Origin of the sequence: Nonlabens xylanidelens (assembly GCF_002934445.1) — a bacterium.
GTDB lineage: Bacteria > Bacteroidota > Bacteroidia > Flavobacteriales > Flavobacteriaceae > Nonlabens > Nonlabens xylanidelens.
Map to the genome: position 1 here is coordinate 1 of NZ_PTJE01000009.1, position 115,343 is coordinate 115,343.

Sequence of the window (115,343 nt, forward strand, 5' to 3'; positions counted from 1 at the left end):
GCAAATTATCCGGGACTAAGGCGAGGAGCCATTGAAACTCAAGATACTCAAAAGCTCCTTTCCTTAGACAAGGAAAGGTGGGCAAAATGAGCGGTAGCGAGTTTTGGTCGGAAAGGATCGACGCGATGTTTGAAATGAATCATAAACCATAAAGAAGAAAAGAGCTATTTTTAAATCCTGAAACCAATTAATATGAAACCTCTTTTCAAGAATATAATAGCCGTTATCGCTGGCTGGCTAACAGGTAGTGCCGTAAACATGGGCTTCATTACTTTAGGTCACAGCATCTACCCTATAGAAGGTTTAGATCCTAACGACATGGAGGCTTTTGCACAAGTTATGCCTACTCTAGATGCTCAATATTTTACATTTCCATTTCTAGCACACGCACTAGGCACGCTGGTAGGTGCTATCATTGCAGCACTTATCGCGGCAAATCATAAAATGAAATTTGCTCTAGCCATTGGTGTTTTGTTCTTATTGGGTGGTATTGCCATAAACATTATGTTGCCTGGACCGCTATGGTTTACTGCGCTAGATATAATAATTGCTTACATTCCTATGGCATTTATAGGTGGCAAAATAGCTTTAAGTTTTACTAAAAATTAATAACACAACTCTTATGAAGAAAAGGATGGTTGTGATCTCGCTTTCGCGAAAGCGGAATCTAAAAAACTCTTTTAAATCTGTAAAATCTAATTACTTAGATCAAGCAAATTTTTCTTTCAACTTAGAAATATTACAAGCCAATTTAGGAGTAAACTGTGACTGTGCATAATGGGTATAGAAATGATGATTTTCTAGAAAGGACAGATTTAAATCTAACCATTCTTTATCTGTAAAATCTAAAGACATCGTGTGCTGCCACTCTGCACGTAAACTGCTGTTTAAATCCATAAAATTTACACTACCTAAATGACTTAAATCAGAATCACACATGATTTTTTCTAGGTGATTTTGAGGAGTCTGCGGTAGTTTAGTCACTTTAATTAAATTCTTTATGGTAAGGATTTTATCTTCTGGATAATCATGCTTTTTGAGAAATCTCTCGGCAAATGTGCAACTCAACTCTTCGTGACCTTCTATAGTTATCGCGTTACCTGTATCATGAAAATAGGCAGCAATAATCAGTAACTCTCTAGAGGTGTTATCCATTTCTTCTTGCTGTGCAATTAGAGAGCAAGCAAGAGCGACATTGCGAGTATGCAACCAGTTATGAAAAGAATAGTTTTTACAATGACTATTCTCGATAAGGTTTTTACAATACTCTTTTACTATTTCAATTAATTGATCATTCATAAAAATGTACTTTATAAATTGGCCTCATCAATTATGAATAATAAGACCACAATTTTAACGGCCGTTAAAGTCATATATTATTTAAAATGGTGGATTTTATCGTAAGAATTTACGCTGTAATATTCAAGTGCCTATAAGTATTGTATAGAAATTTTAAAGTGCGTCATTTAATTTTATAACTTCACTTAAATTTGTTAATCAATCAGCCTTTAAACACCACCGACTTGTCTCAAAATCCTCATATCAATCCTAATTTAAAACGTAAGAAAGAAGCGGTAAATGTGAATCGCCTTTTTAACGACCTACATTCAGGACAGGTAAGCGCATTGAGTCGTGCGATAACTCTAGTGGAGAGTACAGCTGGTAGTGATTCCGCTTTCGCGAAAGCAATAATTAAGCAAGCTCTACCCTACTCAGGAAACTCCTTTAGATTAGGAATTACCGGTGTGCCAGGTGTGGGAAAATCTACCTTTATAGAATCGCTAGGAAGACAGCTCATAGAACACGGCAAGAAAGTAGCCGTGCTCGCCATAGATCCATCCAGTAACATCTCACGAGGCAGTATTCTAGGCGATAAAACTAGAATGGAAGAACTGGTTAAAAGTGACCAAGCCTTTATCAGACCGAGTCCAGCCGGTACCACATTAGGCGGCGTGGCACGCAAAACACGTGAGGCGATCATCTTATGTGAGGCCGCAGGATACGACTTTATCATAGTAGAAACCGTAGGTGTAGGACAAAGCGAGACCGCAGTCCACTCCATGACCGATTTCTTTTTACTCCTAAAACTGGCAGGCGCTGGAGACGACTTACAAGGCATCAAACGCGGCATCATGGAAATGGCAGACGCCATAATCATCAACAAAGCCGATGGCGATAACCAACTAGCCGCAAAACACGCTAGACGCGAATTCAAAAATGCGGTACATTTAATGCCTAGCAAAGATCACGGCTGGCCTACACAAGTATTGACTTGTAGTGGTTTAAATAGCGTTGGAATAACAGAAGTCATAGAAGAAATCAACAACTACAAAGCACACGCAACCGATAACCAAAGCTTTACCAAAAAACGCAACGCACAAGAACTCTACTGGTTCCATCAGACCATAGAAGACGCCATTAAAACCAACTTCTACAACCAACCAGAAGTGATCGCAAAACTAGTAGTTCTAGAAAAAGAGGTTTTGAATAAAGTGAAAAGTCCTTTTGATGCTGCTGGAGAATTGCTGGAAATTTAGAATCGCATATTACTTTTAGGAAAACCAGATTACGCGTAAAAACCATTCTCAAATACTACCTACCTTTGATATGTAAAAATAATAACCTAAACATTTAACTAAATGGTAATAGATATACGTGCAGCTCTAGAAACAGAAATTGAAACTCTATTAAGTTTTGAAGAAGGAATTATAGTCGCTGAAAGACCCTATGATAATACATTAAAGGAAGGAGAGATTCATTATTATAACCTTATAGAACTTATAAAAAGTAATGATGCTGAAGTATTAGTGGCAACCGTTAATGACGAAATAGTAGGTTCTGGTTATGCTAAAATTCTAAAAGGCCAACCTTACCAAAAACACAGTGAATATGCTTATTTAGGTTTTATGTATGTAAAGCCTGAATTTCGCAATCAAGGTGTTAATCAAAAAGTGGTAAAACAACTTATTGAATGGGCTAAAGATAGAAACCTGACAGAAGTACGTTTAGAAGTCTATGATGAAAACTCCATAGCAAAAAACGCATATCTTAAAGCAGGCTTTAAACCTAACTTAGTCGAAATGCGTGTAGAAATATAAAAGAAACAACTAACTCTTCTTTCCTTAATTTAGTCGTTATAAAATCACTTCAAATGAAAAACCTTTTCCTACTAGCCATAATAAGTATATCTATTCTCACCAGCTGTCAAGATAAAAAACAATCCATAGAAGTCATCAAGGAAGCAAAAACCTATCTAGAAGAATCCCATTCCTACGCACAACCTAATGATGCGGTAATTACTCATCTAGATTTAGACATCAATGTAGATTTTGAGACGCAAGTTATTAGTGGTACCGCTACTTATGATATTGTAAATAACGGTAGTGAGCAAATCATTCTAGACAGTAAATTCTTAGAAATTGAAAGTGTTACTCAAAATGGTGAAGAAACTGAGTTTGAATTAGGTGATTTTGATGAATCATTAGGGCAACCGTTAACCGTTGTTATTAAAGAAGACACTAAACAAATTGCTGTCACCTACTCTACCACGGCAAAAACAGAAGCCTTACAATGGCTCAACGCTCAACAAACAGCAGATAAGACGAATCCGTTTTTATTCACACAAGGACAAGCGATTTTAACTAGAACGTGGATACCTATTCAGGACAGTCCGCAAATACGTATTACTTATGATGCGACTGTAAAAGTTCCTAAAGAACTTATGGCAGTTATGAGTGCTGAGAATCCTAAGGAGAAAATAGCAGATGGCGTTTACAAATTCAAAATGGAACAACCTATTCCGGCATACCTCATCGCTCTTGCCGTTGGTGATATTGAATACAAAGCGATAAGCAAACGTACTGGTGTTTATGCGGAGAAATCCATGCTAGACAAAGTACACGAAGAGTTTTCTGATATGGAAAAAATGGTTGTTGCAGCAGAGAATTTATACGGTGCTTATGATTGGGAACAGTTTGATGTGATCGTGTTGCCACCTAGTTTTCCTTTCGGTGGTATGGAAAATCCGCGATTGACCTTTGCGACTCCTACGGTTATTGCAGGCGATAAAAGTTTGACATCGCTGGTGGCGCATGAGTTGGCGCATTCGTGGTCCGGTAATTTGGTGACCAACGCCACTTGGAACGACTTCTGGCTCAATGAAGGTTTTACCGTTTATTTTGAAACTAGAATTATGGAAGCGCTTTACGGTAAGGACCGAGCTAATATGCTTGCATTAATAGGTCGTCAAGATCTTGAAGATGAGTTAGAAGCATTGAGCGAGTCACCTAATGACACAAAGTTAAAACTAGATCTAAAAGGCCGCAATCCAGATGATGGTATGAACAGCATCGCTTATGATAAAGGGTATTTATTTTTAAGAACTTTAGAAGAAAAAGTAGGCCGTGAAAAAATGGATGCATTCTTAAAAGCATATTTTAAGAAAAATGCATTCTCCACTACAAATACAGAAGACTTTATCACCTACCTCAACGAAAATTTACTGGAGAAAAACAACGTTACTTTCAATACTGAGGAATGGATTTACCAGCCTGGTGTGCCAGAAAATGCAGCAATCATAGAGTCTGATGCGTTTTCTAATGTAGAAATTACACTAGAGCAGTTCTTAGAAACAAATAAAATAGACACTGCCGTAACACAAAACTGGACACCACAAGAATGGGTGCATTTTGTACGCAATTTTCCTCCAGGAATAACTTTAGAGCAAATGAAACAACTGGACGACACCTTTGATTTTACCAACTCTAGCAATTCATATATCAGTATGGTATGGTTTGAACAGTCTATTTTAAACGGTTATGATGGTAATAAAGTTGATTCTAAAATTTCAGAATTCTTGAATACAGTAGGAAGACGTTGGTATGTTACTACTCTTTTTAACGCTTTCGCGAAAGCGGACAGAATAGACGAAGCCCTAGAAATTTACAAAACCGCTAGAGGCAACTATCACAGTGTGACCGCAAATACAGTTGATGAGATGTTGGGGTACAAATAGTTCATTTCCAAATTCACTATTTATTCTAACAGCTCATTTTCTAATTTAAGGAAAGGAGGACAAAACAAGCGGTAGCGAGTTTTGGTCGGATAGGTTGATATGGTGTTGGTAATTAAATCTAAGCTTTTCTTTATACAAGCATCCTTCAACCACTCCTGATTGCATCACGGCTGCTGCCGCGAGGCCAATCTGTCCTCGCACATCCCAGAAATTTGCTCAAGTAAATTATCAGGGACTAAGGCGAGGAGCATCTGGTATTCTTGATACTTATAAGATCCTTTCCATAGGTGAGAAAAGAACTCAATTCATAGAATACGTTAAATATTGGTTCATAATTAATTTTTAAAGTATCTTTTATCATTCTTAAATCGCATTGATCATTTAAAATAAAAAGCATGTCAGTTTCCATACAAGATCCCTTATTACCATTCTTACCTTTATTATATATCGCCTGGGCTGATGGTGTTCTGGAAGAGACCGAAATAAATTTTATCAATAAAAAGATTAATGAGAACAAAACCATAAAACCAGAAACCAAAGATATGGTTTGTAAATGGTTGAATCCTCAAAATCCACCATCTGCTAGAGTACTGGCTTATTGGAAAAACTACATAAAACAAAATGCAGATCTTTTAAATCCATCTGAAAAATCAGATTTATTTTCCATTGGTGCACAACTTGCAAAGAAGGAAGACACAGAGGATTGGGTAAATGATGAAACTAAAGAATCGCTCCATTTAATAGAAGATTATCTGGGAATAGTAAGTCGTGAAGCACTGCGATCTGTTTATGAAAACGATCCTGTCACCTCAACATACTTACCTACAGAAAACTTATCTGAAAAGGCATATTCTAAACCTTTAAAAGCTCTTTTACAACATGGTTATCCGGACATTAAATCTAGAGTCCAAAGTATTCTTGACCCTCATAAAGAAGCTATAGAAAGTTATGACGACGATTTAAAAACGCGCAAAGAAAAAGTACTAAAATGGTGTAAAGAACTAGCAAACGCAGGTTTAGGAAACCTAGCCTATCCGCCAGCTTATGGTGGATCTGGTTCTATGCCAAAATACGCTGCTGTTTTTGAAGAGGTATCTAAGTATGATTTGAGTCTAACAATCAAGTTTGGAGTTCATTTTGGATTATTCGGTGGTAGTGTAGAATCTTTAGGTACTAAAATCCATCATGATAAGTATTTAAAAGATATAGGTACGATGGCATTACCAGGTTGTTTTGCCATGACTGAAATGCACCATGGTAGTAATGTAAAAGCATTACAGACCACAGCTATTTATCAACCAGATGATAAGACCTTTATCATTAATACTCCATCACAATACGATAGAAAAACATACATAGGTAATGCTGGCATGCATGCTCAAATGGCAACCGTGTTTGCTCAACTTATAGTGAATGAAGAAGAGCACGGTATTCATGCCTTTTTAGTGCCTATTAGAGATAGTAAAGGAAATACCTTAGATAATATTACAATAGGTGATAATGGTCATAAGATGGGATTAAATGGTGTGGATAATGGTACATTACATTTCAACTCTGTAAAAATTCCAAAAGAAAATTTGCTGAATAAATTTGGTGATGTGGACGAAGACGGTAAATACAACAGCCCTATAAGCAGTTCTTCAAAACGTTTCTTTACCATGCTAGGAACTCTAGTGGGTGGTAGACTTTGTGTCCCTATTGCAGGACAATCTGCTGCAAAAAAAGCTTTGAATATGGCTGTTTATTTTGCACTAGAACGCAAACAATTCGGACCACCAGGGAAAGAAGAGCAATCTGTTATGGATTATCCTACACATCAAAAGAAATTGATGCCGTTAATTGCAAATGTCTTTGCTTATGACTTTGCTCATGATTTCTTATTAAATGATTATTCAAATAATAAAGAAGCAGATAGCCAGCAAGTAGAAGCACTTGCAGCAGGATTAAAAGCACTGAGCACATGGAACACTACAGAAACTATACAGATATGTAGAGAATCTTGTGGAGGAAAAGGCTATTTAAGTGAAATGTATTTTGATCTACTTAAAGCAGATACAGACATATTTACCACATTTGAAGGAGATAATACCGTGTTGTTACAACTAACAGCTAAAAGTCGTTTGACCTATTTTAAAAAGCAATTTGGTAAAATGGACTGGTGGGATACTCTCAAATATATATCTAGTATTGCTTCCACTAATTTGAGTGAGTTGAATCCTCTCGTGACTAGAGACACGTCTGAAGATCATTTATTAAGCGACGATTTTCAGATCGATGCCTTTACGTATCGAGAAGAATTCTCATTACGCACACTTGCTATGCGATTAAATAAGAAAATTAAAAATGGAATGGATAGTTATGACGCCTTCCTAGATGTTCAAGTACATTTAATTGATATGGCGAGCGCCTATATAGATCGAGTTGTTCTAGAACGATTTATTGTTACTATCGATGAACAAAAGGACGATAGTGTTAAAGAAGTACTCACATCACTTAAAAACCTATATGCTTTACACCTAATTGAGAAAAATAAAGGCTGGTACTTAGAACATGATTACATATCAGGATCAAAGTCGTTGGCCATAAATAAGCTTGTTGCAAAGCTTTGTAAAGAGTTAAAAGAAGAAAGTCAGCAGTTAGTAGATGCCTTTGATATACCTAGACACATGACAAAAACAGCTTTGAAGTTTTATTAAAATCTAAAAATCCATCTTTAAAAACGAGATTCAAATCCTGTTTTTAAAGATGGTTTTTATAATCAAAATAATATTATTATTCGTTTTGCAACGTCTTTACATCTGCTATAAGATGGTTTATAGATGTGGTATTTAGACCATTATAAATACCTCGTATATGTCGGTTTTTATCTACTAGAATAAAGTTCTCTGTATGTAAAAAATCATCATTACTTTTTATTTCTCCCAGATCTTCTTCTACAAAGTATTCATTTCTTCCTAGATTATAAATGACTTCTTTATCACCAGTAACAAGATGCCATTTATTAGGATTCACCTTTTTTCTTTCCGCATATTTTTGTAAAACCTCTGGCGTATCAAAATCTGGAGTTACAGAATGAGAAAGTAACATGACATCTTCACTTTGTAAAAACTCCTCTTGAATAAGAGTCATATTTTCGGCCATTTTAGGACATATACCTGGACATACTGTAAAAAAGAAATCTGTGATATAGATTTTATTATCAAAGGTCTTATTAGTAACGATTTCCCCATTTTGATTAGTCAACTCAAAATCAGGAATTTTATGAAAATCTTTTAGAGAATCGCTATCACTAGAAAACCATTGTGGAGTAAAACTAGCCTCACCATAATATGGCAGTGCCTCTACTCTACTTTCATTTTTTTGTATTCTTAATGTCGTTGTTTTTTCAGGTTCTGTTTTACAACTAGAAATAAATAAAACACTACAAAGTATCAGACACCACAGACTGGTTCTCGAGGTTAAAGCAAAGAGTTGCTCTTTTAAGACCAAAGATTCTGCCATTTTTTGCTTCATAATTATTGTAGATTTTTCCGTTTTCGCGATAAGCGGTTTGCATACCATCTTCACGTCCATTAAGTAGATTCATTTCTTTAAAAATAGAACCAGACTTGTAATATTGAGTCTGTTTACCTTGTGCTATACCATTTTCAAATAAAGCTACAGATCTTAAATTCCCATTGCTCCACCACGATCTAGTGGTTCCATCTTGTAAACCGTCTTTATAATTAGATTCAAAACTGAGCAACCCTGTTTCAAACCACTTTTTATAAATTCCATTACGTTTACCATTAAGGTAGGCGATCTTCTCTGCCATGAAATCATTATTATAATGTTGCACTGCATATCCTGTAAAGGGCTGCTCATTAATAAGAAGAAGCCCTTCATTAGGTTTTAAAGTCAATTCCTTTTTATCCACTTCTACCAGCTGTATTGAATTCTCCATTTGAGAATCATTTTTACAACCTATCGTTAAAGCGATAATAAATAAGAATATACTACTGTATGTTATTTGCTGTACCTTGATAATCTCCTGGGAATATGATGTAATACTGACTTAAATATAACTCGTTTTGAATGTGGTAATGATACTCTGCAGTAGTTGCGTGCTGCGTTGTAGATGTATGACCGCCAGACGCATCAAGATCTGTAGGATATGTACCTGTAGAGTTACATTTTCTACCGTAGATAAAGAAACCATCAGATATAATACCTATCAATGCATCATCATCATCAGAAAAAGCCTTAGGTTCTAAATGGTAATGATAACTCTGTGGACCTGTGTGTGCAGCTGTATAATCTAGAGAACCTACTGCATTATCAAGAGGTACATTAGGACCTTCTTCATCATTATAAATAACAGAACCACTTACAGCAATTCCTATAGCACCTAATCCTGTAGCAGATGAACTAGAAGCTAACGCTGGAGATGCAGGAACCGTTAATGTGTAAGAACCATTAAAATCGTCAATATTACCAGGTGCCATTTCTGCCTCACTAGTTACAGTAGGGTCTACATATAATACGTGATCTGTAGCCGCTGGCCCAGTTACTACCACGTTTCCATCTGGACCTGTTAAAGAACGTGTGTTTGTATTAGACCAGTATGGAGAAGTATGATTAGGCAAACCGTTAGTTTCTATAACAAAATTAGAACCACTTACCATCGCTGTCACATTATTAGAATCAAAGTCTGTAAAGGCAGCGTGTAATTCTGTAGTGGCAACACCACCGTCATCATCTGTAGGAGTGCCTGATGACGCATCGTCGTCAGACCCACATGAAGTTAATAGAGCTCCTGAAGTTAACCCTAGTACTAGTAGGTTCAACATTAATTTTTTTGAAAGTAATTTCATAGTCAATAATTTTAAGTGAAAGAGGTACTTCCCGTACGTCATTAAACAATTAGACTTACAAAATACATAAAGGTTTAATTAATTCTTAAATAAATTATAAAATATTAATCTTAACAGTTATTTTAATCTTAAAATTAATAGAATTTGCAATAAAACAAAGTTGGTGTGCTTTTTCATGCAAGCTTATCGCTAGAGATTTTTGATCGCTATTTTTAATAGTAACTACAGGATTTAACTGGACTGTTTTAAAACCGCCACTAGCATCAGGATGTAACTCGAGTATTCCATTTGCTGTGTCTTTATAGCCCATAATTTCTATCCCTTCCTGCTGGCATACATAGAAGTAAGACATCATATGACAGGAAGAAAGTGCGCTAAGTAGTAAATCTTCTGGATTACGTTTATCTGGCTCGCCTTTAAATTCTCTAGCGGCGCTGACGTTTATACTCTCCTTTCCATCAATTGTAGAAGTATGAGTTTTAGGATTAACAAATTGATTTTTTTGCCATTGGGTATGGACTTCAAAATGAAATTCCTTTTTCATCTATTTTTAAATTATCGTTGTAGATATTCCGTATCTCGCTTTCGCGAAAGCGTAAAACCAGACAAAAATTAAACCTAAAATAAGCCCCATAAAAGCGCCCATAAGCACATCTCCTAAATAGTGAACCCCTAGGTAGACACGGCTATAGGCTACTAATACTGACCAGACGATCATAACTATACCTATCGTTTTATGTTTTCTCTTTAATAGAAACCACAAGAATGTGGCTAGCGCAACGGCGCTGCTGGCATGACCACTATAAAACCCATAAGTACCGCCACTCTTACCTACTTTAGAAATAAGTCCTTCTAATGCTGGCTCTCTAAAAGGGCGGAATCTTTCCATGCTGTCTTTAAAGAAACTAGCTAGTTGATCGCTACAGGTTATTAGTAACGCTATAGCTATTAATGCAATAACTAGATTGCGTGTACCCAGTTTCTTATATAAAATATATAAAACAAAGAGATATAAAGGAATCGCGTACAGCTTATGGGTGATAACGTTGAAGAATAAATCTACAGCATCATTACCCCAGTCGTTAAGAAAAAGTGTCGCGTCCCAGTCTAATTGTTTGATATCTTCCATTTACTTTTCGTAAAGTTCCATTTGCTCATCATAGAATCTGCTCGCTTCTTCGATAAGATTTTTAGTTTCTTCTTCTAGCTCCTCAGCATCTTCTTTAGTCACCTCTTCTAGAAACTCTACCTCATCATCTTTAAGGTTGATGATAAATCTTGGGTAATCTAGGTGAATGACAAAAATATCTTCAGGATAATGAACGTTATCGCCCATAAGAAATCTAGGAAGTTCCATTAGTTGTTTTTATTAGGTAAAAATATCGTTTTAGTATCGATTAATCTCTTTTAAAACCAGCTTTACCTTATTTAATGATGCAATCTAATAAATTCTGAATATAGAATTCACTATATAGAATTGAAAAAACTAAATTTGTTCCATGCGAAAGAAACTAAGAGCTGATAATTTACAGAAATCCTATAAAGGTCGTCCGGTAGTTAAGGGCGTGTCTTATGAAGTGAATCAAGGAGAAATAGTAGGATTATTAGGACCTAACGGTGCTGGTAAAACCACTTCTTTTTACATGACAGTAGGACTGGTAAAACCTACTGGTGGTGACGTGTGGCTGGACGATAAAAAAATCACACAATACCCTATGTACAAACGTGCGCAAAATGGTATAGGTTATCTAGCACAAGAGGCTTCTATCTTTAGAAAATTAACCGTAGAAGAAAATATACTAGGTGTATTACAACTGACTGACCTTTCTAAGAAAGAACAAAAAGAACGTTGTGAAAAACTTCTAGAAGAATTTAGTTTGCAAGACCGTCGCAATAGAAATGGTGATTTATTAAGTGGTGGTGAGCGACGCCGTACAGAAATAGCTCGCGCGCTAGCAACAGACCCTACTTTTATATTACTAGATGAGCCGTTTGCAGGTGTAGATCCAGTTGCGGTAGAAGACATACAGAGAATAGTTGCACAACTGACTAAGAAAAACATAGGTATTCTTATTACTGACCATAACGTGCAAGAAACGCTCGCTATTACTGACCGCACGTACTTAATGTTTGAAGGTAAAATACTAAAACACGGTTCTCCAGAAGAACTTGCTGAAGATGAAGTGGTACGTAGAGTTTATTTAGGACAGAATTTTGAATTGAGAAAGAAGAAGATTTTTGAGTAGAAATCATTTGTTTGAAAAATCTAATATTTAAGTATGGGCCTAGATTCTGTTGAATTATTAGTTACTGTTGAGAGAAAATTTAAGATTGAAATACCGAACCAGGAAAGTGAAAGAATAAATACAGTACAAGAATTTGTAAATTCCGTATTTGATAAAATTAATATCGCTACAATAAATGAAGAGTCAATCAAAGAAAATGTTTTTTTAAGGCTTATAAAATGTCTAAATCAATTGGGGATTTCATGTTCTCCATTGGATGGTAATATTCTTATTAAAGATTTATTTATAACATCTCACTTGCATGACCTTTGGACACGTTTACAGTTTTCCCTCGAATTATTTCTACCAGCATTATCCGATAATGACATAGATCCAAATCTAGATACACACGTAAAAATTTTCGGCTTTAAAACTATTAAACGCAATCAACCTATAACATCTGGGACTTTAAATCAATTAGTGGATTGGATTATTTCTATAAATTTTGAAAGTCTTATTAATTTCAATTCTATCTCCAATCTATATGAGATAGAAAGAACCATTTGCGGTTTAATAAATAGAAATATCGGAATACCAATTAACGAGATTGAAATGCATCACTCAATAAATGCTGACTTAGGAATAGATTGATTATTGATTTGCCTTCTTCTTACTCATCACATTATTCACCACACTCATCAAAATATAAATGACAATAATGCAAGGCACTGCATAAATTTGAAGCGTTGCTATCAATGTAATACACAAAGCGATAAAAATCCAGCGTATTTCATTTCCTTTCCAGCCGAAGCTTTTAAACTTTAAAGCAAATAGAGGCAATTCTGCATTAAGAATATAAACACTGAAAAGAGTGATAATGGTTAATACATAAGGATTAGTCAGCGCCTCTGTAACCCAGCCAGCGTTATAATCTTGTGCGATAATACCTAATGAAATAATCAAAATCGCATTTGCCGGTGTCGGTACTCCTATAAAAGAATCAGTCTGTCTGGTATCTATATTGAATTTGGCCAGTCGGTAACAACTACCTAAAGTGATTAAAAAACCTATTACTGGCACAAATGGATGTGCATACCACTGCTCTGGTGATGGTGCCTCAAAACTTGTTATCGTATTTGTCAGGTTATATCCTACAGCATCGCTCAACATTTGATACATGACTATTCCTGGTACAAGACCACTAGTAACCATATCTGCAAGAGAGTCCAGTTGTTTACCTAGCTCGCTAGAAACGTGGAGCAATCTCGCGGCAAGACCATCAAAAAAGTCAAAAAATATTCCAGCTGCTACAAAAATCCCAGCCAGAATAAGCTGGTCATTAAACGCATAAATAGCTCCTATACATCCACAAAGCAGATTCAATAATGTAATAATATTAGGTACCCAATTCTTCATGATACAAATATGCAGTTTTTTACTGATGTGTTTTGCCTACTTTTGAGGCAATATCCACAGATTATCATAGTTATTAACTCAGAAACTAAGATATTTGTGACTTACTAAAATTTGTACTTGAAAAATTATTACTTTTTACTATTTGCTTTATGCTCTGTATGTGCCCAAGCGCAGACATCTAGAGCCTATTCTAACGAATTTTTAAATATAGGAGTAGATGCCGCAGCTCTAGGAATGAGTAATGCTGTCGTGGCTAGTACAGATAATGTAAATTCTGTTTACTGGAATCCTGCTGGATTAATAAGAATGGAAGAGCAAGAACTATCCTTAATGCACTCGAGCTACTTTGCTAACATTGCTCAATTTAATTATGGAGCATATGCCATGCCTATAGACGATCAAAGTGCTTTTGGCTTTTCTGTTATACGATTTTCTGTAGATGACATTTTAAATACCACACAGCTTATAGACGATCAAGGAAATATAAACTACGATCGTATTTCTACCTTTTCTACCGCAGACTGGGCTTTTACATTCTCCTATGCTAGAGAGTCAAAACTAGATGGTTTTTCTTATGGCGCAAATGCCAAAGTTATACGCCGTGTCATAGGTGAATTTGCAAGCTCATGGGGTTTTGGATTTGATGTAGGGTTACAATTTAAACGTGGCGACTGGCAGGTAGGTTTTATGGCACGCGACATTACAACTACCTACAACACATGGGCTATTGATGAAGAGAAGTTTGCCGAAATAAGCGGTGCTGTAGAAAATCAGAATCAGGAATTACCAGAAACTACCGAGATTACATTACCTAAATTACAGCTAGGTCTAGCGAGAACATTTACATTTCACTACGACCACGTTCTTACTGCCGAGGTTGATCTGAACATGCGATTTATACAAACTAATGATATTATTTCTAGCAGTGCCGTAAGTGCTACACCAGCGCTAGGTCTAGAATATGGATTTACCGACTTAGTATTTGTGCGTGCAGGAGTAGGTAATTTTCAAAACGTGCAACAACTAGACGGTAACGACAGTGTCACCTTTCAACCTAATATAGGTATAGGTTTTAAGTACAAAGGAATCGCAGTAGACTATGCACTTACCGATATAGGAGATTCTAGCGAGGCGTTGTATTCTAATGTCTTTTCAGTCAATATCGACCTATCTGTTTTCAGTAAGTAAGAGATTAACTTCCTATTCGATTTTTAATTATATGCAAAGACCTTAACTTAGCAACAGATTAATTTATACATGAAACTTACCAGCATATTACTAGCCATTTTATCAGGAATTCTATTATGGTTAGGATGGCCTACTTATGGGTTTGCAGGGCTATTATTTGTCGCATTTGTGCCATTACTTATTTCAGAACGTAAATTGCGTTTAAGCGATGGTAAAAAAATCGCTGGAAAAGTATTCTTACACTCCTATCTTACTTTTTTCATTTGGAATATCGCAACAACATACTGGTTGTATTTCTCCACGCCATTTGGTATGTGGTTTGCTGTTTTAGTAAATACAGCGTTAATGAGTCTGGTTTTCTTAGGTTATCATTACCTAGCTAGAAAAGCAACACAAGGCGCAGCACTTACCTTTCTCGCCTGTTTATGGATCAGTTTTGAGAGATTGCATTTGGACTGGGATTTTTCATGGCCTTGGCTCAATTTAGGTAACGGTTTTAGCGAGACTACCTCTTGGATTCAGTGGTATGAGTATACTGGTACCTTTGGCGGTTCTTTATGGATATGGCTGGTTAATATATTTATTTTTATTGCTCTGTTACGCTTTCGCGAAAGCGGACTTACCACAAAGCGCAAATTCATTATCAAACGCTCTCTAGTACTTACAGCTATAGTCATAGTTCCTATACTTATTTCACAGGCCCTAGTCATAGATAGCATACCTTTTCAAAAAGGTGATGGTACAAATGTCGTGATCGTACAACCTAATATTGATCCATATCAGGAGAAATATTACCTCACTAACGATAGTATTATTCAAACTATCATGAGTCTGGCAAAACCAGAAATGGACCAGTTTACCGATCTAATTATTACACCAGAAACCGTACTAGCAGATGACGTACGGCTGAATAACCTCACTCAACTTAAATTCCACCCTACAGTACTTTCCGTAAGACAAGAATTATACGATTACCCTAATACCAATTATCTAGGTGGTATTTCTATAGATGAAGTGTTTACAGATAAACGTAGAGCGACCGGTCAGACTAATTTATTTAGAGATGGGAGAACGCTTTACAACAGTTACAATAGCGCTATGTTTCTATCTGCTAGTGGCTCTTTAGGATTGTATAATAAATCAAAACTAGTCGTAGGTGTTGAAAATTTCCCCTACAAGAGTATACTGCAACCTATTTTAGGTGACGCTATGCTAGATTTAGGCGGTACCGTTTCTACTAAGACTACTCAAGAAGATAGAACTGTATTTACGGCTATCGATTCTACCGTGATCGCTCCGGTAATATGCTACGAGTCTGTTTATGGAGATTACGTAACTGATTATGTGAAAAATGGCGCACAAATTTTAGCCATTATTACTAATGATGCCTGGTGGAATGATACACAAGGACACAAACAACATTTAAGTCTGGCTAGATTGCGAGCTATCGAGAATAGAAGATGGATAGCACGTAGTGCAAACACAGGTATAAGCGCTATAATAGATGATCGTGGTGCTATTAAACAATCACTAGGTTATGAAAAGCAAGGTATTTTAAAAGGAACGTTACTCCCTAAAACAGAGCTCACATTTTACACCACTCATGGAGATTATATTGCTAGAATAGCCACAGTAATGGGATTGTTTGTACTTCTCTTCAGTATTTTTAGAAGAGGAAAAATGAAGCGAAAATAACTACTGACCTTTAAAGAAGATTACTGTACTTAGTGTTTTTACTATTATTCTTATATCTAAAAACACACTGCGTTTTTTGATATAAAATAGATCGTACTGCAGTTTTCTTAAGTGATCTTCGTCAGTAACACCATATTTAGTCTTTACCTGTGCCCAACCTGTTAAACCTGGTTTTACGACATGGCGCGTTTCATAAAAAGGAATTTTTTCTGACAGTTGTTCTACAAATATCTCTCTTTCTGGTCTAGGGCCTATAACACTCATATCCCCTTTCAGGATGTTTAAAAATTGAGGAAATTCATCTATACGTGTAGCTCTCAAAAACTTACCGAACTTTGTAATACGTGCGTCATTCACAACAGCAAATTGTGCTCCAGATTTTTCTGCATCGGTAACCATTGTTCTGAATTTAATAATCTTGAATAGTTTTCTATTAAGACCTACTCTTTCTTGTGTATAAAATAAAGGACCTCTATTGCCTATTAAATTCCCTAAAAAAACAAATGGAACTAATGCTATACCTATAAGTATACCTAAAACAGAAGCTACTAAATCAAATAAACGATGATATACTAAATACAGTCTATTTTGATTATTACGTGCAAATGGAAAGTACCTATAAAAATCTTTACCTACATATTGTACAGGTACTCTATCTGTCATTTCTTCATACACTTGAGTGTATTCTCTAACAGAATAGCCGTTTTCTACTAGTTCAATAAGCCATTTATAAAGATTAGAAGTTATTCCTTCTACCTCATTACTAGCCACGACTATCTCTGTAACGGACTGATCATGTAATAACTCGTGAGCATCTTTTATACCTATAGATTTAACTCCTACTATATGACCTTGCTCTATTGCTGGACCTGTATTTATAAAACCGCTTATATTATAATTAGGATCTACGTCTTGCAAAGTTTGAGCTACCAATGCTGCATCACTGGAGTCTGCAATGATTATGATATTCTTGTTAAATCTAGAACTAGCAAATAATTTTATATAAACAGCTCTCCATAAAAGCAATGGTAAGGTAACTGCTAGATAGAAGTATAAAATCTGTATTCTATTTTCTGGTAGTACCGGTGTAAAAAACGGTGTCAGTAAATACACTAACGATGTTACCGATCCTGTACTTACAGCACTTCTTAGAGTACCAGTAATACGACTGGCTCTTTGAAGGTTATACATTTCAAATACTGTAGCAAAAAACAATAAATAACCTGCGAGAATCACAGACCACATCCACTGTCGCTCATTGATCAAAAAATAATCAAATTGAAAAATGATTCCTAATAAATACAAAGCACATAAAACCACTATAACATCAATAAAACGCAACAGTATTTTGCGTTCAGACATTTCAAAATGAATAGGTTTTGACACTTTGGTTAAGCTTTAAGCATGTAAATATACATTTTTATACGTCTAGCAATGCTCTCCAATCTTTACTTACTTCACTCCATGAAAATTGATGAGCGTACTTTTTTGCTGTTTTAATGATGGTGTCACACTCTAACGGACTTGTTATCAACTCATCTACCGATTTCACCATCGCATTAACATCATTATCCGGAATTAATTTACCAGTAATTCCATTATCAATAAGATAAGAAATACCACCTACATTAGTGGATATGATAGGTAAACCTAATGCCATAGCTTCTATTAAACTTACCGGTAAGTTGTCAAAATGCGTCGTATTGATAAATATGTTCTGTGATTTACTTAATTCTACCCATTGTTTTTTAGATAATAATCCTGTAAAAGTCACTTTTATATCTAGACTATTAGCCAGTCTTTTACATGCCATTTGGCTACCATCTTTATCTGGACCAACCATAGTTAGACTAGCTGTGGGATATTTTTCTTTAAGTTCTTTTAAAACCAGTACTGCCATTTGCGGATTATAAATTTCGGCAAATGAACGTACCCAAAGTAATTTAGGCTCTGTTATTGATCTTTCTGTAAAAGGATAATTTTCTATTTCAATAAAGTTATTGATCTTAATAATATTGTTAAACCCTGCATTTATAAATGCTGAACTTAAAAAATCACTTGGACTTATTACTTTATAAGCGTTATCAAGAAAATGTTTAATGGCTTTAGGATTTTTCTCTATCCTACTAGGTAAATTACCTCCATGTAATATAGGAATGTACTTAATATTCAAGGACTTACAAATACGCGAGATAGTGATTGCATACCAAAAGTTCTTAGTACTATACGTATCAATTAACACCACGTCTGCCCATTTTCTATTTAAGTAGGTCATGCGCATCATGTGCAACATGCGTTTGCTTATGTTTTTTACAGAAGAGGCATACCTAACCTGATAACCTTCTTTTTGTAACAATGGCCCTAAGGTATCTATAGTTGTAGCTGTTGCACCTTGTTGCGCTAGTTTGTTACCTATGTAGAGGATATTCTTCATTAAGCTACTGCAATAATGGGAGATTCTAATTCAGTTTTTTGTTTTTTCTTAACCTTAGGTTTAAATACATAAAGTAGTGATAATCCATAGAAAAAAGCAGGGGCTGCAATACGCATCGCACTGTGATTAATAGTAGCAATCCAGAAAATCAGGAACGCATAAAAATAGATATTTCCTTTATGTGAAAGCCGGAATATGAGTGGTGTAAATATTAAAACCAGTAAAGACAGTATACCTATACTGCCATGCTCAGAAAGTAATCTACTGGTCTCGTTATGAGATGCGGCCAGAATACCATCTTTTTTTGCCCTATAGTATTTTACCTGACCTGCTCCTATACCTGCAATAGGATTCTCTAAAAAAGCCTCAATTTCTATCGATATTAATTTTGCCCTTCCTGTAGATAAATCAGACTTAGCCCTTCCTGCCGCATCTTCATTTGCATATCGTTTATCTATAAGACCATTAGTTACAAGAGAAGTAAAACCCCATGCTAGTAATAGCCCTAAACCTATTACCGCTAACTTGGGTAAAAATGAAATCCTAAACTCAGATCTTTTTAAAATAAATAAGGTCACTATAACGGCTATAATCATTAAGAATGCCGTAATAACTCCACCACGTGAAAAGGTAACCCAACCTCTATATGTCATTCCTAATAATAGAGTAATATCCATGACATTATACCACATATTTTTAATACGTAAAAAACGTACAAAGCAAATAAACATACCTATACCTAATGCTGTTGCGACCTGATTAGGCCCATAACCACCAGAAGCTGCAAAGTTAGAAGCCGTATCTGTAATCACGTCACGTATATCTGGTGTCACCACAAATAGATAAAACATGAGCATGACTATAGGCCCTACACTCAATTTTAAAATCTCGTCTAGTCTATCAGTACTTATTCTACGCTGGAAACAGTAAATAGCGACTATACCTAGCGTTACCGGACCACTTAAATTAAAAGCTACAGCTTTTCTTAAAGACTCTGATATAGGTATATTTTGTGATGCAACCACGATACTGGGGACCAACAGCAGTAAGTAGAACACAAAGGGAATCGATTTCAGTGAAAAACCGCGCAGTAATATACCAGCCAGCATAAAGGCTATCACTAGATATTTAATCATCTCATAGAAAAACAGCGCACTATTCATACGCAAGAAAACCTCTAAGCAGGATAGATAACAACAGGCCAGTATAACCTCCATGTTCTTATCTGCACTCGTAAATAGTCTTAGTATAAAATATATAATTGCTCCATAAAAAAACACCTTAATTAAAAATGGAAAAGCGATCATAAAGATCGTGATCAGAATATGGCCTGCTATTATAAACGGATAAGGCAGTTTCTCAAACTTGATCATTAAAAATGGGAGGAATTAAGTGTCATCACAAAACGCAAATTTACTGTAATAAAAATAAGGCTTATTATTTTTGGTAAATCTAGATTATAACTGTGCTTTAATTTTAAGCAACTCGGCTTTAACATGTTCTAGTTTGCTTATTATTTCAAAGGTATTAAGCTCATTTTTATGATTTTTCATATAATCTTGAGCACCGTCTAGTGTAAAACCTTTTTCTTTTACTAGATGATAGATGGTTTTAAGGTTTTCTATATCTGTTTTAGAAAACTTGCGATTACCTCTTGAATTTTTTTTAGGCTTTAAAACGTCAAATTCTTTTTCCCAAAAACGCACCAAAGATGCATTTACTTGAAATGCTTTGGTTACTTCTCCCATGGAGTAGTATAATTTTTCTGGAAGTTCTATATGCATGATATGCTTATAACGTGTTTAAATATACTTTCATATTAATCTAGAGAAATATTTTCCTGTTGCGATTTTTGTAGCAACGCATTGAACTCATCTGGTGTTAGATTACCATAATAAAAGTTGATAGGGTTAATACGTTCTTTGTCTTTAAAGACCTCATAATGTAAATGTGGCGCTTGTGACCTACCGGTACTACCTACATAACCTATAATATCACCACGTTTCACCTTTTGTCCCGGACGCACATTATAAGGTTTGGACCTTCTTAAATGCGCATAAAGCGATACATAACCAAAACCGTGGTCTATTCTTATATGGTTTCCATAACCAGAGCTATTAGCATCTGCTCTTTCTACCAAACCATCTCCTGTTGCAAATACTGGTGTCCCTCGTGGCGCTGTAAAATCCATACCAAAGTGAAATTTTCTAGTCTTGTTAAAAGGATCTGTACGGTAACCATAACCACTCGCCATACGAGTTAAATCTTGATTACGCACCGGTTGTATAGCAGGTATAGATGCCAGTAATTTCTCTTTATCTTCTGCTAGAACTGCTATTTCTTCTAGCGATTGTGACTGTATTGCTGTTCTTTTTTTAAGTCTATCTATAGATTCTCTTAACGCAATTATCTTTTTTGCACTAGGTTCTCCCTCATATTCCTTATAACGATTCACCCCACCAAAACCTGCCTGACGCTGCTCTGCAGGAATAGGGTTTGCGTCAAAGTAAATGCGATAAATATTATTATCACGATCTTCTATATTTTCAATAACTGTAGACAGTCTAACCACATCATCCTGTACATCATCTAGTTGCAGCTTTAGATATTCTATTTTATCGCGTGATTTTTTTAATTCTGGAGATTCTAAGAAAGCATCAGCAAAGAAAAAACATCCCAAACCGAAACAAAAACTCACTACTAAAAACAGCAAGCTGCGGAAAAAAAACCTCCTTTTCTTAGTCTCTACCTTACGGTAAGAAAGCGTTTCAGAATCGTAGTAATACTTGACCTTTGACATATGGTTTATTATGCTATTTTTGTGACACTCTACGAGATAAAAATAAGTAGAAAAAAGTTAGTAATTATTCCGCTTTCGCGAAAGCGAGATCATAACCTACTTTATCACGTATAGCAAAAATAAGAAAATTGAATTAACCGCTAGTATAGCCAGAATGAAGTCAAAACAAATACGCCAAACATTTCTTGAGTTTTTTGAAAACAAAAAACACCAAATCGTTCCAAGTGCACCCATGGTGATCAAAAATGATCCTACCCTGATGTTTACTAACGCTGGTATGAATCAATTTAAAGAATACTTCTTAGGAAATTCTGATCCTAAAAATAACCGTATTACAGATTCTCAAAAATGCTTGAGAGTAAGCGGTAAACATAACGATCTAGAAGAAGTAGGTGTAGATACGTATCACCACACGATGTTTGAGATGCTGGGTAACTGGAGTTTTGGCGATTACTTTAAGAAAGATGCGATTTCATGGGCGTGGGAATTACTGACTGAAGTTTATGGTATCGATAAAGACTGCCTTTATGTAACCATTTTTGAAGGTGATAAAAGTGAAGGCCTAGAACGTGATACAGAAGCTTATGATTACTGGAAAGAACTCATAGACGAAGACCGTATTCTTAACGGAAATAAAGCAGATAACTTTTGGGAAATGGGCGCACAAGGACCTTGTGGACCATGTTCTGAAATACACGTAGACATAAGAAGTAAAGAAGAAAAAGCAGCAGTAGATGGCGCTACTCTTGTTAATATGGATCACCCACAGGTGGTAGAAATATGGAATCTAGTTTTCATGCAATACAACCGCATGGCAGACAGTTCTCTTAAAAATCTACCTAACCAACATGTGGATACCGGTATGGGATTTGAGCGTCTTGCTATGGTATTACAAAATGTACAGTCTAATTATGATACAGATGTTTTTACACCTCTTATTAGAGAAATAGAAACCATAACTGGACATACTTATGGAAAAACAACTCAAGAAGATATCGCAATACGTGTTATTGCAGACCATTTGAGAGCTGTTTCATTCTCTATTGCAGACGGACAACTGCCTTCTAACAATGGTGCTGGTTATGTAATACGTATGATATTGCGTCGTGCGATACGTTATGGATTTACTTACCTAGGTAAAAAAGAACCATTTATTTACCAGTTAGTAAATACACTTTCTAAGCAAATGGGTGATGCGTTCCCAGAGCTTAAATCTCAAAAGAACTTAATACTTAATGTGATTAAAGAAGAAGAAGCTTCTTTTTTAAGAACACTAGAAAATGGACTTACTCTTCTAGATTCTATGATCTCGGGCATGAAGTCTGCTGGTTCTAAAACTCTAGATGGTAAAAAAGCATTTGAGCTTAATGATACTTATGGGTTCCCTAAAGAATTAACGCGTCTTATATTAAGCGAGCAAGGTCTAGAAATGGACGAAGAAGGATTTGCCATTGCTCTTAAAAAACAACAAGACGACTCTCGTAAAGCTAGCGCGACAGAAACTAGTGACTGGACTGTTCTAGTAGATGACGATACACAAGAGTTTATAGGTTATGATAAACTAGAGGCAGATGTGCGTATATCTCAATACCGTAAGGTAACGAGTAAGAAAGATGGCGAGTTATACCAAATAGTATTTAACATGACTCCGTTTTATGGAGAAAGTGGTGGACAGACAGGTGATAAAGGTTATCTAGAAAGTGCTAGTGGTGACACGGTTTACATCATAGATACTAAAAAAGAAAACGGCCAGACCGTACATTTAACTAAGAACCTACCTAAAGAAATAGGTGGTACTCATAAAGTAGTGGTAGATGCAAAGCAACGTGCACGTACTGCTGCAAATCATACAGCTACTCACCTACTGCACCAGGCGATGCGTAAGATATTAGGTACTCATGTAGAGCAAAAAGGTTCTATGGTAAGAAGTGCTAGTTTAAGATTTGACTTCTCACACTTCTCTAAAGTAAGTGCAGAAGAACTAGTAGAAATAGAAAACTTTGTAAACGCACGTATTAGAGAACAATTATCTCTAGAAGAAAATCGCGATAACACATATGACCAGGCAATGGAAGATGGTGCTATAGGATTATTTGGCGAGAAATATGGTGACGTAGTTCGTACCATTAAATTCGGTGAGAGTAACGAGCTTTGTGGTGGTACTCATGTAAAAAACACTGGAGACATCTGGCATTTTAAAATCACTAGTGAAAGTGCTGTTGCATCTGGAATACGACGTATAGAGGCAATTACTAGCGACGCAGTAAAAGATTTCTTTACAGAGCAATCAAAAAGCTTTGAAGAAATTAAAGCCGTTTTAAAGAACCCTACTAAAAACCCAGCAGAATCTATTGCTGCGCTACAAGATGAAAATGCTTCTTTGAAAAAAGAAATCGAGCAACTTCTTAAAGCTAAAGCTGGAAACCTAAAAGGTGATTTAATAGCAAGTGCAAAAAGCATTAATGGAGTGAACTTTATCGCTACAAAAACCGATCTAGATGCAAAGTCTGTTAAGGAGCTAGTTTTTGATATTGAGAGAGAAATGGAAAATCTTTTCTTAATCATAGGAGCAGCAAACGGAGAGAAAGCAACTCTAACGGTAATTCTAAGTAAGAATCTAGTAGAAGAAAAATCACTAGACGCTGGTAAAATAGTTAGAGAACTAGGTAAACACATTCAAGGTGGTGGCGGTGGCCAGTCTCATTTTGCAACGGCTGGTGGTAAAAATGCTGCTGGAATAGATGTGGCTCTTGCTGCTGCTGAAGGGTTGATCTAATTTTCTTTTTATTATTACAAAATGAAAGGAGTAGAGATAAATTGATTTTATAAAACATCCTGATATTAATAACAGAAAAACTCATAATAATAAGCTACATGAAAAAAGTATTCCTAATTATTTTTCTTATCGTAATCTCATCTTGTTCATCTGATGACGAAAACTGTCTTAATTCACTTACTACACTTAGAGAAACGGTAAGACCTACAGAATTAAAAGAAATATATAGCGATGTAAATTATAAAATCAATTTGTCGCGTTTTATTACTCCTAACGGTGATGCTGTAAATGATATTTACGTAATTTACATAGAGGATTTAGTTAATAACACATTTTACGTTTCAGATGACTTTGGTATTAATGGAAATATCATTGACGCTAATTCTAGTGAAGATCCTACTTTATTTTTTACCACAATTGATTTAAAAGTATCGACAAATTGTACCACTGTTTATGAATCATCTGACATCAATGATTATTTGTGGCGTCTCGATTTTCAAAATCCAGTCGATGAAGGAAATTATAATCTAGACCTTACACTTACTATGTTTAATAGCGATGTAATTACAGTCTCAGACAACTTCGATTTATACTACACACTACAATAATATTGAGTTAAAAAGACTCCAAAAACTTGTGGCCTATTTTATTTCAAATAATCCATTTAATTTGTTTTTAGAGTTTGATTTTCCACTCAAACTGTAACATTTCTTCATCAAAAGCTACTCATATTATATGGGAATAGCCACTAAACATTTACTCGATAAAATAGACCGCATACGTGCAAAGGGTGACCAGCGTAGAGCAGACCGTATACATGACGCACGTTTTGCTACTGCATCTTTGTATAAGACAGCTGGCACATGCAAGGTTTTCACAGCACGAGAAGTAACAGCTGCCAAAGAAGTATACCAACAGAAATTACAAAAAAGTAGAATAAAACACAAAATCATCTGGATCTTAACCATAATCCTAACACCAGTGTGCTTTTATCTAGGTTATTTATTTCTATTCATGTTTGACTTTTAAAATTATAGATAATGGGATCGCTAGCATTTATTACAGCCATAAAAACTAATGCAAAACAGTTAAAATCTAGATCTAAATTTAAAGGACTAGATGCTGAAACTGGCATCTACAAAGGAAATATTAATAAAAAAGACTTTTCACCAGAACAAATACAGGCCGCAAAAGATGCCTTTCAATTGCAGGTAAAAGCAGAGAAAAAGAAAACACTTATAGTACTACTCCTTACCATAGTATTAGTCCCTATTTTGATATATGGACTTATAAAACTCTATCTATTTACATTTGTTTAAACCTTAAATTAAGATCGTACCTTTGAATGAATTGATCTTAATATCCCATGAAACTTAGCACACCTGTTCCTGTTTTAAAACTATCTAGCCCTATAGATTACAACTCTAAAGTGGTTCTATTAGGTAGCTGTTTTACCGAGAACATAGGTTCTAAGCTATCCTATTATGGCTTTGATACGAGTATAAATCCTTTTGGGATTATTTTTAATTCCACTAGTTTGAGAGTATTAATAGATCGAGCTATTCACCATAATCCGTTTACACGAGAAGATATAGAAGGTGATTATTCTTATCTAGTGCATTCTGATCTTAATAACAAAGATCAAAATCTACTATTAGATCAATTAAACACAGCTTTAAAAAAACTAGAAACAGATTTAAAACAAGCCACTCATCTATTTATAACTCTGGGTACTGCATGGGTCTATCGTCATATAGAAAAGGATATAATAGTTGCCAACTGTCATAAACAACCGCAACAATTGTTTATTAAAGAACTGCTCGATACAGAATCCATAAATAAGGATCTAACGTATATTTATCAATGGATAACAGAGGTGAATCCAAAAATAAACATCACCTACACCCTATCGCCGGTGCGTCATATTAAAGACGGTTTTATAGAAAACACACGTAGTAAATCGAGATTGCACGACGCGATACAGACTCAGGTCGATTTAACTAACGCCACTTATTTCCCTGCTTATGAAATTGCGATGGACGAGTTGAGAGATTATAGATTCTATGCTCGTGATATGGTACATCTTAATGAGATAGGTATAGATTTTATATGGTCTCGCTTTCGCGAAAGCGGACTTAATAACAACACCCTAACACAACAAAAAGCGGTAGAGAAATATAGAAAACTATCTCAACATCGTGCTACAGATACAGAGGCACATCAACTGCAAATGCAACAGATGCATGCTAAAATAAGTAGGCAATATCCTGATATAAAATTATAATGAAAGACATATTTAAATATATCATAAGTGGTTTAATAGCGGTTTCTATATTTTATTTGGGCTCTAGATTGCTAGATAGAAATGAAGATCGTGAGTTATTACTAGCGCAAACGGCACTGATACAAAAGGAAATTAACAACACGAGTAAACTGGTGGTCACAGAGATGAAATATGCTAAGGTATTTACCTATGAAGGTACAAAATCCTATGGTTGGGACTTTTTTAGAAGTCAAAAAAGCGCGATAATAATTTCAAATGCCGAGGCTCAAATATCATATGACCTTAAGCAGTTAAAACATGAACTAGATCCTGAATCAAAAACTATTTTTATTACTTACATACCTCAACCAGAAATTAAGGTTAATCCCCATTTAGATTATTTTAAAATGGATGATGGTATTTTAAACAAATTTGAAGGTAGAGACATTAATAAGATGGAGAGACAGATAACGGCAAAAATTAAGGAAGATATTCTAAAAGATGAAGTTATAAAAAATGCTCAAAACAGATTATTAACTGAATTGAGCAATATTTATTTATTGAGCAGTTCTATGGGCTGGAAACTGGTTTATAATGATACAGAGATTAACAGCACAAAAGAAATGGATGCTATCCTATTCTAGAGATCTTATTCTGTGATTTCATAAGCCTCTGCAGCTTTATCAAATTCTGCTTCTAGTAACTGGTAATATTTATTATAAATCTCCTTTTTAATATTACACAATTTACCATTGCTCTCTAAAGCGGTAGAAAATTCTTCTTGAGTAATTTTCTTATCCATAAAGTCTTTAGTTAACTGCGGGCGTTCTTGTTTACATGCTGCATAATTGTTGTATGCCTGTACATATAACTTATACGTTTCACTGCTTTTTATAGGATCTTGTGTATCATTTTGAGAATCTGACGGCGTTGTATTGCAGCTGGTAAATAATGCGATACAAAGAATGATAAGAACTTTTTTCATTAGGTATAGTTTTATGCGTTAAAAATAAAGACTTGTTATTTTTAATCAAAATTAGAACTACACAAAATAGGTCCTAAAAGCGAAAATCCCTTTCTGAACCAACAGAAAGGGATGTTCTAAACTAACCAAACCAAATTATTTATTACGTCTACGCTCTTTGTATTCTCTAATCATTTTACGCCTGAAATCTAATTCGGCCTTTTTTAATTTGAGAAACCTCTTTGCTCCTATAACATTTATTATTTCATCGTGCTTATAATCTAAATTAGTAGCACTTATTTTTTGATCATAAGTTACCATCTGGTTTACATAAGCAACTGCTTGCTTTTCAGTCATGGTATCAAATTCACCTTCTAGCTTATTGATAAGCTTCTTTTTTTCTTTTTCTAGACGGTCTCGTTCATCTTTTACCTCATTATATAAAGGCCAGAATTTTTGAGCCTCTTCAGAAGTTAGGTCTAACTCTTTATTAATGTGTGCTATGGCAAGAGTTTTAATCTTATCATGCATTTCTTTATTACTGTGTCTATCACGATCTCCTTCTGGACCTTGTGCTTTTACCATAAAGGAAAAAAGCAATACTAATACTATTATTAAATTTTTCATTCTCTTATAATTTGATCTAATGTTGCGTCTTCCATAAGGTAGTCTAACAACTCGTTATCTGTAAATTCTTGTTCTATTTCAGTATCGTTAAGTATGCTATTATCTGCATATAATATCTCTACAGACTCTTCATCTTGTAAAAAATTAACGTCTACTATGTAATCTCTCAACTCTTGATCATTAAGGTCTGCAAAAGTAACTTCGTCTGTAGAAAACAGACCATTAATAGTTACAAAACCTATAAATATAGCTGCCATTGCTAACAATGGATACACCCATGTATTATTTTTTGAAGTTTTTAAAGTAACTACTTTTACCTCCTTATCTTCTTGTACTTCTTTTAAAATACGATCTTCTAGAGTAGAAAAATAATCTTTAGGAACACTAAAACCAGCGTGCTCTACTGCCTTATCTTTTTGTGTGTTTTCTAACACACGATCTGTAAGTGAATCAAAGTAACCCTCTGGCACTTTAAACCCTGCTTGTGTATGTTGATTATTGTTTTTCATATCCTTATGACTGTGTTTAAGTCAATTAGTTTAATTCACTTTAATAAATTGTTCTACTTTCTTTGCTGCTATGTGGTACGTACTTTTTACAGCACCTTCACTTAAATCCAGTATCGTCGCAATATCTTTAAATTTAAGATCGTCGTAATACCTATAGTTAAATACCTCTCGCTGTCTATCTGGTAATTGTGCAAGTGCTTTTTTAAGAGCTAGTTCTATCTCATCACTTGTAAAATAAACATCTGCCTCTAGTTTTTCAGTTAAATGATCTTGCAGTTCTTGAGAAGATATTTGTAAAGTCTTTCCTTTCTTAGTTAAAAAAGTCATGCTTTCATTATAGGCTATCCTAAACATCCATGTAGATAATTTACTATCTCCTTTAAAGTTTTTTACTCCTTTAAAGATTTTAATAAACACATTTTGCAACACATCGTCAGCGTCATCATGGACTACTACCATTTTTCTCACCTGCCAGTATAACTGTTCTTGGTATTGAGATACCAGCAGTCTAAACCCTTTATTAGCCGTAGCTTCATTAAGGATCAAAGAAATTATTTCTTGGTCTGGTGTTTTACTCATATATCTAAGACTCGCGCAAAGTGTAAAGGTTTAACAACTATAAAAATAATTTAAATCATTCATTAACATTAGGATAAAACATAATAATTATCTTCACGTTTTAATATAACTATGAATCAAGACCACACATCACATTACGACACCTCTTTCCAGCCACTATCTATAGTGAATGACGAGGCAAGAGCAATTTTTTATAAAAAGACCTATGGACATGTTGCTATCGCTACATTACTATTTGTGATTATAGAAGCAATTTTATTGCGCATAGAACCCCTAGTTAATTTTATGTTTAGTCTAACACAGGGCTGGACATGGTTGCTAGTATTAGGTGCATTTATGATGGCTACCTCTTATGCAGAAAAGATGGCGCATAAATCACATGACCGTACCCAACAGTATCTAGGCCTGTTATTATTTGTAGTTGCAGAGGCTGTTATATTCCTACCACTAATAGCTATTGCATTGCAATATCAGGCAGCTCTACAAGGTGGAGAAAGCAATTTATTAAGTCAGGCAGCCATCCTTACATTGGCTCTTTTTGCAGCGTTAAGCGCTGTAGTTTTAATTACTAAAAAAGACTTTTCATTCCTTAAAAGTATTTTATCTGTAGGTTTTATTATCGCAATAGGATTAATCATCGCAGGAATGATTTTCGGATTTGATTTAGGACTTTTCTTTAGCGGTGCTATGGTACTTCTTGCTGCTGGTTCTATACTTTACCAGACATCTAATCTGGTACATAAATACCACACAGATCAGTACGTAGGTGCAGCTTTAGGTTTATTCTCTTCTTTGATGTTACTTTTTTGGTACATCTTAAGAATTTTTATGTCTCGCGATTAATTTCTTAAATCTCATATCGCTTCAAGCAAATCCTAATAGTGAAACATTATGGATGGGACCTTATGTCATAGCTGGTATGATAATAGGGCTAGTTCTAGTAATAATTCATTTAAGTCTACGTGTTCTTCAAAGAAAGCGCGACTTTATATGGTACAGACAGTTATGGAGCAATGCACGGTTACCGCTTTCGCGAAAGCGAGTCCTAGAAACATATCCTTTTTACATCCATCTCTCTGAAAAATATAAAAAGCAATTTGAACATAGGGTGGCCACCTTTATAAAACAGAAAGATTTTAAACACAGGTATCAAGACACGGTAACTGATGAACAAGTGGTTTTAATAGCTTGTGTTGCATGTCGTTTAACCTTCGGTAGGCGCAATTACCTTTTTCCCAGGTTAAATACTTTATTACTTTTTCCAGAACCGTTTAAAAGTCCTGCTACACAAGAATACCATAAAGGTGAATACAATCCTATAGCAAAAGTTCTTGCTTTTTCATGGCCCGATTTTAAAGAAGGAATGGATATCGTAAATGATAACCTGCACTTAGGCCTGCATGAATTTACACACGTACTTCATATAGAAAGTGAGCGCAGTAGTGAGATAGATGCTTTACGTTTCAAAAAATTTACACGCAATATTCTTAGAGAACTCATGAAGCCGGCAGTGCGCAGCAAACTAGACAACACAAAGTTTTTTAGGGATTATGCTTTTACAAATCAGTACGAATTCATGGCTGTTCTTATAGAGTACTACTTTGAATCTAATAAAGATTTTAAAGAACAATTTCCATTAATGTATAGTCATCTAACTAAGGCACTTCTTTATGAAGAAGAATGGATTATTTCTTAATAGGCATTTAAAATATTAAGATTGTAAAAAAATCGACCGAGTAGACTTACTCTATTTATAAAAGATCACCTAATATCGACGCATATCATTACGACCTAAAAAGATAGCGCCTAGACCTGCTATAATAGGTGTGCTTATCAACCATGTACTTAAACCCTTACTTAAAAAAAGAGATATAACTGGTAATAATAAACCTAGAACAATAGCCACTATACCTCCATAAAACAATGCTTTACCTCTACTATGCAGGCCTTTTAATTGATCTAGACGTATAGCTCTTTTATCCACTCTTTTAACTATGTGTGCTATATCTTTTTGATCTGTGCCTTGTTCTTTTAGTGTATTGCGCAATTTTGAAAAATCCATTCTCTTTTCAGAAATTTCTTTTGCATAATGTTCTATCTGTACTGAAATGTCGGTATACTTATCAACCATTATTTAAACTATTAAGGAGTAAATCTAACTTATTAATAGAGAACCTAATTTAATATTAATGCCAAATAGTCGCATTAAAAAACCCCAAAGGTTTTAAAAACCTTTGGGGTAGTTATATAACAACTAAGAAAAGAACTAGTCTCTAGTTAATTTCTTATAACGTATTCTCTTAGGAGCGTGATCACCTAAACGTTTTTTCTTATTCTCTTCATACTCAGTAAAACTACCTTCAAAAGAATAGATTTGAGAATCTCCTTCAAATGCAATGATATGCGTACAAACTCTATCTAAGAACCATCTATCATGCGATATAATTACTGCACAACCAGCAAAGTTATCAAGACCTTCTTCTAGTGCTCTCAAAGTGTTTACATCTAGATCGTTTGTAGGTTCATCAAGAAGTAAAACATTTCCTTCTTCTTTAAGCGTCATGGCTAGGTGTAAACGGTTGCGCTCTCCACCAGAAAGCGTTGCTACCTTTTTGTTTTGCTCACTACCTGAGAAATTAAAACGACTTAAATATGCTCTAGAATTAACCATTTTACCACCCATCATGATCATGTCTTGACCATCAGAAAAGTTTTCCCAAATAGATTTATTTGCATCTATATTAGAGTGCGATTGATCTACATAAGCCAGTTGTACTGTTTCTCCTACCGTAAAAGATCCTTTATCCGGTTGTTCTTGATCCATGATCATTTTGAAAATGGTCGTTTTACCAGCACCGTTAGGTCCTATAATACCTACTATACCATTTTGTGGTAATACAAAGTTCAAGTCTTCATAAAGCAATTTATCGCCAAAGGCTTTACTCACTCCATTTGCCTCAATAACATTTGTACCTAAACGTGGCCCATTAGGAATATAGATCTCTAGCTTTTCTTCTTTAACTTTTTGATCTTCATTTAAAAGCTTATCATAATTACTTAGACGTGCTTTTTGTTTCGTCTGGCGACCTTTAGCTCCCTGACGTACCCAGTCCAGTTCTCGTTTAAGAGTTTTTTGTCTTTTAGACTCTGACTTTTCTTCTTTTGCAAGACGGTCTCCTTTTTGCTCTAACCAGCTAGAATAATTCCCTTTCCATGGAATACCTTCTCCACGGTCCAGTTCTAGAATCCATCCTGCTACGTTATCTAAGAAATATCTATCGTGAGTTACCGCAATTACAGTTCCTTTATATTGAGCAAGGTGTTGTTCTAACCATAATACAGATTCTGCATCAAGGTGGTTAGTAGGCTCATCCAGTAATAGAATTTCTGGTTGTTGTAATAATAATCTACAAAGTGCTACACGACGTCGTTCACCACCAGACAGGTTTTTAATTTCTGCATCTCCAGGTGGAGTACGCAATGCATCCATGGCTATTTCTAGTTTAGTATCTAGTTCCCATGCGTTTAATGCATCTATTTTATCTTGAAGAACAGCCTGACGATTCATCAGTTTCTCCATTTTATCTGCATCAGTATAAACCTCTTCTAGACCGAAGTCGTCGTTGATTTTATTATACTCATCTAGTACAGCAACAGTCTCTGCCACACCTTCACGTACTATTTCCATTACGGTTTTAGTCTCGTCTAATTGTGGTTCTTGTTCTAGATAACCTACATTATAACCTGGCAAGAAATTAATATCACCTTGATAGTTCTTTTCTATCCCAGCGATAATCTTCATCAGTGTAGATTTACCAGAACCGTTCAGTCCTAGAATACCTATTTTTGCACCATAGAAAAAACTAAGGTGAATATTTTTTAAAACTTGTTTTCCAGTACTTTGATAGGTCTTTGAAAGACCTGACATGGAAAAAATTACTTGTTTATCGTCGCTCATTTGATGTGCTTTTTTCTTGTAATATTTTATGTAATTGGGTTAAGGAATTGTCTTGATATCGCTTTCGCGAAAGCGTAACCGCATCCATCCCTTTAGATTTAATATAAAGACCTTTTTCAGAAAGATCCAGTTGTTCTAATTCTTTAAAGGTAAAACCAAAAGTTTTTCTACCTATTAATTTTACCGTAATCGATTTAAGACTGTAAGAAACAGAATTGCGTGTGGTAAAACCATCAAAATTAAGAAAGTAAAATAAAGTTACTGCTATAAGTGCTGTTATAGAACTGTACATTCTTAAGTCATTAAAGAAGAATACCGCAGCGCAAATAAGCATTATAAAGGCCAGCCCTAATATAACTTTATGACGCAAGGTGTTTAAATCTTTAAAATGAATAACTTCTCTCACTTACACTCTACCTTTAAGTGCATTAAAAACCCAGGCTATTGCAAAGAAACCTAGTCCTATTGCTGCAAAACCAAATCCTACATCTGTATAACGGTATGCGCCTAATGCTATTAAACCTATTCCTATAATTATCATGACTAACGTAGCCCAACCTAATACCCCATTCTTGTTCAATGCCATAGTTCAAAATTAGTTTGCAAATATACATAGTAAACTAAAGCTTTAGGCTTTTTAAGCAATCGTTAAACGGTACTTTATATGGATAGATAGAAATACCTTAAACTTGTTTTGAGGTTTTATTAGAAATGTAGATGTAAAATAAATTTACCAGCTACCACCAGCGCCACCGCCACCAAAACCACCGCCGCCGAAGCCGCCAAAACCACCACCGCCAAAGCCACCTGAAGAGCCACCACCGAAGCTACCGCCGCCAAAACCGCCGCGCCCCATATTACTTAAAATAATAATGTCGAGTAATGAACCACCAGAACCACCTCTACCTCCATTATTGTCATTTCCTTTGTTTTTAACATTCATAATAATGAAAAATAAAAACACTGCAAATATTAACAAAACACTCCATGGAAATGGTTGTCCACTGCCAGCTGTACCTTGAAACTCGCCTTGTAGGGTTTCAAAAATAGCGTCTGCACCTAGGTTTAAACCGTTGTAATAATTGCTATTCTTAAAATTAGGAATTAAAACTCTATTTACTATACGCTCTGCATCTCTATCTGACATTATAGATTCTATACCATAACCTGTATTGATATCTACCTGTCTATCATTTATAGCTAGAATGAGCAATATACCATTATCCTTACCTTTCTGGCCTATACCCCACTCTTGTCCCCATCTAGCGCCTAAACGATCTAGCTCTTCACCATTTGATGATTTTATGGTTGCAAAAACTAGTTGAGTAGATGTGGTGTCTGCATAGCGTTTCAGTTTATTATTGAGAGATGTTCTTTGAACAGGTGTAAGCACCTGGCCAGCATCATAAACATATGGTGTTTGTGAACTGCTACCTGGCTTTGCTGGAATGGCAAATTGTCCAAAAGCAAGATTTGAAAACCCTATGAATACGATTATGATTAGGAATAAGTACCTCATTAACTTACAGATATTTCGTCAGGCAATTCATTAACATCATTTACATCCCATGGAAAATAGGTCGCAAGTTTTTCACCCACGAGCTCTATTCCTTGAACAAGTCCGTTTTGGAATTCGCTTTCGCGAAAGCGAGACAAAACAACATCTCTAACAGACGTCCAGAAGTCATCACCTACTCTAGCGTGTATTCCTTTATCACCTATGAGGGCAAATTTCTTATCATCCACGGCTACATAGAAAAGAATTCCATTCTCTTCTTTAGTATTATCCATTTTTAATAAATGAAACAATTCTTGTGCGCGAGTGATAGGCTCATCACAGTGCGATTCTAGATGCACACGTATCTCACCACTGGTTAGCGACTCTGCTTTACGTATAGCATCTACTATTGCTTTTTCTTGTGATGCTGTAAGGAAATCTTCTACTTTAACTGACATGATTAATCGTCGCCAAATAAGTCACCTACATCTGGAGCTTTTTCTGAACCTGCGTCTGCCTGATAGAATCCTGAAGGATTAAAATCAAAAATGCCTGCTAGTAAATTACCAGGGAATTTTTTAATGTGAATATTATAAGATCCTACAGCGCCATTATAGCGATTGCGCTCTACGTTAATGCGGTTTTCTGTGCGCTCTAATTCATTGATTAATTCAAAGAAATTTTCATTTGCTTTTAAATCTGGATAGTTTTCATAAGTAGCAAGTAATCTACCTAAACCAGAACTTACCTGACTCTGCGCCTGTGAGAATGCCGCAAGGTTTTCTTCAGTAAGATTAGTTGCATCTACATCTATAGCTACTTGAGTAGCTTTGGCTCTTGCTTCTATAACACCTATTAAAGTTTCCTGCTCAAACTCTGCATATTTCTTAGCTGTAGAAACAATGTTAGGAATTAAGTCGTTACGACGTTGATAACTACTCTCTACATTTGCCCATGCGCCGCCTACACCTTCACTTAAACTTACTGCACTATTGTACCAGTAAATACCATAAATAACTATTAATCCTAGTATTATTCCAGCTAGACCTAATCCACCACCTATTTTTTGCATCTATATATTTTTTAATTCTTTTGTTAATTCTAAAATCAAAGTTACATGAAAATTAGAAATCTGTTTTTCTTAAATAGTTAAGTCGGTATTTTTAGGTTGTAAACTTTGTAAATACTCTGGCGTTTTTAACAGTCTAGAACCGTACCAAGAGAACAACTCACCATCTACCACCTTAAAATCTGGTGTAACGTTAGGTTTTATAGGGTCTTGAGACGGTGCTGTTAGAAAGGCTAGTTTCATCTCAGCAATATCGTCTGTAGTAAATGGATAAGGTTCTGAAGATAAGAAAACAGCATCTGGCTGTAACTTAATCATCGCCTCCATATCAAGTTCTGGATATCTGGTAAGTTCTTGAGCCGCATTAGAAAAACCTGCTCTTGCCAGCATGTCATTAATAAATGTACCTGTACCGACTGCCATGTATGGCTTTTTCCAGATAAGGTAAAGAGCTTTATGATTTACTTCTGGCTTAGGCAATGTTTTAAATGCGCTAGAAATATTACGTATCAGGGATTTTGCTTTAAACTTAGTTCCTGTTATTTCTCCTACATCTGCTATCATCTCTAGAGCCTGTTCTAGAGTATCAATATCTGACACATAAGTAGGCGCTATGTGATCACAAAATTCAACGATCTTTTGGTTATTTTCTTCTCTATTACAAATAATAAGATCTGGCTGTAATTCTATAATGCGAGATTCTACTATTTTTTTAGTTCCGCCTACTACGGTTTTCTCATCTATTAATCCTGCTGGGTGTATGCAGTAACGAGTCACACCTACCAGCCTGTCTGCTAGACCTAAGTCTATAAGTAATTCTGTCTGAGATGGTACTAGTGATATGATACGTTGTGGTAGTTGATCTAACTCGATCATTCTACCTAATTGATCTGGTATTTTACAAAACATTAATCTAGTGCATTTTTAGTTACCCATAATTTGTATCCAAAAATTGCCATTTGCAATTTACTTGCTTTAGCTAGATCTAATCGCTTTTTTGTAAAGCTGGGTAAAACCGCTTTATTTAATCGAGCTAGTATCTTGAACACATCTTTCTTCATACACCAAATGTAAGGTTTTGTAAGCCTTTACTTAAGTATTAAATAGTAAAACCCATTCTAAAGGCTAGAATGGGTTTTACAGGTAATCCAAATGAAGTTTTAATTACTTAAACGGCACCATGCTTATAGATGGCGAGTCTGATCCTTCTTTAAAGACAATTTTTAATTCTTTATAGCCAGCAGTAGATTGATATGCATATTGAGCACCATCGATATCAAACTTTAATTTCACTAAGCGATCGTTTTTCATGCGATGTGTTTTTAGTTTAAAAGTATGCCCAGCATCTTCAAGTCTCTCTCTCAGCTTTTCAAAACGCTCTTCTGACATATCATCAAAGTGGAATTCTGATTCGATATTATCGCTTGGGTAAACATAAACAACATTTGTATCTCCATACCCAACTCTACTTACTCTTTTAGAACCTATCTTTTCCAGCAATTCTGCACGTCTCGCTTCTTTAACTTCTGTCCTTTTACTTATTAAGGAATCTCTACGAGCCGCATAGCCAGCTTTTATTTCTTCGCGTTTTTGAAGCATTTCTTGTTTTTTGGATATTATCAAAGCTCGACGATTATCTATATCAGTATTTTTAGTGGTGATAAGAACGACACCATTTGTTGCTTTCTCACCATAAAGAGAAGTAGCTTCTTTATTTTTAAGAACAGAAACACTCTCAATAAGCTTAGGGTCGATAAGATTTGCAATTTCTGCATTGGTCTCTTTTCCATTAACTATCATTAAAGCTGAATTTTCACCTAGATCTAACTTTTCAATACTGACGTTTTCTGTTATAGTAGTAGAAACACCGTTCTTACTCGTGTGCACAGTTTTTGGATAATCAAAATAGATAACATTTAAAGAGTCTAGCTGAACGTTTTTCAATCTTGCCTGTATCTTATTTTTAAGAGAATCTACATCATCAAATTGAAATGAATCACTGTTTAACAAGCTATCTATATTTTTGCCATTAGTAGATTCCATCATTGAAAAAATAACTGCATTCCTTGCTTCTTCTCGAGCAATCAGCTCTTCCATTTGTGCTATTGTTATTAAGCTGTCACCACTTTTCACTAAAGAATCAGAATCTGATGTATACGTGTAAGATGAGGTAATGGTAGAATAAGAGTTTTTATTTGCTACACCTGTACAGTCTCCCATACTCCACGACTTAGAATCTCCCTCAATCTCTCCTTTTACACAAATGGATTTTATACCACTTGTAGCACTGTATTCCTGAGAACCTTTGTAACCGTTATTGTCATCTAGCGAAATCTTGATTCTTACTATTTTCCCTCTTTTGATTTTTAACTTACTGTAATTAAAATCTACATTGTATTCTTTCTTTAAATAAGTCTTCTTTTCATCAAGATATTCTTTTGTAGAAGTAGGTTCTATTGAGAAATTTATGGTGTGGTCAAAATCTATAATAGGATCTTCACTCCACAGTTCTTGTGCTATTCCTACCTCTTCTTCTGAAGTAGTTGTTGCATTTTCAATTGTATCAATAACAGAGGATTCATCATTATTATTTGTGACAGAATCCATTTGTCGAGCATTTTCATTTTTAACATACTCTATTTCTTCTACTACATTAAAACTGTAGAGAAAAAGTACGATAACTGGTAGTATCAATGCATATTTATAGGCATTCCAGTTGGCAGACGCTTCTTTTTGTAACATAACAATTCGTTTTTTGATAAATGGTGTGAAAAAATTATTAGCCAGTGCTGGTTGCATATGACTTGCAGCAGCACTTAATAAAGTGCGCTCGTAGCTTATTCCTGTAGTGTTTTTAACTTTGGCTTTTGAGTCGGCAATAAATTCTAAGTTCTCACCTATCTGCCTCTTTAACAACCACACTAGTGGATTGATCCAGAATAGGGCTTTAAAAAGATGCGACGCAATTAAATCTATAGAATGCCATTCTCTAGCGTGGACTTTCTCGTGTTCTAGAATTAAATCTAGTTCTGGCGATTGCTGGTCTGACGTAGAGTAACATATATAGTTAAAGAAACTGAAAGGTGTCAGCTTTCGCGAAAGCGTAACTATAACAAACTTACCAGATCTCTTTTTATCACCAGAACGTATTAAGCTGCGCAGCGAACTTAATTCTACTATCATTTTACCTATAAAAAATATAGAAATGGCAATGTATAGATAGAAGAATAGCATGGCATAGTCAAAGGCTACTGCAGTTTCTTCTACCATAGACTGTTGTAAAACAGATACCATAGGTGTCGCTAGTTGTTGGGGCAAATAGACCACTTGTTCTGGTTGCTCTACATAAACGGTTTGGGTAATTTCTACTAGCGGAAACAATATACTTGCTGCTATACCTGCCAGTAAAAACCATCTGTTTGCGTTAAAAAATGTGAGCCTGCGTAGTAAGAAATGATAAACAAGTACAAATATGCTAAGTACTCCGGCGCTTTTTAAAAGATATTCTATAGCTGTTTCCATCTTATTTTTCTTTAGATTCTATCATTTCTAAAATCTCTCTCAACTCTGTCGCGCTTATTTTCTCTTCTTTGGCAAAAAAGGAAACCATGTTTTTATAAGAGTCGTTAAAGTAACTAGTCATGGCATTATTTACAAACTTGTTGCGATAGTCATCTTTTTTTACCACTGGAAAATAACGATGTGTTTTACCGAATGCCTCATAACCCACATACTTCTTCTCTTCTAGCTTGCGCACAATAGTAGAAACCGTATTATAATGATTAGTCCCTTTTAAATGAGGTACTATTTCTTTTACAAAGGCTTTTTCTAGATCCCAAAGCGCCTGCATTACCTCTTCTTCTTTTTGCGTTAATTTTTCCATTTCTATATGATTTACTTTGAAACTACTTTTATTGATGAAACAAACATATAACTATTATTATAGTTATCAAACTATTTATGTAGTTATTAAACTAATCGCATAGTTAATTATTGTTATTGACTGTTTATTTTTCTTTTAACAACTTACAATTCCTTTAACTTTGCATTAAAATCAAGTATCGTGCGCATAGACATTATAACCGTATTACCAGAATTAATAAAAAGTCCCTTTGAAGCATCCATTTTAAAACGTGGTATAGAAAAAGGTCTTGTAGAAGTGCACATGCATGATTTAAGAAAATACGGACTTAATAAATACAATCAAGTAGACGACTATCAATATGGTGGTGGCGCTGGTATGGTAATGATGATTGAGCCACTGGATAAATTAATACATGAGCTTAAAGAAGGTCGTGAATATGACGAGGTTATCTATATGACACCAGATGGTGTGACTCTTAATCAAGGAATGGCAAACCATTTATCCCTTAAAGAGAACATCATGATTATTTGTGGTCATTATAAAGGAATCGATCAACGTGTGAGAGATCTTTATATTACTAGAGAGATTTCTATAGGTGATTATGTACTGTCTGGCGGTGAGTTAGGTGCTGCCGTTTTATGCGATGCATTGATAAGATTAATTCCTGGCGTGATTAGTGATGAGACTAGTGCATTAACCGATAGTTTTCAAGATGGTTTACTTGCTCCACCGGTTTACACGCGTCCTGCCGATTATAAAGGACATAAAGTGCCGGATATTTTATTAAGCGGTCATTTAAAAGCGATAGAAGAATGGAGAGAAGAAAAAGCCTTTGAAAGAACACGTGAACGAAGACCTGACCTTTTAAATGAGGATTAGTATCAAAAATCGGTTAAAAAGTTTTAACTTTACGATACAATATTATTATGAATAGAATTTTACTCTTTATTTTATTAAGCGTTTTTACGTTATCACAGAGCACTGCTACTTTGCAAAAAGACAGTAATGACTCTACTATTACTGTGAAAACAGATAAGGAAAAAGAAAAATTAACCGTTCTTACTAATCCTGTAAAGGATGGCTATTTAAAAATAACTTTTACTAGTGCTCATAGTAACGACATTACTCTTACTATAATTAACTCCTTAGGTAAACAAGTGTATAATGCAAAAAGAGGTGTAAACAGCGATGTACAAACCTTTGATGTATCTAAGCTTACTGCTGGTATATACTTCTTAAGAGTGAGTACTTCTTCTTCTAACTTTGTAAAAAAGCTGATCATACGATAATTGATATTTAAAAACTCTTGTTTTTATTTGTCAGTTTATAACAAGTTTGTATTTTTGCAGCTCGTAAAAATTAACCTCTGACGATAATCGTGCATGTTATTCATTACTCAATCTAATTAATTCCTATTTACATGGAAAAGTTAATAAAATTCGTACAAGACGAATTCGTAGAAAAAAAAGATTTACCTAAATTCTCAGCTGGAGATACTATCACTGTATACTATGAGATTAAAGAAGGTGAAAAAAGTCGTACTCAGTTCTTCCGTGGAGTTGTTCTTCAATTAAGAGGTACTGGAGCTACAAAAACTTTTACAATTAGAAAAATGTCTGGTAACATAGGTGTAGAGCGTATCTTCCCATTAAACTTACCAGCTATTCAGAAAATCGAAGTGAACAAGTATGGAGCTGTACGTAGAAAGCGTATCTTCTACTTCAGAGAACTTACTGGAAAGAAAGCACGTATCAAAGAAGCGCGCAGAAAGTAATCTTTCTTCAACATATTTTAAAAAGCTGTCCACATCGGACAGCTTTTTTTGTGTAATAAATTCAAATATAGAAATCTTATCGCCAATTTTAACTGTGGCATGATGCTGTTATACTCTAAAACAAACCATCTATTTAATTCATTCTCACGGTAAAAAACCTATATAATCACACATCAATAATATATAAAGAATTAAACCGCTCTTATTTTCAAATTAATAAAATAAAGGTCTTTAATTTATCAATTTGATAATCTGATTTACTTTACTAAGGATAAGCTAAATCTGTTTTAAAAACCTAGTCAAAACCTTATATTTGTGTACCGCATATTTACATCGCAAACGATTGAATATGCTACATTAATTTTTAACCTTAACCCTATACAACATGGCAGATCAACCTAAGATCATATATACAAAAACAGATGAAGCACCAGCACTAGCAACTGCTTCTTTCTTACCTATCATTAAAAAATTTATCGCTCCTGCAGGAATTGATATTGAGACTAGAGATATCTCACTTGCTGGTAGAATACTTGCTGTTTTCCCAGAAAGATTAAAGGAAGATCAAAAACACGATAACGCTCTAGCAGAATTAGGTGACCTAGTTAAGCAACCTGATGCTAATGTTATCAAATTGCCTAACATATCTGCATCGGTACCTCAACTTAACGATGCTATAGAAGAACTACAGGCAAAAGGATATGATATTCCTAACTATCCTGAAGATCCACAAACTGACGAGGAGAAAGATGCTAAGTCTCGTTATGATAAAATAAAAGGTAGTGCGGTAAATCCAGTATTACGTGAAGGAAACTCTGACCGTCGCGCTCCTAAGCCAGTGAAGCAATACGCAAGAAATAATCCACACTCTATGGGTGCCTGGAGTAGTGATTCTAAATCTCATGTTTCTACTATGACAGCAGGAGATTTTGCACACAATGAAAAAAGTTTTACAACTAGCAAAGCTACTACTGTAAATATACAACTGGTAGATAAAGCAAACAGAACTCACATACTTAAAGAAGGCCTTGAATTATTAGAAGGCGAGATTCTAGATGGTACCTTTATGAGTAAAGATGCTTTAATAGAATTTCTAGAAGAACAAATAGATGACTCTTTAGAGAAAGATGTACTTTTCTCTCTACACATGAAAGCAACTATGATGAAGGTCTCTGACCCTATCATCTTTGGTCACGCAGTAAAAGTATTCTTCAAGCCGTTGTTTGAAAAATATGCTACAGTATTCAATAAATTAGGAGTTGACGTAAATAATGGATTTGGTGATCTATTAAGTAAACTTCATGAATTACCTGAATTAGAAAGAGAAGAGATTCAAGACGAAATACGTAAAGTATTAGAACACAGACCATCTCTTGCTATGGTAAATAGTGACCATGGTATTACTAACCTACACGTACCTAGTGATGTAATTATTGATGCTTCTATGCCAGCAATGATTAGAAACTCTGGTCAGATGTGGAATAAAGAAGGTAAGTCTCAAGATACTAAAGCCGTTATTCCAGATAGCTCTTATGCTGGTATTTATGACGCAACTATCGAATTTTGTAAAAAGAACGGTGCATTTGACCCTGTAACTATGGGAACAGTACCTAACGTAGGGCTTATGGCTCAAAAAGCTGAAGAATACGGTTCTCATGATAAGACGTTTGAAATAGGTTACGGTGGTAAAGTACAAGTAGTAGACGCAGATGGTACTGTATACCTAGAGCACGATGTAGAGGCTGGAGATATATGGAGAGCATGCCAGACTAAGGACGCACCTATACAAGACTGGGTAAAGCTAGCTGTTTCTAGAGCTCGCGCGACTAATGATCCTGCTATTTTCTGGTTAGATGAAAATAGAGCTCACGATGCTGAAATCATTAAAAAAGTAAATCTTTATCTTAAAGATCACGATACAGAAGGACTAGACATAACTATCGCATCTCCTATTAAAGCAACAGAGCGTACTTTAAGAAGAATGAAAGATGGTGAAAACACAATCTCTGTAACAGGTAATGTATTGAGAGATTATAATACAGATTTATTTCCTATTCTAGAAGTAGGTACTAGTGCAAAAATGCTTTCTATCGTACCATTAATGAATGGTGGTGGTCTTTTTGAAACTGGTGCTGGTGGTAGTGCTCCTAAGCACGTACAGCAGTTTGAACAAGAAAATCACTTACGTTGGGATTCTTTAGGAGAGTTTCTTGCACTAGCGGTTTCTTTAGAACACCTTGCTATTTCTAATAAAAATGAAAAAGCACAAATTATTGCTGACGCACTAGATAGAGCCACTGAAAAATTCTTAACTAATAGAAAATCTCCATCTCGTAAAGTAAACGAGCTAGATAATAGAGGTTCTCATTATTACCTTGCAACTTACTGGGCACAAGAACTAGCAGACCAAGATCTAGATGAAGAACTTGCAGCACAATTCTCTCCTCTTGCAAATAAACTTGTTGAGAATGAAGAAACGATTACAAGTGAGTTAATCGCTGTACAAGGAAAACCTATGGACATAGGTGGTTATTACTTACCTAATTCAGAAAAAGAAGAAGCTGCAATGAGACCTAGTGCTACATTAAATGCTATCATAGACTAATTATAAAAGTATAAAAGCTTTTTTAATTATCAGTTTCAAAAATCCTCAAGCTTTGCTTGAGGATTTTTTTTATCTCTCGATATGACAATTCAGTAATCTATTTATACAAGTCAGGTAATTATTAAATATCAAAGCTACTCCATACATTTATATTTGATAAAAAATCTACCAACATGGAAAACCACTACACCACGTTATATTACACTTTAATGTACATACATTTAATCACGGTAATCCCATGTGTATTTATAGGTGCCTACCTTCTACTATTCAGTAAAGGGACTATCTGGCACAGAAATTTAGGTAAGTATTACATGATCTCTATGATGGTAACCGCTATAGTTTCTCTTTTTATGCCTGCCATGGTAGGACCGCAATTCTTAAACCACTTTGGTTACATTCACTTATTCAGCCTTCTTACTCTATGGTCGGTTCCTACTGCCTACATCGCAATTAGAAAAGGACAGGTTAAAAAGCATAAATTAAAAATGATTTTTCTTTACATAGGTGCATTAATCATAGCAGGCGGCTTTACATTCGTACCTGGTCGTTTTATGTACGAAGTCTTTTTTGGGTAATATGATTTTGTGGATCTCGCTTTCGCGAAAGCAGAATAAACATCATTATCCTATTAAAAATACTGCCCTATCCCAAAGACAAAACCCTGCGTAGCGTCAGGCGTGACTCCTGCACCGTAATCTATTCTAAAAATAGTATTGAAGATACGTTTATGAATAAAACGCAAACCTATACCTGGATATACTCTTATGTTTTGAGACTCACCAAAATCGGTTAATTCTCCTCCTGGATTTCTCCACGTCCCAGCATCTACAAAGGCATTTCCTTGCAGTACAAACCAGTCCTTATCTATAAAAGAATGACGGTATTCTGTATTTAAAACAATTGCCGCCGTACCTCTATCGATGGTATTACCGACACCGCGTATATTCAAATTATTATCTACCGCAAATGGCGCAAAAGGAGAATCGTCATTAGTAGAAAAACCTACTCTTAAACGATTTGCCCAGTTACCACGCTCTCCTATTCTATGAAAATAGGTAAAATCATTTCGCCATATAGTAAAACTAGGCAACGCACTATCAGAACTATCTACATATTGTAAATTAAAGAGACTCTTAAATCCTTCATGATACTGGTAGTAACTATTTACACCATTGTATTCATAAATTAACTTAGCTAAAAATTTACTTACCTCTAAGTTTTGTGGGACCGTAGTAGATGTGGCGCCACTTAAATAATTGTATTTCTCAGTAAAGGTGCTCAACGCTATTTCGGCACGATGATTTAAACTTAACTGATGTAAAACACCAGCGGTAAAAGAGACATTATTATATTTATACTGCGCTACCTGATTATTAAAAAAAACAGGCTCTTCAGTTGTGAGCGATTGCGCCATAAAGGATAATCCCCAATTTTTATTAATTAAATAAGGTGCTCTTACATTAAGACCATAAGAATCAAAGATGTCTTTTTGATAAAAAATACCTACGGCTACACCTTTGCCAAATGTATTGAACTCGGTAACACCTAATCGGTAAGCTACCTCATCTTCATCTGTGGTATAAAAATTAAAATATGGGATAATGGTAAAATTCTCTTGTACACCGTAAACTATTTTATAATCACTATCTACTTTATGCACTTGATAATAAGCATGTGCAATCCCAGCTTCACGTTTTAATCTTATAATATCATTTTCTAATAGTGTGCTATCTAGTTGCTGTCCTATCTTTAAATTAATGATAGATTTTATATAAGGTGTTTTAGTCTTTTTATTATCCTGTATTACTATTTCTTGGATAGTCTGACTATAAGAAAAGACACTTACCACTAGCATCGCTAGAGTGATAAATGTCTTAAATTCTTTATGAAACAATGTTTCTATTTTTAAAGTACAAGTCGCAAACCTAAATTAAAAGTCTCTCCTAGTCCTGTATTATTACCTCTTACAAAGTTAGTATAAAGTGTCTCTACATTAAGCTCTTTAGTTAATTGATATTTAAGACCACCACCTAATGCCGTAAAATCCTGTTCAAAATTATTTCCTAAATCGATACGTTGCGAGTGTTGTGCTAGTGCGAGAATAGTAAATTTAGAAGACGGGAAATAACTCAAGAATATACCTGGTGTTAAGTTTAAACTGTTATTTGCAAAACTACCATCTACTTGTACACCATCGCTATTAAACTCTGCATCTTTACCTAAGCTGAATTCAGAATTCAACTCAGCAAATATTTGCCAGTCTTTACTTGGGAAAGTGTAATCGTAGAAAAATCTATTCTGAATACGGAAACTTTTCTGAGCTAGAAAAACACCATCCTTTACCTCATCTTTAACGAGCGGTATAAACACAGAACTCTGAATAGAAAAATTATTTATAGATTCAAAAGGAACGAATTTTACAGAAGGTGCAAATGCAGTAAGACCAGATGCTCGCTCACCTTCTATATTCTGAAAACGTAAAGTTTCTAACGGCCATTTATCTCTTATTACATTACTACGCAATTCTAGAATTACACCTACATTCCATTTCTTATTATTACCTACTCCGGTATATGCCTCTAGAGTAGAAGTAAAAAATGTCTGTCTTGCTTCTCTCCCATCACTGAAGGTACTTTCTGTCTGAGTATAAAGGTTATTGAACCACTTTATATCATATTGTCCTTTACCTATCAACTTTGATGGTGTTAGTGTCTGTATTACAGACCCTTCTTCTTCACTACTCTCTTGTGCCTGTACATTTACGCATAAAGAAATTACAAATGCTGCAAGCAGCCATAAGTTGGTTGTTTGAATTTTCATGGTTTTATTTTTTATTGATTTTCCAGTTATATGGGTAATATGTGATTTTTGTTTTAGCGGCAAAAGGCTCTTTTCTATACTTATTTATAAAATCTATAGTTTTGCCATCTTGCTCAAAGTCTGCCTTGTACCATTCAAATATTTGAGATACTGCTACTTTCTTACCTGGCTTTATAAATTTATCGTTATTAATTGCAAGCTTAGTCTGTTGCTCTAATTGTGCATTTAGTGTAGCCGGCAAATAAGCCTTAGATATTAAAGGTGGACAACCTACAGCGCCACAAACTAATACAAAATGAAATCTTGCATCCTTAAATTTTGCACGCAGCATCTTATTCTCAATATCATTTAAAGTAATGTTCTCACCAGCGATGGAGTACTTTGTCTTATCAAAAAAACCAGACTTATCTAGTGGCGAAGAAATAGGATAATTATCTACCAGACCTTTTATTACATGTAGATTATAAGCATTAATCCAGAATGCTTGAAAATCACTCGCACTAGATGTCTTAACTCTGATCTCCTGAGATAAAGAAACTAATTGATCTAATTCACTTCTATCAGCATGTATAGCGCTATAATCTACTCTACCACTTTTTACATGTTTCCCTAAAAAGGAATCTAGTTTACTGTGAAAAGAACTTAAATTCTGTGCGGTTCCCGTACTTGCTATGAGCAGTATTATTAAGAAACTATATAATTGGTTTTTCATGTTTTTAATTTTTATCAAAATTAGACTTGTTTGTTATAATTAGCGTTCTTTAAGTTATCATTTAAACTTCAAGTATTATCACAAGAGTATAACAGTTAGTTACCACCTTACTTATAACGCTAGATTACACTGCAAACATAGTTTCATATACCGGTTGCTATTTGACATATTATGCCTTTACGATGCTATATTTTTCCCGTTTAATGGTTTATGACTATGTAATTTTAAGATACACGCTTTCGCGAAAGCGAGAACAACACCATCAATATCACATATTAAGACATAAAAAAAAGGGAAACACTACTAGAGCATTTCCCTTTTATTTTAAAGCTTAAAAATCCTAAACTATTCTGTAGCTGCAGGATACCAGTCTAGAAGAGTTACCTCTATATCACTGTTGGTATCATTAATCATTTGTTTAAATTTTTCTACATCTTGAAAACCGTCTGTACCGCGGTAGTGATATGGCACTACTTCTTTAGGCTGAAATTCTAAAACAGCATTTGCCGCCTGATCTATGTCCATAGTGTATGGTAAATTCATACATACAAAAGCTTTGTCTATATTTTTCAAAGCTCTCATTTCTGGAATATCTTCCGTATCGCCAGATATATAGATACGGTATCCGTTTTTCTCTAGCACATATCCATTACCTCTACCTTTTACATGTTTATCTAATCGACCTTCAGTAAGGTTATACATAGGTATCGCTTCTATAGTTAATTCATTAACCGTAGTAGTATCACCATTATTAAGTACAAATGCATCCTGATCTTCTTTAATCTTTTCATTTACAGCGCTAGGCACAACTAGCTCTGTACCGTCAGTTCTTACTGCCGCTAGAGTTTCTGCATTGAGATGATCTCCATGAATATCTGTTACTAGAACAAGGTCTGCGGCAGGCATTCCTTCAAAGGCAGCAGCGCCACCTATTGGGTCTATATAAATAATTTGCCCATTCCAGTCCAGTACAAATGTAGCGTGTGATATAGGTGTCACTTTTACATCATTAGTCTTAACAGCATCCTTCATATCTACTTGCTCCATCGTAGAAGTTGCGTCTTCTATAATTGTTTCTTCCTTGTTTTCTTTACAAGAGATTGCCATTATAGAAACAGCTGTTAATGTGATCCATACTTTTTTCATCGTTTCTTTTTTTAAGTAAATCAAATTTAAGAACAGTACAATTGGTTTTACATAAAAAAAACTAAAATGATTGATTCAACAACTAACACTTTAAGATTAAGTAAGATAAACACATTCTATAAACCTTAAATTAAAATAGATAACCATTCTATAACTTTAAACAGGGCGATCGATAACAAATTTGTAAAACAAGCTTCATCTTGAGTTCTCATGTTTTAAATCAGTTAAAAATAAATTTGGCCAACTAAAAAACAACTAATAAAATGAAAACAAAATCTTTACTTTTTGCTGCTGCAGGAATAATAGGACTAACAGCATGTAATGATGACGATAATCAAGTTATCAATCCACAAGCTGAAAACGTAGAATTAAGAGCACACTCAATTACACCTAATTTCTTAAAAACTACTTCAGATTTTTCTTCTGTAAATGTTTACCCTATACTTTCCAGTGAAGATCAACTAACAGAAACTCCAGAATTCGTTTACGGTTCTATGGCAGACGGTCTAGGATTAATTTATAATGCAGACCAGCAAGACTACACTCTAATTAACAATATAGAAGCTGACTATTCTATAGCACGTATAACATTAGATAACACATTTAAACCAGTTGCTGGAGAATATATATTAAATGAAGAAGCAACAGGTTCTACAGCACAATGCTCTGGTTCTTTAATTACAGTAGATGAGCATGGTTTCGGTCCTCTTTACCTTTCTGGTGGAGAATGGGGTGGCGCATCAAAAGGTGTTTTTGCAACTGAAATCACTAAACACACTTCTTCCAGAATGTTTCCAGAAATGCTTACCGCAATGGGACAGTGGAGTACAGAAAACGCAGTAGCAATAGGTAAAGATGCTTATGATGATAAAACTGTAGTATTTATAGGTGATGACCACTCAGATAACAACACACCATCTGGACAGTTAGGTATGTATGTAGGTGATCGTGGTGATTTATACAATGGTAGTGTTTATGGTTTAAAAGTAGATACTGCAGGCATCAACTTTGAGATGGATATGGTAGAAGGACAGTCTTATGACGCTTCTTTTGTTGAATTAACAGAAAAAAACATAGACCTACTAGATGCTGAGGCAAAAACTAAAGGCGTTATGGGCTTTTCTAGACTAGAAGACATAGACTGGAGACGTGGCGATGACGGTAATCAAAGAGAGATTTACTTTGCAGTAACTGGACGTAAACAAGACGCTCTAGTAGGTAAAGGGTCTTTATACGGTCGTGTATATAAGGTAGAATTAAATGAAACTGATCCTACTGGACCTGCAAAAATTACTTGCGTTCTAGATGGTGATAAAATAGGTGGCGCTGCATGGGGTTTCCATAGTCCAGATAACATTCTTGTGACAGAGAACTATGCTTATATTCAAGAAGATCCTAATGGTTATTTTGATGATGCTGTAAGAAATCACTACGCTAGATTATATCAATATAATTTAAACACTGGTGAACTTAAAGTAGTCTTAGAATGTGACCAGGTTAGTGCAACTGCAGCAGGAATAGGTAGTGAAACAAGTGTATGGGAAATAACTGGAATGATAGACGTATCTGAACAGGTAGGAATAGACGGTACTTTTATGGTAGTTACCCAAAATCACGGTTGGGAGCCTGCAGACGGTAGTTCTTTTTCTGACCCTAATGCGGTAACTAACGTTGCTAGCAGTAGAAAAGAAGGTAGTATGTTATATGTTCTAACTGGATTAGATAGATAAGATGACACTATTTTACTTAAATGTAATAAAGAAGACCTGCTTTACCGCAGGTCTTCTCTTATTAATGATATCTTGTAAACAAGAGTCACCTCAATACGTTACACAAGTAGAGCTGCAGCCCTCTTTACAACTGCAAGAACTATTTATCAATGACCTTACCACGTGCAACAGCTATATAGATTCTCTTAAATCAACGACTCATACAGACAGCTTAAAATTCTATTTTAAAAAAGCACGTGTAGAGTTCAAAAAGATGGAACCTATTCTATCTTTTCAAGATTTAAATAATTATAATTTTTTAAACGCTCCTAATATTGTTAAAGTAGAAGAAGAAGATCTTACTGATATAAAAATCAGCAACCCTAGTAGCTTTCAGACACTAGAAGAAAACATCTTTAGCGATGCTCCAGACGTTGCATCTATTCATAATACAGCTGCTAAATTACAGTCTAGATTACAGGTTCTAATAAGAAATACCGACATAAAATTTTTTAAACCTTACCACGTTTTATGGTTGATACGTAAACAGTTTATACGCACCGCGACTACTGGGGTAACCGGTTTTGACTCACCTGTTTTAGAAAACAGTTTGATGGATGCTGTTACCGCTTTCGCGAAAGCGGAACAAATATTAAACCTTTATGATCATAACTTTAAAAACGACCAATTAAAAAGAACCTGGAAGCAAAAATTCCAAGATTCAAAAGAATTCCTAGAAGCTAGTAACTTTGAGGAATTTAATAGGTATGAATTCATAAAACTACACATAGATCCCATGTTGGTATTATGGAACAAAACCGCAAAAGACTGGCAGGTGCAATTCCCTTTACAAATGGCCATAGATAATAACGCCACTAGCTTATTCTCTAAAGAAGCTCTCTCTATAGATTATTTTGCAGGGCATAAAGTAACACCATTAACAGAGGATAAAATAGCTTTAGGAAAACGTCTTTTTAATGATAATCAATTATCTACTTCTAAAGAAATAAGCTGTGCCACTTGCCATAAAAGTGATATCGCTTTTACTGACGGACTAGCCATACCCAAAGGTCTTACTCGCAATAGTCCTAGCCTCACCTACAGCTCTTATCAACAAGATTTTTTCTATGATAAAAGAGCCGGTAGTCTAGAAGGACAAATAGTATCTGTTATTAATAATACACAAGAATTTCATTCAGATTTAAAACGCTTTACAGAGCATATTAATGAAGATGCAGAATACATAACAGCCTTTAAAACCGCTTACAACACTACTATCGATCAAAATACGGTAAGAACAGCTATCGCAAATTATGTGCGCAGCCTTAATTATTGGAATTCAAAATGGGATCGCAATATCAGAAATGAGGTCAATACGCTTACCTATTCAGAAATTAATGGTTTTAACCTCTTTAATGGTAAAGCAAAATGTGCTACCTGTCATTTTGCCCCTGTATTTAACGGTACCGTTCCACCAGATTTTATGGAAACCGAATTAGAACACTTAGGTGTACCTACAAAATCTGTGACCGAAAATGCTGTTATTGATAAAGATCTAGGAAGATTTAATGTCTATAAAACAGAGAATAGAAAACACTTCTTTAAAACACCTAGCCTTAGAAATGTAGCTATTACTGGACCATATATGCATAATGGAGCATACAACACTCTAGAAGAGGTTATTGAATTTTACGATCTAGGTGGCGGTTATGGAATAGGCATTACAGATCAAGAATACCAGACGCTCGCGACAGACCCATTGAACTTAACAGATCAGGAAAAAACAGATCTTATTAATTTCATGAATACACTGACTGACGAAGAGTTTTTAAAAGAATCCTACACAACTAAGTAGATCTAACTTATTCAAGAAGCGCAATTCAAAAAATTGCGCTTCTTATCTATTGTTTTAGTATAAAGTAAACAGCTATATATAAAAGTATGCCGACTATAAGCGCTATTATAGAACGCCATATATATTTCTTCTTTAAATCCTCGAGCAGCAACACACCTAATTCTGAAGATCTATCTCTCCTCTCCATCTTTTGAAACTCTTTTCTAAAAGACGACAGATTCCTTAAAACATAAAGCAACCAGAAAACAATTAAAAAAACCGGTAAAAACATAAACTGCCATTCTTCAATAAGCGTAGTAGATTGCATCATATTATGGAAGATCATTAACTAGAGTAGCAAGTGCTTTACCTACCTGATTTGGGTAACCATACTTAGGCGCAGCCTCACAAATATGAATGTATCTAGGTAATCGATTTGATTGTTTAATTATTTCATTAATCAAATTTCTCATTTCCTGAAAAGAATACCCCACAGGTGATTGTGCACTAGATGGAAAATTTGCAACGGCATCCATGTCTACTTCTAGAGCAAAATAATCAGAATCTATATGCTGTAACGCCATTTTTACTTCTGCATTCACATCCACATATTGATGATTAAACTTACTGTAATCGATAACATCATTCTTACTAATTAGATCAATCATGGGCTGGCTCAAATAATTCTCTTGAATCCCTATCATAAAATAAGATTTCAAATATCCTTCTTGAATCGCGTGACTAAAACCGTTACCACTATGCCTTCCTTTTGCTGCTCTCAAATCTGTATGTGCATCTATATTGATACAGTCTATAGGTCTTGTATAACCAAATGCTCTCAATAAGGGATAACAATTATTATGTCCTCCACCTATCACCACTGGTATTTTACCAGCTTCTATAATTTTTAATGCAATTTCACTCACACGTTGATCCAGCACCTGTACAAGGTGACTTAATTGTATCCTATTATCATGTAGGGAAGAATCTAGACCAGCAGCTCGTGACATAAGATCTTCGGTAATTACATTTCCTAAAACGCAAAATCTATTCACAGCATTTAAAGATGTATTCTGTAAACCTAGAAAGGAATTTAAAAAAGAAGACCATGCCTCACTCGCTCCTGCTCTACCTAAATTTGCTCGCACTCCTATATCTTCAGGTATTCCTATTATAATATAAGTAGCTTTTAAATCAGCTAGATTTTCTAAATCATCACTGATTTCTATTTCTTGGGCATAAGTTCTAGAAGTATCTTCTAATTCAGAAACACCTTCTTCATTAAGGTCAAATCGCTTAGAAACATATTGATCTAAATTTTCTCTGGTAAATAACTCAAAATGCGACTTCATAGACTTTAAATAAATTCACCATCAACAACAACCTGATCAATAATCACCTGACCAAAGTTATAAGGTAGAGCAGCAATACCATCTATATTTTTAAATACCATTAAATTAGCTCTTTTGCCTATCGTTATACTACCCAACTCATCATGAACTTCTAGCGCATGTGCTGCATTTACAGTCAGCGCATTAAAAGCACGTTGTGGTGTCATTCTCATTTTAATACAAGCAAGAGAAAAAACAAAGTTCAAATTACCTGATGGTGTACTACCAGGGTTATAATCACTCGCAAGAGAAACAGCTACATTTTGATCAATCATTTCATTCACTGGAGCATAATCTAACCCTAAGAAAAATGAACAACTAGGTAAAGCTGTGGCAATAGTCTTTGCCCCAGATAACGCAGTAAAGTCTTCATTTCCCATTACTTCTAGATGGTCTACACTTACCGCACCTGCTTTAACAGCTGCATCTATAGCACCTAATGATGTGAACTGATTCACATGTACCTTAGATTTAAGACCATAAGCACTACCTGCTTCTATAATACGCAACATTTCATCTACAGTAAAATAATTCTTTTCACAAAACACATCTACATAATCTGCCAGTTGCTCCTCAGCTATTTTAGGCAGCATTTCTTCAATTATCAACTTAATATATCCTTCACGATTTTCTTTGTACTTGACCGGAAAAGCGTGTGCTCCCAAGAATGTAGCTTTAATAGGTATGATACAATTATTACTAGTACCACTTTTTTTCAATCGTGATATAACTCTTAAAATTTTTAATTCGCTTTCTACACTTAAGCCATAACCACTTTTAATCTCTATAGCAGTTGTTCCTTGCGCCACTACATTATCCAGCCTCAGGCGTGCTTGTTCATAAAGCTCATCTTCCGTCATTTTCTCTAACGATGCAGCACTATTTAAAATCCCTCCACCACGAGCAGCTATTTCTTCATAAGTAAGACCATGGATTCTATCCTCAAATTCTCGCTCGCGTGTAGCTGCAAAAACTAAATGGGTATGACTATCGACATATCCAGGTGTGATGATTTTATCCGTACAATCATAAACCTCTTCTGCAGGATGTGGTAAAAAGTCGTCCATGCTCCCATAATCCTTAATTAAACCATCTTCTAGCCATAAATAAGCATTTTTAATAGACGGTAAATCATCCATCTCTTTCCCTCGTAAAGGTTCATTGGTATGTTCCCTTACTTGTAATAGTTCTTTTATATTGGTAAATAGTATACTCATATTTAAAAAATTAACTTATTAAAAATTAAATTTTGATTTAATTTTTTTCCAAATGGAATTATCATTCTTTGCAGTTTTTTTGATTTCGATATATTTTTTTATTTTATCGAATTCAAAATATCTTGTTTCACCTTGATAAATCGATGATTCAAATGCTCCCACTATTTTCTGATCATCTTCAAATACTGCAGACACACCATAGATGGAATTTAAATTTTTTATTTCAATCAGTTCATAATTCATATTTAAAATGTAAAAAGCTGACCAATCAACTAACAAACATTCCTGATTATTTATCTTAGAAATAAAAATAACGTTATCCAGATTAATTTTTGATTTCAGAGAGTTAGAATCATTATCAATTACATAACCTATTCCTCCAGCAATTATTACAACTTTACCTTCATCTTGTTCTAAAATCGACCTAACTTCAGATTCGCCACATTCGAAACTACCTCTCCAAATAGAATGATCAGATTTTTGAAACTCCACCCACATATTAACTGGCATGATTCTTCCAAAATGATATTCAGGTGTAGAATCAGAAATTGGTACAACATTTAATTCTTCAGCATAACTCATTTTTAATTTCTTATAAAGATGTGAAGATAATTAACTCATTAAAAAAATACTATTATTATTTACTAGTTAGACAATTATATATTTCACTTTTAATTTACATTTAGCAAGAACTATCTTATTAATTTCGGCAACATGAAAGAAAAACACAACTATAACTACCTCTGTGTTCACGCAGGTCAGCTTAAAGATGACGTTTACGGTGGTGCAACTGCTCCTATATACACCTCAACTGCTTATGATTACCGCGGCGAGGGAACAAATTTATACCCACGATATTTCAATACGCCTAATCAGATCGCATTAGGTAAAAAAATGGCCGCTCTAGAAAATACTGAAGCTGGTATGATATTCGGTAGCGGTATGGCAGCTATCAGTGCCGTTTTCTTAGCGTTTCTTAAAACAGGTGATCACGTAATTATTCAACGTGCTATTTATGGTGGTACTGCACATTTCATATCAGCCGAATTTAAAAATCTCGGCATAGAGTACACCATGATAGAACATGTAGATCAACAGAGTTTAGATGCTAGCAAGCAGCCTAACACAAAAATGATCTATATGGAGACACCTAGTAATCCTTTGTTAGAAGTTACAGACATGGATTTGGTTTCCGCTTTCGCGAAAGCGAACTCCTTAACAAGTGTTATAGATAATACTTTTGCCTCACCTATTAACCAGAATCCTGCAGATTTTGGAATCGATATAATCATACATAGTGCTACTAAATATTTAGGCGGTCACAGCGATATTTGCGCCGGTACCGTTAGTTGCAGTCAGGTAAACATGGATAGAATATGGAATACTGCAAAAAATTATGGCGGTAGTTTAAGCGATCAAACTGTGTGGCTTTTAGAACGCAGCATAAAAACTCTTGCTTTGAGAGTTAAAAAACAATCCAAAAACGCTAAGAAAATTGCTAAGTTCTTAGAAAAACATCCAGATATTAAAACGGTTAATTATCCTGGTTTAAAATCTCATCCACAATATCAACTGGCCAAAAAGCAAATGAGAGCATTTGGTGGTATGATGTCTTTTGAGTTGAAAAACCATATAAATCAAACTGAGTTTTTAGAAAATCTCAACATTATATTCCCAGCACTTAGCCTTGCAGGTGTAGAAAGTACAATTCTAGCCCCTAGCACAACATCTCACAGTTTATTAACTCCACAAGAAAGGTCAGAACAAGGCATTTCAGATAAATTACTTAGGTTTTCTGTAGGTATTGAAGAGGTAGATATTCTTATTGAAGATTTAGAAGGAGCCATGGAAAAGAGTCGTAAAAAAAAATAATATGAAATTAGACATACTTGCCATAGGCGCACATCCAGATGATATAGAATTAAGCTGTTCTGGTGTACTACTTAAAGAACAGTCTTTAGGAAAAAAAACAGGAGTACTAGACCTAACAAGAGGTGAATTAGGCTCAAGAGGTAGCGCTGAAATAAGAGATCAAGAAGCTGCTGCTGCTGCAAAAACCCTTAAACTATCAGTTAGAGAAAATCTAGCCTTCAAAGATGGTTTCTTTACAAATGATGAAGCACACCAATTAGAGATTATCAAAATAATTAGAAAGTACCGTCCAGAAATCATACTCTGTAACGCTGTTAAAGACAGGCATCCTGATCATGCTAAAGGTTCTGAATTAACTAGTGTCAGCTGTTTTCTATCCGGATTAAAAAGAATAGAAACTACATTAGATGGTATAGCACAAGAACACTGGAGACCTAAGCATGTCTATCATTATATTCAGTGGTTAGATATAGAGCCTGATTTTGTAGTTGACATATCTGGATTCATGGATCAAAAAATGGCATCAGTTCAAGCTTATGGAACACAATTTTTTAATCCCAATGATAGTGGACCTAAAACACCTATCAACTCAAAGAACTTTTTAGATTCTATAATGTATCGCAGCGCAAATTTCGGTAGGCTTATAGGTACTGAATATGCAGAAGGCTTTACATCTGAAAGATATCCTGCAGTGAATAGTATTTTTGATTTGAAATAAATTTCAAAAAAAAACAAGAAATTCGTTCACAGTATTAAGAATTATATTAAATTTGCATCCGCTAAACGCGAGTGGTTGAATTCTAGAGTTCCACTTTAAAAAACTCACATTGATATGGTGGTTGTAGCTCAGTTGGTTAGAGCGCTGGTTTGTGGTGCCGGAAGTCGCGGGTTCGAATCCCGTCTTCCACCCTAAAAGGTCTTAGTTTTTACTAAGACCTTTTTTTATTTTATAGAATCTCAAACTATAACATTGTACTTCTACTCTATTAAAAAAATAAATTAGAACATAATACAGTTCTTTTATTGCTACATAAATACTCAGTGATTTATTATAAGATTCTTAATATTATCAGATAAACGTAAACTATCCTTAAAACAAAGTTACAAAGCAATAAAGTGCACAAATGATAATCAAAATAAGCACTATTTATTCTACATTAATTCATTGCCACCTCAATTCAATAAAATAACATTTGTTAAAATTTATTACATGTGGATCATATTTTCGTTTACAATAGGTATTTAAAATCGAACAAAACATACACTATTAAACCCCTTAAAACTTCCTATTAGAGCTTTATTGATAGAATTCTCGGTTCTAACCAACTTAATCCTACTAAATTAATAGGGAAATAAACTTAAATCTGTTAACCATCGATAAATTTTAACACACTTATCGATCGTATATTTTAAATCAAAAATGTATTTCATCGAAAAAAAACGACGTTTAAAAGTATAAAAAAAAACCTCTGATCCATGACTATCAATAGGAATATGATAATATTTACGTTAAATAAGACTATTTCAAGTTTTATTTAAATTTCTAGAATCATATGAAATTTCCTATACTTTTAAATCACCAAATAAATAATTTTTCAAACCCTTAAATCTTTTTATTATGAAAAAATCACTAATCAAACTTTCATTAATCGGACTAGCATCCTTTGCAATGCTATTTACTTCATGTGAACAAGATCAAGAAATCACAGTTGATCAAAAGGAAAGTACCTTAGAATTAGCTAAAAAACACGCTGAAGAAATAGGTTATAATCCAGACGATATTGACATCCGTGATTTTCACTATCCAGACGGTACCATTGAAAAAAGAATCTATATAGAAGATGACATCGCTCTATTAGAAGAACAGTTTTTTGCACTAGAACAAATTAACAGTTTCACAAAACAGTTCAGAACTAACAACCTTGTTACAGGTAATAACAGGACTATAGACATAGTAGGCTATACAGGTAATAATCAATACGGTCTTTCTAGCAAAGCTCAAACAGGTCTTAGATGGGCAGTAGCTAACTACAACAGACTTAACAATGTGACCCTAAATTTCAGATTAACTTTCGGAACTAATTTAAACAATGCAGATATGTATGTTTACGACACTTCGTTTAACACTTCTGATCAGGGTGGTGTTGCAGGTTTCCCTGATTCTAGCGGTAGACCTCATGATGCTATTCAAATTTACAACCTAGAAAGCTTTTCAACTAATGTAAATGAACACGTTATCACTCATGAAATAGGTCACTCTATAGGCTTTCGTCACAGTGATTGGTTTTCAAGACAGTCTTGTGGACAGAGTGGTGAGTCTGCAGGGTCTAATGGTGCAAACTACATCAGCGGTACTGTCAATGGATGGGACCCTACTAGTTTAATGAATGCTTGCTTCTCTGCTCAAAGTGATGGAGAATTTAATGCTAATGATAAAATTGCATTAGATCAAATGTACTAATCCAAAAATTATCATTCAATTAGCCTCAAGCTCGACCCTCACAGGTCGAGCTTTTTTAATTCCATTAATTCACATCCAATAAAACAATTTATCTATTTTCATCCTAATACTAATAACTTTAAGAGACATTTTTCAATAATCAACACTTCATTGACACTATGAAAAACCTTAAATAATCACACTAAATAACTTTTTTAACAATACCTTACATCTTAAAGGTTCGGTTTGTTCCGAACTTAATTAATACTTTTGTACCATAAATATTGAACTTATAAATAAGTTTTAAAAATGGAAAGTAACGTTTGTAAAAAAAGAATGGATTTAGTTGAGAAGCTAGGTGTACATTTAGAAGGTAGAGAACAACTTGCTCCTGTTGCGGCTCGCATCTTATCCTACATTATTCTAACTGGTAAAAAAGGAACCACATTTGAAGATATGGTACTTACACTTTGCGCTAGTAAAAGCACAGTTTCAACTCATTTGAATCATTTACAAGATTTAAATAAGATTAAATACTTCACTAAAACTGGCGATCGTAAAAAATATTTCGTGATTAATAAAGATACCATCATCCAACACATTGATAAAATGGTAAAACATTGGCGAGAGGAACGTGAAATTCATGAAGAAATAAAGGTGTACAAGGAATTACAAAACACCGATAAAATCGAAAATGAAGATGAAAAATTCGATTTGAGCTTTCATGATAATTATATCAACTTCATAGAAGATGCAAGCGCCTCTATACAAGCTTTAAGAAAAAAAATAACTGAAAATAAAATCAATATTTAAATACAAATAATAATGAAAAAGAATAATATATATTTTATACTAATGCTTAGTGTATTTTTCACATTAGCAGGTTGTGGTAGTAAAGAAGACCAAGCACCACCACAAGCACCACCTCCTAGCCTACCAATTACTACATTACAATTAAAGACAGTGACAGGCTACACGGATTACCCAGCAACTATAGAAGGTATAGTAAACAGTGATGTGAGAGCAAAAACATCTGGGTATATTGAAAAAGTATATGTAGATGAAGGTCAAAAAGTGCGTAAAGGCCAGTTATTATTTAAACTAGAGACACAATCTCTAAGTCAAGATGCTAGTGCTGCTAAAGCACGAATTAACGTTGCACAAGTAGAAGTTGATAAACTGATACCTCTTGTTGAGAAAAATATCATTAGCCCTGTGCAATTAGAAACAGCTAAAGCAAATCTTGCTCAAGCTAAAGCTAATTATAGTGGCGTTGCAGCAAATATTGGTTACGCAACAATAAAGAGTCCTATAGATGGATATGTAGGTTCCATTAACTTTAGGGAAGGGGCATTAATAAGCCCTAATGATGCAACAGCGTTAACTACAGTAAGCGAAATTGATCAAGTTTATGCTTTTTTTAGTTTTAACGAAGCTCAATACATAGATCATTTACAAAGATCTAAAGGAAAGAATAAAGAAGAACGTATTAAGAACTCACCTGACCTAAGCCTAATCTTAGCAAACGGAAAAGAATATTCTGAAAAAGGACGTATTCAAACTAGCACTGGGCAGATTAATCAAAATACAGGTACTATTCAAATAAGAGCAGCTTTTGCTAATCCTAATGAAATATTAACCAACGGTAATAGTGGTAAAATTAGATTCCCTATAGAATATAAAGATGCGATAGTAGTTCCGCAAAGTGCAACTTTTGAACAACAAGGAGATATTTTAATATTCAAACTAGGTAAAGACAATACAGTTTCCACTACTATCTTAAAAGTACAAGGTAGTGTAGACAATTTATACGTTGTTGAATCTGGCTTAGAGATTAATGATAAAATCGTTATTTCAGGCGCTAGTAAATTGAAAAATGGAATGACCATTTCTCCGGTGGAAACTTCTTTTGAAGAAGCTACTAAACCTGTACCAACCTTATTTAGAAATTAGATTATAACTAAACATATTTATCATGTTAAAAACATTTATTGAAAGACCAGTACTTTCAACAGTTATTTCTATAATCATAGTTTTGTTAGGTGCAATAAGCATCGGTACATTACCTATAGAAGAATATCCTGATATTGCTCCTCCTACTATAAAAGTAACAGCTAGTTACACAGGGGCAAATGCAGAAACCGTATTAGAAAGTGTAATCATACCGATAGAAGAACAAATCAACGGTGTAGAAGGTATGACCTACATCACATCAACTGCATCAAACAATGGTACAGCAGAAATCACTGTTTACTTTGATCAAGAAATCGACGCAGATATTGCAGCTGTTAACGTTCAAAACCGTGTTGCTAGAGCAACACCTTTATTGCCACAAGAGGTTACACAAACAGGTGTAATTACTCAAAAGCAAGAAACGAGTGCATTAATGTTTATATCAATGTATTCTGACAGTGAAAATTACGACGCTACTTTTATTCAGAATTATTTAAAGATTAATGTAATTCCTGCTATGCAACGTATTAGTGGTGTTGGTGATGTGTCTGTATTCTCACAACAAGATTATGCAATGCGCATCTGGTTAAACCCAGAAAAACTAGCTTCTTATAATTTAATTCCTTCTGATATTTCTGCTGTATTAGATGAACAGAATCTAGAAGCTGCCGCCGGTTCATTAGGTGAAAATAATGGAGCCTCATTTTCATATGCTTTAACTTATAGCGGTCGTTTTAAAGACGAAAGTCAATACAGTGATATTGTAATAAAAGCACTTGGAAATGGTGAGTTTTTAAGACTAAAAGATGTTGCAACCATAGAGTTAGATGCACAATCTTACTCTTCAAATGCAATGAGTTTAGGCCACCCTGCCGTTTTCATGGGAATCTTTCAAACTAAAGGTTCTAATGCACAAGAAATCATAGAAAACATAAAAATAACATTAGATGGGATTGAAAAAGATCTTCCTGATGGCTTAAATATTTTTGTACCTTATGATACTAGTTTATTTTTAAATGCATCCATTGAAAAAGTAATTCATACTTTACTAGAGGCATTTGTACTTGTTTTCTTAGTAGTTTTCTTATTCCTACAAGACTTTAGATCTACTCTAATTCCTGCGATTGCCGTACCAGTTTCAATAATAGGTACTTTCTTCTTCCTAAATATTTTTGGTTATTCAATTAACTTACTAACGCTATTTGCATTAGTACTAGCGATAGGTATTGTGGTAGATGACGCCATTGTTGTTGTAGAAGCGGTTCATGCTAAACTAGATGAAGGTGAAAAGAATCCTAAGAATGCTACTCTAACTGCGATGAATGAAATCTCAGGTGCCATTATATCGATCACATTGGTAATGGCTGCTGTATTTATTCCAGTAACGTTTATAACTGGTCCTACTGGAGTCTTTTATGAGCAATTTGGTGTTACTCTAATTATTGCAATTTTAATTTCTGCTGTTAATGCATTAACACTAAGTCCTGCTCTTTGTGCGCTATTATTAAAAGGCCACAATGAAGATGAAGAACTGAAAAGCAAAGGTCCTGTAAAACGTTTTTACGCTTTATTTAACCGTGGATTTAATGCTACTATAGAAAGGTATGGAAGATCAATTCAGTTCTTGTATAAAAAGAAAATCATATCTGGAATATTATTGATTATTGCTGTGGTTGGAATCTATTGGGCTGCAAACACTACACCTACTGGTTTTGTACCTAATGAAGATAGAGGTATAATCTTTGCCAATATTGAACTTCCTGCTGGAGCATCATTAGATAGAACAGATGCTGTTGCGAGACAATTGTATTCTAAAATTGAAGGTTTAGAAGGTATAGTAGGTGTTAACTTTATTAAAGGTAGAAGTATCATTAATGGTTCTGGTAGTAATTATGGTTTTGGAATTATTAAATTAGAAAACTGGAGTGATAGAGAAGATCCATCACTATCTGCTCAAGCTATTACTGGAAAACTATTTGGAATTTCAGCAAGTATACCTGAAGCAAATATCATTTTCTTCTCACCACCTAGTATTCGTGGGTTTGGTAATGCTTCTGGTTTTGAAGTAAATTTATTAGATAAATTTGGAGGTGAATTCAAAGACCTGGATCAAGCAAATAAAGATTTTGCTGCCGCGTTAATGCAACATCCAGAAGTGAAATATGCACAATCTGCATTTAGCACTAACTATCCACAATACGAAATGGAAGTTAATGTACCATTAGCTAAAGAAAAAGGAGTGTCTGTATCGAGTATATTTTCAACACTACAAGGTTATATAGGTGGTGTTTATGCCTCAGATTTTTCAAAATTCGGTAAACAATTCAGAGTATATATTCAGGCATTACCAGAAGATAGAGCTGATGTAAGTGCATTAAATAGCATGTATGTTAGAACGGACTCTGGCGAAATGACACCTATTACACAGTTTGTAAATTTAAAACGTGTTTATGGCCCACAGTCGGTAACTCGTTTCAACCTATTTAATTCTACAAGTATTACTGGTGCTACTAACGATGGCTTTAGTACAGGTGATGCCATTAGAGTTATTGAAGAAGAAGCTGCAAAATTACCGAGTAATTATACCATTGCTTATTCTGGTTTAACTCGTGAAGAGGTGAGCGTTGGAAGTCAGACAATATTCATATTCATATTAAGTATTGTATTTGTTTACTTCTTGCTTAGTGCACAATATGAAAGTTACTTATTACCATTTGCAGTCGTACTATCCCTACCTTTTGGAGTATTCGGAGCTTATATAAGTACTAAGTTGTTAGGACTGGAAAATAATATCTATTTTCAAATAGCATTAATTATGCTTATCGGTTTATTAGCTAAAAATGCCATACTTATTGTGGAGGTTGCGTTACAAAAACGTAGAAACGGTGAGTCTATAGTAGACGCAGCTATCGATGGAGCAAAATCTCGTTTACGTCCTATTCTAATGACATCATTTGCCTTTATACTCGGACTAATGCCTCTTGTACTAGCATCTGGAGTAGGATCAGAAGGAAATAAATCAATAGGTACTGGTGCAGTAGGTGGTTTACTTATAGGTACCCTAATAGGTGTATTTGTTATTCCTATCCTATTTATATTATTTCAATGGTTACAAGAAAAAATTTCTGGTCAACCACAGGTAAAAACTATTGAAGATTAAAAACTATGAAATTTAATATATCACATAGAATTGTAAATAAAGGAATCTTATTATTAATCATCTTGGTAACACTGCAAAGTTGTTTTGTTGCCAAGGATTATGTAAGACCTGAACTTACTAAAGAGACAGAGGCTCTTTATAGAACTGAAAACCTACCTTCAGATAGTGTCTCTATTGCAAATTTATCTTGGAAAACCTTGTTTAAAGATCCATACCTTCAACAGTATGTTGAAGATGGTCTTAAAAACAACATGGATGTACGTATAGCTATACAACAAATGATTGCCGCACAAGCTTATGCAAAACAAGGAAAAGCAGGGTTCTTGCCTACATTGAATGTGGGTCCTAATTACACGAGACAGGAGTTCTCTGAAAATAGCCAGTTTGGCTCTATTTTTAGTGGAGGGTTAGACACTTATGACGTTACTGCAAATTTATCTTGGGAAGCAGATATCTGGGGTAAAATAAGAAGTAATAAAAGAGCCACTCAAGCATCATATTTGCAAAGTGTTGCAGCTCATCAAGCAGTTAAGACCCAGCTTATATCTAGTATTGCAAATACTTACTATAACTTATTAGCTCTAGACGCTCAATTAGAAATAACTAAGAAGACTATTGAAACTAGACAAAGTGGTGTAGAAACTATAAAAGCATTAAAAGATGCTGGACAGGTAACGCAGGTTGCTGTAGATCAGAATATTGCACAATACAATAATGCAAGAGCTCTACAAGTAGATATTGAAACAGCTATTTTCAAAACTGAAAACATGCTTAGTATATTGCTAGGGAGATCACCTCAACATTTTGAAAGAAGCTCACTCGATCTTCAAAATCTAGAACAAGAAACCATGTTAGGTGTACCAGCTACATTGTTAAGCAATAGACCAGATGTAATGGCAGCAGAGTATAGTCTAATTCAATCTTTTGAGTTGACTAACGTAGCTAATAGTAGTTTCTACCCATCTTTAACATTAACTGCATCAGGAGGTTTACAAAGTTTACAGCTAGAAGATTTATTTAAAACTAATTCTTTATTTGCAAATATAATAGGAGGATTAACACAGCCTCTTTTAAACCAGCGTAAACTTAAAACTCAAAAAGAAGTAGCCCTAGCAAATCAAGAAAGCGCTCTTATTAATTTTAAGAAAACGCTATTGACTGCTGGTAATGAAGTATCAAATGCTTTATATAGTTATGAAAACGAGGTCAAAAAATTTGAGTTCAGAAAAAACGAAGTTGAGGCTTTGAGAACTGCCGAAACAAATTCTGAAGAGTTACTCAAAAATGGGTACGCTACCTATTTAGATTTATTAACAGCTAGAGAAAATGCCTTAACGGCAGAGCTTAATGTAATCGACAGTAAACTATTACAGCTTACATCTATAGTAGATCTATATGAAGCTCTGGGAGGTGGATGGAGATAATAACTACTAAGTGAGTAGTATATTTATTGTACTAGCAATAATATAAAAGGAGGATTGGGGTATGATTAGTCACACTCAATCCTCCTTTTTTTTACTTTATTTCAAGTTTTATAAGATCACTTATATAAAAGAGCATGACTTACATTAAAATGACCACTCACTTTCATTGAAAATTACATTACAATGATTCCAAGAATCAATATTCAAGACATAAAAAAAAGACTTATCATTTAAAATGATAAGTCTTTTGTTGTGACCTCGACAGGATTCGAACCCTATCTGTAATTCCTTAGTATTATTAACTTTCTTAGTTTTTCAATGTTATTACTAACCGAATAGCTACCATTTACATTGAAAGTCTTTATAGTTGTTTAGCTTTTTTAAGACATAATAAAGATACAAAAATCAAGTATTCAAACCTATATAAATCATATCAAATACTATGATATTTGCTCGAGATATTGGTTTACAATTTCCTCTTTAATACCGCTGTATTCAGCGAATTCTTCTGCAGTGATAAATTGATATGACTTCTTGCCAAAGTGGGCTTTGATGTCATTTAAAAGCTTACGTCCATAGCGCTCACTTCTTCCAGTGATACGTTGAATGTCTTTTGGGTATATGCAAGCTCTTACTATTCTCATTTGATACTCTATCCATACTTAGTCCATACCTCATCTTGATATCGTATATATGTATTGTAATGGCATAAAACGAATCAATCGGAATGACTGTATATGTGCTTTTGATTTTTTTTATAAATCTACAGTCTTTTGTCTAATAATCAAAAAATCACAGTATTATGGCTAGACAAACAGGTATTATCAAATTGAAAGGAACTATCGGCGATATTTCCTTTTACAAAAGCGCAGACGGACACCTTGCGCGTTATAAAGGTGGTGTCGATGCAAATCGTATTGCAAATGATCCTGCGTTTCAGAGAACTCGTGAAAACGGTTCTGAGTTTGGACGTGCTGGAAAAGGTGGTAAAGTGATTCGAAATGCTATCCGTGTGCTTTTGCAGAACGCAAAAGACAAGAGAGTAGTGAGTCGTTTGACAAAGTCACTGGTAGCTGTTACTAAAACAGATACTGTAAATGACCGTGGTCTTAGAACCATCGAAGATGGTGATATGAACACTTTGCAAGGCTTTGAGTTCAATGTGAATGGAAAGTTAGGTTCTACACTGTTTGCGCCATATGCGACAGCATATGATCGTGCAACAGGAGATGTAGATGCTACAATAGCGCCATTTGCACCTTCGGTGCGAATAGCTGCTCCTGGTGGCACCACTCATTTCAAAGTTGTGATGGGTGCAGCTGAACTTGACTTCGCTAATGAGGCTTCAATTTTTGAGAGTGATGAAACTGCTATTCTTCCATATAATGGAGCAAATACAGCCGCTATCGCTTTAAGCGTTGCACTTACTGCAAATTCATCACTTCCAGTGCTGCAGGTTGTAGGTATTGAGTTTTATCAAGAAGTAAACGGACAAATGTATCCGTTGAAAAACGGTGCATTTAACGCTCTTGCAGTTGCGAGAATAGATTCTGTCTAAATGAATGTGTTGTTGCATAGGACCTATTATAAAGAGGGCACTAACAGTGCTCTCTTCTATAATGGCCTGTTTTTAGGTTTTGCTATTGAATTGCCCTGGTTGAATAACCAAAGAAACGTGTCCTGTATTGCTGAAGGCGTATACGAGCTGAAAGCGAGGTATTCGGCGAAGTTTAAGCATCACTTATACATCGTAGATGTGAAAGGTCGCAGTCTTATACTTCTGCATTCAGCTAATAACGCGAAGCGTGAGCTACGTGGCTGTATTGCGCCTGTAACGCAGTTAACAGGCATAGGAAAAGGAATCAATTCAAAGCCATTACTTCAAAAATTGGTGTCACTATGCTATCAAGCCTTTGACAGAAACGAAAAAGTATTATTAACTATTAAATCTTAAGACAATGAATATTGTAGAACGTTATAAAAAACCAACGCCAAAGTTCTTCAGAACTTTGCGTAACATCGGTATCGCGTTAGCTACCGCAGGTGGCGCGATTATCGCAGCACCTATTAGTTTGCCAGCTGTCCTGGTAACCGTAGCAACTTATATGACTGTTGCCGGAACAGTTGCTACTGCAGTAAGTCAGGCAGTAACGATTGATGAGAAGACAGAGATTCCCAAAATAGATGGAAGAGATTCCGTATCTGATGCTGAATAAAGTGACACAAAATGTGACACATATCAAGTTTTCAGTACTCGGTGGGACGTTATCTTCTGCGTGGATTCATATCACATCAGATGACCTCATTAAGACTGCACTTATGGCCGCAATAGGCGCTGTAATTAGCTATGTGGTTTCATTACTCGTAAAAAGACTGCATCATACGCTACTACGATTACGGTCTGGACAAGTGCCGAGAAAGAAGAAAAAGTAATAAAGAAGAGCTTCCGAAGAGGCTCTTTTTTTATTCCGAAATTTTCATTGTATCACAAAACCCTTCTGTATTATTTTAAAAGAAAAACAAAAAAAAGAAAGCAATTTCTCTAGTGGCGTGGCAATGCTGTCAAGCTTTTTGGAAAAAATCGCGCGCTCGGGAAAGGTTTGAAACAAAATAGTATAGCCCTAAGGCGTGCTATTTTTTTCAAAACCTTTAGGCTTGAGCTTTATAGCATTATTGTAGTGGCCGATGGAAGCCAACTATATTTGTGCCCTTTTTTTATTTACCATTCTCCGTATTCTGATTTTTCAGTTATATTTTCATCTGTCTTTTCCCAATCTATTAAATCAAGTTCCCATATTGTACTAAATTTAAAATTCTTTATCTCGTTACCATCATAATCAAATTCAAATAAAGCTTGAAAAGTAACTTCTAACTGATAAATACTCTGTTCTGATATATTAGTCACATTATAATATCGTCCATCCTCACGGTCGTAAAAAGCAGAAGATAAATCATTATAATACATTGGAATCATAATATCTACATATCCTTTTATCTGTGCCTCTACAGCATATTCATCTAAAGAAGTTATTATTGAATTAATGTAAGTGAAATTATTTATTTCACCAGGTTCATACTCAGCTTCTAAATAGTGTGGGTCAGAAATTAGTTCTTCATATAATAATACCGAAAAAGCATCTTCGTTACCTTCTAAGTCAGCTGTAGTAATAAATGTTGTATTATTTAGGTCGTCGTTAACTAACTCATATAAAGACTTGTATGCTTCTTTTGCATTGACAATACTATTAAGCATATCTGCTATACCGTTTTGACTTATAATTCTTTCAGATTCATAAGTAAGCATATCATTATCTTGAGATAAAAGGAAGGCTTTACATTTTCTTTCTTTACAAAATATTTCTATAGTATTTAATACGAAAGCATCTGGAAATTCATCTTTCTTTTGCCCTTGACCGAATGGTGACTTCTTTGTGAAATACTGCTCAAATACTTCTGCTATAGAACTGTTGTCAGATGATATAATGGATACATTATATTTCTTTAAAAAAGCATCAAATATTTCACATATACGAGCGTGTTCTTTTACAATATCAATTTTCGGTAAAGGATTAAATGAGTTATAGTCTTCAAGCAGCCTAAGTACTCGACCTTCTTTGCTAAAGTTTGTGTTTGCTTGTTTATACAAGGTTTTTGCTCTAGTTAAAATAGATTCAATTCTTTTATGACATTCTCTATGGATTATATCTACTATGCAGATATTAATGCCCTCATCAGCACAGGTTTTAAATAATTTATTTATTTCTTCTCCTTCGGTAAAATTTTGAGCTTGGAATATGCTAGTATCTAAAAACAGAAATTCACTTTCTAATAACATTCTAATTTAATTTATTACAAGTTAACTTAATTAAGCAGGTAATCCAAAAGGCGCGAGCCGCCTGCGAGATTAGCAAGAGTGTTGTGAGTGATCGCCTGTAGGTACGAAAGGCGCTCACGACTATGTTGCAAACACTAGGTGGCGCAGTTTTTTGATTTGGTTGAATGTTAATCTGGGTGTTTATTAGAATAGGTTAGTGCTGTGTGTGAGTGTAGCGTTTGACGATAGGAATACGCGGAGGGAATACATAGCTCTTACTTACTAGGACGGAAGCGGTACCATCCGCAGGTGGTATGGCTGTAGGACGTTCTTTAATGAAGAAAGTTTATTGAATTGGTATCAAAAAATGTGACACCGTTTAAGCCCGCAGCGACACGCAGGCTCGCAAAACATTAAATAGCGGTTATACCTTAAACTTAAATACTTGTGCGTAGCACAAAACAGCTTTGGATATTAAGGTATAAGAGTAGCTATGGGTGAGGAATAGTGTAATGTGTGTAATAGTGCAAGTAAATACTGCTGCGAGGACGTTTCGCCGCAGCAGTAGTATTTACGGTAAGCACAAAAACGACGATAGGAGTTATTGTGATTATGTACTATGGAACTAAATGGAGCGACTGACGAACACCTTATTACCTGCCTTCACGAATTTTAATGCTAGTACTACTGTTTATTACAATAAAAATGATAATGGATAAGTAAGTTGCGCGTTGGCAAAGAATACTGGTTGTGGTAATGAAGCGTCTATCTGTTAGGTAGGTGCGTAATGGACATAACGAGTATTGAGGGCGAGCTGGAAGCTCTAGCGAATGAATAAGTGCAGCTTGCGGAACGAGAGAATAAGTAAGTGCTGAAAGTGGGGACTTACTTTAAGATGTCTCTTCCTAAACTTTCTACTAATTCTTGATATTTTTCTGGTTCACCTATTTCCTCAAAATACTCTTCAACTAGGTAAGGCGGGAAACCTTTGATTTGCTTGTAGGTAAGATTTGATATTTCTAAAAAGTGTCTGAGTTGAGGTATTTCATTTATTTGTTCACTTAGTTTTTTATGATGCATTCCTTTTAAAGCTGCAATGTCTTTTTTCTTTATTGGCTGTATGATTTGCCATTTTTTATCTGTCCATTTATTCATCGCAATAATAATATCCCCTGTGGTAGGATTTTTAGGCAGATTTAGATATTTGTCATATTTGGTTTTGAAGGTATTTCTAGAAGTACCAAATAGTTTATAAACAATTTCATAATCAACAATATCGGGAATAAATAAATCAATGGTTTTAGCAATCTCTTGAATTGTAATTGTTTTGTGAGGTTTTAATGGTCCTATTTCAATCCAATTAGACATATGCATCATATAGATTAAGGCGTTTCTTGTAGAGTGAAAATGCTCTCCAAACACTGCACCACAAAGAAAAACCGAAAGCATATGCCCACGGTTTTTCCATCTATGCCCCGGTTGGCATAAGAGTCTTTCTAATTCTGGTAAAGTTGTTCCTTGACGTTTTGGCAAAGCTTAACTATTTTTTAGAATTAGTAGCTGCTGCTCGAGATGCTCTTGCGGCAAAAGAACCTTTAGATACGGAACCATTACCTGATTTTGCCGTTGCACTTTGAATACGGGATGCTGCATTTGTTGTCATTTTTGATTTACTCATTTTTATTGTTTTTAAAAGTTAATGAGGTAAAATTATATATTGAAAATTATGCATTTCTAGATATTGACGTTTTAGAGTATTAATGATCTATTAGGTTATCTGATAATGATAGCACCTCATTGATTGTTTTTTCGATTCTAAATAGGAATTTGTTTTCACTATCTCTTATATCTTCAAGAGACATTTCCCTATTTACATATATACCATCTACAATAAACTTAGACTTGTGAAATGGATTATTAAAGATGTTTGCAGCGTGTGATTTATCTATATTCAGTTGTTTTCGCAAAGGGTAGATTAAACCAGCGATAATATTATTAGGAGCATAATATTGAGCGTAAGAATGAATTTGATAAAAATCGCTCCTATCTAAATCTCTTTTCTGCAACCTCATCGTTTTAAACTTAGCATCAAAGACTATTATTTTGTTGGAGTATTTATGTTTTAAAAGAATATCAGGCAACATTTTTCTTTTAAAAAACAAGCCTTCATAAACTTGTATCTCTTCTTGACCCGAAACATACCAATCTTTAAAATAGCGGCTTAACAACTTCTCTAAATAGACTTCGAAAAGCTGAGAGATATCAAATAAGTATCCGGTTGTAGTTAACTTGTTTTCTATGTTAGACATTAAAAGGTTTTGCTCTTTTAAAATTATCTCTGCATATTCCAATACTTTTCTAAATGAGCGGAAAACTGGGTTTTGAAGAACACTGTGGTTTATTGCCTTTTTAATTATTAATGACTGAGGAAAGACACCTGAGTAATGCTGCTTCAACAACTGAAATACACCTAATATTTTCTGATGAATATCTTTGCCAAATTTCTTTTCAAGAGTCAAACAAGCTACGTAAAGTACATCAATAATTTCTTGAACATATTTTTGTTCTCTGTAGATTGATGTGAGCTTTCCAGTAAATGGAATATCTTGCCTTATATAACTGTTAATGTCAACTTTCCCTCTTACTTTATTACTACGTTCTTTTGTTGTTTGATATACTTTTGGAAGACCTAAAACTGCTGCTTTTTCTAAAGACTGAATAAACAGATATGCTATAATATTTTGAAACTCGTTAATGTCTTGTGTCTTATTTGCATTGGTTAATTTATTATCAATGTAAATATCATTTACAAAATTTAGCATTCGTTTTAAAAATGTATCGCCAAAAGGCGTGACAATATTAAATTGATAACCTTTGTGATATACTACACCAGCGAACAGTCCAGTTTGAATAATAAACTCTTTGCTAAAAGAATCATTCTCTTTTGAGTATAACTTTAAGATTAATTCTTCCTCATCTTGCAGTCTGTTACGGTTATTTTTGAAACCAAATATTTGAAGTTTTTTTAAACTCCTATTTTTATTAGAAAAGGTGTAAGTTGAACTAAATAATTGCTCCTTTAGTTTCTTAAAATCAGAAACTTTACGTGTGCCAAATTGTTCCTTTAATTGCACCTCATTTAAGGCACATTCTTCATAAAAATTATGGTTTGTAGGAACACTAATTTTCATCCACTATTTATTTATAGGTTTTTGAAAAATTGATAAGGCTTCTTCTAATTTATTATCTAAATCACTCTCAGCAAACATTGATCTTAGGTATTCTTTTAAGGTAGGTCTTAGATGTAGTGTATATAATACATTAAGATTTTTCCTCGTGATTGTTTTTGTGTTAGAGATATGAGAAATCTTCATAAAGAATGAATGCCCAAACTCATAAGATTTACCCATACCCAACTCTTTACTTATGAACTCATTTAATTTTATGCAAGCTTTGGTATAATAAACTATGTTGTTAAAGTTGTCACCGTTCCTAAACTTAACTTCATTTTCAATCACATCATAATCGCAGTCCTTTCTCAACCATTTAAAGCGACGACGAAGTGCTAGATCAAAAGCGTCTATACTCTTATCTACATCATTCATCATACCAATAAAAAACACATTTTTAGGAACTCCAAAATATGCATTGCCGTTAACGAAGTGATAAGCTAGCCCTTGATTAGAAGGATCATCCTTAATCATATCTTCAATTAATGCTGAGTATTGTGTTTTTATAAGATTTTCGTCACTCACGCCATCGTGCCTGTAATCCTTCTCAAGACATAACAGCGTCTCTCCGAATACAGACGATAAATTCGCTCTATTTATTTCATCAACAATAAAATAATAATTGTTTGATAAATCTGCTTTTGCTTTAGAACAGAATTTCTTAAAAATGCCATCTACAAGCTCAAATTTTATATTACCATTTGAAGTCACTCCTTTTGGTTTTATACCTTCAATAAAATCTTCATAAGTAAATGATGGATGAAATTGAACAAATTCATATCTGCTCTTATCGCCTTGACATAAAAAATCCAAACTGTTTTTTACTGCATACGTTTTACCTGTTCCTGGCGGTCCATATAAAATGACATTAGGAGTATTAATATCTGCAATACTCTGAGTGTTACTATACTTCCAAAGAAACCTTGATAAGAGTACATTTTCTAGTGGTGTGTCTGCTATGTCTAGAACCTCATTTAGGACTTTACGTATTTCATAGTTCTTACCTAAATTATTAAACGTTTCTAAGTCAATTAATTCATTGTGTAAATTATCGATTGTATTGTCTGAGTAAATAAAAACAAAATCATATAAATTATCTAAAACTGAAAGTTTTCGTAACACCTGTTTTGCAGCATAATTACTTTCCTCCACGTTTTGAATCTTTAAATGAATGGCATCACTAGTAACTATTTTATGAAGAAGGCTTTTTATTTCATTGTTGAAATAATTTTCAGCTTTTGTTCTATCGGCATTTAAATCCTCTTTACCAATGGAAAAGGTATGATTGTCATCATTAAGTTTTACGCCAAAATTATTTGCAGTACCAGGTTTTGAAGATCCAAAAACAGTTTTAGTTGTACGCTCTAAGAAATTACAAAGGTAGCCACCAGGTAATACAGCCGTAGCATTATGAACTCTGTTGGTATAATCATCTAATGATATACTATTGTTTAAAATTTTGTCTTTATATAATTTCCAATCATTTAGTAAAACATCTACTTCAGATTCTATGTACTTCCTTTCAGTATCAGATACTTGATTTTTATATGTCGTCCATAGCTCCTTTATCTCTAATTGCCTTTGTTTAGATATTTTTATATTGTCCATTAGTTTGTCGTTCATTATTTGTTTGTACCACTTCTTAATAAAGATGTTTGTAGCATTTTTACCTTGACATAGTGTAAGTGTGCCTGGAGCTTGTATATGATTTTTGTCAAATTTATTTAAAGTAGTTTCGAGAAGATTTTTGTGTGAATTGTTATTGTATATATCTAATACATTTACTTTTCGTCTAAGCTTAAACCAGTCAAAATTATAATCAGCATTTTCTTCAATAAAAGCATCGCTCACTATTTCAACTAGTGCTAGAGGTGTTATTGTTTCTCTAACCATAACAATATCACCAATTCGCATATCTCTCTTAAAATATGTAGGATCAGGTACAGGTTCACCGTTTTTATCTTCCCACGCTTCTCCTAAACCTATTATGTTTCTTGTAGTTATAACTTCTAAAAGAACCTCTTTAGGTAACTTATCATCAGGTTGCATTTGTATATGCCAGTAGTTCATAAACCTTATGTGTTTTAGTAAATAATATTATGAACTTCCACCGCGCTTAGTACTAGATAAAGTATTGCGGCTATCATTACTATTAGATTTATCCAACTAGATATTTTACCAATATTCTCTAATCTTATAGACTTTAGTATTGATTCCTTTTTTGTTTCTGAATACCCTAATAATAGGCCAACATAATAAGCTCTAATTTGTTTTTCTATTCTAAGATTGAATAACGATAAAACCACACTAATACCGAATAGAATAGCACTTGTTAGTACAAAATCTGTCAAGGATTCCTGTGCTTTAATTAACATTTTACTAAACTCTAGGCATCCATATAACCCAAAACCTGCTACAATTAGACTTATCTGCTCATAACGTCTATCGTAAAATTTATAATCTTCTAATACTGAGTTTTTTAATATGTCTTTATTTTCAATCATAATGAATTATTATTTCCCTGTAAAAAACTCTGCTAGGTTTTCACTTTGCGCTAGTACTCTATCTGCTTCTAGCTTTGCTAGATCTGGTGGATAGCCATAACGCATTAATATTTTCTTTACTGTTAATCTTAGTTTTGCTCGCACATCATCACGTTTGCTCCAATCTACTGTTGCATTTTTTCTCACAACATCTACGATGGTATGGATGAGCTCCCTCATCTTTTGATCATCTAACATCTTAGTAGAATCGTTTTGAGAAAGTACGCTGTAGAAAGCATATTCTTCTGGACTTAGACCTAACTCGTGACTCTTGTTGTCTTCTAATCGCATTTCTCTCGCGATTTCTGAAAGCTCTTGTAATACTTGCGCTGAGTCTATTTGATTGTTATGATAGCGTTTCACCACAGATTCCAACATTTCAGAAAAACGCTTTCCTTGTGCTATATTTTTAGTTTTACGCACACGAACCTCATCACTAAGTAGTTTCTTTAGTAACTCAAATGCAACATTCTTTTGTTGCATATTCTTGACTTCTAAAAGGAACTCGTCTGATAGTATGCTCACTGATGGACTTTCAATACCCGCTGCTTCAAAAATATCTACAATGCCATCACTTGCAAGTTTGTCATCTATGATTTGTTTTATAGCAGTTTCTACCTCGTAATCTGATTTTATGTTGTTACCAGAGAACTTATTGATTCTGTTTTTAATGGACTGAAAAAAGGCAACTTGATCTTTAATCTCATTTGCTGCTTTATTAGGAATAGCCATTGCAAAAAGTTTGGATAGGAGCGTTACTTCTTTTAAGAATCTGTCTTTTAAATTTTCGCTTGAGAGTATGAAGTTTTGAGCTGCTAGAATAATTTGTAAACGTCTTGCAGTATCTACTTCAAAGTATTCTTTATAATCAAAACCATTGAACATTTGTTCTATGATTTCAAACTTCTCTAGCATTCCTGCAATAGCTTCTTTAATATCAACGACTGGAGCACCTTCACCACCGCTTTGTAAGTAGGTCGCCATTGCACTACGTAAGTCTTGACCAATCCCGATATAGTCAACAATTAAGCCTCCTGGTTTATCTTTATACACCCGATTCACTCTTGCTATGGCTTGCATTAAGTTAGCACCTTGCATCTTTTTGTCTACGTACAATGTGTGTAAACTAGGAGCATCAAAACCAGTAAGCCACATATCTCTTACAATGACCAACTTTAATTCATCGTTGGTGTCTTTCATTCTTGTTGCAAGATCTTTACGCTGTTTTTTTGTGGTGTGGTGCGGTTGTAAAATAGGATCGTCATCACTAGTACTTGTCATAATGACTTTAATGATGCCTTTATCTAAATCATTATGATGCCATTCTGGACGTAGCTTGATAATTTCATTGTATAATAAAGCACAGATTGTACGTGTCATACCAACAATCATAGCTTTACCCTCGAAAACTTCTTGACGTGCTTCAAAATGAGAGACAATGTCTTTGGCTATATCTTGAAGACGTCCTGGATGACCTACTACCGCATCTATTGTCGCTGTTTTCTTTTTGGCCTTTTCTAATTGCTCTTCTGTTACATCAGAAATTTCGTTTATTTCTGCATCAATTGTTGCAGCTGTTTTTTCATCTAACTTGATTTTTACTAGACGAGACTCATAGTTTATGGGTACTGTGGCACCATCTTCTACTGCCATTTTAATGTCGTAGATGGCATCTATGTAATCACCGAATACTGCAGGTGTATTTTTATCTTCTTTTTCTATAGGTGTGCCTGTAAAGCCTAAATAGGAAGCTTTAGGCAATGCATCTCGTAGGTATTTTGCATTACCGTATCTAATTTCTGAACCTTCTTCTGTTTCTACTTCTCTTGCTTTAAACCCGTATTGACTTCTATGCGCCTCATCCGCCACAACAACAATATTTGTACGATTAGATAGGGTGTCAAATACATTACCTTCTGCAGGTGCAAATTTTTGAATGGTTGTGAAAATCACACCACCACCAGAAACTTTGAGCAATTCCTTAATATGTTCTCTATTATTGGCTTGTACTGGCGTTTGCCTTAATAATTCTTTACAATTACCGAAAGTGCCAAATAGTTGATCGTCTAAATCATTCCTATCTGTAAGAATAACAATTGTTGGGTTGTGCATTTGCTCGTTTACAATGACCTGGCCACAATAGAAGACCATTGATAAGGATTTACCGCTTCCTTGTGTATGCCATACGACACCAATTTTTCTATCACCATCATTGGCATCGGTTGCTCTAATGGTTTGAGCAATTGCCTTTTGAACGGTGTAATATTGATGATAGGCACCAACCTTCTTGATCTTAACTTGAAATATTAATCCTGATTTTTCATCTTTCTTCTCTTCTTGCTCAAATACTGTACAGTAGCGTATGAGTTGGACTAAAGCCGTTTTGTCTAGCATACAAGCTGTAAGGACTTGTAACTCTGTGCGAGGATCTGGCTTGTGTTGTTTGTTGTTTTTTTCTAAAGTCTCCGGTGCACGCCAGCTTAGATAACGAGAAAAGGGAGCTGATACACTAGAGGTTTTTGCCTCGATACCATCGCTTATAACACAAATAGCGTTGTAGTAAAATATGCTAGGTGTTGCTTTTTTATAGTTTTGAATTTGTGTGTACGCTTTGCGTAATGTTGCCTTTTCATTTAGCGCACTTTTAAGCTCTATAAAGACAAGTGGTAAGCCATTTATATAGATGACTATATCAAAACGTTTTTCATTATTATTTTCTTTAACTACTAATTGATTAACTACCCAAAAACTATTGTTCTCAGGATTTACAACATCTAGTAACTTTACATTGATGCCCTTAACACGTCCTTCTTTTGTGTACTCTACCGTAACACCATTGGTTAATAGTGTATGGAAGCGTTCGTTGTTTTCCATTAGGTCTTCTGTACCTAAGTTGATCACTTTTTGAAATGCCTCAACACGTGCAGACTCTGGAAGGTCTGGATTTAGTTTTTTAAGTGATTGCTTAAAATGATTTTCTAGAATTACCGAACTAAAGTTTTCTCGTTGTGGATTTTCGCTATATGCAGCAATATCTGAACCATAATGATAAGTGTAACCTTGAGCTACTAGTTGTTCGATTAAAGATAATTCTATTGTATTTTCATTCATATTTAGTCCCATTCTTCAATTAATCCCAACTTTTGCATTTTTGCAACGAATCTTGGAGCTCCATCTATTAAATTAGAGCCATCATCTCTAACGATACCGTCATTTCTACGTGTATATATGCTAGCGCCTGTAATATCAATAAACATTTCTAGTACTGCTTGACCTATACCTGACCCTGGAAATGGACTAAACATTCTAGCCAATAAGTACTTTTCTTCATTTCCTGATTCATCAATAAAAACAAATTCATCACCTATTCTTTCACCATTTTCTCTAAAAGAGAATGTATAATCCCATTCATCAAAAACAATCGTTATTTCTCGCCCATCATCATCTAATTCATAATCTCTTTCAAATTCTCTATCCTCTATTAATTTTAATCCCATAATTTCTGTTTGTTAATAAATAGTATAAAAAATAAAAAAGTTTGACTTTTTTTTAACTAACCGTGATCAACAGTAATTGGGTTATTTAGAAATTCATTTAGCGTTTCTATATACAAATCATAATCTGTACTATACAGTAATTCACTAGGCCTAAAAGCAGTACCAGATAACTCTACTATTTCATTTAGACTGTCATAATTATCATTAAACTCTGGATTATCTGCAAGTTTTACTACTTGTTCTCCTACTTCTAATTCTCTGATTTCTATTTCTTCGGTTCTTTCTTTACGTTTTGCATCATATTCAAGTGTGCGTTTTATGGCTAGTTTATTTAATCTAAACTCGGCATTACGTTTAAAGAATTTCTCAGCTAATAGGCTGAACCACCAGACGAATATATATGAAGAGAGCGCGGGAATTAAAACTAATTTGCTTATCGTCCAAACTGACAACCAGAAACCCTCTAAAGGATAAAAATTGATGAGATAATCTAATTTTTCACCGTATATATCATCACTGTCAATGAACAATAGTGCGAATACAAACTTCCAGTTTGTAATAACCCACGCAATGAAAAAATAGAAATACATTGGGCTGTAAAAGCGTTCTTTTACGACTTCTTGTATGTCTTTTGCTGTTTCTGTCACTATGTCTTTTGCCTCTTCTAACATATTCTATTTCTGAAATTCTTTGATTCTAATTTTTCCGTTCATTAGTTTGGGTAAAATTGTATTTCTCATTTTTTTAAGTTCAATAACCTGTAAGTTGTTGTTTCTTTTCTTATCCATTATTGATCTAACAATTGCTTCGTAATCACACAAAATATCTTTCGGAGGTAGAGCAACTTTTATATTTTTAATTGAATCGAAAGTAATTTGCGGAAAAGTGCCAGATCTGGCTTCTGCGGTTAGATTAAATTCATCAATCATTGATTGATTCTTGAATATTTGATACAATACAAAAGGACTAAAACCCTCCTTTGGTCTAATAATCATAAACTTTGTAGATACCACGTAGTTATCTTGTTCAAAATCTACAAATGCAAATCTCTTGTTCTTAGGACGAATCTCACTATACAAAATGTCGTGTTTGTAAATTGCTTTCTTTGCTTGACCCGGTAAGCTTTTTGGGTCAGATAAATTGTTATGCAAAAACTGTCCTTTTAATACATCTCCTGTATTAATAAAAACAACTTTACCATCATCAAATTTGTATGTCTCAGAATGATTAAATGAGATTTCATTTAGCGACTTTAAAGACCAATTATTTTCAACTTCCTTTTCTTCTGGATTTATTACAAACCATTCATTAAATAATGTTTGTGCTATTGTTTCTAGAGTTTCATTCTGAGCTTTCAATAGTTCTATTTTATCATCGAAAGTTTTCAAAATTCTAACTATTGATTTTTGTTCACTTAAATTATTTGGAATGTTTAATGAAACTTTATTTAAGACAGAAGTTGTTAAGCTAGGTATCGCAGAACCAACATTTAGGTCTTCTAAATTAAACGTTTTTAAAAGATAATATAGATATCTAGGTATTACTTTTTCTTCATTAATTTGAGTATAGAATAGAGTGTCAACTGTCCAAAAAGGTTCATCTATGTAGAACAAATTTGAAAGTGTTCCTTTTCGCGGAATTAAAACTGAAGGTTTTCTATAAAGCCCCTTTTCAACATATCTCATTATACCTCCAGAACCATAGCACGGTATAACCCCTTCCTTTAATTTCTTATGATCTTTGCCATATTTAATATCACAAATAGCCTCTAATTCTGTATTTATCCATCCATCAATTAATACATCTGTTTCCGCTTTCGCGAAAGCGTTATTATCTATACTACTCATAAGCTAAACCCTATTTTTTCTAGTTGCGTTGCAATTTTTTCATTAAGGTCTGCTTCTTTATCCATTTGTTCTTTTAACGTGGTCGTAAGTGTTACTATTTTTTCTTCAAAAGGAATGCCGTCATCTTCTTCATCTGGGATGCCTACATAGCGACCTGGTGTGAGTATGTAATCGTGTTTTTGTATTTCTTCTAGTGAGGCACTTTTACAATAGCCTTTTACATCTTTATAGTTTTCATCTTTACGCCAATTGTGATAGGTTTCTGTAATTTTCTGGATGTCGCCGTTGCCGTTCTCGTGAAAGTTACCTCGTTTTTTCTCATCGTCTTTATCTGATAGATTTCTGTGTACTCTATCTTCTAGATAACCCATTTCTGAGGCATCTATAAACAGTGTTTCTTTACGTGTTTTATTACGACGTAAATACCAAATACACGCAGGAATACCAGTATTATAAAACAGTTGTTTGGGTAATGCAACGATACATTCTACTAGATTATGCTCTATGAAGTTTTTACGTATATCGCCCTCACCAGCAGTATTAGAACTCAAGGAGCCGTTTGCCAATACGGTAGCCACCACACCACCTGGTGCCGTATGATATAACATATGCTGTAACCAACCATAGTTTGCGTTGCCATTAGGCGGAACGCCATACTGCCAGCGACCGTCTTCTTGTAGTATATCAACTCCCCAATCTTTTTGATTAAATGGTGGATTTGCTATTACAAAATCTGCTTTCAAATCTGGGTGTGCATCTTTTAAGAAAGAGCCTTCGGTATTCCACGCCACAAATTTTGAGTTGATGTTGCGTATGGCGAGGTTCATTTTAGATAGTTTCCAGGTCGTCTGGTTGCTTTCTTGCCCGTACACCGTAATATCTTTGATATTACCTCGATGCTCGGTTACAAACTTCTCACTCATCACGAACATACCACCAGAACCGCTTGCAGGATCATATACACGCCCTTTGTATGGTTCTATCATCTCTACCATTAACTTTACAATCGCTTTAGGTGTGTAGAATTGTCCTCCTTTTTTACCTTCGGCATTGGCAAACTCACCTAAGAAATATTCATATACACGACCAAAGAGGTCTTTTGAGTTTTCGTTTTCGGCTTGTAACTCCGTATTGGAAATTAAATCTATGAGCTCGCCTAAGGCGGTTTTGTCTAGGTTTGCTTTACCATATACCTGTGGTAGTACATTCTTTAATTCTTTGTTTTCTTTTTCTATAGCTTCCATTGCCTCGTCTAGCGTCTGGCCAATAGTTGGCAATTTTGCTTGACCGTGTATGTGACTCCAACGTGCTACTTTAGGCACGAAGAAGGTATTTTCTGCAATGTATTCGTCTCTATCTTCTGGATCGCTCCATTCGTCTGCATCTAACTTATCATAGAGTTCAGAAAAGGATTCTGAAATGTATTTTAAGAATACGAGACCTAATACTACGTGTTTGTATTCGGCTGCGTCTATATTCTTACGCAGTTTGTCTGCTGCTTTGAACAAATCTTGTTCAAAAGTGCTTTTTGTTTTTGCCATTTATGAGTTGATGCTAGTTGTTTTTAATAGTTCTTTTGGGTCTACATTTAAGATTTTAGCAATCTTATATAATACTTCTAAGCTCGGTTGTGCACGGTTCTGAACATATCCATTTACCGTGTTAAAGCTTTTACCTAACTGGTCTGCAAGCCATACTTGCTTAATTCCTTTCTGCTCTAAGACTTCTTTTATCCTGTTCATTTCAAAGGGATTTTGAGTTTAAAGATAGAAATTATTGTGTATTAATATACTGTAATGCGTTATATAACTATTAATTAGGTACAAGTAAAATACCTATTAATGGGTATTGTTTAATGGACAGAATTAATTAGATTTATAAATTAAACTTAACTAACCCGTTATGAAACAATATTTTACGTTACTATTTTTAATAATTTCAGTCGTTGCTTATTCACAACGAAATGCCCCAGTAGCGGGAGATGCTGCAACATTAACTGACCTTATACATAAGGATTATAGTCTTGTGGATATATCTAAGGTTAAAGAAGAAATGAATAGAGATCGTAAGAAGGTTATATCTCTATTAAGAAGGTATATATACGATTGTAAATTAGAGGTTTATAATACTAAAGTTGGGAGTCCAGAAAAGGAGGTTGGATTATTGGAGGCCATACAATATCACAACAATATAATAAGTGAAAATAAATCTCTTATAACAGAATTAAATGAAAAATTATTAAAAGAAAATAAGTCATCTTTTAGTGCTATTAAAATTGATGAATACAATCAAAATATATTAACTGCTAGGTTAGATATAGAAAAAATTAATTTTAGTGCTGATTCATTGAAATTAACAAATCTCAAAGATTGTTCATCCTCTAACCCTTATGTAAAAGAGATACTTAAACGGTTTTCAAAAAAGTATGAGCAATCTTACGCAAGTATGACAGATGAATATGCAAGAGCGTCTTCAATAAATAATATAAATAAGAGTTTACCTATACTCGGTGGAGATCTTGCGTTAGAAACATTTATTGATGGATTAAGTGGTTTTATTGCAAATAGAACGAAGCAGGAACTACAAGTGTATGCTTTTGATAAACTCAAAAAATATGTTGAACTCACTGATTGTTCTAAAATTGAAGATCCAAAAAAAAAGGCAAAATGTTTAGAGGAATTAAAAAGTCAACAAAAAAAACAACAATTATTGGCTGAACTTCAAATTATACTTCCAACAACTACTAGGTTTTTAAAAGACTATCAATTAACTAATATTAATAATCTAGGTAATGATCTGAAGGAGAATTTAGAAAAAGACTTTGACCAATTACTTGTTAATATTCCTCAATTAAAAGAAAGTAATCGATTTAAAGATAAGCCAGAACTTAAACTTGCTCTTAAGGGAGTAGAGTTTATTAATCAATTAAATAAGACTAAGAACCCTGTTGAATTAATAGATATTTTAAGTCGGGATAAAGAATTGAAGGAATTACTATTTGAAGTTACAAAAGAGGAAACAGCTTATGAAAATTTAAATGCGGTTTCTCTATTGGTACATTCTTTAACTATTGTTTCCAATAGTGAAAGACGTTTTGTGAGTCTCGAATTCTTATCTAATTATAGTACAGATATTAATTACAACTTATTATATTTTGGGTTTCTTCACAATCAATCAAAATATCATTATTTCATAGATGGGTTCCCTACTGATAAATTGATGACTAATATTAGTGTAGATGATCTAGAAAATGGCATAAGTAAACTTTATAATGTTCAACAAGATATTGGAAGAATTTTAGCAAGTGCAGAAAGAATCTATCAAAATGCGAGAAAAATTAGAATAGCAAGTCAAAATAGTGAAACTAAGATTGAACCTGAAACAGTTCATATTTATGTAGAGGACATAATTAATTTTATTGAAGATTCATATGGAACATACATCGAAATTAGAACCGATTTCTCAATAAGCAATCCAGTAGCCCCTGAAGAAAACGTAGGAACAACAGCTACTTCAACTACAATTTCTGTTGATTTAGAAAAATATTTTTCAACCGCCCATTTTGCAAATAAATTACTTTTAGATTTAAGAAAGAAGAGATATAATAATGTTCTTTTTGACGCTTTATCATTAGGAGTTGACTTAACCGAAAAAAGTGATTTAAACTTTGATATCACTGAAGAATTAGCCCGAGTTTTAAATTTTTATGCCAATGTAGCCAACGCTAAAGATTCAGAAGGTGTTGAGAAGGCCATAAGTGCCTTTGCTATGCCACAAGGCAGCTATAAGAGTAAGCAGAAAGCTAATATTTATGTAGGTCTTGATACTTATCCAGGTTTAATCTTTGGTTTAGATTTAAACGGATATGAAGGTAATGAAAGTGCCTTTGCTGTAGGAATTACTGCACCTGTTGGTATAACTATAAAGCCAAAATTTACAGGTAAAGGAAGCTTTTTTGTAAGTGTAATTGATATAGCCGCGCCATTTCGATTGAGATTTGATAATGCAGACGAAACTCGAACAATATCTGATTATACATTTGAAAATATTTTGGCACCAGGATTATATTATAGTACACCATTAGGAGATAGCCCAATTTCAATAAATATAGGTACTCAATATGGCCCTCAATTAGATTTTGAAGAAAATTCCGAAGGCGCTATAACGAATACGATTAAAGATTCTTTTAGAATAGGTGTAGGATTAGTTGTAGACATCCCTTTATATAGTATATACAGAAAATAAGATGAAACAATTTATTGGTTTATGCCTCTTTCTCTTTGTATCTTTTATGTATTCTCAGAATACTGAGGTAAAAGAAAAATCAAATCAAAGATTACAAAAAGACCGAGTCAAAGGTTATATTTTCAAAAGCGATACTGTTTCTAGTATGGATGTATATAAATTAATGCAGCAGTTGCAATTACCTACAGAAGAATTCAAGTCTAAAGAAAGGAGTATTGAAAAAATTGAAAGTGAGTCTTTTTATTTAAATGATAGAGATTTTGGTATTTACTTTGAACAAATTCAAAATCAACCATTGATTTTAGAATCGCAACAGCAAGCACAGCAGCAAGTACAGCAGCAAGTACAACTTCAAGAACAAGAGCAGATGAGCGCAACAGCTAAATCTATAAGTGAGTCTGAAAGCGAGCGTGTAACCACATCACTTGATAGTTATCGTAGTGAAGATGCTATGGAAACTCAGACAATTATAATGTTTGCACAGGAAGCTGAACTTCTAAGCGAAAGTGAAAGTGAAAAAGTAAGTGGCTCTAAAAAAAAACGTTATTTCATTTATAAAGGTAAAAAGGAAGAGAAATTAAAAGGGCCTAGTGATTATGACAGTAGGATTGAGATACTTGAGCTTGATAGTAACAGTGATTGGCAAAAAAAGATTCTGACTTCTAGTCAAAGTGTAGGTGTTATTGTTGAAAAAGAGAAACTACTAGCTTTAAACAAAGACACTTATCAAATTAATAGTTCCCTGACACTAAAAGACAGATACAATGTTTGTGAGGATGTACCTTTTAATAATCAAGTACTTCTGGGAGAAGGAACTGCCTTCGTAAAATCTAATATTACTCTACTTACTGCGAAACACGTATTTACAAGGCCACCCTCTGATTATGTTGTTATTTTTGAATACTATACCATCAATAAATTAGGCGAGGTCTTATCTTTTGTGGACAAAAAAAATACTTATAATATCACTTCTGTATCTAGAAAAATAAACGCATTAGATATTGTAGAATTTGAAGTTGATAGATCGTTAGACAGAGCTATCCTACCAGTCGGAAATTCGAGGGATGTACAAGATACGGACGAAATTTATATGTTAGGTTACCCTCTTGGACTTCCTATGAAATTAACTATTAATGCTCGCATAATAAATGACTCTCAGCCACAATACTTTTATACTGATTTCGACAGCTTTGCAGGAAACTCAGGCTCTCCTGTATTAAACCTAACCACCAATAAAGTTATTGGAGTTTTAGTTTCTGGAATTGATGATTTTACATTCAATGGAAACTGTTTTGAAACTGTGGTTTGTGCTGATGTGTCTTGCTTTAAGGAGAAAGTTATCAGAATAGAAGAAATTATGAAATATTTTGATTGATGAAAGTGCTATTTATATGTTTTGCTAATAAGCAGCGGTCGAAGACTGCTGAAGACTATTTTTCATCAAAATATGGAGTGCACGAATTTTTGAATGCCGGTACTACTATTAAGATTTGTAGAAAGGAAGGTACTACAGAACTGACTTAAGATTTATTGAAGTGGGCAGACCAAGTGTTTGTGATGGAACAGCGACATCTTGCACAAATACAGAAACATACTGGCTCTACATATTATTCTAAAATCAATGTTTTGGATATCCCTGACGTGTTTAAGTACTATGATGCTGATTTAATTGAGTTACTTGAAGAGAAGGTGGGATTTTGAAACGACCATTATAATGGTTTTTTTAAATCGGAAAGAGCCGCATAATGCGGCTCTTTTTAGTTAGGTGTAGATCTCTTGTGTCTTGGCACCTTTACTGTTTTTGTTCCCACCTTTTTTGTATGAGGCTTTACGGTAACAATCTTTTTTCCTTCAGCAGTTTTAGCCATAATAAAAAGATTTAGAGCTTCAACAAAAAGAGTGAAGCTATCTCTTTTTAGAATTTATTTTTTCCTCTGATAAAGTCTCTGTACATTCGTCTCGTCAAAAAAAGGATCTACAAAGATTTTTAGAGAGGCAGGCTGAAATTCTAATTCAAAAGCCTGCTTTTTTTATTCCTTATTATCAATATCAATTCTAATTTCTTCTCTCAGCTTGATATTTGAGTGTAGAAAGTTTCTGTCTGCCAGTAATCTTGATACTTCATTGTAAACTTGATGTTGACTTTTAGTATCTCTTATGGTTACTATAAGTGTGAAATCTTGATTAAGTACTTCACCATCTTTAAGAGCCATTGTTTCGGCAAAATCTCGATATTCACCTTTTATTTTAGCAAACCACTTCCTATTACCAGCGAGAGCATCTCTCTGTCTTGCTGCTGTCATTTCATCAAGATTGACAGAGTATTTTTTAACTGGTTGATATTTTTTACCATAGTTTAGTAACATTCTTTCTCTAGCGTAATCAGTAGAAGTGTCTCTTTTATGCGTTGCAGCATAGTTAGAATCCAACATTACATTCTTAGGGTCTTCTGGACCTATAGGATTGAGAATATTTGATTTGGTAGTATCTCGACTTTTGATGTCTTCGTAGGTACCGAATTGCAACTTGATATTTGATTGGCAATATTCAGCTCCTTGTTTTTCTCTTAAAACTGGCTGAGCTACTAATGTTACTTTTATTTCTCCATAGAAAAAACCATTTTCGTCAATTAAGCTTTCTGGAAAAGGAAAATCTAAAATTTCGATGAATTCACCTCTGTTGATATTCTCCTGTAATATCAGTGTAATCTCGTGTGGGTCGTTGTATACAATTTCATCAGCAGAGGTCGCGACACCAAAACCCATTTGCTTTACTTTTTCATTAATTGGGAAATCAACACCCGATGGGTATTTTGCAGAATGAATTGCTAAAGCTTTTAAAAGAGTAGGACTAAACTTTTCTTTTACTTTAAAATTAATTTCAGAAAGTAGCGATGTAACACGAGGAGTTGAAAAACTTGTTCCCACAGTTTTAATTGTGCTTCCATCTGGAGCTATTGCCTTGACGCCGTTTTGTACAATACTTCCTGATTTTACACCTGCATTACCACCATAAGAAACTAAATCTGGTTTTATACTATTTGCTGGGCCAGGTCCAATTCTAGTGAAAGGTGAAGGATGATTTACATCCGATAAGTCATCAGTCGTTTTTGAGTGTGCTATAGATCCTACTACAATAGATCTCATTGAATCACCAGATTTTGCTACTCTAGATTTTGGATGTCCCGTTTTAAAATTGATACAATTACCTGTTGATTTACATATAATAACGTCTTTTACCATCTGTATATCATCAAGTGCTTTACCAAAATCTGAAAATTCACTAATATCTGCTTCAGTAGCGGTACCTAATGAAAGGTTCCAAATTTTAATTTCTGGATTGCTAGAGATTGCATCTCTTATATTCTCAATTAACTCGTCTTCGCTAATTGATTCTTTTCTATTATCAGGAAAAACGGTTGCGTCAAACAACATACAACCTGAATTACCTGTCCATTTTTTATTTTCCAATTCATCACCATAAACAATAATACTAGACACGCCTGTGCCGTGATCTTTGTTTATCAAATCTTCGGGATAAGAAGAAAATTTCCTGTCTAACAACCAGGGATTTAAATATCTATTATTAGCTATGCCTGAATCTAATACTCCAATCACTGGGTATTCTTCTCCTTCTTTAGGTTTTTTAATGTCTATATCTTCATCTGAATCCAAAAAATCCATTTGAACTGAATATTGAGGCATAAAAGTTATCGATTCTAAAGCTTCAAAATCACTAATGCTATCTAACTGAGCTTTCGTTGCATTTTGAATTTTATAAATAATTAATCCTGGAGAATAATTGGTTTCAATCACTCTTACGCCTTTTTGTTGGCAGTATTTTTCAAATACTTGTTTGACTGCGTTATTCAATTCAAGATCTAAGTAATCTATTAAAGATATTTTTACTGTTTGATTATCATCTAAATCTTCAATAAATGGCACATAAGGTTCTACAGCTTCTATTGCAGATATACCTCTTGCATTTTTATTGTAATTTCTTATGTTTCTTTTAATAGCATTATTCTCTTCAATACTATCTACTTTTACAATTGCACTATTAGAATCAATAAACCCGATAATATTATTTTTCGAATGTAAACCGTTAAATAACTTTTGAATTTCTGACCTGTGGGATTTAGCAATAGCATCATCATCAATATCAACACGAAGAGTGGCAGGTATAAAACTTCTGTTTGATTCTACATTAGTAAAGTAGTTATCTAGTTCATTAACTTTATCTAATATTGAAGTCGCCCTAGCTTCTAAAGCTTCACCTTCTAATTGCCATTTAGGGATAGATTTACTACCGCCGCCTTCAACGCGACGATCGTCAATTTTTTGTCTTTTTTCAAAGAGCTTTATAGGTAAATTCTTTTTTGCCATTTTATTCAATTGTTAATGCGTTACGGACTTGTCTTATTGATATATCTAAGTAAGTTGCTATTTGTTTTTGAGGTATATGACTTTCATTCAAAAACCTGATCATTTCATCTGCTGTATATCTATTGTTGTTTTTATACTTGAAAAATTCAGAGAATATTTCATCATATTCAAACACACTTTTATGGATTATTGAGTTGTAATAAGCGCTATTCATTATTTTAATTATTTCTGAATGCGACAGATCTTTAAAATAAGTTGAAAGTGTGTCAAACTTTTTGTCATTAGTATCAATGTTAGCTTCAACTTTGATCAAATAATTGCTTATTAAATTTTTAATCTCATCTGAATTAGGCTTGTTTACATTAACAACCTTTTCAAACCTTCTCCATATTGCGCTATCCAATAGCTGCTCGTGATTAGTAGCAGCTATTAGAATACCTGTTTCCAGAAAGTCATCAATGTTCTGAAGTAAACTATTAATAACTCTTTTTAATTCTCCAGTTTCGTGATTGTCGTCTCTAGCTTTTGCAATAGCATCAAATTCATCTAAGAACAATATGCAAGGTTTACTCTTTGCGTAATCAAAAAGTTTTCTTATATTTTTAGCAGTGTTACCTAGCAGTGATGAGATTAAAGAATCAAATCTCGCAATAACGATTGGTATGTCTAACTCTTTTGCAATATGTTTTGCTAAAGTTGTTTTACCACAACCCGGAGGGCCATACAACAACATTGAAAGATTGATATCTAATCCCTTACTTTGAATGTCATTTTTAGAATTAACTAATGAAATAAAATTATTTACAGGACTTTGAATGCTCTCAGATATAGTTATATCTAGTTTGATATCTTGAGGTAGTATTATATCAGCAATGTTTAGGCGTGTGTCGTTGTCTACAGGTGCGTCAAAAAGTTGATCTTTAAATACAGGAATTCCCGTAGAGCCCTCAATAGTTTTCATAATTTTATCAGCAAGTTTATCTGCTCCGTCTTCTCTAAGCTTCTTAGCTAAGTGCTTAGAATAGCTGATCACCTTCTTTGCATCGTGACTGAGACCACCTTCAATTATCTTAATTAGCTCTGTATACATCTATGTGTTATATTATATTAGTTTTCTGTCACAAATATAGTAATAAGTGTGACATAAATGCGTAAAAACGTAATATTTATCTATAATAATGATGTATTATTTAATAAATCCGTTATAAAACAAGGCTTTAGCGTTATTATTTTCTTTTATCCCGTGAATTTTCTCCAAATGCTACCAGATTAAACATCTCTCGCATCCTTGATCTAATACGTTCGCCATATTTTTCTTGTAGTTCTTCTGCATTAAGGTTTGTTGTAATGTGGGTTAAGATGTCTTTTTGTTTGAATACTTCATATCTTGATATGAGTATTTCTCCCATTACGTTGCAATCTTTACCGTAATATCTGCCTATGTGTTCTACTCCTAAGTCATCAAAGCAGTAAGCTTTGTTATCACTATAGTCCTCAATCAATTTAAAACCTATACCGTTAAATCCAAAAACAATATTACGTGCCGGTATAAAAGCGTAGTTTTTTTTGTGAGGTACGAGATGCGGTAATAATCGCATTAATGTGGTTTTACCACATCCTACAGGACCAGATAGGAGTATGCCTTTTTCTGTATCTATATCTAGTTTTTTACAATACTTGTGGTCTTGTATAAAGTAGCTTGCTAGCTTTAGTAAAAGCTCGTGATCGTCTTCGTAGATTTTAAAATTTTTACCAAAGAGTAGTTTGCCTTTTGCATCTAAGTAGGTTAGTATTTTAGGGAAATCGTAGCAGATGGCTTTGCCATCAAAACTTCCTAATTTAAACTGTGTAGCACCTTCAAAGAGTATATGTGGCTGCTGTGGATTAAATACTGTTGCTGGATGTTTCATAATGGCTGATTGTAATCTTTATTTCTTACTGTATGTAGGTTGTCTCTATTTAGGGACGGCTCTTTTTTTGTTTTTAATTCTGTGGCTTTTAGTATCCAGTTTTTTGCTGATGCGTGCCAATCTTCCATTTTAATTTTGCCACCTATTTTCCAACCGTTGGCTTGGTAATGATTATAAAATTTTTGTGCTTCTAAATCTGGCCACTTTTCTTTTTTGAAAAAATCTAAAACTTCTAATTCACTTCTTGGAAGCTCCAGTTTATAACTGTTTTTTATTTGTTTATACTGTTTATTAGAAGGTACTAGTGCTTGTCCTTGATTTGACACACCTAAGTCCATAGCTTGTCCAGAGGTTGTCTTGAATATGAGCATCTTAATCACTGAGCCTTTAAATGGATTGTGCGATGGCTCATAGATGAGGTATTTGTATTGGTGCAATTCTCTAGTACATCTATGATATGTAGATTTCGAACCTATTTTAGACAAGCGCATCACATCTTCACGGTTTACGTGGAAGCTTTCGCGAAAACGATTGTGATTCCAGATCTGAAAGAATGCTAAATAGAGACTTATATGGGTTGGGTTAAGTCTACTGTCTTTTTGAAACAAAGCAAAGACTACATTGAGGTGTTTGATGTAATTAACTTCTGCCATTGTTCCATCTTACGATACCACTTTGTTCTCTTGAAGAATACGAAGTATTTCTTCGTACTCATATAGAATGATTCCTCCAATCTTTGTGTAGGGGAGTGTGCCATTAATTCTCAAGTTTTGAAGTGTTCCAGGACTAACCTGAAGCATTTCCATTACCTCTGCAGATTTGAGATATTTTTTGATATCCGCTGGAGTTTTTTTTTGAAGGAGTTTTTTGAGTTCTCCAAAAAGTTCTAATTTAAAATCATAAAGGTCGTCTGTGGTAAGAATTTCTGTTGCCATTGTAAAATTGTTTAAAAAGCAAAGTCATCAGATTAATTGATTTAAGATGACTTTGCATTGATTTGACTTTCGTTTTACAAAACTGCTTAAACTTGCCCTTTTTTATTCGGTATGTGTTCGGTAGTACCGAAGTATTTTAACATTTATGAAGTTATAAGAAATGTTCATTTATTTTGATTTTACTTAGCATTATCAAGGTCTATCCGTTTTTCAAGACTGAGTTTTAGGTGATCTAAAAATTTTGTAGTGTCCTTTTCTCTATTCTTTATTTCGGCATAGGTTTTATAGAAATTGTTTAGATTGATATCGAATAAGGTAGTACATACCTCAGCTATTTTGCTTAGTTCTGCTTGACCGTTTCTGATAGCGCCAGCGCTATGTAGCGCATAAATCATTTCTACTAAATCTGTTTTAGAAGCTGTCCAGGATAGACCATTAAGTATAGCCGGACTGACTTCTTCAACAGTTATATTATCTCTCTTTTTTCTCAGATAATCTAGTTCTAAATCGAAGTAACTTGAGAGTAAATCATAGCTAATTACTTGCGCAGCAAGGTTGTCGTGACTGGTTGAGAATTCTGGGTCCGTAAAATAATGAGAAGTGTCTACAGGAAAATCTAGTCTATCATTACCTCGCACAAAATAGATATGATCTAATGCATCATTGCATTGTCTGCAGTATTGGAAAAATTCTAGATTTCTCATTTTATGATTTTCCAATTTATCTATTACTGTGCTTACATATTTTACCTGTTTTGAAATACTGGCTACAGGTTTTTCTGAAATGAAGCGTCTTGCCTTTGAAAAGAACTTAATTCTACCGTTTATAAATGGTTTGTCGTATTTGAAAAAAGCTATTTCTTGTTGCTGTGTAAGGAAGTTGTCTTTTGTCCTAAGCCTCTTCCTTAGTTTGTTTAATGCTTGTACAGAAATGCTTAATCCATCATTGAGAACAGATAGATTTCTTAGGTTGGATTCTTCTATTTTCAATATTTCTTGTTTGTAATTTTTGATGATTTGGGTAATGTGCTGCATAGGTTGGATTTAAAATTTACCCATCAAGTTATACAACACATTTAATATCACAAAATATAAATGAGGGAAGTGAATCTCATAAAATTTTAACTACCTATTTTTGAGTTATTTCCATTCTTTTGATCTTTTGACTTATTGAGTAAAACCACTTTTAAAGCATTCATATCTGCGCTTACTTTGTTCTGAAGGACTCGAGCATAAATTTGAGTAGTGGCTATTTTAGAATGTCCTAAAAGCTTAGATACCGTTTCTATAGGCACGCCATTAGATAAGGTGACTGTTGTAGCAAATGTATGTCGTGCCATATGAAATGTTAGGTTCTTATTAATACCTACAAAATTGGCTACTTCTTTAAGAAACATATTGATTTTTTCGTTTGTGAGTACTGGAAGCAATGAATTATTAACTGCTGTTACCGGATGATCTTTGTATTTATTTACGATATCTAAAGCTTGCCCTAATAGAGGTACTTTGACTGTTGTATTGGTTTTCTGTCTTTTGGTCATTATCCAGTTACCTCCGTCAATACCTAAAACTAGGTGATTAGGTGTTAAGTTCATAATATCGACGTAGCTAATACCTGTATAACAACTAAAAACGAATAGGTCGCGAACGCGATCTAAACGTTCTGAAATGAAAACTTTGTTTTCAAGATTCTTTAACTCTTGTTCCGATAGATATTCTCTGTTAGTTTTATCATAGGTCATTTTCCATCTGACAAAAGGATCTTTGTCAATCCACTCTAAATGATAAGCTAACGTAACAACCTTTCGTAAACGTTGTATGTGTTTCATCCTTGTATTGTTACTTAATGCTTTTGGATGATTTGCTGGCCATACTTGTGATAGGTATAGCTCAAAATGACTTAAGAATTCAAAATTGAGCTGGTTGAGGTATATATCAGTAGTCTTCTTTTTCTGCTGCAGGAACTTAAATATATAATTTTCTGTTATACCGAAATTTCTGATTGAACCAACAGCGAGGGTATTTGCAATTTTTTTACTGTGGTACTCAAAAATATTTTTAAGTGTTTTTCCTTTGTTGTCAGCTTCGCCTGTATATTGTGCTTTAATAAGTTGAGCCGTAATGAGCTCTTCTTTAAATTTAAGGTCCTGGTAAATCTGGAAGAGTTGTGTGTAAATCTGATCTAAATACTGATTGGCGCTTTGAGCTTGGTGCGAATTGCCTCTGAGTTTTTTCTTTTTAGGATCCCAAAGATTTTGAGGCACACGTCTTTTTAAACTAATATTTGCTCTTTTTTTATCTACAGTTATTCTAGCGTAGATTAATACTTCGCCATTGATGGCGTTCTTTTGGTCTGCCCAAAAGAGAATTGAAAATGTGTGTGTTGACCGCATAGTTGTCGTCTTTAGATTAAACAAATCGTCTTGACGAAAGTCAAATCAACTATAGCAATACATTCAGCGCTTTTTGTGAAAGCGTCAGTTGAACTGACACTTTGAAAATTAACTGACGGATAACTGACATATTAAAGCAAATCATATCATTTTAAATGTTGCTCTAAAAACCAGAAAACCACGTAATTCATAAGAATTACGTGGTTTTGATAAGAGTTTAAGCTCTTTAAAGTGACCTCGACAGGATTCAAACCTGTAACCTCTTGAGCCGTAATCAAGTGCGCTATTCAGTTGCGCCACGAGGCCATTTTTAATTACTTTAAGGTAGCAATTTAAAATAAGTTTTAGACTTATCACCTTTGCCTCCGAACATATCATTCTTTAGCGGCTGCAAATATAGTTTAATTTAAAAATACAACAAGGCTTTTTTTAAATAAATTTTAAAAAATAAATTTTAGAGTATCAATAACCCCTTCTACTTCTAATTAAATACCACTTCATAACCTAATACAGTAAACCCTTTTTTATATTTATCGCATGAATAATACAACTCTCTCTAAATTTATTAAAGACATACCTAACTTTCCTAAAGAAGGAATCGTTTTTAAAGATATTTCTCCTCTACTAGCCTCAAAAGAAGCGAGGGAATCGATGACTCAATCTCTTATTGCGCCTTATAAGGATAAAAATATAGACGTAGTAATAGGCATAGAATCTAGAGGTTTTCTTTTTGGAATGTTAATGGCCGATGCTCTAAATGCAAAATTTGTAATGATGCGTAAACCTGGTAAATTACCAGGAGAGATCATATCTCAAGAATATCAATTAGAATACGGCACAGATACTCTTGAAATACAAAAAGACAGCTTATCATCACGCGATAATGTCTTGATCCATGATGATGTACTTGCCACTGGTGGTACTGCAGCAGCTGCCTTATCATTAGTAGAACAAACTGGTGCCACAACAGTAGGGTATAGTTTTATTATAGAATTAGACTTCTTAAAAGGTAAGGACCTCTTAAAAAATCCTAACGTCCATTCTATTTTACACTATTAATCATTAATTAAGAGCCAGACTATTCCAGCTAGACTGAAAATCTTTATCAAACAAAATAGCTTTGTGCTTTGCGGTTCTTAAACCCTTATATCTTTTATATTGTTTAGGGCTTAAGAATTGTATTGCATTATTTTTCATCCCCAATGCGCTATTAATTTTGGTACGTTGTAATTCACTTAACGGTAAGTATTTATAATCGCTATGTTTGAGATAATAGTCCTCATCTTTGCTCGATGCATAATAGGATTTATCAAGGCCTATTAATTTCATATCTCTACGGCTGGCAAATTGATCTAGCTGCTCATTACTAGTCACTGTATTATCATAAGTTACCTTTACGACCTCATATCCCTTCATAAAACCAGCCTCTGTATTTAACACCCCTAGTTGTGAACCCAGTTCTTTCTCTCCAGTCCAGAAACAGTACATACTATAATAACGATCTTGTTGACTAGCACTACTCACATGCAGCTCTTCTCCTAACAGTTTCATATAAGCAGGCACTTCTTTCTTATAAATAACCAGCGCCTCTTCCATAGCGGTGTAAAGTCCTTGGGCTGTATAATTACCTGCTACACGTTTTACCATTTTATCTCCTTTATCATTTACAATGTTAACCACAGGATTGTTCCAGGCACTTTCTGTATATTTTTCTAAAATTACACGATCCTTACCTCCTTTATTATTATAAATGGCAAGTGGTACAAATTCATTTTCGATAACTTCCGTCATTAAGGGATTACTCAATACATCCTTACCATAGTTTTGGCAAGTAGAACAGCCTGGCACCTCTTGAAATAAAATTAAAACTGGCTTTCCAGACTCTTTAGAGCTTTTAAGAGCCTGATCATAATCTCTATACCATGAAACTTTACCTAACTCTGTAGGTTGATTAGATGGATTTGTACGTGTTTGCGCTGTGGACATTGCTATACCAACTAATAAAAATGCGCAACATTGAATTGTCTTTAAAATATTCATATCTTTTTCCTTTGATTTAAAGGTAAATGAAGAATATATAAGAAGTATCACGGTAGTATAAACTTTGTACTATCTATTATGTTTATTGGGTTTCCGCTTTCGCGAAAGCGAGAATCAAACTAACCCTATTCACCTAACACTTCTGATGCCCACTCAATAGCTTCTAAAACAGTAGAAGCCACCATAAATCTCTTTGCATAAAATTTACTCTCAAAAAGTGCTGTTTTCTTACCTATTAAGGAAGTAGTAATAATACAAACTCCTAGTAGGTTATCAATTTTTGAAGTTTCTAAGTAGGTTATAGGATTTACAGTATACTCCATCGTACGATTAGAAATGTACACCCAATTTTTATCTGTAAAATGATTCAAGATAATGTCTCGCATCTCGTCATTATTCTCTGGCTTAAGAACAACACCTTCATTTATTTGAGCAATTACATAATTCCCAAATATAAAAAGCTCACCATAATCTAGATTATGATATAAAATTCGTGACATAAATAGGTTAGTTTATTGCCGGCAAAACTAACATTAACTTTTATCACCAACTCCATCTACTATACTAAATAGCAATTAATTAACATTTGAGATTACCGTGATCGATTTTTTTCAAGGACACGATCCATACAATTAATCCCATCTATTCCAGCACTAATAATACCACCGGCATATCCTGCACCTTCTGCACAAGGATAAAGCCCTTTAATATCAACATGTTCGAGAGTTATAGGGTCTCTAGGTATATTGATAGGTGAACTGGTTCTACTTTCTGGGGCATGCAATACAGCATCATTAGTATAATACCCTTTCATCTTTTTACCGAATGCTACAAAAGCAATCCTTAAACGACTCGCTAGCATATCTGGCAATACTTTATTTAAATCTACACTAGTTAATCCAGGATGGTAAGAAGTTTTAGGGAAATCTGTAGATACCTTTCCTTCTACAAAATCCATCATGCGTTGTGCCGGTACTCGTTGCGTTTTTCCTGCTGCAACCCAACAATCGTATTCTACTTGTTTTTGAAAATCTAGTGACACAAATGGATCGTTAGGGTTATTAGGGTCATAATTAGGAAGATCTTCTGGAGAGACGCTTACCACTATCCCACTATTAGAATAAGGATTATTACGTTTACTAGGGCTCCAGCCATTAGTAACTACCTCTTCTGTATCTGTAGCACATGGAGCAATTATACCGCCAGGACACATACAGAAAGAGTAAACACCCATACCATCTACTTGCTCTACTAGGCTGTAACTAGCTGGTGGCAAATATGGGTTTTGATCGTCTCCATGGTATTGAATCTGGTCTATAAGCTCTTGTTGATGTTCTATTCTTACCCCTATTGCAAATGGTTTTGCAAGAATCTTTACATCTCTTTTATGCAGTAAATTGAATATATCTCTAGCAGAGTGTCCAGTGGCTAGAATTACATTATCGTACTCCTTCCATTCTACATCATTAATTTGTATCGCTTTGATTTTATTATTCTCATGACGTAGGTCGGTCATTTTGGACTCAAAATGCACCTCTCCTCCAGCCTCAAGAATAGCTTCTCTCATAGAGGTAATAATTTGTGGCAGTTTATTGGTCCCTATATGTGGATGCGCATCTACTAGAATATCTGGCGTCGCACCAAAATCTACAAACCACTCTAACGCTTTAAGAACGTTACCTCGTTTCTTTGATCTAGTATATAATTTACCATCACTATAAGTACCTGCTCCACCTTCTCCATAACAGTAATTTGATTCTGGATTAACGGTATGATCTTTATTAATCGCAGCGAGATCACGTCTTCTAGAACGTACATCTTTACCTCTTTCATAAACTATAGGTTTAAGACCACCTTCTACAGCTCTTAAAGCGGCATATAACCCAGCTGGTCCAGCACCTATTATAGCTACTTCAGTGGCATCAGAAACATCTTCTATTTTATAGACTTCTCTTTCAGGGATTTCTTCTCCTGTAAGCCATAATTCTATTTGCAAGTTGTACTTTACTTTCTTCTGTCTCGCGTCTATAGATCTTTTTCTAACGTTCCATTTTTGAACGTCATCCATACGCAAGTCTATTTTTTCAAAAACCTTATGTAGTATATGATCTTCGTCTTCAAGGTGATGCGGTAAAACAGAAATTTGCACTAGTTTGCTCATGTGACAAAGGTAATAGAGAACATACCAATAAAAGGAAAACATATAAATGAAAAAAAGCCTTTTCCACAAATATGAAAAAGGCTTTTATTAAAACAGTATATAGATTTATTTACTGTACTTCTTTAAATTCTCTATTTGTGTTTCTATGGCTGTTTTAAATTCTGCCTTCATTCTATTGAGTAAGTCAGTTACTGGTACCGAATCCTTAATGGTAGCACTACCTTGTCCTGCGCTCCATATCGTTTTCCATGCTTTGGCCTCGGTATTCATTTCTTTACCAAAGTCAATTTTTACCTTGGCCTTCATTTGCTCTTCTGTAATACCAGCTGCATTTAAACTAGCGCCTAAAAAGTTTGCACTAACTCCAGAAATAGCAGCTGTATAAACTATATCGCTGCAACCAGCCTCGATAATCATATCACGATAATCATCTGTCGCCTTAGACTCATCTGTATTTATAAAACGTGTACCCATGTAAGCGAGATCTGCACCCATTTGTAATGCACTAGCTACATCCTGACCAGAGCTCATCGCGCCAGAAAGTAAAATAGTTCCTTTAAAAAACTCTTTAGTCTCTCTTATAAAAGGCATAGGGTTATTAGTCCCAGCATGACCACCTGCTCCTGCACAAACTAATATTAATCCGTCCACACCAGCTTCTTGAGCTTTTTGAGCGTGACGCTTCTTAATTACATCATGAAATACAATTCCTCCATAACTATGTACAGCATCTACCACATCGCTCACAGCACCTAATGAGGTGATAATAAGTGGCACTTTATGTTTTACACACAGTCTTAAATCTGCTTCTAATCTTGGATTACTTCCATGAACGATAAGATTAACACCAAAAGGTGCCGCCGTCTTTCCTGTTTCTTTTTCCCATTGGGATAATTCCTCTTTTATCTGTATCAACCATTCTTCAAAACCTTCACTAGAACGCTGATTAAGTGCTGGAAAAGTACCTACGATACCATTTTTACAACAGGAAATAACTAATTCTGGTCCAGAAATTAAAAACATAGGTGCTGCAACAACTGGCAACGATAGTTTATTTGTGAATTGTGAAGTGGTCATAAATATTGTTTTCATCAAAGTTAACAAAGTATTACTATGTATGCATAATAAATTAAACAGATCTTTAAAAAACTACCTTCTGCACGAACTAATCACAATAGACATTACATTTGTAACAAATTGATTGTGCCTCCGTTATTTTATAAATTGTAACCTCTAGCCATTGAAAAAGTTTATATTATTAAGTGTTTTTAGTGTTCTCGCTTTCGCGAAAGCGCACTCACAAAAAGCAACTCTATCAGGAACCATTACCGAAGAAGCATCTGGGGAAACCATGCTTAACGTAAATGTTATTATCACAGATTTACAAACAGGTACGATAACAAATGAATACGGTTACTACTCTATCACACTGCCTGTAGGAACCTACAACATTCAATTTACCAGTATAGGTTATGCTACGATAGAACGTAGGATTTTACTAGAAGAAAATCTCAAATTAAACATCTCTCTTAAAGAACAAGGAGAAGAATTAGATGCGATTATACTGACTAACGATGTAGAAAAATTAAGCACAAAATCACCTCAAATGAGTGTGAATGCTCTTTCTATAGAAACTATAAAAAAAATACCTGTCGTACTAGGAGAGACGGACTTAATAAAGTCTCTTACTTTATTACCTGGTGTTACTAATGCTGGCGAGGGCGCTAGTGGTTTTAATGTACGAGGTGGCGCTGCCGACCAAAATCTGGTTCTACTTGATGAGGCTACTCTTTATGGAAGTGATCATTTATTTGGTTTCTTCTCTGTATTTAACCCAGACGCTATTAAAGATCTTAAACTGTATAAAGGTGGTATACCGGCTAGATATGGTGGTCGAGTTTCTAGCGTGCTGGACATCTATCAACGTGATGGAAATAAAAATAAACTGAGCGGTACTGGTGGTATAGGACTAGTGGCAAGTAGATTGTTATTAGAAGGTCCTATTATTAAAGAAAAAGCATCTTTTTTAATAGGCGGTCGCAGTAGTTATGCCCATTTATTCTTACCACTATTCGACGTGGATAATGTCGCTTATTTCTATGATTTAAACGCTAAGGCTAGTTTTAATCTGGACGATAGTAACCGTTTGTATATGTCCAGTTATTTTGGTCGTGATGTTTTTAATGTAGATAATCTTTTCAGTAACACTTTTGGTAATAGTTTTGTAAACCTGAGATGGAACCACCTTTTTAATGATAAGTGGTTTTCTAACGCATCGCTTATTTACAGCGATTACAATTATGGATTAGAATTAGACTTTGTTGAATTCACCTTTGACAGCGGTATTTCTAATCTTAATGCAAAGTATGACCTCACCCATTTTGTAAATGATAAGGTGAAAATGAGATATGGAATCAACACCATTTACTATGAATTTGACCCAGGAAAAATTAAACCTACCAGCTCTACCAGTGGCATCAATGAAAGACAACTCGTTAAAAAATATGCGTGGGAAAACGGCATCTATGCAGACGGCGAGTTTACCCTAAGCGATAAAATAAATATCAATGCAGGTTTAAGAATAAGCAATTTTAATAGATTAGGGCAGGAAAGCCTTAATATTTATGAAAATAATGAAGCACTTTCTTATAATGAAGAGTTAGAAATCTATGAAAGTGAAGATGCCGTAGATACTTTTTCCAGCAGTCGCAGTGAGACACTAGAATCCTTTATTAATCTAGAACCTAGATTTTCTATAGCCTATTCTATAGATGACGACACGAGTATTAAAGCCAGTTACCAGCGTATTAATCAATACATACATTTAATCTCTAATACTAATGCACCTACCCCATTTGACTTATATGCACCCAGTGGTACATTTATTAAACCACAAAAAGGAAATCAAGTAGCTGCAGGTTTTTTTAAAAACATAGGTGATTATTCTATTGAAACAGAGGTTTTTTACAAAACAGTAAAAAATAGACTGGATTATATAGACGGTGCAGATCTTATTGCAAACGATGCTGTAGAACAAATACTATTAGAAGGCGAAGCCAGAGCGTATGGTCTAGAATTTTTATTCAGAAAAAACGAAGGGAAATTACAAGGCTGGATAGCCTACACACTCTCTAAAAGTGAACAGCGCACTCCTGGAAGAACAGCCGTAGAACCAGGCATTAATAATGGAGAATGGTATAATGCTGCGTGGGATAAAACCCATGATCTTACCATAACAGCAAATTACGACCTGAATAAAAAATGGGACCTTGGCGCAAATTTCACTTTACAAACAGGACAGCCAGTCACATATCCTAATGGACAGTATGAGTTTAACGGTTTATTTGTTCCCACATTTGAGTCTAGAAATAGTAGTAGACTGCCTATTATTCATAGACTGGATTTTTCGGCAACTTACACACCTCAACCTAATAAGAAAAAAGGATGGCAATCGAGCTGGGTTTTCAGTTTATACAATGCCTATAATAGACGCAATGCAGTAAGCATCTCATTTGCCGAAAATGAAGATACTGATAGAAATGAAGCTACACGATTATCCATTTTTGGTGTCGTACCAGCCGTCACTTATAATTTTAAATTTTAAGAAAATGAAAAAGTCACCTTACATAATTATCGCTCTACTTTTTCTCATATCCTGCTCTGATGTGGTAGAATTAGATCTTAATAATTCAGACCCTAGACTAGTTATAGATGCTAGACTAGAACTACAGGAAGACGGCACCACTAGTTCTATTGTAGAATTAACTCGCACGGCAGGCTTTTATATAGAAGAAAATCCTAGCGTTACTGACGCTACCGTTTTTATAACTGAAGATAACGGTACAGTACACAATTTCACAACCACAGGTAATCAAGGCATCTATACTAATAACACTATAAACCTACAGGATAGCAACATCTACACACTAACCATTGTGGACCAAGCAGACACCTATACCAGCAGTGAGCAACTAGAGCGCACTTCTACTTTTACAGGTGTAGAGCAAGAATCTTTTGACGGTTTTGATGACGAGTTTTTACAAATAACGGCATCCTTTGATGACCCTGCAGGACTAGGCGACTTTTATCTATTTAAGTATGACGACATAGATAATGACCAGGTAGACATAGGTGATGATGAATTTATAGACGGTAATAATGCTGATACCATATTCTTTGTAGAAGATGCTGTACCAGGTACAGTTGCAACTATAAAAATAATGGGAATAGACCAGAGATGCTTTAATTTTTATGAGGTATTATTACAACAGGCAGGAGATAGCGGCAGTCCATTTGCTACTCAACCTGCAGTAGTCAGAGGTAATATTATTAATTCTACAGATTCAGATCGTTACCCATTTGGATATTTTAGAATATCCGAAGTTTTTGAAGTAGAATACACCATTCAATAAATAACTAAGTAACTCGCATATTACATAAGGCACATAATTCTAAACAAAAAAAGAGTGACTTATTAAAAGTCACTCTTTTTATTATTTAGTCTCATATTATAATTGACAACTTATAATCTGAAAATAGATTTATTCTCATCCATAAAGCGCCAGTGATAGCGAGGGTCATTACCACTAAAACGTTCTACTCGATTGCGTTCTGAACCTCTATAATCTAGAGCGATTATAGTTGGATACTTTACTTTATATTTATCTGAGAGTTTTTTATTGGTCTTTTTCTCATTCTCTGAAATGATATCATCGCGATAAGGATTATCTAAATACACGATATGATATTTTGCAGATTCTTCTACAAACTTATCGGTGTGAAAAAAGTATTTTTCTAGTTTAACACATGGTGTACACCAGTCACTACCTGTAAAATAAACCAAGATAGGTTTTTTAGTTTTTCTAGCCTCTTTCTTAGCTTCGTCTAGACTAGTTAACCATTGTAAATCATAAGTCACTTCTTCACTATTAGCAACTTGAACATCGTTAGAAGCCTCGTCTTGCGCACTAACGGCCATGGAAAAAAGTAAAAACGGAAGAATAAAAAGTAGTCTCATTTGTTTAAATTTTCAATTCAAAGGTAAATTAATAGTAGATAACAGACAATTATCTTGCCACTTTCTAAACGTATGAAATCATTTCTTGTTGCGGCTTGCGCACTTTTTTAAGTTGAGCCATAAAATCGTCAGTAGAGCGATGTCCCACAGGAAGCAATAGCACACTTTTTAATCCTTTACTTTTTAGATTCAAAAGCTCATCCATTTTCTCTGGCACAAAACCCTCCATAGGACAGGAATCTATCTGTTCATGGGCACAAACTGTAAGTAGATTACCTAAAATAAGATAAGCCTGACTCCTTGCCCATTGCTCAATCTCTAATGTGTTTTTATTTGAAAAACTATCTATTAAAAACTCCTTAAAAGGATTTAAAACCTCGTCTGGAGTGTTGCGTACTTTTTTAACCAGCTTAAAATAAGAATCGATAAACGGTTCATCTACCTCTGTAATGCATATCACAAGTACCGCGCTAGCGCCCTTAACCTGCAACTGGCCATAAGAATGTGCCACCATTTGGTCTTTTACCTTTTGGTCTGTAACGATAACTAACTTACAAGGTTGCAAACCATAAGAAGTTGCTGTTAAGTTAAATGCCTGCGCTAGTACATCTAACTGTGCAGACGATAACTTTTTATCAGCATCAAATTTCTTTGTTGCATACCTCCATTGTAAACTTTCTATACTATCCATATATATGATGCGTTATATTTGTGATCGAGAGATGGATGTTAGTTTCGCTTTCGCGAAAGCGGAATCTACACCAAACATCTTCCTTATTTAAACGTAAAAATAACCTACGGAAAAGATCTTTTATTAGCTTTCCAATAACTTATTTCAATGCAAGACATCGATACACGTATTAAAGAATCAGAAACAAGTATTTTTAAAGCCGTTTTTCCTAATACAACAAATCATTACGATACCCTTTTTGGTGGTACCGCGTTGCATCTCATGGACGAAGTTTCTTTTATATGCGCTACGAGGTTTTCTAGAAAAAAGGTAGTGACTATTAGTACAGATAAGATAGATTTTAAAAAACCTATTCCTCAAGGTAGCATTATCGAGCTGGTAGGGAAAATTTCTAAAGTAGGAAACACGAGTTGTGTAGTAGAAACCAGCATTTATATGGAAGACATGTACAGCTACTCTAGAGAAAAGGTTGTAACAGGTACTTTTACCTTTGTCGCAATAGACGATAATAAAAACCCTACCTCTATCCTATAATATGCGCAGACTCTTAAACATACTAGTATTCGGTATTATAATAGGTCTCGCTGGTATACTTATTTTACAATTACATGTAAAACGTACCTCTAGAGACGTTATCACAACTCATGTTAGCGAGTTAAAAACGGCTTATACCGGTATCGTTCTAGGGGCTAGTGTAAAACCAGACAAGACACTTTCTCCTATTTTACAAGATCGTGTAGATGCGGCACTACTAGCCTATGAAAATAAAAAGTTTAAGAAATTTCTACTCAGTGGTGATCATGGTGAGAAAAACTATGACGAAGTAAATGCCATGAAAAATTATCTAAATGATAAAGGCGTACCAGACGAGGATATCTTCTTAGATCATGCAGGTTTTGACACCTACGACACCATGTTTAGAGCACGCGATGTTTTTAAAGTCGACAACGCTATCATATTCACACAAGAATTTCATTTACCACGTGCTGTTTACATCGCAAAAAAAATGGGGTTAGATGTTCAAGGTTATGTTGCAGATAATCGTGAATACCCTGGCAACAGTCATTTTGCAAGAAGAGAATGGCTTGCTAACATAAAAGCATGGATGGAACTTAATATAGATAAATCACCTACGTACACAGGCAAGGTGATCCCTATTACAGGAGAAAGCAGCTTATCACACGATAAAAATTAAATTTCACGTTTTTTTCCCTTATAATTAGGTGAGTGAAGAATCTATCGTATTTATTTAAACAAATCACCTGGTTACAACCTTTTAACTATCAACCCATTAATAATAAATTAAAATTAAAACCTTTATTTTATTTCAAAAATAGCCGATTTTTAAAAGTTTAATTATATATTTGCAACCGCTAAAACAAAAAGCTTTTTTGTTTTAATAGACTGGAGAAGTGGCAGAGTGGTCGAATGCACTGGTCTTGAAAACCAGCGAGGGTCACACCTCCGGGGGTTCGAATCCCTCCTTCTCCGCTGCAACCCTGATAATCTTTTGATTATCAGGGTTTTTTATTTTCTATCTATTTACAATTTAATTAGACATTCCGCTTTTGCAAAAGCGAGACAAACATCCATCTACTCATTAAGGTAAAACCACCTACTTATTATCTATCTTTAGAACAACAATTTCTACAGGAATGAAAAATAAAGATTACGACCTTATATGTGTAGGCGCAGGAATAATGACTGCTACACTAGCTTTAATTACCAAAATATTAAAACCAGATCATAACATATTAATTCTAGAACGTCTAGATGACGTAGCCCTAGAAAGTAGCGCCGCATGGAATAATGCCGGTACAGGACATAGTGCACTATGTGAGCTTAATTACTGTCCCGAAAAAAACGGAACGGTAGACATTAAAAAAGCGGTGGATATTTGTACACAATTTGAGATGTCTAAGCAATTCTGGAGTTTTCTAGTAGATCAAAATCTTATCAAAGACCCTCAATCTTTTATCAATCCTGTACCACATAACAGCTGGGTTCACGGTAAGGATAACGTAGAATATCTAGAGCACCGATATGAAAAAATGAAGGAACACTTTATGTTTAACACCATAGAATATAGTACCTCCATTGAAAAGATGAAAGAGTGGTTTCCGTTAATTATGGAAGATAGAGATGGTAGCGATATTATGGCTGGATCACGTATAGATCGTGGTGCAGAGATGAATTTTGGAGCGCTGACTAGACATTTATTTGACATTTTAGAAAACGAATATGGCGTTACTGTTAGTTGCAATGAAGAGGTACAAGATGTAGATCCTGATCATAATATAGAATGGGATGTCATTACAAAGAATACCATTACTGGTAACGAGAGACATTTATGTGCTCATCATGTATTTATAGGCGCTGGTGGCGGTAGTTTATTGCTACTTCAAAAAGTAGAAATAGATGAGAAAGAAGGTTATGGTGGTTTTCCAGTAAGTGGTGCATGGCTAGTCTGTAAGAATGAAGAAATTATTAAACAGCACCTAGGTAAAGTATATTCTAAGGCAGGACCTAACGACCCACCTATGAGTACACCGCATCTAGACACTAGGTATGTGAATGGAAAACGCGAGTTACTATTCGGTCCATTTGCTGGTTTTAGTCCTAAGTTTTTAAAGAAAGGTTCTTATCTAGATCTGTTTAAGTCTATTAAAACAGGTAATATCAAACCTATGCTAGATACCTTTTGGGACAACCTACCTCTTACCCAATACCTGATCCATCAAGTATCCATGTCCTTTGATGACCGTATGGATGATTTGAGAAAATTCTATAAAAATGCAAAAAATGAGGACTGGGAATATAAAGTTGCCGGGCAGCGCGTTCAAATAATTAAGAAAGACGATTATAAAGGCGGACAGCTACAATTTGGTACAGAAGTAATATCAAGTAAGGACGGCAGCATCACTTGCTTACTAGGCGCCTCCCCAGGAGCATCTACATCGGTGAAAATAATGCTAGATGTTCTAGAAAAAGCTTTCCCAGAAATAGCAGAAGACCCAAAATGCTTAGAAAAACTACAACAAATGATTCCGTTTTATAAAACTGAGGTTACTGAAGAATTGTTCCATCAAGAACTCGTTAAAGCACAACAACTACTAGAAATAGACAAATCAATAGTATAGATTCTTAACTATCTTGATTTAATGATAAAAAAGGAAAGCTATTTCTAGCTTTTTTTTACTCTTTTACTCATGCTCTTTTAAAGCTATAGGCATTATAAATGCCCAGTTCATAAGAACGCGTTACAAACGCTCGCGACGTAGAAAATTTTAAAACTAAACAAGCCTTTTCTTAACACCACAAAAAAAGCCCTTATATCGCTGTAAAGACTTCTATATATTCTTTTAAATTATCCTTTCTTACTACTACTCGGTACCAGTTACAAACTGGCACTAGCGGTCGTTTATACTGGCGCCAGCAGGAGGGAAACTCCTAGCAATCTGTTAACGTAAACTTTCTTTAGTATTAATCAAATCTATTGCATCATTATCTTCTAAAGATTTTACATATTTTTTCAAAAAGTACTCTCCTTTGAAAGTTAAATAGTAAAAATAAAAACCATCATCGTGAGAAGAATCACGTTTTATAATATCATTAGCTATATATTTTTGGATTGCTAAATCTGAATAATCATTTGGAATTCGATTATACTTATTGACTGATACGGCCAGTTTTTCAAAATTTTTGAATGAACTGCTATTTTCAAATTTATTATACTGATAATCCAAGTTTATCAGCAAATCATAATCTTCTCTAGGTACACTTTTATTCTCCGCTAATTCAGCGCGTAAAGAGATTATCATTTTCTGAGCATCGTCTACTTTTGATCGGAGTATTTGAGCCTCGGTATTACTGTTTTCTAGTTCATTATTAAGTCCCTCAATTTTAGAATTAAGCTCCGATAATTCAGCATTTCCTGCTCTTGCATTCTCATACTTTCTCTCGGCAACCGCTTCAAATGTTCTTCCTTGCCAGTCATCAGCCTTTTCTTTGTAATGATTACGCTTTCTCTCATACTTAGCCTTCTTAATTAACCACTCAGTACTCCACATAAGATAAGGGAGAACTATTACATAAAATAACGCTATTAATAATGGATAAATAATTGTAGAATAAATATCTGAATGATTATTTGCCAATACTATTCTTTGATCTATTGACTCATTTGAATAAAACACAATTGCGATTGCCTCCCAATTCATTGCAAACCAAGCTACGACAAAAGAAAATATGAAGGGATTTTTAATCCTTTCATTTGCACTTTGCAAAACGTTATTAACCACTTCTTTCATTATTCTCCTTTATATTAATCAAGTCTTTTGCTTCTTCTTTCTAGCGGCAGGGAACAATACGTTGTTTAAAATCAAGCGGTATCCTGGACTGTTAGGGTGCAAACTCAATTCTGTAGGTGGATCTCCTACTCTATGCTGGTAATCTTCTGGATCGTGACCACCGTAAAAGGTAAAGAATCCTTTACCACGTATTCCATGTATGTATTTTGCTTCTTTGTTGGCTCTATTTTCTCCTAGTACGAGCACATTTTTCTTTACTTCAGGTCTGTAAAAACTAGTGGTCTGTCCCATAAAACCTTTAACTAGACTGGTGTGATTCTGGTTTAACATGGTAGGAATAGGATCCCATTTTGCGCTAAAATCCATTAAAGAAAAGTAATCCAACTCTCTTTTAATATCACGCTTTGTAGTCATGTCTATAGAGCTAAATTCATACACCATAGGAGAACGCTCTAGTTTATAATCGGTAAAGGCAAACGTCTTAGAATAGTCTATCTTATTTTGATAACCGGCCTCACTTGCATCGCCATCAAACATAGGCTCTGCAATATCGACACCTTCAGCACCTAGCGCTATGTCAAAACTGTCTGTTGCACTACACATCGCAAACATAAAACCACCACCTACTACGTAATCTCTAATTTTAAGAGCTACATCTCGCTTTTCTTCACTTACTTTATTGTAACCTAATTTTTGCGCTAGTTCTTCAGCCTTTTTCTTTTCTTCTATATACCATGGTGCTGCTCTATAATTGCGGTAAAACTTACCATACTGACCAGTAAAATCTTCATGATGTAGGTGCAACCAGTCGTATAACAATAGCTCGTCTGACAGTACTTCTTCATCATATACCTTTGTATACGGTATCTCTGCATAGGTAAGAACCATGGTTACCGCATCGTCCCATGGCAATTTACCGCTAGGCGTATAAACAGCTATTTTAGGTGCTTTTTCTAGCAAGACTTCTTGCATATTTTGCGATGGACTAGCGACTAGTTCTAGGATAGAGCTTACCTCTGCCTCAGACATCTCTTCATAGCTCACACCTCTCACTATCAGCTCGTTTTTAATCTCTTGCACGTTAGGCACTAGAAAAGAACCACCACGATAGTTGAGCAACCACTTTACTTTGGTCCCTTTAGAAAGTACCCAATAAGATATCCCATAGGCCTTTAAATGGTCCGACTGTGTGTCTGCATCCATTGGGATAAATAAATATTGTGCCTGTGCAAATAGCCCACTTGCACATAGTAATAACAGTAAAAAATATCTTTTAAACATTCTTGATAATTATGTTGATCTCGCTTTCGCGAAAGCGGAATTATAACCCACTAATTCCTAAATTATAAAAGCAGTCCACTAATATAAGAATTGAAAACGAGATGTAAAGCAATAATTAAATCAAGTCTTAGAACTAGAAAGGCATGTCGTCGTTAGGGATGTCAAATGCATCTCCTGGACTTGCAGCCTTAGGAGAGTCAAATGCGTCTGGTTTAAATGTGTCGTCGTTTGCGGCATTCATTTTAGAACCAAATTCTTCTGGAGCTCCAAAAAACTGATCGAGGTTATCAAACTTACCGAACTGACCTAAGAACTTTAAACGTATAGAGTCCGTCGCACCGTTACGGTGTTTTGCTACTATAAATTCACCTTGATCCTTAGTCGGACTGCGGTCATCGTCATCCCATTCTTCTAGGCCATAATATTCTGGTCTATAGATAAAGGATACAATATCTGCATCTTGCTCGATCGCACCAGATTCACGCAGGTCAGATAGTAGTGGACGTTTAGACCCACCACGAGATTCTACCGCACGAGACAGCTGTGATAGTGCTATTACTGGTACAGAAAGTTCCTTAGCTAGTGCTTTAAGGTTACGCGAGATAGTTGAAATTTCTTGTTCACGGTTACCACCTTTGGCACCTGTTTGCGCGGTCATTAACTGCAGGTAATCAATCATGATTAACTTGATACCATATTGAGAGGCAAGTCTTCTACATTTTGCACGCAGGTCAAAGATAGAAAGCGATGGTGTGTCATCAATAAAAATAGGAGCACGTTCTAAATCTTTTACTTTTACGTTTAACTGTTCCCACTCATGCGCTTCTAACTTTCCTGTTCTAAGCTTTTCAGAACTCAGTCCAGTTTCTGAAGATATTAAACGTGTAATTAACTGTACCGAACTCATCTCCAGAGAGAAAAATGCGACCGGTATATTACTACCTACAGCCACATTACGAGCCATACTTAGTGTAAAAGCTGTTTTACCCATACCTGGACGTGCAGCGATAATAATTAAATCGGACGGCTGCCATCCACTCGTTAATCTATCTAGATCTGTAAAACCGGTAGGTATACCAGATAGACCATCACGATTTGCAATTTCTTCAATACGCTCTTTTGCCTGACGTACTAAGTCCATGGCAGTTTCTGTACTTTTTCTTATGTTACCTTGGGTAACCTCGTATAGTTTTGATTCTGCTTTATCAAGTAAATCAAATACGTCTGTCGACTCTTCATAAGACTCGTTAATAATCTCTGTAGAGATCTTAATAAGACTACGCTGTATGAATTTTTGAAGAATAATTCTTGCGTGGAATTCAATGTGCGCTGTAGAACTTACTAATTGAGATAACTGTACAAGATAGTGGTCACCACCAGCAGCCTCTAGTTTTTCAATTTTACGCAATTGAGCACTAACGGTTAATAAGTCGACTGGTTTTCCTTCTTTAAAGAGTAGATCAATGGCTTCAAAGATAAATTGATGGCTTTTTTGATAAAAAACATCTGGAGAAAGCAGGTCGATAACCTCATCTACTCCTTTACCATCAATCATCAACGCTCCTATCACAACCTTCTCTAAATCAACTGCCTGAGGCGGTATTTTACCTTTCTCTAGGGTGACAACAGAGGTGTTTCCTGATACATTATTAGCGCGTGCTTGAACTTTTTCCATAGAACTCAAAAGTAGGTTTTAAATAAGGTTTATTAGAATAGGGTTATGATAAGGTAGTCAACAATCGCACCATAAAACACGTTGATAACATGTTGATAACCACGATTGTTTTTTGAAAGCTAGTAAACTTCACTACTACCAAAAAATAATTATTGATTTATAATACGCTTGTTAAGTTGATAAGTCTTTTAACTTTAAAATTAAAAACAAGCGGTTAAAAAAGCTACAAAATTATAGATATAACTTTGTAGCTTTATGATATAATATGGTTTTGTAAAAGGAAGGATTATCCTTTATAAACACCCATGTTTGCATATTTATCCATACGACTATCTACTAGTTCTTTTGAATCTAGATCTTTAAGGTCGTCGTACTGTCTAAGAATACAGTCTGCAACAGATTTAAATATAGTCTCTCTATCTTTATGCGCTCCTCCTTGTGGCTCGCGTAAGATCTCATCTACTAGCTTCAACTTTTTCATATCAGTTGATGTCAGTTTAAGAGCATCGGCAGCTTTTTCTTTGTATTCCCAGCTTCTCCATAAAATAGAAGAACAAGATTCTGGTGAGATTACAGAGTACCATGTATTTTCTAACATGACTACTTTATCACCTACACCTATACCTAGTGCTCCACCACTTGCACCTTCACCTATAATCATAACGATAATAGGTACTTTAAGGCGTGTCATTTCAAGAATATTTCTAGCAATAGCCTCACCTTGACCGCGCTCTTCAGCTTCTAGACCTGGATAAGCTCCTGGAGTGTCCACTAATGCTACGACAGGCACACCAAATTTTTCGGCACTTTTCATTAATCTAAGTGCTTTGCGGTAACCTTCTGGATTTGCCATACCGAAGTTGCGGTACTGACGTGTCTTTGTGTTAAAACCTTTTTGCTGACCTATAAACATGAAACTTTGCTCGCCTATTTTACCTAGACCACCTATCATCGCTTTGTCATCTTTAACATTGCGATCACCGTGTAGTTCTAACCAGGTATCACCACATATAGCTTTTATGTAATCTAAGGTGTATGGACGGCTAGGATGACGTGACATTTGTACACGTTGCCATGCCGTAAGGTTAGCATATATATCTTTGCGAGTTGCTTTAAGCTTTTTCTCTATTTGTTTAATGGTTGCACTAACATCTACATCACTTTCCTGTCCTATCGCTAGTGTTTGCTGAAGCTTTTCTTCCAGCTCTTTAATCGGTAATTCAAATTCTAAATACTCCATATTAGGGAATTCATATTTTGGGTCAACAAATATAGTGATATGAGTTGAAGTATACGTCTAATTGATTTTGAAACTATACCTAATTCTAAAACAATCATGACTTCTACACTTTAAAACAACACACTAAAAAACTGATTTAAAGATATTTGAACTTCAAAACAACAACTTTTCAAAACGATATAAAATAGCAATGAATTCTTTACTTAAAACGGAATGACCCTAGATGAATAATTAAGCTCAATATTCACTAAACACGTAAAGTCTCCTACTATAAAAGAGTACTGCCTGCCTATGTCATTAAATAGGAAACAACATCTACTTCTTAGCTAGTCGTGTTTTCAATATTCCATTACTTATGATTACCGCTAGAATAACTAAGGCACCTATATAGAATTGTGGTGTCATTTCTTCAGAATCTCCTAGAATAAGATAGGCTAGAAAAATCCCATAAACCGGTTCTAAATTTGTGGTTAACATAACGGTATAAGCACTCAACACCTTCATCACTTTTACACTTGCTATAAAAGCATAAGCAGTACAAACTGAAGCTAGAATACCTAACCACAACCAGTCCATTTGAGTAAGTGCTGTAGGTAGTACAAAATCTACTGGCAAGAATATAAAAAAGGTAGAAAGCAATACCACACCGCTAGACAATTCATAAAATGATATCAACGATGGCGGATGATCCTTTGCCCATTTTACATTCATAATAGAAAATACAGCACTCAAAAAAGCACTTATTAATCCTAATATCATACCTGTTACATACTCCGTCTCTATCTGGAAAATATAATATAGTGCACCTATTATCACTGCTCCAAAAATAAGCTCGTACCACACAAATTTCTTAGAAGTAAATATAGGTTCTAGCAACGCTGTGAAAAACGCTCCCATACTCAGCATAGCCAGTGTTACAGAAACGTTAGATTCTTTTATTGCACCAAAGAAAGTAACCCAGTGCAATGCTATTACCACGCCTGCTAATAAGAAACCTAGAATACGTTTGCGCGGTAAAGCTCCTTTACCTACTAACTGTAATGGAATTTTTTTCCATTTCATATAGATAAATATGAGTGCTACTGCAATACTCATGCGCCACCATACTAGCGGTATAGACTCGATACTTATTAACGCACCTAATACTGCGGTAAAACCCCAAATAAATACTATAAGATGTAAGTGAAGGTAATTGAGTAATTTATCGTCTCGCATTTCTTATCAGGAAAAGTGCCACTATGGCAAAGAATATATTAGGAAACCATACGGCTATCCATGGATCAAAGGTACTTTTCTCTGCAATGGTACCGAATACCTTATCGAGAAAAACATAAGTCATCGCTATCACTATACCTATAGCAAGATTAATTCCCATACCACCACGCTTTTTAACAGATGACACTGCGACTGCTATTATGGTAAAAATAAAAGCACTTACCGGTATCGAGGTACGCTTGTACTTCTCTACATAGTAAATATTCATATTTGCATTACCGCGCTTTTCTTCTAACTCTATAAATTCATTAAGCTTTGCATACTGGTAGGTTTCCGCTATATATTCTGATGGTGTGAGTTCTGCAATGTCAAAATCAAAGAGCGTGTCTTTTTTCTGCTCACGTTCTATTTTCTCTCCATTTTCAAGAATGATTCTTTTCTTATATCCACTTAAAGTGTAGGTACTGTCTTTAAACTTTATACGGTTGGCATAGATTTTATACTTCAACTCATTTTCTTCAAAATGTTCCAGTGTAAAATCAAAACCTGTCTGACTAGAAGACTGGTAATTACTTACATAAATGTAATCGTTATCATTTATTTGCCTAAAAACATTGGTCGTTTTTTTATCACCACCACGTTTAAAGTATTTGTACTGAAACTCATTAAACCCTGCGGCAGAGTCTGGCACAAATACAGCACTAAAAATCAACGCACCCACACAGACTATACTCGCACCTATTATATAAGGACGTAAAAATCTATTAAACGAAACACCAGAACTTAAAAAGGCAATTATCTCTGTATTCATAGCCAGTTTTGATGTAAAAAACATGGTAGAAATAAAGAGGAATAAAGGAAATAAGAAATTAGAAAAATACACAGTAAAATCTAACAGATACACAAAAACCTCACCAGCAGGAACATCCTTACTTATGATTTTACCCACCTTTTCTGCAATATGCACTGTTACCATAATAGGTAAAAACAATGCCAGTAACAGCAAGAATGCACCTAAGTACCTTTTTAATATGTATTTATCTAATATACTTAACACTAGAGTCGGTTATCTAATTGTTTTACCATTTTATCCTTCCACGTAGAGAAATCTCCAGCAAGAAT

Annotated in this window: 110 protein-coding genes and 3 tRNA genes (1 of these 113 running past the window's edge); 44 read left to right on the forward strand and 69 right to left on the reverse strand. The window is 34.6% G+C overall.

All coding sequences use genetic code 11. The features are described 5' to 3' along the window. Nucleotides 1–192 precede the first annotated feature (192 nt). On the forward strand, nucleotides 193–609 hold the full coding sequence (locus tag LY01_RS13765) for a hypothetical protein (protein ID WP_104516596.1): 417 nt from the start codon (nucleotides 193–195) through the stop codon (nucleotides 607–609). A gap of 99 nt (nucleotides 610–708) precedes the next feature. Here LY01_RS13765 and LY01_RS13770 read toward each other — a convergent pair whose 3' ends face one another. Further along, nucleotides 709–1,299 carry an HD domain-containing protein gene (locus LY01_RS13770; RefSeq protein ID WP_104516597.1) on the reverse strand — a complete coding sequence of 197 codons (591 nt, stop codon included), beginning with the start codon at nucleotides 1,297–1,299 and terminating at the stop codon, nucleotides 709–711. Nucleotides 1,300–1,523: 224 nt separating this feature from the next. On the opposite strand from LY01_RS13770, the gene meaB reads away from it, so the two are divergent. The 4 genes from meaB (at nucleotide 1,524) to LY01_RS13790 (ending at nucleotide 7,710) form a co-directional block, all read left to right on the forward strand. After that, entirely contained in the window at nucleotides 1,524–2,537 is a 1,014-nt protein-coding gene (gene meaB / locus LY01_RS13775; protein ID WP_104516711.1) for a methylmalonyl Co-A mutase-associated GTPase MeaB, read from the forward strand. 102 nt (nucleotides 2,538–2,639) lie between these two features. Then, nucleotides 2,640–3,098, forward strand: a complete 459-nt coding sequence (locus LY01_RS13780) for a GNAT family N-acetyltransferase (protein ID WP_104516598.1) — start codon at nucleotides 2,640–2,642, stop codon at nucleotides 3,096–3,098. Nucleotides 3,099–3,151: 53 nt separating this feature from the next. Next, on the forward strand, nucleotides 3,152–5,014 hold the full coding sequence (locus LY01_RS13785; RefSeq protein ID WP_104516599.1) for a M1 family metallopeptidase: 1,863 nt from the start codon (nucleotides 3,152–3,154) through the stop codon (nucleotides 5,012–5,014). A 395-nt stretch (nucleotides 5,015–5,409) separates the two neighbouring features. After that, complete coding sequence (locus LY01_RS13790; RefSeq protein ID WP_104516600.1) at nucleotides 5,410–7,710, forward strand: acyl-CoA dehydrogenase family protein; 2,301 nt, start codon at nucleotides 5,410–5,412, stop codon at nucleotides 7,708–7,710. 76 nt (nucleotides 7,711–7,786) lie between these two features. On the opposite strand, the gene LY01_RS13795 is transcribed toward LY01_RS13790, so the two are convergent. From LY01_RS13795 to LY01_RS13820, 6 genes are all read right to left on the reverse strand, one after another. Further along, on the reverse strand, nucleotides 7,787–8,527 hold the full coding sequence (locus LY01_RS13795; protein ID WP_245890750.1) for an SCO family protein: 741 nt from the start codon (nucleotides 8,525–8,527) through the stop codon (nucleotides 7,787–7,789). Further along, complete coding sequence (locus LY01_RS13800; protein WP_104516602.1) at nucleotides 8,436–8,957, reverse strand: toxin-antitoxin system YwqK family antitoxin; 522 nt, start codon at nucleotides 8,955–8,957, stop codon at nucleotides 8,436–8,438. Before LY01_RS13800 ends, LY01_RS13795 begins: the two co-directional genes overlap by 92 nt. Nucleotides 8,958–9,009: 52 nt before the next feature. Continuing rightward, nucleotides 9,010–9,867: a YHYH protein gene (locus tag LY01_RS13805; protein ID WP_104516603.1), complete on the reverse strand. Its 858-nt coding sequence runs from the start codon at nucleotides 9,865–9,867 to the stop codon at nucleotides 9,010–9,012. A gap of 94 nt (nucleotides 9,868–9,961) precedes the next feature. After that, nucleotides 9,962–10,411 carry an OsmC family protein gene (locus LY01_RS13810; protein ID WP_104516604.1) on the reverse strand — a complete coding sequence of 150 codons (450 nt, stop codon included), beginning with the start codon at nucleotides 10,409–10,411 and terminating at the stop codon, nucleotides 9,962–9,964. A gap of 6 nt (nucleotides 10,412–10,417) precedes the next feature. Next, nucleotides 10,418–10,996, reverse strand: coding sequence for a phosphatase PAP2 family protein (locus LY01_RS13815; protein ID WP_104516605.1), 579 nt, complete (start codon nucleotides 10,994–10,996; stop codon nucleotides 10,418–10,420). Next, nucleotides 10,997–11,224, reverse strand: coding sequence for a hypothetical protein (locus LY01_RS13820; protein WP_104516606.1), 228 nt, complete (start codon nucleotides 11,222–11,224; stop codon nucleotides 10,997–10,999). A gap of 142 nt (nucleotides 11,225–11,366) precedes the next feature. Between LY01_RS13820 and lptB the strand changes: the two genes are divergently transcribed. Then, nucleotides 11,367–12,113: an LPS export ABC transporter ATP-binding protein gene (gene lptB, locus LY01_RS13825; RefSeq protein WP_104516607.1), complete on the forward strand. Its 747-nt coding sequence runs from the start codon at nucleotides 11,367–11,369 to the stop codon at nucleotides 12,111–12,113. A gap of 33 nt (nucleotides 12,114–12,146) precedes the next feature. Then, nucleotides 12,147–12,743: an acyl carrier protein gene (locus tag LY01_RS13830; RefSeq protein WP_104516608.1), complete on the forward strand. Its 597-nt coding sequence runs from the start codon at nucleotides 12,147–12,149 to the stop codon at nucleotides 12,741–12,743. Here the strand turns inward: LY01_RS13830 and LY01_RS13835 are convergent, their stop codons facing one another. Further along, nucleotides 12,744–13,508, reverse strand: coding sequence for a CDP-alcohol phosphatidyltransferase family protein (locus LY01_RS13835; RefSeq protein WP_104516609.1), 765 nt, complete (start codon nucleotides 13,506–13,508; stop codon nucleotides 12,744–12,746). Nucleotides 13,509–13,625: 117 nt separating this feature from the next. Here LY01_RS13835 and LY01_RS13840 point away from each other — a divergent pair, with 117 nt between their 5' ends. Both LY01_RS13840 and lnt read left to right on the forward strand, forming a co-directional pair. Continuing rightward, nucleotides 13,626–14,696 carry a putative type IX sorting system protein PorV2 gene (locus LY01_RS13840; protein ID WP_104516610.1) on the forward strand — a complete coding sequence of 357 codons (1,071 nt, stop codon included), beginning with the start codon at nucleotides 13,626–13,628 and terminating at the stop codon, nucleotides 14,694–14,696. Between the two features lie 69 nt (nucleotides 14,697–14,765). Next, nucleotides 14,766–16,391 carry an apolipoprotein N-acyltransferase gene (gene lnt / locus LY01_RS13845; protein ID WP_104516611.1) on the forward strand — a complete coding sequence of 542 codons (1,626 nt, stop codon included), beginning with the start codon at nucleotides 14,766–14,768 and terminating at the stop codon, nucleotides 16,389–16,391. Here the strand turns inward: lnt and LY01_RS13850 are convergent, their stop codons facing one another. The 5 genes from LY01_RS13850 to LY01_RS13870 all read right to left on the reverse strand — a co-directional run bounded on the left by LY01_RS13850 (nucleotide 16,392) and on the right by LY01_RS13870 (nucleotide 21,625). Beyond that, nucleotides 16,392–17,753: a sugar transferase gene (locus tag LY01_RS13850; RefSeq protein ID WP_104516612.1), complete on the reverse strand. Its 1,362-nt coding sequence runs from the start codon at nucleotides 17,751–17,753 to the stop codon at nucleotides 16,392–16,394. 58 nt (nucleotides 17,754–17,811) lie between these two features. Then, nucleotides 17,812–18,825, reverse strand: a complete 1,014-nt coding sequence (locus LY01_RS13855) for a glycosyltransferase family 4 protein (RefSeq protein WP_104516613.1) — start codon at nucleotides 18,823–18,825, stop codon at nucleotides 17,812–17,814. Next, complete coding sequence (locus tag LY01_RS13860; protein WP_104516614.1) at nucleotides 18,825–20,198, reverse strand: O-antigen ligase family protein; 1,374 nt, start codon at nucleotides 20,196–20,198, stop codon at nucleotides 18,825–18,827. The genes LY01_RS13855 and LY01_RS13860 overlap by 1 nt, the downstream gene beginning before the upstream one ends. Before the next feature lie 84 nt (nucleotides 20,199–20,282). Next, a complete protein-coding gene (locus tag LY01_RS13865; RefSeq protein WP_104516615.1) occupies nucleotides 20,283–20,609 on the reverse strand; it encodes a MerR family transcriptional regulator in 327 nt (108 codons plus the stop codon). A gap of 35 nt (nucleotides 20,610–20,644) precedes the next feature. Further along, nucleotides 20,645–21,625, reverse strand: a complete 981-nt coding sequence (locus tag LY01_RS13870) for a M23 family metallopeptidase (RefSeq protein ID WP_104516616.1) — start codon at nucleotides 21,623–21,625, stop codon at nucleotides 20,645–20,647. A gap of 154 nt (nucleotides 21,626–21,779) precedes the next feature. On the opposite strand from LY01_RS13870, the gene alaS reads away from it, so the two are divergent. From alaS to LY01_RS13900, 6 genes are all read left to right on the forward strand, one after another. After that, nucleotides 21,780–24,401 carry an alanine--tRNA ligase gene (gene alaS, locus LY01_RS13875; RefSeq protein ID WP_104516617.1) on the forward strand — a complete coding sequence of 874 codons (2,622 nt, stop codon included), beginning with the start codon at nucleotides 21,780–21,782 and terminating at the stop codon, nucleotides 24,399–24,401. Between the two features lie 98 nt (nucleotides 24,402–24,499). Continuing rightward, nucleotides 24,500–25,009 (forward strand): hypothetical protein, encoded by a 510-nt coding sequence (locus tag LY01_RS13880; RefSeq protein WP_104516618.1) that lies wholly within the window; start codon nucleotides 24,500–24,502, stop codon nucleotides 25,007–25,009. Nucleotides 25,010–25,136: 127 nt separating this feature from the next. After that, the gene (locus LY01_RS13885; protein WP_104516619.1) at nucleotides 25,137–25,430 is read left to right on the forward strand and encodes a hypothetical protein; all 294 of its coding nucleotides are present in this window, start codon (nucleotides 25,137–25,139) and stop codon (nucleotides 25,428–25,430) included. Nucleotides 25,431–25,441: 11 nt separating this feature from the next. Next, on the forward strand, nucleotides 25,442–25,720 hold the full coding sequence (locus LY01_RS13890; RefSeq protein ID WP_104516620.1) for a hypothetical protein: 279 nt from the start codon (nucleotides 25,442–25,444) through the stop codon (nucleotides 25,718–25,720). A 47-nt stretch (nucleotides 25,721–25,767) separates the two neighbouring features. Next, nucleotides 25,768–26,685 carry a GSCFA domain-containing protein gene (locus LY01_RS13895; protein ID WP_104516621.1) on the forward strand — a complete coding sequence of 306 codons (918 nt, stop codon included), beginning with the start codon at nucleotides 25,768–25,770 and terminating at the stop codon, nucleotides 26,683–26,685. Next, the gene (locus LY01_RS13900) at nucleotides 26,685–27,308 is read left to right on the forward strand and encodes a DUF4230 domain-containing protein (RefSeq protein ID WP_104516622.1); all 624 of its coding nucleotides are present in this window, start codon (nucleotides 26,685–26,687) and stop codon (nucleotides 27,306–27,308) included. Before LY01_RS13895 ends, LY01_RS13900 begins: the two co-directional genes overlap by 1 nt. 5 nt (nucleotides 27,309–27,313) lie before the next feature. Here the strand turns inward: LY01_RS13900 and LY01_RS13905 are convergent, their stop codons facing one another. From LY01_RS13905 to LY01_RS13920, 4 genes are all read right to left on the reverse strand, one after another. Beyond that, nucleotides 27,314–27,649, reverse strand: coding sequence for a hypothetical protein (locus LY01_RS13905; protein ID WP_104516623.1), 336 nt, complete (start codon nucleotides 27,647–27,649; stop codon nucleotides 27,314–27,316). A gap of 135 nt (nucleotides 27,650–27,784) precedes the next feature. After that, complete coding sequence (locus LY01_RS13910) at nucleotides 27,785–28,255, reverse strand: hypothetical protein (protein WP_104516624.1); 471 nt, start codon at nucleotides 28,253–28,255, stop codon at nucleotides 27,785–27,787. Next, entirely contained in the window at nucleotides 28,252–28,764 is a 513-nt protein-coding gene (locus LY01_RS13915) for a hypothetical protein (protein ID WP_104516625.1), read from the reverse strand. The genes LY01_RS13910 and LY01_RS13915 overlap by 4 nt, the downstream gene beginning before the upstream one ends. 30 nt (nucleotides 28,765–28,794) lie before the next feature. Then, a complete protein-coding gene (locus LY01_RS13920) occupies nucleotides 28,795–29,343 on the reverse strand; it encodes an RNA polymerase sigma factor (protein WP_104516626.1) in 549 nt (182 codons plus the stop codon). A 111-nt stretch (nucleotides 29,344–29,454) separates the two neighbouring features. Between LY01_RS13920 and LY01_RS13925 the strand changes: the two genes are divergently transcribed. Together LY01_RS13925 and LY01_RS13930 are read left to right on the forward strand one after the other, a co-directional pair. Then, nucleotides 29,455–30,186, forward strand: coding sequence for a Bax inhibitor-1/YccA family protein (locus LY01_RS13925; RefSeq protein WP_211289303.1), 732 nt, complete (start codon nucleotides 29,455–29,457; stop codon nucleotides 30,184–30,186). A 52-nt stretch (nucleotides 30,187–30,238) separates the two neighbouring features. Beyond that, a complete protein-coding gene (locus LY01_RS13930; RefSeq protein WP_104516628.1) occupies nucleotides 30,239–31,039 on the forward strand; it encodes a zinc-dependent peptidase in 801 nt (266 codons plus the stop codon). Between the two features lie 69 nt (nucleotides 31,040–31,108). Here the strand turns inward: LY01_RS13930 and LY01_RS13935 are convergent, their stop codons facing one another. The 11 genes from LY01_RS13935 to LY01_RS13985 all read right to left on the reverse strand — a co-directional run bounded on the left by LY01_RS13935 (nucleotide 31,109) and on the right by LY01_RS13985 (nucleotide 39,751). Then, nucleotides 31,109–31,474 carry a hypothetical protein gene (locus LY01_RS13935; protein WP_104516629.1) on the reverse strand — a complete coding sequence of 122 codons (366 nt, stop codon included), beginning with the start codon at nucleotides 31,472–31,474 and terminating at the stop codon, nucleotides 31,109–31,111. A 135-nt stretch (nucleotides 31,475–31,609) separates the two neighbouring features. Continuing rightward, nucleotides 31,610–33,301: an energy-dependent translational throttle protein EttA gene (gene ettA, locus LY01_RS13940; protein ID WP_104516630.1), complete on the reverse strand. Its 1,692-nt coding sequence runs from the start codon at nucleotides 33,299–33,301 to the stop codon at nucleotides 31,610–31,612. Further along, nucleotides 33,288–33,707: a hypothetical protein gene (locus LY01_RS13945; RefSeq protein WP_104516631.1), complete on the reverse strand. Its 420-nt coding sequence runs from the start codon at nucleotides 33,705–33,707 to the stop codon at nucleotides 33,288–33,290. The genes ettA and LY01_RS13945 overlap by 14 nt, the downstream gene beginning before the upstream one ends. Beyond that, entirely contained in the window at nucleotides 33,708–33,887 is a 180-nt protein-coding gene (locus LY01_RS13950) for a CAL67264 family membrane protein (RefSeq protein WP_104516632.1), read from the reverse strand. A 144-nt stretch (nucleotides 33,888–34,031) separates the two neighbouring features. After that, a complete protein-coding gene (locus LY01_RS13955) occupies nucleotides 34,032–34,820 on the reverse strand; it encodes a TPM domain-containing protein (RefSeq protein ID WP_104516633.1) in 789 nt (262 codons plus the stop codon). After that, the gene (locus tag LY01_RS13960; RefSeq protein WP_104516634.1) at nucleotides 34,820–35,257 is read right to left on the reverse strand and encodes a TPM domain-containing protein; all 438 of its coding nucleotides are present in this window, start codon (nucleotides 35,255–35,257) and stop codon (nucleotides 34,820–34,822) included. The genes LY01_RS13955 and LY01_RS13960 overlap by 1 nt, the downstream gene beginning before the upstream one ends. Nucleotides 35,258–35,259: 2 nt before the next feature. Then, nucleotides 35,260–35,871: a LemA family protein gene (locus LY01_RS13965; RefSeq protein WP_104516635.1), complete on the reverse strand. Its 612-nt coding sequence runs from the start codon at nucleotides 35,869–35,871 to the stop codon at nucleotides 35,260–35,262. A 69-nt stretch (nucleotides 35,872–35,940) separates the two neighbouring features. Then, complete coding sequence (locus tag LY01_RS13970; RefSeq protein ID WP_104516636.1) at nucleotides 35,941–36,777, reverse strand: ABC transporter substrate-binding protein; 837 nt, start codon at nucleotides 36,775–36,777, stop codon at nucleotides 35,941–35,943. Further along, nucleotides 36,777–36,929: an SsrA-binding protein gene (locus LY01_RS13975; RefSeq protein ID WP_104516637.1), complete on the reverse strand. Its 153-nt coding sequence runs from the start codon at nucleotides 36,927–36,929 to the stop codon at nucleotides 36,777–36,779. The genes LY01_RS13970 and LY01_RS13975 overlap by 1 nt, the downstream gene beginning before the upstream one ends. A 103-nt stretch (nucleotides 36,930–37,032) precedes the next feature. After that, nucleotides 37,033–39,390, reverse strand: a complete 2,358-nt coding sequence (locus LY01_RS13980) for a M56 family metallopeptidase (protein WP_104516638.1) — start codon at nucleotides 39,388–39,390, stop codon at nucleotides 37,033–37,035. 1 nt (nucleotide 39,391) lies between these two features. After that, nucleotides 39,392–39,751: a BlaI/MecI/CopY family transcriptional regulator gene (locus LY01_RS13985; protein ID WP_104516639.1), complete on the reverse strand. Its 360-nt coding sequence runs from the start codon at nucleotides 39,749–39,751 to the stop codon at nucleotides 39,392–39,394. A gap of 180 nt (nucleotides 39,752–39,931) precedes the next feature. On the opposite strand from LY01_RS13985, the gene trmD reads away from it, so the two are divergent. The 5 genes from trmD to LY01_RS14010 all read left to right on the forward strand — a co-directional run bounded on the left by trmD (nucleotide 39,932) and on the right by LY01_RS14010 (nucleotide 44,690). Further along, complete coding sequence (trmD, locus tag LY01_RS13990) at nucleotides 39,932–40,612, forward strand: tRNA (guanosine(37)-N1)-methyltransferase TrmD (RefSeq protein WP_104516640.1); 681 nt, start codon at nucleotides 39,932–39,934, stop codon at nucleotides 40,610–40,612. A gap of 47 nt (nucleotides 40,613–40,659) precedes the next feature. Continuing rightward, nucleotides 40,660–41,022 (forward strand): T9SS type A sorting domain-containing protein, encoded by a 363-nt coding sequence (locus LY01_RS13995; RefSeq protein ID WP_104516641.1) that lies wholly within the window; start codon nucleotides 40,660–40,662, stop codon nucleotides 41,020–41,022. 131 nt (nucleotides 41,023–41,153) lie between these two features. Beyond that, on the forward strand, nucleotides 41,154–41,507 hold the full coding sequence (gene rplS / locus LY01_RS14000; RefSeq protein WP_104516642.1) for a 50S ribosomal protein L19: 354 nt from the start codon (nucleotides 41,154–41,156) through the stop codon (nucleotides 41,505–41,507). Nucleotides 41,508–41,892: 385 nt separating this feature from the next. Then, a complete protein-coding gene (locus LY01_RS14005) occupies nucleotides 41,893–44,112 on the forward strand; it encodes an NADP-dependent isocitrate dehydrogenase (RefSeq protein WP_104516643.1) in 2,220 nt (739 codons plus the stop codon). Between the two features lie 173 nt (nucleotides 44,113–44,285). Beyond that, the gene (locus LY01_RS14010) at nucleotides 44,286–44,690 is read left to right on the forward strand and encodes a DUF2306 domain-containing protein (RefSeq protein WP_104516644.1); all 405 of its coding nucleotides are present in this window, start codon (nucleotides 44,286–44,288) and stop codon (nucleotides 44,688–44,690) included. 53 nt (nucleotides 44,691–44,743) lie between these two features. On the opposite strand, the gene LY01_RS14015 is transcribed toward LY01_RS14010, so the two are convergent. From LY01_RS14015 to LY01_RS14030, 4 genes are all read right to left on the reverse strand, one after another. Beyond that, on the reverse strand, nucleotides 44,744–46,009 hold the full coding sequence (locus tag LY01_RS14015) for a BamA/TamA family outer membrane protein (protein WP_245890751.1): 1,266 nt from the start codon (nucleotides 46,007–46,009) through the stop codon (nucleotides 44,744–44,746). An 11-nt stretch (nucleotides 46,010–46,020) separates the two neighbouring features. Further along, nucleotides 46,021–46,935 carry a transporter gene (locus LY01_RS14020; RefSeq protein ID WP_104516712.1) on the reverse strand — a complete coding sequence of 305 codons (915 nt, stop codon included), beginning with the start codon at nucleotides 46,933–46,935 and terminating at the stop codon, nucleotides 46,021–46,023. A 4-nt stretch (nucleotides 46,936–46,939) separates the two neighbouring features. Continuing rightward, on the reverse strand, nucleotides 46,940–47,647 hold the full coding sequence (locus LY01_RS14025; protein ID WP_104516646.1) for a DUF547 domain-containing protein: 708 nt from the start codon (nucleotides 47,645–47,647) through the stop codon (nucleotides 46,940–46,942). Between the two features lie 345 nt (nucleotides 47,648–47,992). Beyond that, a complete protein-coding gene (locus LY01_RS14030) occupies nucleotides 47,993–48,793 on the reverse strand; it encodes an MBL fold metallo-hydrolase (protein ID WP_104516647.1) in 801 nt (266 codons plus the stop codon). 263 nt (nucleotides 48,794–49,056) lie between these two features. Between LY01_RS14030 and LY01_RS14035 the strand changes: the two genes are divergently transcribed. Next, the gene (locus tag LY01_RS14035) at nucleotides 49,057–50,523 is read left to right on the forward strand and encodes a PhoX family protein (protein ID WP_104516648.1); all 1,467 of its coding nucleotides are present in this window, start codon (nucleotides 49,057–49,059) and stop codon (nucleotides 50,521–50,523) included. A 1-nt stretch (nucleotide 50,524) separates the two neighbouring features. Further along, nucleotides 50,525–52,357, forward strand: a complete 1,833-nt coding sequence (locus LY01_RS14040) for a cytochrome-c peroxidase (protein WP_104516649.1) — start codon at nucleotides 50,525–50,527, stop codon at nucleotides 52,355–52,357. A 46-nt stretch (nucleotides 52,358–52,403) separates the two neighbouring features. Here the strand turns inward: LY01_RS14040 and LY01_RS14045 are convergent, their stop codons facing one another. The 4 genes from LY01_RS14045 to LY01_RS14060 are packed head-to-tail and all read right to left on the reverse strand — an operon-like array spanning nucleotide 52,404 to nucleotide 55,526. Further along, a complete protein-coding gene (locus tag LY01_RS14045; RefSeq protein WP_104516650.1) occupies nucleotides 52,404–52,667 on the reverse strand; it encodes a hypothetical protein in 264 nt (87 codons plus the stop codon). A gap of 1 nt (nucleotide 52,668) precedes the next feature. After that, nucleotides 52,669–53,688, reverse strand: a complete 1,020-nt coding sequence (locus tag LY01_RS14050; protein WP_104516651.1) for a formimidoylglutamase — start codon at nucleotides 53,686–53,688, stop codon at nucleotides 52,669–52,671. A gap of 5 nt (nucleotides 53,689–53,693) precedes the next feature. Further along, nucleotides 53,694–54,944 (reverse strand): imidazolonepropionase, encoded by a 1,251-nt coding sequence (gene hutI / locus LY01_RS14055; protein ID WP_104516652.1) that lies wholly within the window; start codon nucleotides 54,942–54,944, stop codon nucleotides 53,694–53,696. An 18-nt stretch (nucleotides 54,945–54,962) separates the two neighbouring features. Next, entirely contained in the window at nucleotides 54,963–55,526 is a 564-nt protein-coding gene (locus LY01_RS14060) for a hypothetical protein (protein WP_104516653.1), read from the reverse strand. A 132-nt stretch (nucleotides 55,527–55,658) separates the two neighbouring features. On the opposite strand from LY01_RS14060, the gene LY01_RS14065 reads away from it, so the two are divergent. From LY01_RS14065 to LY01_RS14120, 11 genes are all read left to right on the forward strand, one after another. Beyond that, nucleotides 55,659–56,816, forward strand: a complete 1,158-nt coding sequence (locus LY01_RS14065) for a trans-sulfuration enzyme family protein (RefSeq protein WP_104516654.1) — start codon at nucleotides 55,659–55,661, stop codon at nucleotides 56,814–56,816. A gap of 1 nt (nucleotide 56,817) precedes the next feature. Further along, on the forward strand, nucleotides 56,818–57,534 hold the full coding sequence (bshB1, locus tag LY01_RS14070) for a bacillithiol biosynthesis deacetylase BshB1 (protein ID WP_104516655.1): 717 nt from the start codon (nucleotides 56,818–56,820) through the stop codon (nucleotides 57,532–57,534). 116 nt (nucleotides 57,535–57,650) lie between these two features. Continuing rightward, nucleotides 57,651–57,726, forward strand: a tRNA-His gene (locus LY01_RS14075). A gap of 708 nt (nucleotides 57,727–58,434) precedes the next feature. Further along, complete coding sequence (locus tag LY01_RS14080; RefSeq protein ID WP_245890754.1) at nucleotides 58,435–59,277, forward strand: M57 family metalloprotease; 843 nt, start codon at nucleotides 58,435–58,437, stop codon at nucleotides 59,275–59,277. A gap of 288 nt (nucleotides 59,278–59,565) precedes the next feature. Then, nucleotides 59,566–60,069, forward strand: coding sequence for a GbsR/MarR family transcriptional regulator (locus tag LY01_RS14085; RefSeq protein ID WP_104516657.1), 504 nt, complete (start codon nucleotides 59,566–59,568; stop codon nucleotides 60,067–60,069). 12 nt (nucleotides 60,070–60,081) lie between these two features. Next, the gene (locus tag LY01_RS14090) at nucleotides 60,082–61,209 is read left to right on the forward strand and encodes an efflux RND transporter periplasmic adaptor subunit (RefSeq protein ID WP_104516658.1); all 1,128 of its coding nucleotides are present in this window, start codon (nucleotides 60,082–60,084) and stop codon (nucleotides 61,207–61,209) included. Between the two features lie 22 nt (nucleotides 61,210–61,231). After that, complete coding sequence (locus tag LY01_RS14095) at nucleotides 61,232–64,369, forward strand: efflux RND transporter permease subunit (RefSeq protein ID WP_104516659.1); 3,138 nt, start codon at nucleotides 61,232–61,234, stop codon at nucleotides 64,367–64,369. A gap of 5 nt (nucleotides 64,370–64,374) precedes the next feature. Continuing rightward, complete coding sequence (locus tag LY01_RS14100; RefSeq protein WP_104516660.1) at nucleotides 64,375–65,793, forward strand: efflux transporter outer membrane subunit; 1,419 nt, start codon at nucleotides 64,375–64,377, stop codon at nucleotides 65,791–65,793. Between the two features lie 802 nt (nucleotides 65,794–66,595). Continuing rightward, nucleotides 66,596–67,351: a hypothetical protein gene (locus LY01_RS14110; RefSeq protein WP_104516662.1), complete on the forward strand. Its 756-nt coding sequence runs from the start codon at nucleotides 66,596–66,598 to the stop codon at nucleotides 67,349–67,351. Further along, complete coding sequence (locus tag LY01_RS15305) at nucleotides 67,352–67,747, forward strand: DUF5675 family protein (RefSeq protein WP_104516663.1); 396 nt, start codon at nucleotides 67,352–67,354, stop codon at nucleotides 67,745–67,747. Nucleotides 67,748–67,802: 55 nt separating this feature from the next. Then, nucleotides 67,803–68,009 (forward strand): hypothetical protein, encoded by a 207-nt coding sequence (locus LY01_RS14120; RefSeq protein ID WP_394340831.1) that lies wholly within the window; start codon nucleotides 67,803–67,805, stop codon nucleotides 68,007–68,009. A 503-nt stretch (nucleotides 68,010–68,512) separates the two neighbouring features. Here LY01_RS14120 and LY01_RS14130 read toward each other — a convergent pair. The 12 genes from LY01_RS14130 to LY01_RS14180 all read right to left on the reverse strand — a co-directional run bounded on the left by LY01_RS14130 (nucleotide 68,513) and on the right by LY01_RS14180 (nucleotide 82,466). Next, complete coding sequence (locus LY01_RS14130) at nucleotides 68,513–69,628, reverse strand: PIN domain-containing protein (RefSeq protein ID WP_104516666.1); 1,116 nt, start codon at nucleotides 69,626–69,628, stop codon at nucleotides 68,513–68,515. An 864-nt stretch (nucleotides 69,629–70,492) separates the two neighbouring features. Next, the gene (locus tag LY01_RS14135) at nucleotides 70,493–71,140 is read right to left on the reverse strand and encodes a hypothetical protein (protein ID WP_146080444.1); all 648 of its coding nucleotides are present in this window, start codon (nucleotides 71,138–71,140) and stop codon (nucleotides 70,493–70,495) included. A gap of 7 nt (nucleotides 71,141–71,147) precedes the next feature. Then, nucleotides 71,148–71,285 (reverse strand): hypothetical protein, encoded by a 138-nt coding sequence (locus LY01_RS15195; RefSeq protein ID WP_170034660.1) that lies wholly within the window; start codon nucleotides 71,283–71,285, stop codon nucleotides 71,148–71,150. A gap of 79 nt (nucleotides 71,286–71,364) precedes the next feature. Beyond that, nucleotides 71,365–72,798, reverse strand: a complete 1,434-nt coding sequence (locus LY01_RS14140; protein WP_104516668.1) for a 5-methylcytosine restriction system specificity protein McrC — start codon at nucleotides 72,796–72,798, stop codon at nucleotides 71,365–71,367. A 3-nt stretch (nucleotides 72,799–72,801) separates the two neighbouring features. Then, nucleotides 72,802–74,907, reverse strand: a complete 2,106-nt coding sequence (locus LY01_RS14145) for an McrB family protein (protein WP_104516669.1) — start codon at nucleotides 74,905–74,907, stop codon at nucleotides 72,802–72,804. 14 nt (nucleotides 74,908–74,921) lie between these two features. Next, complete coding sequence (locus tag LY01_RS14150) at nucleotides 74,922–75,341, reverse strand: hypothetical protein (RefSeq protein WP_104516670.1); 420 nt, start codon at nucleotides 75,339–75,341, stop codon at nucleotides 74,922–74,924. Nucleotides 75,342–75,350: 9 nt separating this feature from the next. Next, nucleotides 75,351–78,491 carry a type I restriction endonuclease subunit R gene (locus tag LY01_RS14155; RefSeq protein WP_104516713.1) on the reverse strand — a complete coding sequence of 1,047 codons (3,141 nt, stop codon included), beginning with the start codon at nucleotides 78,489–78,491 and terminating at the stop codon, nucleotides 75,351–75,353. A 2-nt stretch (nucleotides 78,492–78,493) separates the two neighbouring features. Further along, complete coding sequence (locus LY01_RS14160; RefSeq protein ID WP_104516671.1) at nucleotides 78,494–78,877, reverse strand: hypothetical protein; 384 nt, start codon at nucleotides 78,875–78,877, stop codon at nucleotides 78,494–78,496. Between the two features lie 56 nt (nucleotides 78,878–78,933). Further along, nucleotides 78,934–79,548: a hypothetical protein gene (locus tag LY01_RS14165; protein WP_104516672.1), complete on the reverse strand. Its 615-nt coding sequence runs from the start codon at nucleotides 79,546–79,548 to the stop codon at nucleotides 78,934–78,936. 3 nt (nucleotides 79,549–79,551) lie between these two features. Next, the gene (locus tag LY01_RS14170) at nucleotides 79,552–80,724 is read right to left on the reverse strand and encodes a restriction endonuclease subunit S (RefSeq protein WP_104516673.1); all 1,173 of its coding nucleotides are present in this window, start codon (nucleotides 80,722–80,724) and stop codon (nucleotides 79,552–79,554) included. Beyond that, nucleotides 80,721–82,265, reverse strand: coding sequence for a type I restriction-modification system subunit M (locus LY01_RS14175; RefSeq protein WP_104516674.1), 1,545 nt, complete (start codon nucleotides 82,263–82,265; stop codon nucleotides 80,721–80,723). The genes LY01_RS14170 and LY01_RS14175 overlap by 4 nt, the downstream gene beginning before the upstream one ends. Beyond that, entirely contained in the window at nucleotides 82,266–82,466 is a 201-nt protein-coding gene (locus LY01_RS14180; RefSeq protein WP_104516675.1) for a helix-turn-helix domain-containing protein, read from the reverse strand. It abuts the gene before it with no gap. Nucleotides 82,467–82,626: 160 nt separating this feature from the next. Here LY01_RS14180 and LY01_RS14185 point away from each other — a divergent pair, with 160 nt between their 5' ends. After that, complete coding sequence (locus tag LY01_RS14185) at nucleotides 82,627–84,969, forward strand: hypothetical protein (protein WP_104516676.1); 2,343 nt, start codon at nucleotides 82,627–82,629, stop codon at nucleotides 84,967–84,969. Between the two features lies 1 nt (nucleotide 84,970). Continuing rightward, nucleotides 84,971–86,344, forward strand: coding sequence for a S1 family peptidase (locus LY01_RS14190; RefSeq protein WP_104516677.1), 1,374 nt, complete (start codon nucleotides 84,971–84,973; stop codon nucleotides 86,342–86,344). A gap of 655 nt (nucleotides 86,345–86,999) precedes the next feature. Here LY01_RS14190 and LY01_RS14200 read toward each other — a convergent pair. From LY01_RS14200 to LY01_RS14235, 8 genes are all read right to left on the reverse strand, one after another. Continuing rightward, nucleotides 87,000–89,354: a S8 family peptidase gene (locus tag LY01_RS14200; RefSeq protein WP_104516678.1), complete on the reverse strand. Its 2,355-nt coding sequence runs from the start codon at nucleotides 89,352–89,354 to the stop codon at nucleotides 87,000–87,002. 1 nt (nucleotide 89,355) lies between these two features. Continuing rightward, the gene (locus LY01_RS14205) at nucleotides 89,356–90,444 is read right to left on the reverse strand and encodes an AAA family ATPase (protein WP_104516679.1); all 1,089 of its coding nucleotides are present in this window, start codon (nucleotides 90,442–90,444) and stop codon (nucleotides 89,356–89,358) included. Between the two features lie 136 nt (nucleotides 90,445–90,580). Beyond that, nucleotides 90,581–91,264: a P-loop NTPase family protein gene (locus LY01_RS14210; RefSeq protein ID WP_104516680.1), complete on the reverse strand. Its 684-nt coding sequence runs from the start codon at nucleotides 91,262–91,264 to the stop codon at nucleotides 90,581–90,583. Then, on the reverse strand, nucleotides 91,261–91,917 hold the full coding sequence (locus tag LY01_RS14215) for a hypothetical protein (protein WP_104516681.1): 657 nt from the start codon (nucleotides 91,915–91,917) through the stop codon (nucleotides 91,261–91,263). Before LY01_RS14215 ends, LY01_RS14210 begins: the two co-directional genes overlap by 4 nt. A gap of 9 nt (nucleotides 91,918–91,926) precedes the next feature. Beyond that, nucleotides 91,927–92,199, reverse strand: coding sequence for a helix-turn-helix domain-containing protein (locus tag LY01_RS14220; protein WP_104516682.1), 273 nt, complete (start codon nucleotides 92,197–92,199; stop codon nucleotides 91,927–91,929). Between the two features lie 179 nt (nucleotides 92,200–92,378). Further along, nucleotides 92,379–93,233 (reverse strand): RteC domain-containing protein, encoded by an 855-nt coding sequence (locus LY01_RS14225; RefSeq protein ID WP_245890755.1) that lies wholly within the window; start codon nucleotides 93,231–93,233, stop codon nucleotides 92,379–92,381. Nucleotides 93,234–93,319: 86 nt separating this feature from the next. Further along, complete coding sequence (locus LY01_RS14230) at nucleotides 93,320–94,591, reverse strand: site-specific integrase (RefSeq protein ID WP_104516683.1); 1,272 nt, start codon at nucleotides 94,589–94,591, stop codon at nucleotides 93,320–93,322. 232 nt (nucleotides 94,592–94,823) lie between these two features. Further along, nucleotides 94,824–94,897: transfer RNA gene (locus LY01_RS14235), tRNA-Arg, on the reverse strand. A gap of 231 nt (nucleotides 94,898–95,128) precedes the next feature. Between LY01_RS14235 and LY01_RS14240 the strand changes: the two genes are divergently transcribed. Further along, nucleotides 95,129–95,650, forward strand: a complete 522-nt coding sequence (locus LY01_RS14240) for an adenine phosphoribosyltransferase (protein ID WP_104516684.1) — start codon at nucleotides 95,129–95,131, stop codon at nucleotides 95,648–95,650. A 3-nt stretch (nucleotides 95,651–95,653) separates the two neighbouring features. On the opposite strand, the gene LY01_RS14245 is transcribed toward LY01_RS14240, so the two are convergent. From LY01_RS14245 to LY01_RS14260, 4 genes are all read right to left on the reverse strand, one after another. Then, nucleotides 95,654–96,577 carry a VPGUxxT family thioredoxin-like (seleno)protein, type 2 gene (locus tag LY01_RS14245; RefSeq protein WP_170034662.1) on the reverse strand — a complete coding sequence of 308 codons (924 nt, stop codon included), beginning with the start codon at nucleotides 96,575–96,577 and terminating at the stop codon, nucleotides 95,654–95,656. A 179-nt stretch (nucleotides 96,578–96,756) separates the two neighbouring features. Further along, nucleotides 96,757–97,131 (reverse strand): hypothetical protein, encoded by a 375-nt coding sequence (locus LY01_RS14250; RefSeq protein ID WP_104516686.1) that lies wholly within the window; start codon nucleotides 97,129–97,131, stop codon nucleotides 96,757–96,759. Nucleotides 97,132–97,223: 92 nt separating this feature from the next. Further along, a complete protein-coding gene (locus LY01_RS14255; protein WP_104516687.1) occupies nucleotides 97,224–98,792 on the reverse strand; it encodes an NAD(P)/FAD-dependent oxidoreductase in 1,569 nt (522 codons plus the stop codon). Nucleotides 98,793–98,897: 105 nt separating this feature from the next. Further along, nucleotides 98,898–99,884 carry an NAD(P)H-dependent flavin oxidoreductase gene (locus tag LY01_RS14260; RefSeq protein ID WP_394340832.1) on the reverse strand — a complete coding sequence of 329 codons (987 nt, stop codon included), beginning with the start codon at nucleotides 99,882–99,884 and terminating at the stop codon, nucleotides 98,898–98,900. Between the two features lie 148 nt (nucleotides 99,885–100,032). On the opposite strand from LY01_RS14260, the gene LY01_RS14265 reads away from it, so the two are divergent. After that, nucleotides 100,033–102,396 carry a TonB-dependent receptor gene (locus LY01_RS14265; RefSeq protein WP_104516689.1) on the forward strand — a complete coding sequence of 788 codons (2,364 nt, stop codon included), beginning with the start codon at nucleotides 100,033–100,035 and terminating at the stop codon, nucleotides 102,394–102,396. A 4-nt stretch (nucleotides 102,397–102,400) separates the two neighbouring features. Next, nucleotides 102,401–103,204 (forward strand): DUF4249 domain-containing protein, encoded by an 804-nt coding sequence (locus LY01_RS14270; RefSeq protein ID WP_104516690.1) that lies wholly within the window; start codon nucleotides 102,401–102,403, stop codon nucleotides 103,202–103,204. A gap of 110 nt (nucleotides 103,205–103,314) precedes the next feature. Here LY01_RS14270 and LY01_RS14275 read toward each other — a convergent pair whose 3' ends face one another. Next, complete coding sequence (locus LY01_RS14275) at nucleotides 103,315–103,809, reverse strand: thioredoxin family protein (RefSeq protein WP_104516691.1); 495 nt, start codon at nucleotides 103,807–103,809, stop codon at nucleotides 103,315–103,317. A 64-nt stretch (nucleotides 103,810–103,873) separates the two neighbouring features. Then, nucleotides 103,874–104,500, reverse strand: coding sequence for an NAD(P)H-dependent oxidoreductase (locus LY01_RS14280; protein ID WP_104516692.1), 627 nt, complete (start codon nucleotides 104,498–104,500; stop codon nucleotides 103,874–103,876). 147 nt (nucleotides 104,501–104,647) lie between these two features. Between LY01_RS14280 and LY01_RS14285 the strand changes: the two genes are divergently transcribed. From LY01_RS14285 to mqo, 4 genes are all read left to right on the forward strand, one after another. Next, nucleotides 104,648–105,034 (forward strand): acyl-CoA thioesterase, encoded by a 387-nt coding sequence (locus LY01_RS14285; protein WP_104516693.1) that lies wholly within the window; start codon nucleotides 104,648–104,650, stop codon nucleotides 105,032–105,034. Nucleotide 105,035: 1 nt separating this feature from the next. Then, on the forward strand, nucleotides 105,036–105,695 hold the full coding sequence (locus LY01_RS14290; RefSeq protein ID WP_104516694.1) for a SanA/YdcF family protein: 660 nt from the start codon (nucleotides 105,036–105,038) through the stop codon (nucleotides 105,693–105,695). A 211-nt stretch (nucleotides 105,696–105,906) separates the two neighbouring features. Then, nucleotides 105,907–105,991, forward strand: a tRNA-Ser gene (locus LY01_RS14295). A 164-nt stretch (nucleotides 105,992–106,155) separates the two neighbouring features. After that, nucleotides 106,156–107,640, forward strand: coding sequence for a malate dehydrogenase (quinone) (mqo, locus tag LY01_RS14300; protein ID WP_104516695.1), 1,485 nt, complete (start codon nucleotides 106,156–106,158; stop codon nucleotides 107,638–107,640). A 321-nt stretch (nucleotides 107,641–107,961) separates the two neighbouring features. Here the strand turns inward: mqo and LY01_RS14305 are convergent, their stop codons facing one another. From LY01_RS14305 to tgt, 7 genes are all read right to left on the reverse strand, one after another. After that, a complete protein-coding gene (locus LY01_RS14305) occupies nucleotides 107,962–108,810 on the reverse strand; it encodes an intermediate filament family protein (RefSeq protein ID WP_104516696.1) in 849 nt (282 codons plus the stop codon). Between the two features lie 18 nt (nucleotides 108,811–108,828). Next, nucleotides 108,829–110,091: an asparagine synthetase B gene (locus tag LY01_RS14310; protein ID WP_211289304.1), complete on the reverse strand. Its 1,263-nt coding sequence runs from the start codon at nucleotides 110,089–110,091 to the stop codon at nucleotides 108,829–108,831. A gap of 133 nt (nucleotides 110,092–110,224) precedes the next feature. Further along, the gene (dnaB, locus tag LY01_RS14315; protein ID WP_104516698.1) at nucleotides 110,225–111,766 is read right to left on the reverse strand and encodes a replicative DNA helicase; all 1,542 of its coding nucleotides are present in this window, start codon (nucleotides 111,764–111,766) and stop codon (nucleotides 110,225–110,227) included. 286 nt (nucleotides 111,767–112,052) lie between these two features. Beyond that, a complete protein-coding gene (locus LY01_RS14320; RefSeq protein WP_104516699.1) occupies nucleotides 112,053–113,006 on the reverse strand; it encodes an acetyl-CoA carboxylase carboxyltransferase subunit alpha in 954 nt (317 codons plus the stop codon). Between the two features lie 315 nt (nucleotides 113,007–113,321). Continuing rightward, nucleotides 113,322–114,221: a DMT family transporter gene (locus LY01_RS14325; protein ID WP_104516700.1), complete on the reverse strand. Its 900-nt coding sequence runs from the start codon at nucleotides 114,219–114,221 to the stop codon at nucleotides 113,322–113,324. Further along, nucleotides 114,208–115,278 carry an LptF/LptG family permease gene (locus tag LY01_RS14330; protein WP_104516701.1) on the reverse strand — a complete coding sequence of 357 codons (1,071 nt, stop codon included), beginning with the start codon at nucleotides 115,276–115,278 and terminating at the stop codon, nucleotides 114,208–114,210. Before LY01_RS14330 ends, LY01_RS14325 begins: the two co-directional genes overlap by 14 nt. Further along, nucleotides 115,278–115,343, reverse strand: the final stretch of a protein-coding gene (tgt, locus tag LY01_RS14335) for a tRNA guanosine(34) transglycosylase Tgt (RefSeq protein WP_104516702.1). Its footprint extends 1,065 nt past the window's final position; the window shows 66 of its 1,131 coding nt (coding positions 1,066–1,131); its start codon lies off the right edge, out of view; it ends in the stop codon at nucleotides 115,278–115,280. Before tgt ends, LY01_RS14330 begins: the two co-directional genes overlap by 1 nt.

Excerpts from the sequence above, each read along its gene's own strand:
- LY01_RS13765 (WP_104516596.1), top strand. The coding sequence starts at position 193 with ATGAAACCTCTTTTCAAGAATATAATAGCCGTTATCGCTGGCTGGCTA.
- LY01_RS13770 (WP_104516597.1), bottom strand. The coding sequence starts at position 1,299 with ATGAATGATCAATTAATTGAAATAGTAAAAGAGTATTGTAAAAACCTT.
- LY01_RS13780 (WP_104516598.1), top strand. The coding sequence starts at position 2,640 with ATGGTAATAGATATACGTGCAGCTCTAGAAACAGAAATTGAAACTCTA.
- LY01_RS13785 (WP_104516599.1), top strand. The coding sequence starts at position 3,152 with ATGAAAAACCTTTTCCTACTAGCCATAATAAGTATATCTATTCTCACC.
- LY01_RS13790 (WP_104516600.1), top strand. The coding sequence starts at position 5,410 with ATGTCAGTTTCCATACAAGATCCCTTATTACCATTCTTACCTTTATTA.
- LY01_RS13795 (WP_245890750.1), bottom strand. The coding sequence starts at position 8,527 with ATGAAGCAAAAAATGGCAGAATCTTTGGTCTTAAAAGAGCAACTCTTT.
- LY01_RS13800 (WP_104516602.1), bottom strand. The coding sequence starts at position 8,957 with ATGGAGAATTCAATACAGCTGGTAGAAGTGGATAAAAAGGAATTGACT.
- LY01_RS13805 (WP_104516603.1), bottom strand. The coding sequence starts at position 9,867 with ATGAAATTACTTTCAAAAAAATTAATGTTGAACCTACTAGTACTAGGG.
- LY01_RS13810 (WP_104516604.1), bottom strand. The coding sequence starts at position 10,411 with ATGAAAAAGGAATTTCATTTTGAAGTCCATACCCAATGGCAAAAAAAT.
- LY01_RS13815 (WP_104516605.1), bottom strand. The coding sequence starts at position 10,996 with ATGGAAGATATCAAACAATTAGACTGGGACGCGACACTTTTTCTTAAC.
- LY01_RS13820 (WP_104516606.1), bottom strand. The coding sequence starts at position 11,224 with ATGGAACTTCCTAGATTTCTTATGGGCGATAACGTTCATTATCCTGAA.
- lptB (WP_104516607.1), top strand. The coding sequence starts at position 11,367 with ATGCGAAAGAAACTAAGAGCTGATAATTTACAGAAATCCTATAAAGGT.
- LY01_RS13830 (WP_104516608.1), top strand. The coding sequence starts at position 12,147 with ATGGGCCTAGATTCTGTTGAATTATTAGTTACTGTTGAGAGAAAATTT.
- LY01_RS13835 (WP_104516609.1), bottom strand. The coding sequence starts at position 13,508 with ATGAAGAATTGGGTACCTAATATTATTACATTATTGAATCTGCTTTGT.
- lnt (WP_104516611.1), top strand. The coding sequence starts at position 14,766 with ATGAAACTTACCAGCATATTACTAGCCATTTTATCAGGAATTCTATTA.
- LY01_RS13850 (WP_104516612.1), bottom strand. The coding sequence starts at position 17,753 with ATGTCTGAACGCAAAATACTGTTGCGTTTTATTGATGTTATAGTGGTT.
- LY01_RS13855 (WP_104516613.1), bottom strand. The coding sequence starts at position 18,825 with ATGAAGAATATCCTCTACATAGGTAACAAACTAGCGCAACAAGGTGCA.
- LY01_RS13860 (WP_104516614.1), bottom strand. The coding sequence starts at position 20,198 with ATGATCAAGTTTGAGAAACTGCCTTATCCGTTTATAATAGCAGGCCAT.
- LY01_RS13865 (WP_104516615.1), bottom strand. The coding sequence starts at position 20,609 with ATGCATATAGAACTTCCAGAAAAATTATACTACTCCATGGGAGAAGTA.
- LY01_RS13870 (WP_104516616.1), bottom strand. The coding sequence starts at position 21,625 with ATGTCAAAGGTCAAGTATTACTACGATTCTGAAACGCTTTCTTACCGT.
- alaS (WP_104516617.1), top strand. The coding sequence starts at position 21,780 with ATGAAGTCAAAACAAATACGCCAAACATTTCTTGAGTTTTTTGAAAAC.
- LY01_RS13880 (WP_104516618.1), top strand. The coding sequence starts at position 24,500 with ATGAAAAAAGTATTCCTAATTATTTTTCTTATCGTAATCTCATCTTGT.
- LY01_RS13885 (WP_104516619.1), top strand. The coding sequence starts at position 25,137 with ATGGGAATAGCCACTAAACATTTACTCGATAAAATAGACCGCATACGT.
- LY01_RS13890 (WP_104516620.1), top strand. The coding sequence starts at position 25,442 with ATGGGATCGCTAGCATTTATTACAGCCATAAAAACTAATGCAAAACAG.
- LY01_RS13895 (WP_104516621.1), top strand. The coding sequence starts at position 25,768 with ATGAAACTTAGCACACCTGTTCCTGTTTTAAAACTATCTAGCCCTATA.
- LY01_RS13900 (WP_104516622.1), top strand. The coding sequence starts at position 26,685 with ATGAAAGACATATTTAAATATATCATAAGTGGTTTAATAGCGGTTTCT.
- LY01_RS13905 (WP_104516623.1), bottom strand. The coding sequence starts at position 27,649 with ATGAAAAAAGTTCTTATCATTCTTTGTATCGCATTATTTACCAGCTGC.
- LY01_RS13910 (WP_104516624.1), bottom strand. The coding sequence starts at position 28,255 with ATGAAAAATTTAATAATAGTATTAGTATTGCTTTTTTCCTTTATGGTA.
- LY01_RS13915 (WP_104516625.1), bottom strand. The coding sequence starts at position 28,764 with ATGAAAAACAATAATCAACATACACAAGCAGGGTTTAAAGTGCCAGAG.
- LY01_RS13920 (WP_104516626.1), bottom strand. The coding sequence starts at position 29,343 with ATGAGTAAAACACCAGACCAAGAAATAATTTCTTTGATCCTTAATGAA.
- LY01_RS13925 (WP_211289303.1), top strand. The coding sequence starts at position 29,455 with ATGAATCAAGACCACACATCACATTACGACACCTCTTTCCAGCCACTA.
- LY01_RS13930 (WP_104516628.1), top strand. The coding sequence starts at position 30,239 with ATGGGACCTTATGTCATAGCTGGTATGATAATAGGGCTAGTTCTAGTA.
- LY01_RS13935 (WP_104516629.1), bottom strand. The coding sequence starts at position 31,474 with ATGGTTGATAAGTATACCGACATTTCAGTACAGATAGAACATTATGCA.
- ettA (WP_104516630.1), bottom strand. The coding sequence starts at position 33,301 with ATGAGCGACGATAAACAAGTAATTTTTTCCATGTCAGGTCTTTCAAAG.
- LY01_RS13950 (WP_104516632.1), bottom strand. The coding sequence starts at position 33,887 with ATGGCATTGAACAAGAATGGGGTATTAGGTTGGGCTACGTTAGTCATG.
- LY01_RS13955 (WP_104516633.1), bottom strand. The coding sequence starts at position 34,820 with ATGAGGTACTTATTCCTAATCATAATCGTATTCATAGGGTTTTCAAAT.
- LY01_RS13960 (WP_104516634.1), bottom strand. The coding sequence starts at position 35,257 with ATGTCAGTTAAAGTAGAAGATTTCCTTACAGCATCACAAGAAAAAGCA.
- LY01_RS13965 (WP_104516635.1), bottom strand. The coding sequence starts at position 35,871 with ATGCAAAAAATAGGTGGTGGATTAGGTCTAGCTGGAATAATACTAGGA.
- LY01_RS13970 (WP_104516636.1), bottom strand. The coding sequence starts at position 36,777 with ATGTTTTGTAAAATACCAGATCAATTAGGTAGAATGATCGAGTTAGAT.
- LY01_RS13975 (WP_104516637.1), bottom strand. The coding sequence starts at position 36,929 with ATGAAGAAAGATGTGTTCAAGATACTAGCTCGATTAAATAAAGCGGTT.
- LY01_RS13980 (WP_104516638.1), bottom strand. The coding sequence starts at position 39,390 with ATGGAAACAGCTATAGAATATCTTTTAAAAAGCGCCGGAGTACTTAGC.
- LY01_RS13985 (WP_104516639.1), bottom strand. The coding sequence starts at position 39,751 with ATGGAAAAATTAACGCAAAAAGAAGAAGAGGTAATGCAGGCGCTTTGG.
- LY01_RS13995 (WP_104516641.1), top strand. The coding sequence starts at position 40,660 with ATGAATAGAATTTTACTCTTTATTTTATTAAGCGTTTTTACGTTATCA.
- rplS (WP_104516642.1), top strand. The coding sequence starts at position 41,154 with ATGGAAAAGTTAATAAAATTCGTACAAGACGAATTCGTAGAAAAAAAA.
- LY01_RS14005 (WP_104516643.1), top strand. The coding sequence starts at position 41,893 with ATGGCAGATCAACCTAAGATCATATATACAAAAACAGATGAAGCACCA.
- LY01_RS14010 (WP_104516644.1), top strand. The coding sequence starts at position 44,286 with ATGGAAAACCACTACACCACGTTATATTACACTTTAATGTACATACAT.
- LY01_RS14020 (WP_104516712.1), bottom strand. The coding sequence starts at position 46,935 with ATGAAAATTCAAACAACCAACTTATGGCTGCTTGCAGCATTTGTAATT.
- LY01_RS14025 (WP_104516646.1), bottom strand. The coding sequence starts at position 47,647 with ATGAAAAACCAATTATATAGTTTCTTAATAATACTGCTCATAGCAAGT.
- LY01_RS14030 (WP_104516647.1), bottom strand. The coding sequence starts at position 48,793 with ATGAAAAAAGTATGGATCACATTAACAGCTGTTTCTATAATGGCAATC.
- LY01_RS14035 (WP_104516648.1), top strand. The coding sequence starts at position 49,057 with ATGAAAACAAAATCTTTACTTTTTGCTGCTGCAGGAATAATAGGACTA.
- LY01_RS14040 (WP_104516649.1), top strand. The coding sequence starts at position 50,525 with ATGACACTATTTTACTTAAATGTAATAAAGAAGACCTGCTTTACCGCA.
- LY01_RS14045 (WP_104516650.1), bottom strand. The coding sequence starts at position 52,667 with ATGATGCAATCTACTACGCTTATTGAAGAATGGCAGTTTATGTTTTTA.
- LY01_RS14050 (WP_104516651.1), bottom strand. The coding sequence starts at position 53,688 with ATGAAGTCGCATTTTGAGTTATTTACCAGAGAAAATTTAGATCAATAT.
- hutI (WP_104516652.1), bottom strand. The coding sequence starts at position 54,944 with ATGAGTATACTATTTACCAATATAAAAGAACTATTACAAGTAAGGGAA.
- LY01_RS14060 (WP_104516653.1), bottom strand. The coding sequence starts at position 55,526 with ATGAGTTATGCTGAAGAATTAAATGTTGTACCAATTTCTGATTCTACA.
- LY01_RS14065 (WP_104516654.1), top strand. The coding sequence starts at position 55,659 with ATGAAAGAAAAACACAACTATAACTACCTCTGTGTTCACGCAGGTCAG.
- bshB1 (WP_104516655.1), top strand. The coding sequence starts at position 56,818 with ATGAAATTAGACATACTTGCCATAGGCGCACATCCAGATGATATAGAA.
- LY01_RS14080 (WP_245890754.1), top strand. The coding sequence starts at position 58,435 with ATGAAAAAATCACTAATCAAACTTTCATTAATCGGACTAGCATCCTTT.
- LY01_RS14085 (WP_104516657.1), top strand. The coding sequence starts at position 59,566 with ATGGAAAGTAACGTTTGTAAAAAAAGAATGGATTTAGTTGAGAAGCTA.
- LY01_RS14090 (WP_104516658.1), top strand. The coding sequence starts at position 60,082 with ATGAAAAAGAATAATATATATTTTATACTAATGCTTAGTGTATTTTTC.
- LY01_RS14095 (WP_104516659.1), top strand. The coding sequence starts at position 61,232 with ATGTTAAAAACATTTATTGAAAGACCAGTACTTTCAACAGTTATTTCT.
- LY01_RS14100 (WP_104516660.1), top strand. The coding sequence starts at position 64,375 with ATGAAATTTAATATATCACATAGAATTGTAAATAAAGGAATCTTATTA.
- LY01_RS14110 (WP_104516662.1), top strand. The coding sequence starts at position 66,596 with ATGGCTAGACAAACAGGTATTATCAAATTGAAAGGAACTATCGGCGAT.
- LY01_RS15305 (WP_104516663.1), top strand. The coding sequence starts at position 67,352 with ATGAATGTGTTGTTGCATAGGACCTATTATAAAGAGGGCACTAACAGT.
- LY01_RS14130 (WP_104516666.1), bottom strand. The coding sequence starts at position 69,628 with ATGTTATTAGAAAGTGAATTTCTGTTTTTAGATACTAGCATATTCCAA.
- LY01_RS15195 (WP_170034660.1), bottom strand. The coding sequence starts at position 71,285 with ATGAGTAAATCAAAAATGACAACAAATGCAGCATCCCGTATTCAAAGT.
- LY01_RS14140 (WP_104516668.1), bottom strand. The coding sequence starts at position 72,798 with ATGAAAATTAGTGTTCCTACAAACCATAATTTTTATGAAGAATGTGCC.
- LY01_RS14145 (WP_104516669.1), bottom strand. The coding sequence starts at position 74,907 with ATGAACTACTGGCATATACAAATGCAACCTGATGATAAGTTACCTAAA.
- LY01_RS14150 (WP_104516670.1), bottom strand. The coding sequence starts at position 75,341 with ATGATTGAAAATAAAGACATATTAAAAAACTCAGTATTAGAAGATTAT.
- LY01_RS14155 (WP_104516713.1), bottom strand. The coding sequence starts at position 78,491 with ATGAATGAAAATACAATAGAATTATCTTTAATCGAACAACTAGTAGCT.
- LY01_RS14160 (WP_104516671.1), bottom strand. The coding sequence starts at position 78,877 with ATGGGATTAAAATTAATAGAGGATAGAGAATTTGAAAGAGATTATGAA.
- LY01_RS14165 (WP_104516672.1), bottom strand. The coding sequence starts at position 79,548 with ATGTTAGAAGAGGCAAAAGACATAGTGACAGAAACAGCAAAAGACATA.
- LY01_RS14170 (WP_104516673.1), bottom strand. The coding sequence starts at position 80,724 with ATGAGTAGTATAGATAATAACGCTTTCGCGAAAGCGGAAACAGATGTA.
- LY01_RS14175 (WP_104516674.1), bottom strand. The coding sequence starts at position 82,265 with ATGGCAAAAACAAAAAGCACTTTTGAACAAGATTTGTTCAAAGCAGCA.
- LY01_RS14180 (WP_104516675.1), bottom strand. The coding sequence starts at position 82,466 with ATGAACAGGATAAAAGAAGTCTTAGAGCAGAAAGGAATTAAGCAAGTA.
- LY01_RS14185 (WP_104516676.1), top strand. The coding sequence starts at position 82,627 with ATGAAACAATATTTTACGTTACTATTTTTAATAATTTCAGTCGTTGCT.
- LY01_RS14190 (WP_104516677.1), top strand. The coding sequence starts at position 84,971 with ATGAAACAATTTATTGGTTTATGCCTCTTTCTCTTTGTATCTTTTATG.
- LY01_RS14200 (WP_104516678.1), bottom strand. The coding sequence starts at position 89,354 with ATGGCAAAAAAGAATTTACCTATAAAGCTCTTTGAAAAAAGACAAAAA.
- LY01_RS14205 (WP_104516679.1), bottom strand. The coding sequence starts at position 90,444 with ATGTATACAGAGCTAATTAAGATAATTGAAGGTGGTCTCAGTCACGAT.
- LY01_RS14210 (WP_104516680.1), bottom strand. The coding sequence starts at position 91,264 with ATGAAACATCCAGCAACAGTATTTAATCCACAGCAGCCACATATACTC.
- LY01_RS14215 (WP_104516681.1), bottom strand. The coding sequence starts at position 91,917 with ATGGCAGAAGTTAATTACATCAAACACCTCAATGTAGTCTTTGCTTTG.
- LY01_RS14220 (WP_104516682.1), bottom strand. The coding sequence starts at position 92,199 with ATGGCAACAGAAATTCTTACCACAGACGACCTTTATGATTTTAAATTA.
- LY01_RS14225 (WP_245890755.1), bottom strand. The coding sequence starts at position 93,233 with ATGCAGCACATTACCCAAATCATCAAAAATTACAAACAAGAAATATTG.
- LY01_RS14230 (WP_104516683.1), bottom strand. The coding sequence starts at position 94,591 with ATGCGGTCAACACACACATTTTCAATTCTCTTTTGGGCAGACCAAAAG.
- LY01_RS14240 (WP_104516684.1), top strand. The coding sequence starts at position 95,129 with ATGAATAATACAACTCTCTCTAAATTTATTAAAGACATACCTAACTTT.
- LY01_RS14245 (WP_170034662.1), bottom strand. The coding sequence starts at position 96,577 with ATGTCCACAGCGCAAACACGTACAAATCCATCTAATCAACCTACAGAG.
- LY01_RS14250 (WP_104516686.1), bottom strand. The coding sequence starts at position 97,131 with ATGTCACGAATTTTATATCATAATCTAGATTATGGTGAGCTTTTTATA.
- LY01_RS14255 (WP_104516687.1), bottom strand. The coding sequence starts at position 98,792 with ATGAGCAAACTAGTGCAAATTTCTGTTTTACCGCATCACCTTGAAGAC.
- LY01_RS14260 (WP_394340832.1), bottom strand. The coding sequence starts at position 99,884 with ATGAAAACAATATTTATGACCACTTCACAATTCACAAATAAACTATCG.
- LY01_RS14270 (WP_104516690.1), top strand. The coding sequence starts at position 102,401 with ATGAAAAAGTCACCTTACATAATTATCGCTCTACTTTTTCTCATATCC.
- LY01_RS14275 (WP_104516691.1), bottom strand. The coding sequence starts at position 103,809 with ATGAGACTACTTTTTATTCTTCCGTTTTTACTTTTTTCCATGGCCGTT.
- LY01_RS14280 (WP_104516692.1), bottom strand. The coding sequence starts at position 104,500 with ATGGATAGTATAGAAAGTTTACAATGGAGGTATGCAACAAAGAAATTT.
- LY01_RS14285 (WP_104516693.1), top strand. The coding sequence starts at position 104,648 with ATGCAAGACATCGATACACGTATTAAAGAATCAGAAACAAGTATTTTT.
- LY01_RS14290 (WP_104516694.1), top strand. The coding sequence starts at position 105,036 with ATGCGCAGACTCTTAAACATACTAGTATTCGGTATTATAATAGGTCTC.
- mqo (WP_104516695.1), top strand. The coding sequence starts at position 106,156 with ATGAAAAATAAAGATTACGACCTTATATGTGTAGGCGCAGGAATAATG.
- LY01_RS14305 (WP_104516696.1), bottom strand. The coding sequence starts at position 108,810 with ATGAAAGAAGTGGTTAATAACGTTTTGCAAAGTGCAAATGAAAGGATT.
- LY01_RS14310 (WP_211289304.1), bottom strand. The coding sequence starts at position 110,091 with ATGTTTAAAAGATATTTTTTACTGTTATTACTATGTGCAAGTGGGCTA.
- dnaB (WP_104516698.1), bottom strand. The coding sequence starts at position 111,766 with ATGGAAAAAGTTCAAGCACGCGCTAATAATGTATCAGGAAACACCTCT.
- LY01_RS14320 (WP_104516699.1), bottom strand. The coding sequence starts at position 113,006 with ATGGAGTATTTAGAATTTGAATTACCGATTAAAGAGCTGGAAGAAAAG.
- LY01_RS14325 (WP_104516700.1), bottom strand. The coding sequence starts at position 114,221 with ATGCGAGACGATAAATTACTCAATTACCTTCACTTACATCTTATAGTA.